Origin of the sequence: Curtobacterium sp. PhB136 (assembly GCF_004346855.1) — a bacterium.
Classification (GTDB): domain Bacteria; phylum Actinomycetota; class Actinomycetes; order Actinomycetales; family Microbacteriaceae; genus Curtobacterium.
Genome location: NZ_SMGH01000004.1, coordinates 459,284 through 574,626, shown reverse-complemented (window position 1 = coordinate 574,626; position 115,343 = coordinate 459,284). Strand labels below are relative to the sequence as shown.

The window sequence follows — 115,343 nt, the reverse complement described above, 5'->3', positions numbered from 1 at the left end:
ATCTGCTGGAACATGGCGTAGCCCTCGCGCTGGTACTCGACGAGCGGGTCGCGCTGCGCGATCGCGCGGAGGCCGATGCCGTCCTTGAGGTAGTCCATCTCGTACAGGTGGTCACGCCAGCGGCGGTCGAGGACGGAGAGGACAACACGTCGTTCAAGTTCACGCATCGCGACGGGCCCGAGCGCGCCCTCGCGACGCGTGTACGCAACCTGTGCGTCCGAAAGAACTTCGCGACGGATGAAGTCGCCACTGATACGACCCTTGCTACCAACCTCTTGGATGACCTCGTCGATGGAGATCCCGACCGGGTAGAGCGTGCCCAGCTCAGCCCAGAGAGCGGCTAAATCCCATGCATCGCTGCTGCTATCCGCGGTGTGAGAGCTGAGCACCGCATCGATGACGTCCTCAAGGAAATGCTGAACACGCTCGTGCAGGTCGTCACCCTCGAGGATGTGGCGGCGGTCGCTGTAGATCGCTTCGCGCTGGCGGTTCAGGACGTCGTCGTACTTGAGGACGTTCTTGCGGATCTCGGCGTTGCGGCCCTCGACCTGCGACTGGGCGGAACGGATCGCGCGGCCGACGAGCTTGTTCTCGATGGCGAGGTCGTCCGGGACGTTCGAGCGGCCCATCAGGCTCTCGGCGGCACCGGAGTTGAACAGGCGCATGAGGTCGTCGGTCAGCGACAGATAGAACCGGCTCTCGCCCGGGTCGCCCTGACGGCCGGAACGACCGCGCAGCTGGTTGTCGATGCGACGGGACTCGTGGCGCTCGGTGCCGAGGACGTAGAGTCCGCCGGCGTCGCGGACCTTATCGCCCTCGACCTCGACCTCGGCCTTGACGCGGGCGAACACCTCGTCCCACTCGGCCTCGTACTCCTCCGGCGTCTCCGTCGGCGAGAGCCCCTTGGCGTGCATCTCCTGCACAGCGAGGAACTCCGCGTTCCCGCCGAGCATGATGTCGGTACCACGACCGGCCATGTTCGTCGCGACGGTGACGGCGCCGAGTCGACCCGCCTGGGCCACGATCGCTGCCTCTCGCGCGTGGTTCTTGGCGTTGAGGACCTCGTGCTTCACGCCCTTCTTCGCGAGGAGCTTCGACAGGTACTCGGACTTCTCGACGCTCGTGGTGCCGACGAGGACCGGCTGGCCCTTCTCGTGGCGATCCGCGATGTCCTCGGCGACCTGCTCGAACTTCGCCTTCTCGTTCTTGTAGACCACGTCCGTCCGGTCGATACGGATCACCGGCTCATTCGTCGGGATGACCACGACGCCGAGCTTGTAGGTCGACATGAACTCGCCGGCCTCGGTCTCGGCGGTACCGGTCATGCCCGACAGCTTCTGGTAGAGGCGGAAGTAGTTCTGCAGGGTCACGGTGGCGAGGGTCTGGTTCTCGGCCTTGACCTCGACACCCTCCTTCGCCTCGATCGCCTGGTGGATGCCCTCGTTGTACCGACGGCCCATCAGGATGCGCCCGGTGTGCTCGTCGACGATGAGGACCTCGCCGTTCATCACGACGTAGTCCTTGTCCTTCTTGAACAGGGCGACGGCCTTGATGGAGTTGTTGAGGAACGAGATGAGGGGCGTGTTCGCCGACTCGTACAGGTTGTCGATGCCGAGGTAGTCCTCGACCTTCTCGATACCGGGCTCGAGGACGCCGACGGTGCGCTTCTTCTCGTCGACCTCGTAGTCCTCGCCCGGGGTGAGGCGCTTGGCGATGGACGCGAACTCGGTGAACCAGCGGTTCGCCTCACCCGAGGACGGGCCGGAGATGATGAGCGGCGTGCGTGCCTCGTCGATGAGGATCGAGTCGACCTCGTCCACGACGGCGAAGAAGTGTCCGCGCTGGACCATGTCGGAGGCCTGCCACGCCATGTTGTCGCGGAGGTAGTCGAAGCCGAACTCGTTGTTCGTGCCGTACGTGATGTCGGCGGCGTACTGCTCGCGGCGCTCGGCCGGCGACTGGTTCGCGACGATGCACCCGGTCGACATGCCGAGTGCACGGAACACGCGACCCATGAGCTCGCTTTGATAGCTGGCCAGGTATTCGTTGACGATGATGACGTGCACGCCGCGCGACGGGATCGCGTTCAGGTACGCCGCGGTCGTCGCGACGAGGGTCTTGCCCTCACCGGTCTTCATCTCGGCGATGTTGCCGAAGTGGAGTGCCGCGCCGCCCATAAGCTGCACGTCGAACAGCCGCATGCCGAGGGTGCGCTTCGCCGCCTCGCGGACCGCTGCGAAGGCCTCCGGCAGGAGGTCGTCGAGGGTCTCGCCGTTGGCGTACCGCTCGCGGAATCGGGCTGTCTCCAGGCGGAGTTCATCGTCGGAGAGGTACGTGAAGTCCTCCTCGATCGCGTTGACCAGGGAGGCGATCGCCTTCATCCGACGGAGGGCACGACCTTCCCCGGCACGGAGGACCTGTTGGAGCATGTGGCCTAGAATGTTGCCAGAGCCCACGGCGCGTACCCGGGTCTCTGGTCTCCCGCGACGGTTCGTCTGTGCTGTGCTCGTCATCGCGCCACTCCCGGAATACACTCGAATCGGTCAGCCCGGGCGGTCGCGCAGACGCAGTGCAGCCGCGTTCGGACCGGAATGATTCGTACCCTAACACAGGCTTCGTGCACTAATCGTGGCAGGGTGAGGCCGGCTCACACGACCCCGACGATCGGAGAACGACAGTGGTAAGCACCGACCGGTCTGAGGTCCTTCGGCTGGAGAATCAGGTCTGCTTTGCACTGGTGCTGGCCTCACGCGGCATGATCGCTCTCTACCAGCCGCTGCTGGAACCGCTCGGGATCACGCATCCGCAATACCTCGCGATGCTGGCCCTCTGGGAGCGGAACCCGAGGACGATCAAGGATCTCGGGGAAGCCCTGCAGCTGACACCCGCCACACTCTCCCCTCTGGTCAAGCGGCTCGAAGCGCTGGGCTTGATTGATCGCCGTCCGAACAGCAACGACCCCCGCCAACTCGACATCACCGTGACCGAAGCCGGAATGGACCTCCTCGATCAGGCCGAGACGATCCCCGGGCGCATCGCTGAGCTGCTTCGAATGGAGAACGCGCAGCTGCTGGAGTTGTACAACATTCTCCATACGACGATCAAGGCCGAACGCCGCGCGCTTGATTCGGACCTCCCCTGACCTGATTGTTCGATCACGGTGCCGTGGATTCATCGTCATCGGCACGTGGAGCAGACGCGGCTTCTGATGCGGCTCTGAACGCTGCTTTTAACCATGCCGGGTGCCACGGCACCAGCGGGTGTCCGCAGCGGTTGCTGCGGTGTGCGCGGCTGAAAGGCGGTAGCACCGCGAAGTCGGTGGAGCAGAGCGCGGTGTCCTGCCCCACCGACTAGTTAGGCTGTCACGGCCGGCGCGTTGTACGCCTCCGCCCTGAACGAGACGTTCCCGGAGGCTGCCGGATATTGCACGGCGACTTCACGGCTCTCGCCGGGCAACAGCCAGAAGTAGTTATCCGAGTAGGTCGCCGGCAGGACGCGTTCACCGCGACGAGTGCGGACCGACAGGCGGGTCATGGCTGCAACCGTGCCACCACGGTTCGATACCGTGACCGACGTGGAGCGCCGGCCGCCCTCCGGGCGAATGCTGTGACCGGTGAGACCGAGACGGGTCTTCGGCCCGGTCGTCAACAGTCGCATGTCGTTTGGCTGCTGATAGCGCCAGTACGTGTTCGTCGACAGCGTCCCGGTGTGGTCAGACATCGTCAGGCGAACGAGGTGCAGAGCGGGCGCATGGGCGGGTACCTCCACGACGAATGCACGTGTGGTGGAAGAGGCCCCCATGTCGATGTGCACTTCCCGACGCTCGCCGAGACGGCGACCGTTCAGATCGTAGACGTCGGCGCGGACTGTAACCCCCTTGCGTGCGGTGGTGGTGTGGTTCACCGCTACGATCTGCCAGTCGGTGGGACTGGCTTGCACGTGCAGCGGTTCGCAGCCAGCGCGGGCGCCGTAGTAGGCGCCGTTGACGTCGAGATCGTAGTCGTACGTTTGCCAGACGGTGCTATACCAGGCCGGGTGGGACATCCACAGCAGGAGCGCTGTTGCGTCGTTCCAAAGGTTCGCGTTCCACGCTTCGAACATCGCACGGTGGTTCTCGTAGTTGACGAACTGCGCACGAGTCGCCAGCTGGTCGAGGCTCTCGGCGGTACCGAGACGGTCCTCGATAGCGGCCTTGTAGCCGGCGGTTTGCTGGTTCGCTGTCTCTGACCAGTCGTGGTAATTCCACACCTCGCCGATCGGCCACCCCCGCTCGTCGCCGACGAGGTTCCTCATCGTCTCGGTCACCGGGAGAACGGGCATCCCAATCTCGGTGTGGAACCCGAAGGTGCCAGTGTCATATGTGGTCTTGTCGTAATAGTTGCTTGGCTCGACCCACCGGTAGGGGCCGTGGCCGCTGGCGATGCCGCCGGCACTGTTAGGGATGTAGATCGTGTCGGGCTCATGGTCGGCGACTGCTTTCGCCATCCCTGCGTCGATGTGTCCGGGGGGTTCTTCCTCGTTCGCGCCGCACCACACCACGATGGATGGATGGATGCGGTAGCGGCGGATGGTTTCCACCACGGTGTCGACGTACCCGGGGATGTCGTCCGGGAACTGGCCTGCTTCCCAGAAGTCGTTCCACATGAGAAGTCCGTACTGGTCGCACAATGCGTACAGTTCGTCACGGTCCGACGAGCCGAGCCAGTTGCGGATCATCGTGAAGTTCATGTCCCGATGCATCCGGACCGTGTTCTCGAGGCGGCCGTTCGAGACGCCCGCGTCAACTCGACGCAGGAGCTCGTCGTAGCCCCAGTTCCCGCCGCGGCAGAACACGCGGACCCCGTTGACGCTCAGCGTCAGTTGAGTGATGCGGTTATCGACACTGAGTGCAGTGCGCCACGTCGTCCCGTCGTCCGACACTTGGATCGTGTAGTCGCGGGCGTAGGCGAGCTCCCAGTCGATGGCGATGCTCGAGAACTGCCGCGGAGCGCCGAGGTCGACCTGAATCCATTGGTTGTCCTGGTACCCGGAGGACCACCGCGTCCGAGGGTTTCCATCGACGGCGTTCGAGGCGGGGTTCCCGTCGTCGCTCGAGGAGGTTGCAGACGCGCTGAGAGCGAGGTCGGTGGGGTCGTCTTCGTTATAGACAGACAGGCGCCACATTGAGATTCCGTAGCTGCTGACCCGTTTCCCGCCCTGGATGCGAACGAAGCGTGCGGTTTGGCTGGCGAAGGTCTCCGTCTGCACGAAGGAGTCGCCGTATGCTCCGGTGTTGTCGACGGCCTGCGCAGTGTCCCAGGTCTTCCCATCGTCTGAGGTTTGCACCTCGTAGCGTGCAGCGTAGGCGTTCTCCCAGGCGACCTGGACGGTGTCGAAGCTGACGTTGGATCCCAGGTCGACTTCGAGCCATTGGTCGTCGGCGTATTCGGACGCCCAGCGGGTTGATGCGTCACCGTCCACTGCTTTGTCGGCGGTGCCCCATGATTCCCCCGTCGACGACGCGGACGCGGCGTGTCCTTGGGCGAGGTCGCTGCCGGCAGAGTTTTTCGAGTCGAGGACGGCGAACCGCCAGATGGAGAAGCCGTATTGGGTCGCCCGAGTGTCAAGCTTGAGGCGGACGTAGCGTGCGGTTTGACGCGGGAACGTGACGACCTGACCAGGCTGGTCGCTGCCTTGCGCGACGATGAAGGTCGGCGTCGTCGCCTGCGGCACGACGATGGGTTGGTTTGACGCGTAGTCGAACTGACGGATGCCGAACTGCGTGGTGCGCTTATCGCTTGTCGCCCCGCCGATCGCCGTCGTGATGGTCAGCGCATGCAATGTGGGGTCGCCGTAACCGTTCGGCCACCAGAGGCGCGGTCGACGCAGTCGTAGCGCGGGCGTGTTCGTCGGGGAGAAGACCACGTCGAGTTCAGTGTTGGCCGGCACCGTGATGGTTTGGCTTGCGTTCACAGAGTCGAAACTGATCGACACCCGCGTGCTGATGCTGGTCTTGCCAGCGTTACGGACAGGCACCGTGATGGTGAGTTCGGCGACGTCGAGGGCCGGCAGGTTCGGCAGTTTCGTCACGACGTGCGCGTCGCCAATGACTGCGTGCCCGGTGCTTCGCAGCCGGACGTGATTCCAGATGCCCGTGCCGCGATCGCGCACTGCCGGCATCCAGTCCCAACCAGAGGACGCAAGGTAGGTGGGGGAGTCCAAGAAGAGGTGGCCACCCTGCAGGAAGGTGTTGCCGTTGCTGCTCTTGTCACCGGGGACACCTGGATGCGCCATGGGCCGGGTCCGAACGGCGAGGGTCTGCGCTCCCGGCTGATGGCCGTGACCAGTTCCGCTGCTGAGGAAGGGGGCGATATCGAAGTGGCCGCGCACGAATGGGTTCGCAACCGAACCGACAGATTGGCCGTTGACGAAAACGTCAGCCGTCTGGGTGATCCCATCGAGCTCCAACCACACGTGACGCCTCGGGCCGGTGTTGAGTCCACGCGGAATGGTGAAGTCGCGCCGGTACCACCAGTCGTGTCGTGAGAGCGCTTCGGGAGCGTGGAGGTTCGCGAATCCGCCGACGGGGTCAGGGAGCTTGCCCTCTGCGACGAGGGCGCCGTGGACGGTTCCCGGCACAACAGCTGGCAGCCACTGGATGTGCTGCAATGACCCTGGAGTCGAGACGACTTTGCCGTCACTTGTTCCCACGTAGGAGTCAGCGGTGAGCTCCCAGCCGGTGTCGATGGGCACCGTTCCATCAGAGGCGACCGCGAGTGCCGGCGCTGGTAGACGCTCATCGCTCCAGTCGGTCCACCCCGTGGCGGCCGGACGGTGCCCTTGCGGCACGCCGTAGACCTCGAACCCGTTCAGTCCGACAGGGTTGGTGTTGGATCGGGCGGTTTCCACCATTCGGATCCAGCGGGCTTTCACTGTCTTGGGCAGGCGGACGTCGACCACGCCGCCCGGCCCGGTCGTTGTGGCGTACGCATCCTGCCAGGAGTGACCGTCGGAAGAGACCTGCAGCGAGAATGCGGTAGCGGCACTCGAGAGGACTTCGTTGCCGTACGTCTCCCCGTAGTTGCCGTTGAATGCCGGATCAGTGAGCGCCGCTTCGAAGGTGAGACGTACGCGTTCGATGCTGCAGACGCCCTGGAGATCCACGGCGATCCACTGACCTTCTCCGGAACCGGTTGCGGCGCGCCAACCCGACCCACGAACGCCCGTTTCGACGAATCCGTCGACGGCGAAGTTCGCCGGAGTCGGGGCGTAGTCGGTCGTGGAAGCCGACGTCGGACGGTACAGGGCAAGGTCCGACGGGGAGGGGGAGCCCACAAGTTGGGACAGAGCCGCACTCGCACGCTGTGGGGACGCGGCGGTGATGGCCACGGCTGCAAGGAGCGCTGCACCCGACTGAACTACGGTCCGACGGGATAGGCCACGCCGCGAGGGACTGTCGGCCTCTTCCGGTGATGAATCTGACATAACGAACAACTCCGTTCGATCTGTGGCTTGGCTGCGACGGGGAAGCGACCGACACGATCACTCTCTGACAGCGCTGTCAGAGTGCCGTGTGCACGCCGATGATGTCAACCCCATCCCGTCGTTCCCCGTCCAGAAAGGTTCGATGAGCGGCCAGCATCAGGGAGCGGCTGTCGGAGAGGATCAGGCGCCGGGCTGCCGAGGGTGCTCCGAGCGCTTCGGAGCGTCGATCCGACCGTGTCACCCGACAAGCCGGGAGTCCGATCGAGATGCGTGGCGACGACGAGACGGCTGGAGTCCGGTGGTGCCAGGATGGCGGAGTGGACGAGTCGATCAACCAGTCCGGGCAGCGTCTCGTCGGACGGGCACTGCCAAACCTTGTGTTCCCGGCGACGGATGGCACCACCGTCGGCCTCGCGCACGATTCGCGCAGCGATTTCGTGTTGTTCGTCTACCCGCGCACAGGGCAGCCCGACCATCCCGAGAACGCCGACTGGGCACTCATTGCGGGAGCAAAGGGATGCACGGCTGAGTCGTGCGAGTTCCGCGACCTCGCGGCGGAGTTCTCGCTGCTCGGACTGTCGATCTATGGCCTTTCAACGCAAGACACCTCGTATCAGCGCGAAGCGGCTGAACGCTTGCACCTGTCCTACCCATTGCTGTCCGACCCAGGAGTGAGCCTCGGACGGTCGCTCACGCTTCCGACATTCGACTACGAAGGAATCGAACTCTACAAGCGGAGCACTCTGGTCGTCCGTGACCGGAAGATCATCCTGGCGCAACTCGAAATCACCGATGCCGCCACTCATCCGCGAGAGCTACTCGCCGCGCTCAGCATGCTTTCGCGCCGATGACCTCCCGCGCCGTGCTTGCCCGAGAGGCTGTGCAGCGGGATCGGCGGTGTCACGTCCAGGTGCGAAGCCGTGCCCGTCCTCGAACTGAGAGGACGCTGCTCGAATCGGTCCGCTCGCGGTGATGCGCGTTCTGCTCGCCGCGTCCTTGGATCTTGTGGGCGGTCAGGAGCATCACCGCCGGGCGAAGTCCCGACTGAGCGGGGGTTCTGATCGGAGCTGAGAGCAAAGCGACGACGCTCGACGGCGGCCGGCAGCGTGCTAGTCCCCGATCGGGTCAGGCAGTGAGGCGAAGATCCTTCTCGAATAAGCGATAGTTGCCGTCCGCGCCAACCTCGTGGAATCCGTGGGCCAGGTACAGTCGCGCAGCTCCGTGATTGGCCTCGTGGACACCGAGGGCTGCGCGTTTCGCGCCCGAGTATCCCGCCGCCTCAACGAACGCTTCTAGGAGTTGCCCGCCGATGCCCGTCCGCCTCCGCGCGGCAGCTACGTGGATGGTGATGAGTGTTGCGACGGCCGGCTGCAGGTTCCAGAGCGCGATTCCGGCGATTGCCCCGCTGTTGTCGACGATGACACCGCTCGTGGGGAGAGATTCGATCCACAATGCCAGGTTGCGATCTAGCGCAGCGGTCCAGGGGCCCAGACTCTCAGGCTCGATTTCCTCCATGTACGCCCGTTCTTGTCGCAGAAGTTCGGGGAGGTCGGACACTTGCATGCTTCGGTACATCGTCGGTTCTCTTCTCAGCGGATGGTGTCCAGCACCCCGTCCGCGTGCGCTCTGGTGCCCGTGGGCAATAGCGGCAGTGTGGCCGCCCTTCGGTGCCTCCGGATATTGCGCGGACCGAGCTAACCGTGTTTCCACGTGCTCGAGCTTCGTGGGATGAGCCGGACCGGGAGTGTGTGATGTCGGGGTGGAGAATCGTCACCGCCGATCCTCGCGAGCAGTTCCTCGGCTCCGACCTTGCCCATGATGTCAGGCTCGTGCGCGATGACGGTCACTCCCAGGACGTCTGCAAGTTCGAAGTCATCGAAGCCGACGAGCGCCGGTCGGTCGACCCGCGTCACGAGGGCTCGCAACGCTCCCGTCGTGATCCGGTTGTTCGTCGTCACGATCGCGGACGGCGGCTCCGGGCCGTCGAGCAGGTCGCGGGCGGCGCGAGAGGCCTCCTCGAGGTCATGGGAGTCACTTCGGACCCATCGCTTCCAACCATCGATGCCAGCCGCGGTCATCGCGGTTCCGAATGAATCGACGCGCTCGTGGTGGGTGGAGAGCCGGCTCAGGTCGCCGATCAAGCCGATTCGTCGGTGCCCGCGTTCGAGGAGGTGTGTGACGGCCTGACGCATGCCGTCGGCGTTGTCGAGGACGACGGTGTCGGCGTCGAGGTCAGCGGGAGAGCGGTCTAGGAACACGACTGGCGTGCCGAGCCGGCGTTCGGTGTCGAGCAGGTCGTGGTCATCGTCGGCGGAGACGACGAGCAGGCCGCTGACTCGCCGTTCGACGAGTTGCGCGACGAGGGTCCGCTCGCGTTCGGCGTCTTCGTCGTTCGACGCGGAGAGCAAGCTGTAGCCGGGAAGGCGGAGGGCGCGTTCGGCGCCTCTGGCGATCCGCGAGTAAAAGGGGTTCGCCACATCCCCGGTCACCAGCCCGATGGTGGCCGACCGGGCACCCGCGCGGAACTCCCGGGCGAGTGCGTTCGGACGGAAGCCGAGTTCGGCCGCTGCCTCGAGCACGCGAGCCGCGGTGTCAGCAGCGACGTAGCGTTCCCCGTTGACGACGCGGGAGACGGTCTTCATGCTGACGCCAGAGCGTTCGGCAACCGCCTGCAAGGTGGGACGCGGATTGTTCACGTTCGTCATCGTACGGATGTCCGCTCTGGGAACGGCTGTTGACAGATCTCTTACGGAACCGATAGAAACATCCGGTGTGACAGCGCTGTCATGGTGCGCGCGGCGTCACCTCTTCCAACCCATGAAAGGTGACGATGTCGTCATACGGTTTCCGGCGCGGCCGGACCATGCATGAGATCAGGGGCGTGTTCGGCGGGGTCGGTACCCGCGTCGCGGCCATCGTGGTCGGAGCGGCGATCGCCTCTTCCGGTGCACTCCTCCCTGCGGTGTCGGCGCACGCTGCGTCCGGACTGTTTTCGACCTCGTTCGAGAGCGGTGACGCGCAGCCGCTCGCGAACACCCCGCTCACCCCGTCGACGACGGTGACCGGGTCGACGCTCCCGGTGGGGAGCCTCCTTGGCCATGTCACGAACGTGACCGCCGACGCGGAGAACGCGCCGAACGAGGTCGCCGCGAACCTCGCGGACGGTAACGCTGGCTCGAAGTGGCTCGCGTTCCAGAGCACCGGCGTCATCACCTACCAGCTCGACCACACCGAAACGCTGGCGAAGTACTCACTCACCAGTGCCAACGACTCCGCAGGACGCGACCCGAAGGGCTGGACGCTCGCCGGGTCGAACGACGGCTCGACGTGGACCACCGTTGACACGCAGTCTGCCCAGTCGTTCAGCGGCCGCGGCGTGACGAACGACTACGCCGCGGCGACACCCGGCGCGTACTCCCAGTACCGCCTCAGCATCACCCAGAACAGTGGCGACGACCTGACCCAGCTCGCCGACTGGAGCATCTCGGACGGCTCGACCACGCCCCCACCGCCCAGTCCGATGGTGACCCAGGTCGGCAACGGCCCAGTCTCCGGCCTCAACATCCGGTCCACTGTCGGTTTCAGCGGTACGAAGGCACTCCGGTACTCCGGCGCCCACGTCAGCGCCGGTGAGGCAAGTGCGACCAACGTGCTCTACCAGGATCTCTCGCTTCCGGTCACAACTGACACCGAGCTGAGCTACAAGCTCTTCCCGGAGCTCGGCGGCGACACCACCTACCCGGCCACCTACGCCGCGGTCGATCTGGAGCTCTCCGACGGGTCTCTCGTGTCGGCCGACCCGCAGGTCACGGACGAGAACGGCAACCGCGTTTCCGCAAAGGCCCTCGGGGACGGCAAGGTCTTCTTCGTCGACCAGTGGAACTCCGTCCGGATCCCGCTCGGCGCGCTCGCCGGCAAGACCGTCACGAAGGTGCTCTTCACCTACGACGACGACGCAGCCGGAACGAGCGCCTCCACGAAGTTCCAGGGTTGGGTGGACGACATCCGCATCGACCCGGCGGCCGAGCGCATCGACGGAGCGAGCCTGACGAACTACGTCGACACCCGTCGGGGCACCAACTCGTCCGGTGGGTTCTCGCGGGGCAACAACATCCCCGCGGCAGCGGTCCCGAACGGGTTCAACTTCTGGACGCCCATGACGGACGCGTCGAGCGAGTCGTGGGAGTACTCCTGGCAGTCCGATAACGACGGCGCGAACCTGCCCCAGCTCCAGGGTATCGGCGTCTCCCACGAGCCAAGCCCGTGGATGGGGGACCGCAACCAGCTCGCGATCATGCCCTCCACCTCGGGGACGACTCCGGACGCGTCCCTCAGCGCCCGTGCGCTCGCGTTCGACCACAACGACGAGGTTGCCCGACCGGACCTCTACTCGGTGAAGACCCAGTCGGGTCTCGTCGCCGAGGTGACCCCGTCGGACCACGGTGCGGTCCTCCGGTTCGCCTTCCCGAAGGACAGCGGCAGCGTCGTGTTCGACAACGTCAGCTCGGACGAGAAGACCTCGATCACGGTGAACCCCGACGGCGCGGTCAGCGGCTGGACACAGGGCGGCTCGGGTTTGTCGACTGGTGCCACCCGGATGTTCTTCTCCGGCACCTTCGACCACACGCCGAACGCTACCGGCACCGCCGCCGGTGATCGCTCGAGCGCCCGCTACGCGTCGTTCTCCGGACTCACCGGGGACCACGTCGTCGAGCTCCGGCTGTCGACATCGTTCATCTCGCTCGCCCAGGCGAAGCACAACGCAGACCTCGAACTCACCGGCAAGTCCTTCAACCAGGTGCAGCACACCGCAGCATCGCAGTGGAACGACCGCCTCGGCGTCGTCACCGTGCCGCAGTCCGCAGCGAGCGACTCGCAGCTGCAGGCGCTGTACGGGTCGCTTTACCGGATGAACCTCTACCCGAACTCGCAGTTCGAAAACACCGGTACCGGCAGCTCGCCGGTGTACCGGCACGCGAGCCCGAACGTCGCACCGACCGGCGCCGCGACCGACACGACCACGAACGCGGTCGTTAAGGACGGCAAGGTCTACGTCAACAACGGCTTCTGGGATACGTACCGCACGGTGTGGCCGCTGTACTCGATGCTCTACCCGAAGGTCGCGCAGGATCTCGTCGACGGGTTCGTGCAGCAGTACCGGGACGGCGGGTGGACGCCGCGCTGGTCGTCGCCGGGCTACGCCGACCTCATGACCGGGACGAGCTCGGACGTGGCGTTCGCGAACGCCTACGTCGACGGTGCCGTGGACACGGCGACCGCGCTCGAGGCCTTCGACGCCGGCTTCAAGAACGCCACCACGGTGTCGACCGACGTCTCCGGCGCCGGACGCAAGGCGCTCGACCAGTCCGCGTTCCTCGGGTACGTCCCCGACTCCCTCGGCGAGAGCGTCTCGTGGGGACTCGAGGGCACGATCAACGACGCCGGTCTCGCGAAGATGGCCGAGAAGCTCGCGACCGACCCGGCCACCCCGGCCGACCGCGTCGCCGAGCTGGAGACCGATGCCGCGTACCTCGCCGACCGGTCGAAGGACTACGTCAACCTCTTCGACCAGGACGCGGGGTTCTTCCAGGGTCGCGACGCCGACGGTGACTTCCAGGTCGCGGCGAAGGACTTCGACCCCGCCGAGTGGGGCGGCGCCTTCACCGAGACCGACGGCTGGAACTTCGCGTTCCACGCACCGTTCGACGTGCAGGGCCTCGCGGGCCTGTACGGCGGCGACGACCAGCTCATCGCCAAGCTCAAGCAGTTCTACGCCACGCCGGAGACCGCCGAGAACGTCGGCTCCTACGGCGGCCAGATCCACGAGATGCTCGAGGCACGGTCGGTCCGCATCGGCCAGCTCGGCATGAGCAACCAGGTCTCGCACCACATCCCCTACGTGGCCGCGGCCGCCGGCGACCCGTCGCTCACGCAGCAGATCGTGCGGGAGAGCATGCGTCGCCTGTTCGTCGGCAGCGACATCGGGCAGGGCTACACCGGTGACGAGGACAACGGCGAGATGTCGTCGTGGTTCGTGTACTCCGCGCTCGGCCTCTACCCGCTCGCCCAGGGCTCCGGGCAGTACACGATCGGTTCGCCGCTCTTCAGCCACGCGACGGTGCACCTCGACGGTGGCGACCTGCACATCGACGCGGCGGGCAACAGCGCCAGCAACGTGTACGTGCAGTCCGCCTCGCTCGACGGCAAGCCGCTCGACCGGGCCGTCGTATCCCAGGCGGACATCGCGAAGGGCGGGTCGCTCGACTTCACGATGGGTGCGAAGGCCTCCACATGGGGCAACGGGAAGACGCAGGGTGCGGACGGTCTGGACACCCCGGCCGTGGCACCGAAGCCGCTCGTCGACGCCACCACCTCCGGGTACGGCGAGACCACGAGTGACGACGGCACTGCAATCGGCGCCCTGACCGACGACGAGTCCCTCACCGCGACGACCTTCGGGTCCGCCACCCCGGCGATCACCTGGAAGTCGGCGCAGGGCCCCGTCACGGTCGACCAGTACACCCTCACCACGGCGGCGAGTGGGACCCGGCCGATGTCCTGGAAGCTCGAGGGCTCCAGCGACGGCACCACCTGGGTGCCGCTCTCGACGGTCGCGAAGGCCGGCTTCACCGCCGCCCTACAGACCCGGCCGTTCACGGTCGCGCACCCCGCGGCGCTGTCCTGGTACCGGCTGACGGTGACCGGGACCGACACCGGGAAGGCACCGAGCCTCGGCGAGCTCGAACTACTCGCGGACAGCGCGGCGTCGACCAGCACGCTGTCGGTCAACCCGACGCCGGGCCTCACCGCCCAGGTCGACGAGCCCTTCACGGGCAACGTCGCCGCGATCACCGGCGCAGGGACGCGTGCGTCCGACTACACCGTCACGGTCGACTGGCAGGACGGCAAGGGTCCCCAGACGGTGACGCCGACGAAGTCGGCGCTCGGCGCATGGGAGGTCCCCGGCGAGCACGTGTTCGACACGGCCGGTGCGCACACGGTGCACGTCGTCGTCCGGTCCGGCACGCAGATGGTGAGCACCGACGTCCCGGTGGCGGTCTCGCGGACCGCACCGAGCCTCCAGGGTGCCTACGACAACGTCTGCCTGGGTGACCCTGGCCAGGCGGGGAACTGCGACTTCGAGAGCCGCGGCTTCTCACTATCCGCACTCGCCGCCGACGGGTTCGTGCAGGGCGCGACGAACGCGGTGACGGGCACCGACCTGACCTTCGACCTGCCCGCCGTCGCACCCGGTGACCCGGACAACGCGACCGGCAACGGCCAGACCGTCCCGGTCCCGACCGGCACCGGCGTCACAGAGCTGTCCGTGATCGGCACCGCGAACGAACGCGGTCAGCAGACCGTCGGCACGATCACCTACTCGGACGGCACGACCGCCGACTTCCCGATCGCGTTCGGCGACTGGACCGCCTCGATCGCCGCTCCGCAGTTCGGTGACACGCTCGTCGCGACGAGCGACCACCGGACCGTGGGCGTCAACGGGTCCGACACCACCAAGGCCGGCATCTTCGCGACGCCCGTCTTCACGGTGCCGGACGGCAAGCGGGCCGTCTCGATCACCCTGCCCGTACAGACCGGCTCACCGACCTCGACGGGACGCATCCACGTCTTCGCGATCGCGACAAACGGCACCCGCGTGCCCGTGGTCCCGCTCGCGGCGACGGCCGGTCCGACCCTGACGGGCACCGCCGGGACGCCGGTGTCCGGGACGCTCGCCACCGCCACCGGCGGCGCGATCGCCTCCGGGACGACGACCGCCACGGTCAACTGGGGCGACGGCACGCCGCTCGAGGCCGCGACCGTTACGGTCGCGGACGGCACGGCGACCGTCACCGGGAAGCACACCTACACCGCGGCCGTGTCCGGCACGGCGACGGTGACGGTCGACGACGGCACCGGGAGCGCCAGCGTGCGCACCCGGGTCGAGATCGCGGCAGCGCCGGTCTGGCACACGACCCTCACGACCTCCGCGGGGTCGGGTGTCCGGCCGGGAGGCGCGGTGCACGTCACCGGGACCGGGTTCGCGCCCGGCGAGTCAGTCGCGGTGCGTCTGGACGGCTCGGCCGTCCGCGTCACGGTCACGGCCGACCGCGCCGGAGCGCTGGGCTTCGACGTGAAGGCCCCCAGGAAGCCGGGCAACCACGCGGTGTCCGCGCTCGGAGCGACGTCCGCGACCGTGGCGAGCGCGACGTTCCAGGTCGTGACGCCCGGCAACGGCGGCGGCAACGGCAGCGGGCACGGTGGCGGCAGCGGCAGCGGCAGCGGCAGCGGCCACGGGCACTGGTCGCCCGAGTTCCACCTCCTGGCCTCCTCCGGGACCGAGGGCACCGTGGTCGGCTTCACCGGCAGCGGGTTCGCCGCCGGCGAGCGGGTCAGCCTGACGCTGCACAGCAAGTCGGTCGCACTCGGCACCACGACCGCGAACGCCGACGGCGTCGTCTCCGGGACGTTCACCGTCCCTGCTGCGACCACTCCCGGCGCCCACGAGGTCGAAGCGCTCGGCGCAACCTCGCAGGCTGCCGTGACTGCAGCGTTCCGCGTCCTCGCTCGCCCCGCATCTGACGCAGGTAAGGCACCAGCCAACCCAGGGAACTGGAACGGCCTGGCCTACACCGGTACCGACGTCGACCCGGCACGTTGGAGCCTGGTCGCGGGTGCGCTCGTCGCGCTCGGTGCGGCGCTCATCACAACGGTGGCCGTAAGTCGTCGCCGGCGGAGCCGGCTCGGGTAGTCGGGAAACCCGAGCCAGACGGCAGACGGGAGGCACGGTGCCGCTAGCACCATGTCTCCCGTCTGTCTCTCACCGTGAACTGGGCAGGCGGAAGGAAAGCAGCCACGATATGAAGCAATCACATCGAGCCGACACGCACTGGTACGCCGGTGGCGCGGTCGGCGGCCAGTAGCGGCCGTCGTGCACGTCGACCGGGGTTACAAAGTGCTCGTGCAGGTGGTCGACGTACTCGATGCACCGGTCGTCGAGCGATCCGGAGAGCGCCACGGCGTCGAACATCGAGAGGTGCTGGACCGCCTCGTAGAGGCCGGCTCCGCCGGCGTGCGGGCAGACCCGGACGCCGTGCTTCGCGGCAAGCAGCAGGATCGCGAGGTTCTCGTTCACCCCGGCGACCCGGGTCGCGTCGATCTGCAGCACCGACATCGTCTGGGCCTGGATGAGCTGCTTCGCGATGACGCGGTTCGCCATGTGCTCCCCCGTCGCCACCGGGATCGGCGCGATCCTGCGGGCGATCTCGGCGTGCGCGAGTACGTCGTCCGGGCTCGTCGGCTCCTCAACCCACGCGATGTCGAAGGGCCGGAGCCGTTCGATCCAGACTACGGCCTCGTCGAGGTGCCAGCGCTGCACGCGACATGATTGCGACGACCTGTGCCGGTCCGAACCTGGCGCAGGGCCGGATGTTTGGGCAGCGTGACGCAGTCGGAGCGGCCCGGACAATTCGTCAGCGGAGTTCGATCAGACCGCGGACATGTCGGCGGTCTCCTCTTCCAGTGTTCGATGCCGGCGTTCTCGAACGGCTGTGCTGCCGATGACCGCGAGCGAAATCGCCACCAGCACCGCCGATGCCACCCATCCCCGGGTGAGCGTATGCAGGAGCCCAAAGCTGAGGGGTGCGATGACGGCAATGAATCCGCCAACACCCTGCACGAACGCTGACGTGACGGTGGCGCCCTCGGGAGTGGAGGCGTGAGTGTTGATCATCGTCTGAACCACGACGACGACACTCGACCCTGCCCCAAGGATTCCGACCCAGAGCGGCATCGCTGTTCCTGGGATGAGCGCGAAGCAGATCCAACCAACGGCGGACAGCATGACGCTGATGCCGATGAGCGCAGCGGCATGCGGCAACCGCATCACAAGGGTCGGCGCGAACAGTGCAACGACCAGGCTCACCGCGATCAGTAGAGAGACCATCACCCCGCCGTAGGAAGCGCTAAATCCATGCGCGACGACGAGCGTGGGAAGCCAGCTGAAGAGCAGGAAGACGTCGCCCGACACGGCGCCGAAGAGGAGCGTGAGGTTCCACACACTCCGAGACCGCCACACGTGCCGTCCGAGGTGCGCACGTGCCGTGGAACGGTCGGACGGTCGTGAGTCAGACACGCTGCTCCCAGCCGGCATCCTGGATCGGAACATCACCACGACCCAGAGCACCGCACCCGCAGCGGCGACACAGGCCCAAAGGCCAAGCGATATCCGCCATCCGATTGCCCCTGCTAGCGCCACGACGACGAGGGGCGGCACGAGCGCCCCAACGTGGAAAGCCACGAGGTAGCTGCTGCTCAGCCGACCGATTGAGGCGGGGAAATACTTGCGGATCAGCGGGGGGATCGTCACTGCTGCGACACCGGCTCCCGCCAGCGTCAGGACGGTGAGAGCGACAAGGCCGAGAAGATCCGTCGCACCGGCTCGCAAGACCTGCCCCGCCGCCGTGACGAGCATCGAGACTGCTGCGAGGCACTCCAGCCCGAAGCGACGCGTGAGTAGGAGCGTAGCGATCGCAGCCACGGCGAAGGTCGCCGGTGGCAGCATCGCGAAGATCGAGATGGCACCAAGTCCGAAGTGCAGGTCGTCGCCGATGGCTCGCAGCAGTGGGGAGAGCGACGTCACCGCGATACGCAGGTTCACTGCCGTCATCAGCACCGCACAGACGATGAGCGGACCCCCACCGGTGCGTCCCCGTCGTCCGTTCGGCGATAAACCTGTACCGGTAGTGGTGTCGCCATTCACCCCCGGATTGTAGGAGGATTTGCCAGGTTCAGCCTGCCGACCTGCAACTCTTGCAATCGCAGTAGGGTTGAACCGTGATTGATGCGGTTGATAGGACGCTCATTGGCCTCCTGATGAAGGATGCACGGGCAAGCAACCGGGCGCTCGCGCGTGCTGCGGGCCTTGCCGAGTCGACGTGCTTGTCGCGGGTTGCCGCGCTCGAGCGGCGGGGGATCATCACCGGCTACCACGCCAGCGTGAACCTCGAGCGGGTGAACCGTGGCGTCGAGGCGTTCGTTCAGATCAAGATCCGGCCGCAAGCACTCGGCACGGTGAGCGCGTTCTGCGACGAACTGGCGGAACTACCCGAAGTGCTCCGGGTGTTCCTCGTCACCGGTGCCAGCGACATTCAGGCCCTGCTGGCTGTTGCGTCACCTCACGAGCTCCGGGACTTCGTCCTATCGTTAGCGCAACGCGACGAGATCGCGGACATCCGCTCGTCCATCGTCTATCTGTCCAGGCAATCCCCGCAGGTATACATCCCGGCGTGACCGAGGTACACCGCAGCTGCGGTATCCTGCGACGTCGGTGCCCTGCACGACCGCGATGCCGGGCGTCGCCGTGGCGAGAGCGGGGAAATCGTTTGCTCGTCCGGCTCTGAAATCCACGTCTGAATCAGCGTGGCTCCGAACGGCGCAACGCCTGCCCGAACCTGTCCGCGGTGATCTTCGCCGCGTATACGACGAGTGCGGACTCGCCGTGTTCGACATCAGGCCGATCCCGCTCCGGGATCCTCGCGTTCATTCCTGTCGAGTCCGATGCAGCGAACAACGTCTGAAGGCTCCGCCGACGATGAAGCTGACGGCGAGGACGAACAGCGGCAGCACCTCAGGCGTACGCGGCTGCTGCAAATTCGGACCGGATGTGCGACGACTACCGAGCCAGCACGACCGTAATCGAAGGTGCCGGCGGAATCGGTCCGTAGGAGCTCGACGCTAACGACCCGATTGCATCGGTGGGACTCGAGCACCAGCGCGGTCGTAGAAGACCTCGGTGCCAGAGAGGACGGTCAACCGCACGATGACCGACCACGGTTCAAGCTTCGGCGTCAACTGACAGCATCGGCGATCAGCCCATACGGCGGCATATCGGCGCGGCGCGTGAACTGAATCACCACGTCGTCGGAAACCGATTCCGGTGGGCTGTTGTCGACGACGATCAGCTGTGCGCCCTGCCCGTCCGTCGACAACCAGTGTTTCGCATGAGCGTAAAACCGTTCTACGAGTGCTGCGTCCGCGAAGTCGTCGTCTGGGGTGGCGTTGTGACCGAGGTTCTTCTGCGGACTATCGATGATCAGCAGACCCGGCGCGTTCGCATCCTGCTCGTAGGAGATTTCCCAAAGCGCGAGATTCCACGCTAACGCGATCACGACCATGCCTCCGCTGCTCGCGTTGGTGTACTCCAGGCCGCGGACATACGGGACAAAGTTGGAGTTGACGTAGGCGTCGCTGAGTTTCGGGTAGCCGACGTCTTCAAGGATCGCAGCGAAGCGGTTCGACAGCATCCGAACGATGGCGTCTCGGTCGGGTCGGTTCTTTCGTCGCTGACCCGAGAGTTTGTCGTACTCGCGTTGGAGTTGGAGGACCAACGCTGCGCTCTTATCGACCCAGTCCCACGCCTTCACCCCGGTCTCGGCGGCCTGCCTAGCCAGTTTCAGGTCGGTGATCTGCGTGGTGATGCGATCGCGGAGCGCCAGCCACGGAGCAGGGCTGTCGGTGATGGCATCGACCGCTGCGGCGGTGTCCGCGGCTCGGCGCGCAGCGTCCGCGGCGTCACGGACAAGCAGGTCGCGGTCCCTCTCCAACCGTGTCATGTAGTCGGTGAGGCTGACGATCCGGGCATTCACCGCGCGCAGCTCTGCCCGGACGAGGGGAGCGGAATCGGAGCCAGCACCCTCCGTGGTGCCCTCTTCATCGGTGTGTACAACACTGTGGCGGCAGAGCGAGCAAGTTCCATCCGCGACCGATGGCACCTCGGAGAGCGTGTTGAAGCAGACGGGGCAGACGGTCACGCGGAGTGGGTCGAACAGCACCTGGGTATCGAGAAGGAACCCAAGCTTCCGGCGATCATCAGCATACTGGAGTCTGAGCGCATCCAAGCGGGCGAGCAGTGACTCGCGGTCACGGAGCCGGACACGAGCTGCAGCGTCAGTACGCTGTGCAGTGTCGAGCGCGAGGCGGATTTCTGCAGACGCCGACTCAGTGCTCCGACGACGAGCGTCAAGCGTGCGAAGTTGCACGTTGAGGTCGGCGAGCTCCACGGACAGCACATCGACGCGTTGCTGCAGCACTGCGCGTCCGTCCGGATGGTCACGGTCCGCCGTTACCGTCAACGCATCGAGGCGTCCTTCCTCCTTCGTGCGCTGCAGCGCGACACGCTTTTGCCGCTCGGCAAGAACAGCTTCATCGTTGTCGTAGACGCCGAACATCACCTCAATGGTCTGCCGATACTTCTGCCCGACCATGAAGTTGCCGTGCTCGAATACAAGGTTCTTCGAGTCGAGGCGGTCGTTTGGGATGATCATGACGTGGAAGACATCACGGATGGACAGCATCGCTGAGCCGGTGTCTTCTTTGACAACTGAGTCGGACAGACGCACGCCGTCAAGCCCCGACGAGGATAACACCAGTTGTGACAACCCTTCCGGGGCGCCGGTGGGTTCAATTGAGTACCGGCGTTCGGCGGCCGCTGCTGTTGTGTCAAGAGTCGCCTGCCAAACCGTCGCAAATGAGGACACGGCGCCAGCCGCGGACCGCTCGATCACCGTCGACGTTTCACCAAGATCCACCTCGAGCAGTGCGGCGCGGACGTTCGTGCGGACTTCATCGTGCGGTGGGAGGTAACTCCCGCCCAGCGCGTAGGCGATGAAGTCGACGATCGTGGTCTTCCCGGTCAGGGAAGGGCCGGCGATGATTGACAGGGGCCGGTAGCCGTCCGCAGCGCCTTCAGCTTGAAATGAGACCTCGTACGGTTCGGCGGTCGCTGAGGCTCCTGCGAGACGCAGTCGCTTCACTCTGATGCCCACTACGAAATTCCTTCCTCGGAGGCCGCCGAGAGGTCTGCACCGCGGACGTCGTCGAGGAGGTCAACAAGCAACCACGAGTGCCCGAGCCATTCTTCGACATTGTCTTCGAGACGCTTGTTCGACAGGCGTACCAGTCGTCTCAGCACGATCGACGCGGAGCTTCGGTACGCGTCGGCGTAAGACGACTGCATGTTGGCAACGAGCTGCTCGCCGGCCTCACTTGTTGAGAAGCGGGTACCAGCCAGGCGGACCAACCCGAACGCGATGAGCTGCGCCAGGTCACCCCGAATGCGCTCTCGCCGAGACGCGAACCGGTGGCCTGTGGAGGCGTACGACAGCTGTGTCTGTGAGAACCCGGCGAGACGCAATGAATCCCGATCGTTCGCATCGGACGGAGCGTCGTCGCCCAGGATCACCCACGGATTGTCCGCGAAGAACTCGTAGTAGGCAAGCCGATCGATCGAGTCTATGGTGCGGCCATCCTGCCTCGCCACGCCGAGCAGCAGCAACAGCCGACCCATGCGGAACGTTGCGCTGCTCTCCGGGACGAACGCGGATTCGGGCCGCGCCGATCGTGCGGGTGTCACCGTGCTTCCCCTGTCTCGACAACGACGTGTTCCGTCTCCGCGATGTCACCACCTGCTGGCGCCACACTGGCTTCTATGCCAGCGTCCGCGTCGGTGATGCTGTTTTCCCGCGCCTCCCCGTAACCGGTGGCAACGTCACGCCAATGCTTCACCCAGCCGGCCTTCTGCTCTTCGACGAGGATGTGTGCGGCGCCCTGCTTGTGAGCGTGCTGCAGGACAAGTCCGGGCGCGTCAGGGACCGTCGCCGCGTCTGCCAACACCGCGCCATAGAGTTTCGGCATCAACCCCTCAGAGTCGGCGGTCGGGGCATGCTCGTTGAAGCGGGTCTCCCATGCACCCTGCACGCCCAATTGAACGGTCCGCAGCGCCCGTAACGCGTCCGTAGATCGTTTCGCTTGAAGGTCGCGTCGCAACGCGTCGGTCGCAAAGAACATGCCGCGAGCCGCGCCGGTTTCGGTGTAGCCGGCGGCGTGCATCTGCCGGACGAACAGTGCATCCTCGAACATGCTGTAATCGTCAGCCATTGCGACCGGTGCGACCGGTGCGACCGGTGCGACCGGTGCGACAGTGGTCGGCGCATCGAGAGTGTGTGGGAAATACTCCCGTCGGACGTCCAACGCTTCGGCGCTCATCAGGCGCTGGCGTAGCTTGTCGCCGGTCCAGAGGACGATGCGCACCCCGGTCTTTCGTTGGGTTCGTGAGGACCAGCCGTGGAACCACTTCATCTGCGCGGGATGCAGAATCGCCGGCACCACCAGCGTCCATTCCACGATTCGGTACCCGTGTTCGAGTGCTTTGCCTTGTGCGGAAGCAAACGATTCCCGCACCTTGCCCTGCGGCCCCGGATTCTGCCATTCCCGGAAGTACTTCGACTGCCAGATGCGGACATCCCCGCCGCCAAGGTTGCCGACGAACGTATCGATTCCCCAGTCCGTGTGGTTCGAGGCAGCGACCGTCGAGGCATCCAACCACTGAACAGACACGAGATCACTGACGAACTGTTCGAACCGGTCTCGGGCAGCACCATCCGAGTTGTTGTCCGAGTCGAACCTGGCGAACAGCTGCGGAGGTTCCGGCAGTTGCGCAGTCATCGGGTCATACTCATGACGCGCCAACGTCCCCGGTAACCCGCGCGGCTCGCTACGCCCTCTTCCCCCATAGGCAGCAATATACCCGGCAGCGACGAGCGTAGTGGCCCACACGACATAGGCACGTTTAGTCGGGCGGCCCCTCCCGAGTCGAGACGCCCGTTGCACGACTCACGACGGAGACGACAAGGTCACCTCGGCTACCGAGTTCTGCGCGGGAACGTGAGGACCGGCGGTCGGAGGGAAGCGGGCCCCAACCCATCCTGTGCTGGCGCGTTGACTCGCGCCTGGAGTGAGCCTTGCGAGCTCACGGGGCGGCGCTCGGCGGGCATCGCTAGCCCTGCCTTAGCTGGGCAGGTTGTGACGAAGGTCGTAGCCGGTGTCGGCTAGGAACCAAAGCCCACTCCGAATCTCGTCCAGGCCTCTGTTGTCGTCGTCGTTGCGCATGTCGGCGCGGAGCAGCGTGTTGGCGGTGATGAAGTCGTCCGTGCGGTCCGTGTAGCCGGCGGCTGCGGCGGTGAGGAAGATCGTGGGGTCGGCGGGGATGATGAGTTCGGTGCCGGAGTAGCCGACATCATCCGGTTCAAACCCGAGGCTCGCCATGTCAACTTCGTGTTCGGTGAACACGACGAGCCGATACGGCATCTCGCGTTTGCTGATTGCCGGGTAGCCGGGTCGGTCGGAGATGCTGCGGCCGGATATCCGGCAGCCCGCGCTGATGAGCCGATCCGCTTGGTCTTTCAGCGGCAGGTCGGATCGCCATCGCGTTCGGATGCCACCCGGGCCCGGGTAGCACGCAATGCAGAAGTCCACGAGCCCGCCGATTTCGCGGGATTCCCAGCCGATGCTGGTGCGGTGCACGCGTTTCCCGAGCCGTGCGAGGGCGTCGTCCACCTGCCCGGGCGTGAGTCTCCCGCGGCGGACGAGTCCGTCGAAGGAGGCTCCGTTGACGGCGAGCATCCGTGCGACGGCGAAGGTGATGTAGATCGGCGCGGCGTCCTTCCACCGGTCGTGGACGCCGAGGACCTGTTTCCCGTCGATCCAGACGCGTCGTCGGTCGACGTCGACGAGCAGGACCGTCTCGGTCTGTTCCGCGAGTGCGATCTGCATCTGCATGACCGTGCGAGGGGCGAGCAGGAGCAGCTCTGCCGGTGTGTCTGGTTCGCCGCGCGGGTTCCGGGTCGATGTCGGGAGGCGTGCTCGGCGGCCGTCGGCGAGGCGGAGCGTGTCGTGGGACTCGACGACTGCGTGCAGGCCGGCGAGTTTGAGGACGGCAAGGGCGTCGGTGAGGTCCGCGGTCTCGCCGAGCCCATACGGGAGGGTGATCTGCGGCCGTCCGGCGTACGCGTCGGCGACCCATTGCAGTGCGGGCCCCATCAGCGGCGCTCGTCCGGGGTGTCGGGTCGGATGAGGGCGATGATCCAGCGGGCTTCGGTGAGGAACGGCTCCCATCCGTCGCGGGTGTCACCGTGTGCTGGTTCGCAGCGGTAGCCGCCGTCGCTGTCGGTACTACTGACGAGGACCTGCCGGAGCTCCGAGTCCGGTGGGTCCCGGAAGTACATGTGTCCGTGGGTGCCGGCCATGTCGAACGCGACAGTGAGCAGGAACAGCTCCGGTCGGCTGGTCACCACCGCCACCGCCGTCCGCGGAACAAGGCGATGACGGTGGCGATTGGCCGGCCTTGCTGCATCCAGACCAAAGGCGTCAGGGGCACCTCGTCGATGGCGAGGAACTGTCGGGCTGTGGTCATGAACTCCGTCATCGCTGCAGCGTCGAGGAGTCGCTGCGGGGCAGCTGCGAACAGCACGTCAAGGCCAGGCAGCAGCACGGCCGGGTCGCCGAACTCGGGCAGGGCGGGTTGGACGATTTGCCAGTCGGGGATGCGTTCTTCACCGTCGAGGTCGAAGCTGGTCAGCCGGTTCGAACCGAACAGTTCACCGACCTCATCGACGCTGATCTGTAGAGCGGCTGCGGCTTCCGCTTCGGTGAGGGTGGAGTCGAGCAGGTGCCGGCGGATGCGGGCCTGCGTGGCCTGCCACCATTCCTCGGGGACGTCAGCACCATCAGTAGGAGCGGCGCCGGGTTCACGGCGGATTTGTCGGCCTTTGTCGGTGTAGGCCTGGAGCTGGTCGATGCTGATCTCACCCCGGGCGTACATCCACAACTGGGCCTGCCAGGGCATGCCGTCCGGGAACCCTTCCAGGTAGCCGGAGTGGATGACTTCCCGGACCGCTTTCTCCCGCTTCGCGACCTCGGAGGCGGGGATGAGCAGGGTCTGGACGATGCGGTTCGCTTCCCGCGTCGCGGGGACGGTCAGGTCCGACAGGACCGTGTTGTGCTTGTCGTACAGCTCGTAGCCGGGTTCCTTGTCGATGGGGCGGACCAGGAGCTGCGCCAGCCCCGCGTCCGGGTTCTCGGTGTCCTCGAGGAGGACATGTCCCCAAAGGATCCGGTCGTTCGAGAGGTGCAGGGAAACCAGACGCATCATCAGCGAGTACCTCCAAGAAGTCGGGACAGCAGCGCGAGGGTTAGGGCTGGGAAGTCGGCGCGGTGCGGCCGATGCGTTCGGGTGTGTAGCGAAGGATGAACCGCATGATGTGGTCCGCTTCGGCCATCGCTGGCACCGATGGGTCCTGGGCGTCCGGGTCGACGTTGGTGAGCCGGAACCATGGCGCCGCGTCGGTGTGGTCGATCAGCACCGTGGCGGGCTTGTCGTCAGGGTGGTCGAGGTTGGTGAACATGACGGCACCGAAGAAGCGTGCGTCGTCGTACGCCAACGTCAGGGACAGCAGCTGCAGCGTCATCGGTGGACTCTCGTCAGCTGCCGCTGGGGTGCCAGCGGAGGTCGTGGGCGAGGTCGGCTTGGAAGTGCAGCAGCTGCCGCAGCGCGTTCACCGCCTCCGTGTTCGCGGTCACCCAGCTGTCTTCGTACATGACGTGCGCGGTGATGAAGTCGTCTGTGCAGCATCCCTCGGCCGCGGTCAGGATGGTGGTGTCCTGCGGGATGACGACTGTTACGGTTGCGTCGTTCATGGTGACGGGTTCGTAGCCGAGCGCGTGCATGTCGGGGTGCTGGGCGAAGAACGCAGTCAGGCGGTTCGGCGGGACGAAGATGCCGGACTGCTGCGCGGCCCACCGGTCCGACATCACCCCGCCAAGCCCGATCAGCTCGTCTGCTTGAGCGTCGATGCTGACGTCGCGGCGCCAGCAGGTGCGGATCCCGCCGGGACCCAGATACGCCGCCAACGCCCAGTCGCAGAGTGCGTGCCGGTCGGCTGCTTCCCACCCGACTGGCGTGTGGACGACGTGCGCACCGAGCACGGGCATCACGGCTCGGACGTCGTCCGCCGGGATGCCGACGCGGTCCGCGATGGCGTGCGTGCCGCCTCCGTGCAGGACGATCGTTCGGGCGCTGGCGAACACGGTCTGCCATCCAGGCGTCGCGTCGCGCTGCATCGAGCTGCCGTGCACCTGCCGGCCGTTCGCCCAGACACGTTGCCGCTTTCCGTTCACGACTACGAGGTCCGGGTACCGCCGTGCTAAGGACAACACTCCACCCTCTGACCCGCCAGGGAGAACGATGAGGTCCTCGTCTCGTTCGGCAGGGGTGCCGTCGTCGGTGATCGTGGCTGTCGGGTCCGGCGTGGACAGAAACCCGGTCCGGCCGTCCTCGAACCGCAGCCGGTCGAACGCCTCTACACGAGCAGGCATCCCGGCCGCAGCCAGGGCGGTGAGGGTGTCGGTGATATCGATCGTCCACCCGAGCCCGAATGGCAACGACAGGATCGTCTGCTGATGCCGGATGTCCTGCACCCACTGCCGACCCGCCATCACGCGCACCTCACCAGAGAGGGTGTGGCCACGTGGGCCGGCACCGGTTCCACGGACGGCGTCTCCCGATCAGGCATGGTGAGCCAACCGTGGGTCGTCCTCTGCCAGCCGCTCTAAGCCCAGACCCGCCGCGGCGAGGATGGCGTCCTCGCTCTCCTCGGTGGCTACCCATGACCCGATCTGTGCGTTGATGGCGACGAGCGCTCCAAGGCGGCTTCGAGCGTCGAGGATGACCGCGTCGACCTCTGCTTCTGTGCAGTCGCTGCTGAGTTCCGGTTTCGACGGATGCAGGGCGGGAAACTCAAGTCGCTGTACCGGCGGGTGCCACTGCACGCCGATTCGGAGCACCCGTTCGTCGGCGTCGTTTCGGTAGAACAGCGCGCCGAACGGATGTCCCATGTCGAGGGTGAGGTCGGCGCCGTAGAGCGTCCACCCTGCGGCTGCGTAGGTGGTGTCCCACCGCTGGACGACGAGCGCACCGACGCCCATCTGCAGACCGGGGATGACGGCCTGGTCGGCGGCAACCTGCACGTACAACGCATGAAGGTCAGCGGGCACCTCCTTGCGAAGGGTGGTGAACGGGATCCGCGCCAGGTGATGCGCCGCGTGCGGCTGCCGCGTGCCTTGCCCGCCCGCACCGGCATGCTCGTTCCTAACGCCGGCAGCGGCCTGGCGGTCTTTCCCGGTGGTCATCGTGTGCCTCTCTCCGCAGGTGCGCCGTCGTTGCCCTGGCCGGTGTCGTCGTGACGATGCAGCGTTTCGAGTGATGGGCGGAACAGCGCGAACGGAATACCGCCTCGCGTGATGACCACGTCCCGGCCATCCATCACCTCGAGGAACCATCGGACGGGCTCCTCGACGAACTCGTCGACGGAGACCCACAGGTCCTGCGCATCGCTCACCATGCGTTCATAGTAAGGAACAATTTGAGGGTTGTCGACACTTCACGGCGACGAGATCGTTGACTCCGGTCACGCATCCGGGCTTGCATCCTGCGGTGCGCGACTCCATGCGGGCCCGGGCGGGAAGCGGTAGGTGCGCCGCCGGGGTCGCAGCTATGCGCTGAACCGCCGCGAGGGTGGTCGTCGGTGGGGGCCGGGCCTGTCGTCAGATCGCGAAACGCCGTCGGTACACGGCACGAGAGTGACCGTGGCCCGGCTTCTGCTTGCTAGTCGCTTGCCTTTGCCTGCCGAAGGTCAAGTCGACCGGAACCGCGAAGTTCCGGGGAAGTAGCGGGGTACTAGGGGCCTCTCCTTACTTACTTACATTTACTACTACTTATATATAGGTAAGAAGGTATAGATAGATGGGGCGTCTATATACGCGTCTATCCCTATAGCCGTCCTCCACCCGCCTGAGCGTGAGATCGCAAGTCGACGCGTGATCCGGCACACGCATCCCCACTCGACATGCGACGTAGCCGCCCCCGGCTTCCGGCGACAGCCCTCTTCCACCGGATCGCTCAGAACATCTGCCGCCCGCGCATACGGATGACAGCGTCGCACCGGGCGGCGCGGGAGGAGCACCATGCAGCACCGCAACTGGTTCAGCAGCGACCGCACCGACGGGACCGCAATCGCAACCGTTATGGACGACCTCACCGTCGTCCTCCAGCCCAGGGGGTTGGTCGACATCGACGGACCGATCGGGACGTCGATGACCATCGACTTCGACGACGCCGTGGCCCTCCTTGCTGCGCTGTCCGAAGCGGTCGAGATCCTCCGCACCCGAGGCATGTCGGAACGGCCTGACGTCCTCGTCTGGGTGCACGACCACGCCAGCTGACGGTCACGATCACGTCCGCGGCGACGGATCTCACGACAGGGCATCACTTCCGCGCATAGGGGAGATGACCGGAAGGACCCCTATGTCGATTGACACCATCACTGCTCGAGCGAACGCGTTCATCTCTGCTGCGACCAAGAAGCACGGCGGGAGGTATGACTACTCCGAGGTGCTCGCCGAGTACGTCAACGCTCACACGAAAGTCACCATCGGCTGCCCCGCGCATGGGCAGTTCACCCAGGAGCCGAACGAGCACCGACGCGGACAACGGTGCCCGGACTGCTCAGGCCGTCGGAACTCCCGTCCGTCCGCCCGCCGAGACCTGTTCATCGCCCGTGCGCGAGAGGTCCACGGCGACCGATACGACTACTCGCAGGTCCGATACGTGGACCAGCACACGCCGGTCACCATCGTGTGCGCGCTACACGGAGTTTTTTCGCAGCGGCCGATGAACCACCTGTCCAGCCACACCCCGAGCAACTGCCCCGACTGCGCAGACGACATCCGACCGGTGAGCCTCACGGCCGCGTGGATGAACAGGCCGACATCGAAGCGAGACATCGACACAGGGGAGTTCAAGAAGGCGGCATGACATGGCCCTGTATGAACGAATTTCGCCGCATTCGAGCAGGTGTGACAGTCACAGAGACGGCGCGGCCTGCCCAAGTCGAGGAGCCCATGAGTAGTTGGAGAGGCACAAGCAGCGACGAAACTCGCGAAGCATTCGCCGGGATACGTGTCGCTGACCTGCGGCGTCTTGCCGCGGCGTCAGGAACCGAGCCGAACCCACTGGGGCGACTTGCGCGCGCTCTGGAGCGCGGCGGGTACGACACGGTGGACGACACTCCCGAGGGATGGGAACCGTACGCAGATGCCTGACAGCGACGAAGCGCCGACGGCACAAGACGTTCCCGGCAGCGACGCCACCGACGTCAGTCGCGTGTACGGCCCGGCCGGCTCAGCGGACTCTCGAACGCGCTATCCCGGGGGAATTGCTCGCCAGCAGAAGTGAAAGACCGGGTCACCGTGGGGGGACGGAGACCCGGTCTGAGGCAAGTGTGTGGCAAGCCCCGGGGCAAGCGTAGCGGCGTCGGTCAGTTCGCCGCCGCGTAGGCGTCGCGGACCTGCTGGCTGATGCGGCCCCGCGCAGCGACCTCATGCCCGTTTGCGGCAGCCCATTCGCGGATCCTCGCCAGCTCGTCAGGGTTGCTGCGCCCCTTCGCCGCCGGAGATGCGGACGCGGTACGGCTGCTGCGGCCGGAGACCTTGCGGCCTGCGGCGATGTAGTCGGAGAACGCTTCACGGAGGTTATCTGCGTTGTCGTCGGTCAGGTCAATCTCGTAATTGCTACCGTCGAAGGCGAACTGGACGGTGCGTCCCTCGCCGGCCTCAATGACGTCGCCGGTGAGGTCGTCGACGAGGTGGGTAGTGACCTTCTGTGCCATCTGCTGCTCCATTTCGCGAATTCAACCCTCCAAGCTTGACACATCCGGCGTTTCTTCGGGTGCGTTCGGGATAGCAGGAACGCGGCTAGACGGTGTCACGTCGTCGGAGCTTCTGGTCTCCGGGCTTAGTCCGCACACGCGCCGCGAAGAGGAACGTAGCGTCCGGGAACGGCTCCGCGGATCCGAACCGTTGTCGCGACCGCCGCAGAGGACCTATGCGCAGAAAGCCCCTCCAGATACCCGCGAGCGTCAACGTAAGGATCCAGCTCGCCAGCGCTGCGTGCTGGCTGGAGATCGCAGCAGGTCAACCCGAACGTACTGCGAGGGAGGCCATCGGCGCGCTGACGGCCGCCCGAGGATCTGAACGAGTACGCCAACGGGACCGGCCGGCACCGCAACTCATCGACGTGCCATGCACGGTTCATTGAGCATCGGCGGGAGGAGATGGTGCGTTCCAAGGTCCGAAGGACCACCCGGTGACGTCGGCGAGAGCGCCGCGCCAATACGGCAGCTCTGTCCATCGGTCGCCGATGCCGATCCGGACGTCACGCATGTGCAGGAGCTGGCGTTTACGCGTCGGGAGGTCCATTGCGTTACGGCGTATCTCCTCCACCATGGCTCGCTGGGTCGGCATGACGTCTTCCTTGCCCGTCTGGTCAGGATCGCCGGGCCGCGCGTGTTGCGATGCAACCGCGTCAATCCACTCGTTCCGGCTGATCGCCGTACCGGAAACGGTTTGCCCGCCCACGGTCAACGTCAGCGCGAACGCCCCGGCCATTTCGTCGCGATATTCGAAGGCGGATTCCAGCACGACGGCGAGCAGATCGTTCTTCGACTGGACGTCGTCGTTCGTGTACCGGTCGGGGTCATTCGCGGGATCGTGGTTCGCTGACTCGTTGTCGTCAGTGGCATCGTGCGCAGCCATAAGGCTCCTTCCGTGTTACTTCCAGTGCGCATCTCTTGCCCCGTTTCGGAGTGTCGAGATGGGTCATCCAAGGGTGGCGATTCGGGTTAGCCAGTCGTCGAAGGTGGTCGGGGCGATTCGAGCTCCGACGTGCGGAAGGAGGACGTTCCCGCTCATCTCAACTCCGAAGCCACTCTCATCCCACGAGGGAACCAGCGTTGCGTCCCGCCCCTTGGCAGCGAGTGTGCGCCGCGCCACGTCGACGAGATCATGCCGCTCAGGGCCAGCTATCTCGAGGAAGCCTCCGGGGGCGTTCGAGGTCGCAACCTCGATGAGGTACGACGCCACGTCGTACGTGTCGACTGGCTGCATCAAAAGCGGTGGTACGTCTGCGTGGTCGTCTTTCTGCCCCCAGAGCATCGCCGTCTCTGCGAACTCGAAGAACTGGGTAGCCCGGACGATCGAAAAGGAGCTTGTGTTGTCGGTGACAACCTGTTCTTGTCGCCTTTTCCCGATGAAGTGCGGGTACCGCTCCGTGGCGTCCACGCCGATGATCGAAAGAAGGATGTGATGGCGCACGCCCGCGCGTGCTCCGGCTTGGACGAGGCGCCGGCTGCTGTGCTCGAAGAAGGAAATCATCTCGTCGGGATCGGTTGACGAGGAATTGCTGACATCGATGACGACATCAGCACCGCGGAGGGCGGCATCGAGACCATCGCCCGAGAGAAGGTCCACACCGGAGGATCGAGACATCGGTACGACTTCGTGCACCCGCGCGCGAGCGAGCTCGGCAACGATGAGGGAACCGATCATGCCGGTGGCGCCTGCGACCGCAATTCGCATCGGGATTCCTTACTTCGGGGGCCGTAGTGGGCTGCGTCAGCGCCGATGCGCAACTTCGCTCCGCGCATGAAGGCGTGTACTGGTGATGACGAACTAGACGCACGGATTGTGAGGTAGTCAGGCGGTTCCAGTCGACACGGCGTGGCCGAGCGGGTCGCGGGGCGTTGGATGCGCCCGCCGGCGCAGTGCGCTTGGCCGACCGGCCGCAGTTTCTGCATGCGACGTGCAGCGGCGCTCGAACGAACCGGCCGAGTACCGATGTCCTCGTGGAGGACGTCCCTGTGGGCGACGTTCATGCCACTTGCGGACACGGGGCCGCGTTATCGAAGCGTGGCGTCGACGAGGTCTCGCCGTGAAGGCGCGGGCGGAGGTCGTCACGACGGTGAGCGGGGGGGGTAACAGAGGTCTGTTTCCACGGCTCACGCTGATGAGCGCTCGAGGGCCGTCGGCGGTGCATTGTTCGCATGGGCAGAACAAGAAGTGTCCGGGCAGCGCCGCGTCCTCTCGCTTCGCTACTCCGACAGCCGGTTCCCACGTCGGCTGGATATCCAGATGCGTTCAGGTCTAGCCCGCAGGGGTAGCTTCGTGAGTTTCAGTAAGCCCCGCAGTGGCCCTCTACGCTGCCGCCATGACTCAATTGCGGTGCTCGTCCGTGTTCCTCGGGCACCGATGCCAGCTCGTAGCTGAGCATGCGGGGGTGCACGACTGGTCCTCGGAAACGTCGCGGGCGCGTTGGGACGACGGCGCAGCGTGGGCGATCGGCCGGTCAGAACCGCCGGAGTTCGAGTGGCCGCAGTAGTCTCGGTCCAGCCTGTTCTCCGCGTACGCTAGATCAGCTCGGCTGGTTACCGAGCATTCGGCGCCGCATCTTGAGATTCCCCTGATCCGGCTTCAGAGGTGGGCTTTCCTGCGTCTCCCGGCCTACCCGGCCGGGAGACGTAGACCCTCCCCGACGCCACGGCAACCGGGTCTCATCAGCAGATTGACAACGCTGGAGCGCCAGGCCGTGCAGGGAACATCCCTGATGCCGTCTCGGCGACCGAGCAGCTATCGGGGCACGGGCGGCAAACGTTGCAAACATCTTCCCGAAGCACGCTCGTTCCAGAGAGTCCGCGTGTGAGGTTCAACATGCTCGTGGTCGCCTGTGTGGCCAGCTGGACGGCCACACTTCCACCGATCGAAGGTGCTCGGGCATCGCGTCTTCATCGAGCAGGATGATAGGTCCGCTCGACATCGATTAGTAGCACTTGACGATCGGCTATCGAGCGAGTGGTGACTTGGCGAGAACGGACGCGACGTAGCCTGGTCGCATGGATGACCAGCGGCCCCGCAGCATGGCCGAGGTGTTCACGGAGGGCGAGGAAACGGTTCCGGCACCTCGCGATGCGGTCCGCGCTGCGGGTCTGGTCGGCTTGCTGACGTTGTTGACCACGGTGATCGCGTTAGTCGCCGCTGTCGTTGTGACGGTGGGGTTCTTCGTCACGGTGCTTGGCGGAGTCTCCATGATCTTCGGGTTGGCTCCGCCGTCCCGCTGACGGATCGGCCACCGGTGCGCAGGTCCATCTGCTTCCCGCCGGTGAAGTGCGCTCCGGCCTTCTTCAATTGGTAGGTCGTAGCGCCCGGCATACCGGCCCTGAGTAGGCGCACATGACGCACCAGGCGGCCGTCATCCGCGCTCCACACATCCCAGTCCGCCGGTGAACCAGCAGGAGAGCCCTGACACACAACGACGTACCTGTGGCCAGCGTCCGTCTCTACCTCGAACTGTTGTACATGGGTCTAAATCCGCATCGCGGCTCTGCTGCTCGCCCTGGACGGTCACCAGCCGGCTGTTCGCTTGCATACCGGACTCATCTCGCCAATCCCAATGCTGCCCGGTCAGCGCTCCGCTACCGAGAAGTAGTTCCCACTCGAACCCTGTGACCCTCGACAGTGAACTGTCCCGTCGCGCGGATGAGTTCGGACAGCTTGGCGTATCCCCAGTTGCGGGAGTCGAAGTCCGATTGCCATTTCCGCAGGAGCTGTCCCACGGAGGCGAGGTTCGCCCACCCATCCTCAGAAGATGCGGTGCTGACACTGTTTCGCAGGCCCTCGATGAGGCGCACGTCGTCTCGGGGCGATGATGTCGCCGGTCGTTCCGCCGTCGGTGCGTCAGCAGAGGTCTCGCCGTCGATGGTGTTGAGGACGTCGAGGTAGGTGAACTGGTCGCATGCGTTGCGGAACGACGTCGGTGTCTTGCGCTCTCCGAATCCGTAGACGGTGATGCCTTGCTCGCGGATGCGGGACGCGAGCCGTGTGAAGTCACTGTCGGACGAGACGATGCAGAACCCCTGGAACCGGCCCGTGTAGAGCAGGTCCATCGCATCGATGATGAGTGCGCTGTCGGTCGAGTTCTTGCCCCTGGTGTGCGCGAACTGCTGCATGGGTTGGATGACATGCTCGCTTGCCGCGACCTTCCAGCTGTTGAGCTGCGTCGTGGTCCAGTCACCGTAGACCCGTTTAACCGATGCCGTACCGAACCGAGCAACCTCTGCGAGGACGGCCCCAATCCGGGACGGCGGAACATTGTCGGCATCGACAAGGACTGCGAGCAGATCGCTGGGTGCGTTCATCCCCACAGCCTCGCAGGTCGACGCGGCGTTACTCGTCCGTGGCGGGATGAACCACGAACCCGCGAGGTGCCGGAGTGGCTATCGATCAGGAAAGGGCCAGTGTGCCGAATGGCCCAGTCCGCGTCGGTGCCAGTGGCGGTAGCGGCTGAATCTGACACGTTCGCGTAGCCCTGGAGGAAAGCGAGCCAGCGCACGGAGTAGTTCGGGTCGGCGGCAGCCGCAGAGGCGCGTTCCTTCAGCGCCTTCCTTTGGCGCCTTCAAACCTCCCGCGTGCTTCTGCGGCATCAGCGTGCTCTTGGGCGATGAGGCTGCGCGGGTCACCGTCTCCCCGATGCATCGCAGCATCCCGCGTTATCCCTCGGGACGTCGTCAATGGTCGCGGCGGTCAGCGCCGATTGGGCATTCAACGATGCCGCTTTCATCGGCGTGTTTACCCCGACCGCCGAGACGAAGCATGCTGCACGCACCCGGGCACCCCTGCAACGGCGCATTGCTCACCGCCTCAGGCCGGCCCACCCCAGAACGCGGCCGTCGTCTCATCCAGCCGTCACACTGCGATATTGTCACCCTCTGCGCGGCGGCCGGTCATCGGTGCCCTGCCGAAGCGGGTGGAAGAGGGGGAACCGTGACTGAGCGGAAGCTGTCCGACGGAGTCGGACGCGTCCTGACCCGACTGATCCTGGGGACTGCTTCACTCGCCGCGGCGGTCGTCGGAACAGTCTCCTTCGTCACCGCCGTTGACGGTTGGCCCGCGCGAGCTATCGATGGCCGCGGAGCGATCTGGGCGGGGTGCTGCTTCGCCGGCGCGGTGGCGATGCTGATCGTCTACGTCCTCGTCACCGTCGCCCCACACGGCAACCGACAGCCGTTCGAAGGATCCGCCGTTCGAAGCGGAGTCACAGCGTCCGACGCGGCGGTCGAAGCAATCCTGGAACGCGCGGACCTGTTCCACGCGCACCAGGCCCCAACGGCTGAGCCGCACCCCGAGCGGGCATCGTCCGCGAATACGGCGCCACCAGAACGAAACGATGCCGCGGAGGGAGAGAACAGCGAAGCAGCGCTGCAGGACGCATCAACGTCGGGGATGCCGCAGCGTGCCGCGGCAGATTTTTACCGAGACATCGTCCTCCGGCCGGCGGAGCTGACACCCCGGATCAGCGAATTCGTCGAACCGCACCGGGCGAGCAAAGTGATCCGCACGACGTTAACCGTCCGAGCTCCCGCCGCAGTGACCGGCTCGGTCATCGTTCCCGTGTTCCGTGCCCCCCGTGGGGCGGTCCTGACCGGACTGCGACTGATCGGACCCGATGGCACGAGAGTCTCCTCGCTCAGCCAATCCGACGCGCTCGGCTACGCGTTTGGCGTGATCCGTACGCTTCTCACCCCGTACCCGGCCGCGCTGGGCGAGTACAAGCGCATGATCGAGAAGAAGCTCATCAAGCATCTGCTCGAACTCGACCCGACGGTAGATCCTGGTGGTGACGCCACGCTCTACCCGTTGCTGTTACAGGTCCAGGACCTGGCAGGGATCGACGAGGACTTGGCGCCCGAGATCGAACAGCTCCTCGCCGCCCATCTGCGCTACAACTTCGTGTGCGTCGTCGCGGAGGTCGCTCCGGCCACGGACGATCCGACACCGCGGACGCTCCGTTTAATCGTTGAGCGGGCAGAGCCGAAAGAAGCGGTGGCTCGAAGGAGAGAAGCCGAGCGGCTGAGCTGGGTCGCACGGTTGGTGTTCCTGACCCTCCCAGCGGTGCGGAAGTTCGTCGGCGTCGAGACCACGATCTACCAACACCCACTGGAACTGGCGAATCTCGCCGGGAGTTACCACTTGGAGATGGCGGGACCCCGAGGGACATACCTTGCAAAACAGGCGCTGCGGCCGACAGGGGAAGCGGAACTGACTCCGGCCAGCGGCACGAACATCGTCCTCGCGCCGCGGACCGGGCAACGCTTCTCCCACGTGTACATCCGGAACAACGGCACCGACTTCAAGGGCGTGTTCGTGGCGAACACGTTCTACGAGCGGCCGCCGGGAGCAGTGCTCCTGGCGTGGCTGTCCGCCGTGGCCGCGTGGGTCATCGTCTTCCTCTGCGCTCTGAAGGCCTTACTTCGACCCGAAGCAGCCGAACCACACGCCGACCTCGTCGCCGTGCTGCTGGCCTTCCCGCCCGGAATTGCGTTGTGGGCAGGCTTCGGGGAGACCATCCGGCAGACACTGTCCGCTCACGTTTCCCGGCTGACGACGATCCTCGCGAGTGCAATCGCCGCATATCTGTACGTGCTCGGGCCGCCGCGCCACGACCACGCCGTGTCGTGGTGGCATGACCCGGCGTCATGCTGGGCAGTCGTGATGTCAGTGTTGACAGTGACACTGGTCGGAAGCGGCTTCTCGCTCATCACACGAGCGGTGACCAATGGTAGAGTCCGAAAATCCTCGACATAGGAGAAGAGCGACACCACATGGGGTTCTTCAAGAAGTTCGTATCACAGCGACACCGACCCTCGAGCGCGAGCGTCGAGACCATCCGTCCCACCGCATGGGCCTACTCGCCGAGCTACACGAGTCGTAGCTACCTCGTCGAATCTCCCGCGGACACGTTGGAGCGGATGCGCCAGGCCGCCGAAGCGGCGGGCACGTTGACCGTTGAGAACGAGCATCACACCACAGCAGCCTGAATCGCGCTGCCGCCCGTGGGCACACAGCGCGTGGCGGTCCGACGGAGGGCGGGATCGGCACGAGTCGCCGTCACGGCAGGTGCCGGGCATACGAGCCTACGGATGGGTCAGGGATGCCGGAGATCATTCAACTTCGTCAGGATCCGCCAACGTGGAACCGTGAGACCACGCCGGCGCTCCTCGAGTTGACGCAGACGTTGCTCGCTGAGAAGTACGTCGCGACCGTGGAGCGGCCGACCTTCGGCGACACGCTGTCGCATGGCGACACGTCCAACTTCGGTCTCGGTGAGGCGCACGTCGTCGTGGAGATCGTCGTCCAACTCGGCGGTCCACATCTGGATGTCCTGCTCCAAGCGGCGGCGAAGAGCTTCGCCGAGGAGATCGGCAAGCGCACTGCCGACGGTGTTCTCGCGATCCCCGGAATCATCGCGGCCTGCCTCGTGAGGCATCGGCGAACCCGTATTCGGGTCGAAACTCTCACCGGCGACCCTGTTGCTACCCTCGACGCGGTTCTGTCGCGTCGACGGAAGCCACCGGTATGGCCGGCGGCGGCGACGCACCCGATGATGCGCAGCGGCCTCCGCGACATCGCGCGGAGTGAAGCCCTCCCCGGCACCGCGGCCGCATTGCGTGACTGTGTTGAGCGCGCAGTCGCTTCGCTAGGACCGATTCACTCTCATGCTTTGAGCGGCATCTGCGACTGCGTCGAGAGCCGTCGTGGCGGCATCCGCGTTGCCGTCGAATAGCCCGGCGAGAAGAGGTGTCCAACCGCCGCCGGCAGCGTTCAACCGCTCCTGCAATACGACCTCAGTTGGGCGCGGGGTGTGCCGTTGCCGCCACGTGTGGCGGCCGTACACAGTGCGTCCGCCGAAACCGCCACTGCCACGTTCGTGTTCACCGAACGCATCCAGCAGCACTTCGAATTCGTCGAAGGCGTCTGCGTAGTCTTCATCGCTTGCGAAATCGTTCGCGAAGACGGGGTTCATCGCGCCGAACAGATGGTCAGAGATCGGGGTGTAACGGGCGCCGATACGGCCTGAACGTGCGTCGTCGAAGTATTGTGTGTCGAAATCACCGTCCTCGAGTGTCTTGTTGAGCAGGGTGCCGAGCCACCGCCATTCCCCGACGACGGTGCGTGGGCCGTGGAGCGCGAGGAAGGGGCGCCGGTCACGGCCGAGCTGCCGCACCTGAACGTCAACGGTTGCAGCCTTCAACGCCGTGTAGTTCGACTTCGTCAAAGCGCCGAATCCCAGCGTATAGGTCATTAGCACCGTCGGGTATTCGTGCACTTCTCTGAGGAGATCAACACCAGTCGTCTGGCTGCACTCCTGCGCGATAGCAGCAATAGTCTTCGTGACCGCGTCCAGATGCCCGGGGCGACTGTACATGCCTATGAGCCGCAGCAGTGGTAGACCCGGTGCAAGAAGGTCGTCGTAGGCGCGGAGCCGGGCGACCCATGTCCGGGCCGTGTCTTCGCTGAGCTGGCCAGCCGCTCCGCTCATCGGGAACCGGTCCCGGTCCTTCAGCGCCGCGAGGATTGGATCTCGAACGTCGCGCATGAACTCATCAAAGTCGAGTTCGAGTTCTGGCTGCCGCAGTAGGCCTCTAAGACGATCCATCGTGGCCGCTTCGGCGGAGTCGGCACGCTTCGTTGCGCTGACTGCGGCGCCGACACTTCCGGCCGGCATCGGCGGTGTGTTGCCGACAACACGCTGAACCGCCATCGCGAGTCTGGTCATGTTCGGGAGTTTCTGCTTGCCGAACAAGTCTGCGCGGTGGATGGTCCGGTCCAGAGTGCGGCCGCCGCCCAGATCGACCGGAGGGATCGGGCTTTCGTCGAACCGGACCGTCATGAGCCAACTGGTGTCGAGCGGACGGAGCGTGTATTCGTCCGCTGCGATCATCAGCTCCTTGTACTGGTACGAGACGTCCCGCGCGCCGAGGGCGGAGGAGAAGCACGCAATGAACACCAATGACCCGGTCCGGATGGCGTCACGGATCTTCGCCTCCCAGTTGTCCCCAGGCCACAGCTGATCAACGTCTCGCCAGACGGAGAACCCTGCACTCTCGAGCGCGCCTTGCAACTCGTCGACGGCACCGGCGTCTTCGCGGATGTACGACAGAAACACGTGCTGTGCAGCCATATAGCTCACCGTACCGATCACTGCCGACATCCATCGACGAACGGCGGTCACCGGGTTCCGCACGACACGAAGTCCTTAACCGGACCGATTGTTCCGCCCCGGATCTGTTGGAGGCTCTCTATCCGGCAAGGATGAGAGTCATGGGAGCGTGGAGGAAGTAGCCGGAGGAGCTCCGGGAGCGAGCGGTTCGGCTCCGGTGGAAGCACGTCGTGATCCGAGCACGCGACAAGGCGCGTTGCGGCGCACCAGCAGGGCTGCCGCCATAACCTCGCTCCCACTACCGTCGAAGCGGCACTACCGAGCCTCCACTGAAACCGAGGCGGGACAGAATCGAAGGTGTCGCTGAAGTCACGCTGCCCGTCGACGAACGGGTTGCCGTAGCGGACGCTGCAGCACTGTTCCGAGTGCTTCGAGGGCGGCCAGTGACAACGGCGTCCTTCGCCGCATATGGGTGCTGCGTCGGAATAGGACGCGGGAGGGACCGTTACAGTACCTGTAAGCACCGTCTGATGGCACGAAGGAGCGGTTGCACGCATGCACACGGCACTTGACGTCGCAAAATGGTTCCTTGCCTGGGCCGACGCGGAAGACGCTGAACTGAGCAACCTCAAGCTGCAGAAGCTGCTGTACTACGCGCAGGGTCAGCATCTGGGCCGAACAGGCGAACCGTTGTTCAGCGACGAGATCGAAGCGTGGGGGCACGGTCCGGTTGTGCCTGCCGTCTACCGCGCGTTCAAAGCGTTCGGTGCTGCGCCGATTGAACCCGAAGGCGTACTGCGCTCGTTTGACTGGTCGAACTACTCGGACGTGCAGCAGCACCTCGCGAACGTTTGGCTGACGTACGGCGTGTACTCCGCGTGGGCGCTGCGTGACAAGACCCATCGCGAAGCGCCATGGGTTGAAGCGTTCAACGCCGACGAGCGGAACGCGGTGATCGGCCAGGACGCGCTTCGATCGTTCTTCGCAGCGGCGTAACCGATGGGGGATAGGCGCGACAAGCGACGATCCAAGCGACCTGCAGTGGATGCCACCACCCTGCCGACACCTCCGGTGCCTGCGGAAGGACACCCAGTGCTCTCGCTGCGGCACGTGCAGCCACGATTCGACGTGGAAGCCATGACCGTTGAACAGCGGTCTGCGTTTCTGATCAAATGGGCAAAGCGATCCAGGTTCTCCTGGACCGAGTTGACCTTACAGTCCAAACACGGTCTCGGTTTCGAGATGATGCCGAAGAAACAGATCCGGCCAGCAGTCCCGGAAGCACTTGAACAAAGCAAATACATGGTGTTCCGTCATCAGGAGAACCTGCCCTTCGTCGGATTCAAGGCAGGGGACGTGTTCCACGTGCTCTGGATTGAATCAGACTACGGCGACGTGTACGACCATGGTTAAGCGCATTGCCCTGCAGATGATGAACATCACCGTTGAGGCTTCAACCGGTGTAGAGCTTCGGGCTTCCCCAAACTAAGTCGGGAAGCGTCTCGGACAACCCACCTGCGGCGTTCACACCAGCCTGCATAGGGCTGTCCGGGGTCTTCGAACCGCCCACCTCCAGTCGCAGTCGGAGCACACCGGTAACAGGCACGCTGATTTCCTTGGGCTCTCCGTTGTTGACCGACACTTGGGTGGCTAGGGTCCCGTCAAGGTACACGGCGAAGTAGCCGGTTCCTGCCGCAGCCTCAGCGTTATCGTCACCGCCGACCGTGACGGTGAATCGGGTGAACTTCTTCCCGAGGTTGTATTCGATAACACCGTTCGGGTCGTTGCAGAAAGTGAAACACGAGTATTGGACGCTGTGGGGGTATGTCGTCCCGCCGATGGGGACGATCTCGGCTGGGTCGACATCGGTGGATGTGTCGATCGGGGCCAGCGACGCGAGATATTGAACTGCCGGTTGCGGTGACGGCGCCTGGGTTCCTTCCGACGGCTCGCTCGCTCGTGGGCCGGAGGTGCTCGGGGCAGAGTGGGCGCTGCTGCGCGTTGCGCTGTTCTCCGAAGAGTCGCTCGGGGTGCCGTTCCACCCGGCGATGTAGGTGATGTATGTGACGAGGAGGGCGGTCAGAACACCGCCGCACCATACGGCAACGGTCTTCCACCGTGACCCGGGAGGAGGATTCGATGTGGTGTTCGGCATGATCTATCTCCTCTCGTTAGGAGCGTATGTGCAACCGCTCCCGTGGCGCCAGCGGATGGCAGCGTGCGCCACGGCCGGGACGGCCGTCGTTGAGCGTGCGATGCACGTCATCGATCTAGGCTGCGGCTATGGGGTTTTCAGTGCGGATGGCACCCGGCGTACGGGTTCGCGTTTCCAGTCGCGGCGTGCGGACGAGTATCGGTCCGCGTGCGGCGCGTGTGCATGTCGGCGGCGGTGCGACCGGTTTTTCTTCCGGTGTGGGGCCCATGACGTATTCCACCAGCCTTGGTGTCGGCCGCCGGAGCTCGTCCGGATCGGTCACCCGGTCGGTCGCAGCGTCGAGTCGTGCGGAAGCCGCCGAGCAACTCGTCGATGTGTACAAGCGGATCGCAGGCCTGCACCGGGAGAGCTTCCGGCCGGCGCAACGGCTAGTGGAACCGCCGGCAGCACCGGTGTATGAGGCTGATGTGCTGAAGCGGCATCAGAAGGAGAAGCTGAAAGGAATCAGCTTCTTCGCTCGAGCTCGCCGGAAGGACGCACTTGCTCGGGCCGCCGTCGACGCGCAGCAGGAAGTTGAAAGCCGGCGCCGTGAAAGCGCACGTCAGCAGGCGAAAAAGCAGCGCCAGCACGACGAGGAATGGGAGCGTCTCACCGCGAACGACCCGCAGACGGTGATGGCTGCTCTCGCGACGGCCTTCGAGGACAACGACGCTGCAGCGGCGCCGATCGGTGTCACCGGCGATGAAGCGGCGCTTGTCGTCATCGTGCCGACCCTCGCCGGCATGCCGCAGAAGAAACCCGACGTCACCCCGACTGGTCGGCCCACGATCAAAGCGGTGCCGAAGAAGGAAGCGGCTTCATGGCACGCCACCGCCGTGGCTGGCTGCATCCTCGTGACCGTCAAGGAAGCCTTCGCCGTGGCCCCTGGGCTACAAGCCCTCCGCATCGTCGCCGCTACGACCCCGGAACGAGACGCCTACGGAGCTCGGCACGCAGACGTGCTCATCGCCGCCAGATTCGAGCGAAGCCGATTGGAAGGCGTGCAATGGGAAACCATCGAGCCAGCGCGAATCCTCAACGACGTGAGCACTGAACTGCAGCTCAAGCAAGTTGGGGCGGCCAAGACGTTAACACCGCTGGCGCTCGACGACGAACCGGAACTGCACGCGCTTCTCGACGCGATCGACTTCGAGGAACGTGGCGCGTGAAATCGTCTCCGACCGAAGAGCCGTACCTCGACGTCTGCATCTTCTCGACGCCGCGAACGTCAGAGATGGACTGGTCGATGGAACAAGCGATCGCGACCATGCCGACGCATCGTGTGCACGGCGCCAACGTCAAGGTGCATGACGCTGTCGTGGAGGCGCTTCGTTCGACAGACCCTTCCATTGAGACGGTGCAGTACTACGGACAGCTCGGGACGGAGGTCCTGCACGTCGTCCTCCCCGGCGCAGATGCGGCTGACAACGTCCCGAGGGCGTGGACGCGGAATTGGGATGCGTACGGCCTGATCCACGGCGTCCGCGCTGACGGGTCGGTCATTGCCGACGGAGGGCTCATGTCCGACCTCACCGTCGCCGACCTCCGCCGATCCGCGGGCAGGTTCGGAAACGGTCCGAACACGCGGGTCATCGTGATCGCGCCGATGGGGCTCGGCGACGGATCCTACGTTCTGGACTTTGGCGCATTCCTGCTCGACCACGGCGTCGATATCGGCACAGTGGCTTACGGCGCGTGGGCACTCGGGCGTAAGCGGTGGCGCAAGCAGTCAACACTTCGGAAGGTTCGTGCGGCAGTCCAGACGCTCGAAAGTGGCGGACTCAGTCAGCCATGGGCTATCCGACAATTCATCGACAGCGAAGACGCATGGCAAGCGGCCAACCTGGCGAAATTGCTCCGGATCCGACCCGAGAGCGCCCGGCAGCTGCTCCTGGCACTCGGCTACGAACGACGACGCGACGGAGCATGGGTCACCTCCGAGACGCGAGCGGCACGAAAGCGTCGCCGCAAGTGGGAAGACAGCGAACGGTGGCACAAATGACTGGGTCCCCAGCCGCCCGTCCTGGCGCAAGATCTCTGAACCTAGCGTCCTCACCGCGGTCGCTGTTTAACGGCAGGATGACGGTATGACGCGAGATGTGCTGCTGAGCGACAAGCAGGAATGGGTCGGGACATGGTGGCAACCCGAAGACCCCGCGCAGAAGGTCTCCGGTGTGCTCACATTCGATCCGGAGAGTGGAGCGGAGCTGCGACTCATTGGCGGCTGGGAGTACGACCTCAGGGTCCCTGACGGTGACGGCCCTATCTCCCTCGGCGGGCAGACACGGGATTGGCCGGTAATCCTTGGCGCCGTAAGTGATGGTCGACGAGTCACGCTCCTGGACGTGCAGCTCAAGACTGCCCGGACGACGTACAACCAGCTCAAAGAAGTCGACGGCCCCGACGTGCTGCACCTGCACCCGGCGACCGTCCTTATCGGATGCCACTTGCGAGGAGAGGGCGACGCAGTTTTCGTCGCTGGCGCTGTTACCGCAGAGAACCTCACCGGGTGGTCCGCCCGCACCGGCATCGGAGGGCAGCACCGATTCGGCAAAGACGACACGAAGCGAAGCGGAGAAATCACAATCCGTCGGCTGCCCGCCATCGTCGCGGAAAGCAGCACCGTCACTGTGAAACTGCACCATGTCAGCAGCCAACCCTTCACAGTCAACAGCCGAGCAGAGCGCGTGTCCCGGGTGCGAGAACACGCCTCGGTGGAGTTCATCGCCTCGGCGCCGCAACCGCTGGGGTACTACACGAACCTTGCTGCGAGCGTGGTGGACCTGCTGTCGCTGTCAGCGATGCGCGCGTGTGGGCTCATTCAATTCCGGGTCTACCTTGCGCCGACACCGGACCGATACCCGGAAGGTAGCCCCTACGCGCAGATGCGCACTCAAGTGGATGTATTCCAACGCATGGTGGTCGCGGCGGAGCCGGAGGAACCCGCGGAAGCGTTCGAAGATTTCGTCCTCACCGTGAACGACGAACCGTTCGAGACGTTGATGCCGCGATGGCTCGAGGTCCGCGAAAAGTTCTCCGCAGCGAGAAGCATGATCCTCGGCCTGCAGTACGTGCCGGGCGGCTACCTGGAGAACCGGGTAATCACCGCGGTTTCAGCGGCGGAAGCGATGCACCGAGCGTTGCAGCCGGAACCGCCAATCCCGAAGGCCGAGTTCAAGGACTTGCGGGCGAAGATCCTTGCCCTCAGCCCGCTCAGGAAACAATGGCTGTCTGAACGGTTCAGCGAACATGCGAACGTTCCGAACCTGCGGGAACGGCTCATCAACCTCGCAGAACGGGTCGGACCAGCTGGTTCCCTGCTAGTCGGTGACATCGGCGGGTGGGCGAAAACGGCGACCGGGGCACGGAACAAGATCGCGCACGTTGGAACATCTCCTCAAGCGCTGACGGAGCTGCGTGCCGTCGCGGATACAACCGCCGGAGTCGTCGTCCTCAACCTGCTGCACGAACTGGGCGTCCCCAATGACCGGCTCGTCACCGCTGTGCAACAAAACCCTGTGTTGCGGCGCACGGCCGGCCTGGCGAAAACGGCGTTCACCGTCGACGGGTGACCGCCAGTCGTTCGCAAGTACACCGAGTCCATCTAAGTCATGTCCGCAGGCGGTATCGACGTCGCCCCGGGTTCCGAGACACGACGTGTAGGCCGATTCATCGGAACCAGCTGAAGCACGGCCTGACCGCCGAACTCAATCCGTCTCGGACCGAGAAGCCCATGTGTCGGCGACGAACTCGGTCACAGCCACGGTCGTGTTGAACACGAGCCGTGCGTGGCGTCGTTCCGCTGAACTCGTGTCGGCACGCCCGTGACCAGTACCCATACTGTTGCGTGCCTCTGCGACGTTGCGGACAAGGGAGGCGAGGTTCCGCAGCATGCCCTTAACAGCGTCGGACCCGCGCCTGTCACCGGGCACCGCTTCGCCGTGGATCCCCAGCGCACGGGCCGCTTCCCCATACAAGCCGGGAAGGTCGTCACGGTCGTTGACTTCGATGCTGAAACTACGGAGAACGAGCTTCAACTGCGACTCGAGCAGTTCCTTGCACTGCCCAATTGCCGCCGCCGGATCCGAATCGATGTCGCGTCGGAGCCGTTCAAGCTGCTCGTCGAGAACACGACGATCGATGATGTTCGGACCGGCGACGACGACCTTCGCCGGGTCGTGCACGCCGGTCACCTTCCGTGCCTCGTAGTAGATGTTCTCGCCGATACGACGTGCCTCGGTCAACGACCAACCGAGGGGTCGCAGCTGCTCGTTGTACCCGTCGACCATCACGGCTGCGGTATCGGGATTACGCTGCGTCATCGGACGCACTGTGGCAGCCAGAAACGCCAGGAACTCCTCATCCGAGCAGTGGAGCAGGTTGAACCGTGAGTCGGTGAACACCCAATCGTCCGGCCAATCGGTCGTGTTCCGAACCCGATGCTGGTGAATGTCTTCCGCCGCAGTGGGATACCGGGATCGGGAGTCGGTTGACGGCTTCGACTTCAGGTCATACAACCGGGCGAGGAAAGCGTCTTCATCCTCGACCCCTGCCCAATGGAACCTGCTGACCGTCAGCCATTCCGCGAGGTCGCTGCGCACTCGCGCGCTGATGCTGTTCTTTCGAGGCACATGATCACACTAGGGGCAACGTCGGCCAGGGCAGCGACCACGACAGCTCGCTGAGCTGGCCACATCGCCGGAACAGTGCACAGCGTGTCGCTGCTGCTCGGCGGTCGAAACGCCTGGGGCCACGTTCTGCAGGTGCGGACGCCGCCCTCCCGGCAGAGGGTCAGTCAGTGCCGCGCGAGTGACTGTCCGAGCCCGCGCCAATTGTGCCGACGTCACTGTCCGCGGAAGCAGTAGGACTCGTTCCATGCCAACGGGCTGCTCGTCGCGGGGCCTCTGAGCTGAGGACGAGAGGCGTCCGAGGCGCCGCGGGCGAAGCGGATCCTGTCGTGGGTCCCACGATCGCGGCGAGACCGGTCGGACGGTGTTCGGAAACCGCCGCACCGGTCCACTACGGTCATCAGGGCAGCGTTCGGGGGACGGGGAGTACGTGGAGATCATCAACGGGGCGGTCGGTGGGCTAGTCGTCACCGAAGCGGTCCTCGTCGGGCTGTGGTGCCCGGCGGCCGCACTCGCATACAGCTTGGTCCAGCCGCCGACCGTGCGAGCGTCAACGACAGCTCGCGAACGGTTCTTTGCTCGCCTGCCGACCTGCATCCGGCCAATCGGGGCGGCGGTGCCGCAGCTGAGTCTGCTGCCCGGTCGAGCATGGCGGCGGTTCGAACGACGTTGGTGGGGTCCGGCGCGGACGGCGGACGCAGCATCGGATCGGGTCTTTGCCCTTCCGGCACTGCTCGCCGCCCTGTTGCTCGTGGTCGCGGTGGTGTTCCTGGTCGTGTCGGTGTCTATGGGGGCGGAGCTGGTGCGGGTCTACTGGGCGCTGCCGACGTTGCTGCTGCTGCTGAACTTCTCCGTGTTCGCTTCGACCGTCGCATTGCAGCAGCGGGCGTGGTTGAAGCGGACACCGTTTGAGTGGCAGCTGACGCTCCTCGTCGGTATGTACGCACGACTCATCCGCCGAGCTCGCCGCGACGGGACGCCCGCGGAGGTCGTCGAAGAGCGGGTGATGACCGCGACCCGTCGAATCGAACGACTGCTGCGAAACCGGTACCCGGCCACCTCAACCAGCGCGTCGGAGCGGGCCGCCGAGAACGCGTGGGCGCTTCGTCTGCAGCCGCTTTTAGATGTTCGAGCGCGGCGTCTACTAGCGCCTGATTCGTTACCGCCGGCGGTGTGGTTTGCGGAGTGGGTGGACGCCATCGCCGAGGCGTTGCAGCGCCCCGCGCCGCTGCCGGCAGCGGAAGAGGCGACGGTAACGCGCCCGTCGGACCCGATGCCACGTATCCCGGTGGTAGGCCTTTGGGTAATCACGGTCGGGGTCGCCGCGGTTGGCGTGTTGACGTCCCCACCAGCGGTGGAAGCCTTTATGCATACGGATTGGAAGGTGGTCGGCTCCGTCGTAGCGGTCGTCGTAGGTCTTGCTACCTGCGTCAACTACGGCATCGGCTGGTACCGCCGATCGGGTGGGAGCGGGTCCTGATTGCCAGTCCCATCGCGCGCACCAGGGAAGAGGGTCAGGAGGACGGCTTTCAGTACTGCAGTGCACTGCCGCCAGGTTTGGGGAGGATGAACGCGGCAGTGTGCCGTGCGCGGGTTACCGCCACGTATAGCCCCCACGCGGCATGGTCCTTCAGCGGCGTTCCCTTCTGCTGCGGGACGCGGTCGGACGTCGTTCGTTCGTTCGTCCAGGACGGTGCCGGAGCGAACGACGAGATCAACGGCGGCGGGCCGGGTCAGATGACGTCAGCGTAGGTTCGGACGACTTCGACGCATGCGGTGAAGGACGGCGCATCCCCGTAAATCATCGGCGCAGCCTTCACGTACGCGGCTGCCAAAGCATCGGACGACGCGCTATTCGGAGTGAAGCACTCGGCCGTAGCGATCCAACCCCCTTCCGGTCGCGCCACGCTCGACCAGTTCGCAGCGATGCTCCGATCGTGCACGTCGTCGGCGACCGCCCGAATTCCGTGGGCCCCCAGCGAGGCAACGCTTCCCCTGGTGCTCGCGTCGGTCAACAGAGCGTGCACGTCGTACAGGTGCCGACCGAGGCCCTCGAAGGCAGTCGTCTCACCCGACTGGTATCGAGCGTCCCGGTTCGCCAGCAGCGCCACCTTCTCGATGAGCGTGCGTTCCGGCACGAGCACATGCGACTGCACCGGCGTCAGCTCGTCGAAGTCGGCAGGTGTTGACCCTTGCCCGAGGAGGTACTCGGCGACGAAGGAAAGGATGTCAACGCTCTCGTTCGGAGTGGGTGCTCCTCGGCTGCCGATTTCGAGCAGAACCTCGGGCTTCACCTCCGCGGAGTCCGCGGGGTGCAGAATCGGATACGTAACGAATACGTTCCTTGCCACGGCCCGTTTCTGATTAGCGGAACGATAGGCGCCGGCCCCTAAGTCGAGGTGTGCGTCAACGGCGTCAGGGACGCCTTTCAGGAGTCGCTCTCTTTGGCCGCCGCTCATATCATCGGGGAAGTCGAGGATGATGTCGATGTCTTCGGAGAATCGTTCGGTGAGCTTCCACGCCTTGCTGAGGCTGGTGCCGCCTTTGAAGATTGCGGGCGCTCCGGCGCCGTCGGCGTACTGGGTCAGCGCTCGAAGGGCCTCTGTGGCCCAGAAGTCCTTCTCCACGTACGCCTCAGGGATGCTGAGCGCGTCTGCCACGATCGGAACCAACGCGGCGAGGTCAGAACTGCCGCGAAGTTGGCCCATCAGGCCACACCGATGTCAGCGAGCAGCCGGCCAGCGTTCGCATGCGTAGCGCGAGAGTGCTCACTATCGGCGGCAGTTCGTAACCGATCGATACGAACATCGCCATCGGAGATCCGAGAGCGGACCGCGTCAACCAGTGCCGCCCATCCCCGCTCGACAAAGTTCCCCGGGTCGCGTAGGACCTCTAACACGGCGATTTCCGAGCGGTTCAAGTCCAACCGTGCGCGATTGCGTCGCGTGTGAACTTCAACGCCCTTCACTAAAGAGTCCGGTGGGTGGCCGACCGTGGCAACGTGCACCGCTTTCGGAACCTGCGTCGTCAGCCCAAGATATCGGGCGGCACTGTACTCGGCGGGGCCGGTGCCGGAGGTCCCCAGCACCGCGAACGCGATGTCCTCCAGCCGTGGCCGTGTCATACCGAAACGAGTTCGCTCACCCTTGAAGTACAAGCCAGCATGCAGGCGAACCAGGTCACCAGAGCGGACCGCGTGTGAGAGAGCACTGCGCTTTGCAGTTGATGACCCATGCCGCAGATCGGCGATTCGGACGTACGAACCAGCCGGCAGCGCACGCAACTCGGCTCCGGGGCTCGTCACTTGGCTCATGACACAAAATCGTACCGGATTTGTGGCATCCTGCCAACGGGGTCGTGATACGACGCGCACCGGCGGCAACGATGCGTCGGCCGCGAACGTGGCCAGCAGGGTCGCTTTGGCGGCGGCGACGCTCGACAGCGCGGACGGGGCACATTCGGCTGACGGTCGAGTACGTTCCGTGGAGCCGCAGTGGCCGGTGGGTAGGAAGCTGACGCAACCTGAAGGTCAGAGCCGACCGGCGGCCCGGAGCACGTCGATCGCTTCCGGCAGCATGTCCGTGCACGCCGACGGTCCCTCGTAGGGTGCGCGCAGCCGCCCGGCGTCATCGACCGGGAACCATTGCAGGAACCCCGTTTGCAAGTCGACCGTGTAGACACGGGCAGCAGCGACACCATCGACGTCCAGGAGGGACGTTAACCGGTCAGCGTTGTAGTCGGCGCTGCTCTGATGGTGGAGGCCTCGCCTGCTCAGTCGCGGACGGCGAAGGTTTCCTGCCCGGGTGAACGTGCCGGCGATGCTCGCAAGGTAGCGAGTCTTCACCTCTACCACGGTGAGCTCGTCGTCGATCAGGACCACAAGATCGAGGTCTTGCCTTCCGTCGGAGAGTCGCCGACGGCGACGATCGGAACGTCCAGCCTCTCCAGGTGCATTCGAACCACTTCTTCGCCCACATCGCCAAGCTGGGCAGAGGTGAGCGTGTCCAGGACTGCGTGAGCAGCGCATTGCCTGTCTGCTGGAGGTGGGTACGAGGCAGTCACGGCCACGTCGAACCGATTCCGATACGCCTGTGCGTTGACACCCTCGGCGGTAATCGTCCCGGTCTCAATCACCGCCGGGTGATCCGACGCATCCGCATACCGCAACGCCGCAAAGTACATCGACTGTCGTGCCACGGCAGTTCGTTCCGTGTCTCGGTACCGTCGACCGTCGAGGGACAACCCCCGGTTCAACGCTCGATCCTGCCGGAAGATGTTCGGCCCGAAGAGGCCGCCGCCGCTGTGCGGCATGAGATGACCACGATCAACGGGACGGCCGCTTTGCAGCAGAGGGAAACCAGCCTGGTAGGAAGCGTCCCGAGCATCAACCTCGCGAGGGGGAACACCGACACAGGCAAGAGTCCGATCCGGAACGGTGCCCGCGGCGACCTCGAACAGATACGTCGCCGACCCGTGCTCGAAGACGGTCAGAATGCCATCTGAGCGACTGCTCCAGAGATCGAGCAGTTCAGCGACGAGTTTATCGGCGCCGGCACCCGCACGTGCGAGGCGATCGGCCGACGCGTAGAAGGCGACCGTGTCCTGCCACGCCGCGCCCATCTCAAGGCCCATGGCGACACCTCCGACCGCTCTGGGAGAGTTCTTCCTGCACTATCTCAGCTGACAGTGTCTCGTCGTCTGGCCGCGATCGTGTCACGAGGTGTGCACTCGAGCCCTCGTACCGATCTGCAGGCGGTTGGGACGTGCGGCGAGCACCACGCACAGCGAATGAACCTCGCCCGGGACTGATGCAGGTTGACGTTGAAGGACTACCGGCTTCCCTCTAAGTCGAGCTGCGACAGTTCCTGGAGCACTTGGCGGCCGGTCTCGAGCACGACGCCGTCGTATCGAGCAACGCCAAATACGCCACCATTGGTCGATTGCACGCGAAGTTCAGAAACACCCTCTCCCTTCGCATGGAACGTGAAGCGGGTTGTCTCGGACCGGATTGCGACGGTCGTGCGACGACCGACGAGCGCTCGGTCAGGCAGTACTTCAATCAAGTTCGCATTAGGAACAGCTTCAACTGCGCGACGAAAGAGATCAGGTATTCCGCTGATAGGCACGTGCACGGTTACGCTGGGCATAAGTCTTCCTCGAACAACGATGACACTGGATGGGGCCTCGTGGGCAGCTTACGTTGCGTCCTGTTCAGGGGTTCCGCCGAGACGGCAGCCGACCAGACCAGCATCCTGACTCGCTGACTCGCAACCGGGGCGTCGGGCGACCCTCCTGTGCGATGATTGAGCGGGTCGGCACCTTGACCGCGGCGACGGCACTCGGCCACTAGTCGCATAGCTGTCACCGACTTCGCGGCGGTCTTCGGCATCAGCGTCGTACCCCATTAAACCCAGACCACCACCGAGACCGATGAGCGCCGACGGCCTTGACTCCAGGCCGCCCACGATTGAGCTGGATCCGGGCCCTCGTGACGCGTGCAGGTGTAGGTCTGAAAGTCCACCATCGCGCGCGGTCCCGTCCCGACCACCCAGACGCTGACTCACAACGCGGCGAACCAGATCGCGAGCCCCGGGGTCACATACGACGGCACCGGGGAGCCCATCGCGGTATGCAACACCGGTACGACCCACGTCCCGTCCTCGTCCCGCCAGTGGGCTACGTTGCGGACGGCCACGAACGGCGTAGATCATGATGGGGATGTGTCTTGGCTCGGTTTCGTTGACTCGTTGGTGCGCTCCCTGGCGTGGCCCGGCGTCGTCCTCATCGCCGCGCTGCTGTTCCGGACTGAACTGGCAGGCCTCGTCGCCCGGTTGACGCACCTCAAAGTACCCGGCGGTGAGGCGACATTCGGTGACGGCCTGGCGAAGGCGGAGCGGACATTCGAACAGTTCCAGGCGTCAGCAAACGGTGCTGAGGCCGCATCTGGACAACCAGAGCCGGAGGATTCCAACGCAGCTGGCAACGTCCGGTCCGGGCCGGTCGAGCCGTCGGCGCTCGTGTTGCGCTCATGGGAAAAGTTGGCAGAGGAGATCGTCGGCCTCGCGCACATCAGCATTCCAGGGGCGCGCACAACGAACGCTGCAGCTGCAGCGGCGGCCCTTGAACGTGCCGGGGTAGTCAACGACCTCTTTGTCGAGACAGCGAACGAACTCCGCCGCCTTCGGAACGCAGTTGCACACGCGAAGGAGACCCCGACACCAGGCGCGGCGATCGCATACGCAGACCAAGCCCGCGAGCTGCAGGCGGCGTGCCGGGCGCTCGCGCAGCTGCATAACCGGCGCAGCGACGCCGATTCTTGACGCGGACGAATAGACACTTCCGGCATCGCTCCTTTTCGGTCGCATGGCAAGGTAGATCCACGGACCTGAACAAGCTGCGCACGCTCTCGCCATCTGACCAACGTGTTCTCCTCCTCGGCGGGGTGACTGCGGAGACGACGAGTCTCGACGCGGCACTCCGATTCGTTCATGCTGCTCTGCGGGGACGTCACGAGATCGATGCGTTCCTCGATGCGCCGCGGTACATCACGACCATTGTCAAGGAGTGCAAAGCGCTCCTCGACCAGCGGGACGGCATCGACGATGCGGGCCGGCGAGCGGTCAATGCGACGCTGACCGCCGCGAACAAGCTGTATGCGACTCGGAACCGGTTCGTTCACAACATGCTCCGCGCGGACCTTGTCAGCGGCGGGTGGGAACTAGCAGGGCTTGAGCGTCAACCGGATGGCGAGCAGCACATCACCGCCACAACATTCGACGGCATGGTCCAACTGGTTGCGGACCTGGTCGGTGTCGCATGGCGGCTCCGAGGCCCGGCGTTATACATCCTCAACGGCTCCTGGGGCGGACTTGCGACCGGCGCCGTCGAGGGTCGATGGGACGGCAGCGCCGACTACGTGGGCTGAGGGCTGGGGCGGGCAAGGCGGATGGCCAAGATCTCTGCTCGAACCGAATTTCGGCAGGGTCCGCGCGGTCGCTGGAGTCGGCGTGATCGTCGGCGGAAGGAGTGCGTACGGTGTAAGAGACAGCTGGACGCGGAGGGCGTTGACATGTTGGTGCTTGGGACGACGTCAAAAGACAAGGGGACGCAGCTCGAGACTCTTGTGCGGGTTGCTCTTGCGGACGAAGGGTTCGAGAACGTTCGCGCGAACATCATCGGCGCAGGCGGGAACGAGTTAGACGTCGTCGCCGTGCAGTCCACCGTACTTCTCGGTCAAGCAACGGCGACGCCGGTGCTGTGCGAGGCGAAGGCGTATGCCAACACTGTTGACATGCCCACTTGGCAGCGCTTCCTCGGCAAGTTGTTCATTGGTCGGCACGAAAACCCTCGGACAGTCGGTGTGCTGATCGCTCTGAACGGTGTCAACGGGAACGTTGCCGGGAGCTTGGACATCCTCCGGCAACGTGACGCTGGGCTGCTCGTCATCGATGGAACGGTGCTCGTCGGCAGGGCCCGCGGAAGCGCTGAGCTCGCCGATGAGGTCGAAGTTGCCTCCGCTGCGGAGAGCGTGTTCGGGCGACGGCCGATAGCGCTCGAGCCGGCGTACTACAACGCTGCGTGGTCTTGGGTTCTGCGATGGAGCCCCGACTCATACTCCATACTCCGAGGGGACGGATCTGCGCCCCTGACAGTGGAGATCGACGTCCTCCGGCCGGCGCTTGCGGAGGTATTGCAGGGTGCGCTTTGGGAAACTTCCGACACAGACGCTGTCGACGAGGCACGACATGACAGGCGTCTCCAAGCCCTGGGGCTCCTCTTCGGAGGCGGCGTACTCAGCCGGTCCGATGCGCCCGACATCTTCGAGGAACTTAGCTCCGCGTCGTTCTGTGAAGAGCTAGACGCTGAGGTGCGCCTTCGACAAGCGGCCGAACTCTCAGCCTCAGACGTCGCCGCTCTCATCAGGTACCTGCTGCAACGGCGGATCCGGGTTCGTCACCTCGGCTTCGTCGCGAAACGCCTCCATGAGCCATACATCAGCCGCCTCGTTGATGAACTACCAGGCCTGCAACTTGGACTTACGCTCGACGAAGATGACGAGCAGGCGCTCAGGCGGGTCGCACCAATGTTCCCGTCTATCTGGGCAAATCTGCTCGAACCCGTGCCGTTCCTCATCCCACACGACCGCTCCAACGCCGACGCGGCAGCTGCCGACCGGGAGGCTTTTTGGGAAATGATCCAAAGCTGCATTCGAGCCGACCTTGCCGATCCGGCACTTCGCGCTTTTCTATTCGACTACCTCGACGTCGCAGAACTTGAAGAGCGGCAAAGTACCGTTGTCAAGACCAAATACGAAGCGGTTGCGGAAATCACTACTGCTGTCCGAAACGGCATCGGTGTGCTTGAAGTACCGAACGACGCTGGCGGTTCTACGCATCACGTGATGATCCGGGTGCTGCACGGCGCACCCGAACCATGGGAGAGCACGCATCCAAACCCGAGCCTCGATCTAGAGGACATTTGAACGCGGATTGCCGGGGTGCGGCACGATCCCGCCCGCGGTTGAGAGCCGCCAAGCGGCTTGGCCGGGCCTGAGGCGGGGTACCCCCTCCTGCAGTTCCACTACGGCCCATGCGCAACCAGGATCGGAGGTAACAAGACGAAGTCCTGGCCGCCCCACTTGGTCGGGATCGTCGCACGCTACAGCGGCATCCTCGACCGGCACCTGTACCCGCTGCCGACAGGTCTGCGTTTCAACATCGTCCCGCTACCCAACGGCAAGAGTGTCGTCGCCGTTGATGTTCCGCCGCAGCAGGAAACGCAGAAACCGTTCCTCGTTCATGGGGCCATCCGAGCGGATGGCGAAGTCGAGGGAGCGTTCGTCAGCATCGTGCAACGACGCGGTGAGGCGAGCGTGCCGATCACCGCCCCAATGAGCCACACCACACTCGCAGCCGGCCGTGCCCGGCTCCGCGGGGACGATAGCCGCAGCAGCTGAGCGCCCTACTCCGGACAGTTCCGCGTGAGCGCTGCAGCACGAGAAGTGCGTAAGGGGTTACCCCTGAGTCGGCCTCGAGGCCGGTCACCCCGATGAAGGCTTTGTCAGAGTGGGGTTAGGCGAGTTAGCGGCCCCTGATGGGACCTGCGACCGGACCGGGGGACGTCACCCCCGAGCGCGGTGATCGTGACGTCGGCCGTCATCGACAGGTTCAGCGCGTGCGTGCTCGACGTTACGACGTGTACGCGTTTGATCACCGACTTCGTCCCCACCAGGATCTCGCTGGCCGAGTCCTCCAGGCGGATAGCGCCACCGCGGAGCCTCACCATCCGGCGGAATCCTCTAGTGCCTTGATGTCACGACGCACGGTGGATCATGGCGCGTCGGTGACGGGTGCCCGCATCAACCCGTAGCCGCCGTTCGTGCGCGGCCACGAGGTAGATGCTCCCGCGGTGGGACACTCCGCCTTGGTCCGGCGCGTTGCCAGGGCTGCGCGTCTACCGGTGGTGCAAGCCCCGACGGCCTCCTGCCTCGACCTTGGATGAAACCACGTCGGATGCCGGACCGGCATGCTGTCAACGATCGTCCAGGCGCCCGAGCTGGACACGCCGGAAGTTGCGCAATGCACAGACGTGTGGAACTGTAGGCCCCATGGGGGCAACAAAACGCTTTGAATACGTGGTTGTGGTCGGCAAAGGGCATTTCGCCTACCGAGGCTACAACCTTGAGGAACTGAAAGACGCTGGCGTCCGGACGATCCTCGTGGATGACGACCCGCTTTCGAATGAAGAGGCCGTTCTCATCGAAAGTCTGCTGTCCGTCGACTTCACGGCAACACCGGAGGATGAAGCGCTCCGTGTGCAGTCCGCCTTGCCAGACGGTGCAGTGCGGGGTATCTGCTACATCGAAAGCCTGCTGCCGTGGGCAGCGCGCTTCTTCGCAGCAATTGGAGTCGACTTCCTGAGCGCGGAGCAAGCGGTGGCAGTGCGGAGCAAGAGTGCGCTTCGGAAGGCCTTCGAGGTCGCGGGGCTCCATACTCCCTGGAACATCAAAGGGACACCCTCGGATCTGCTTGCCCACGACGCACTCGAATACCCGCTGATCGTCAAACCTGACGACGGTTTCTCGAGCATCGGGGTAGAGCTCCTCGCCTCACACGACGAGCTGGTGCGGTATTTCGCGCGCGACAACAACGTGAACGCCGAGCAGTACGTCCTGGAGGGGGTGCTGGACGGCGCCGAGCGGAGCCTTGAGGGCTTCATCCGCGACGGGGAAGTCTCAGTAATCGGGCTCACTACGAAGTTCAAGACATCGCGTCCGTTCTTCGAGGAGCTTGGGCACTACATCGACCCCGCTGTCGCTCCCACGCCTGCACACGTCGACGCCGTCGCAGCCACTATGCGAGCCATGGGTATCTCGACATCGCCGTTCCACTTCGAGTTCTTCGAACATCACGGTGATCTTCTCCCGGTCGAAGTCGGAGCACGCCCGGGCGGCGACAAAATCCCGTACCTGCATCGACGAGCGAGCGGCAAAAGCTTATTGCTCACGTACCTCGACAAAGACCACGCCTATCCTTCCGAGAGTCCGTCCGGCGTCGGCATCGTGTTCTTCGTCCCGGCCGAAGCGGGGACGGTCGTGGCCGACTTCCCAAACGAGACAGTCGCGCGTGCCCTCGGGGAGCACGCCTTCGAGGCACACGCAGGCAAGGCCGTCCAAGCAGCACCCGAGGACTTCTTCGCGCGCCTCGGGTTCGCCGTGATCGTGGCACCCACGGTCGACGAATTCCTGCGGAACGCGAATGAGCGGATCGACTTGATGGAGCGAGCGGCCGGGATCGCACTCCATCGCCTCGAGTAGGGCCGAACACGTAACAGTGGCAGAGGTGCCGCGATAGCAATTGTCATGGGGGAACATGTCTACGATCAACATCACAGAAACCGCGCCGATCCGAAACGTCGAAGCAGACGCTGCGAGAAGCGAGGAAATCGAGCCCTTCATCCGCTACTCACAGCGGAAAAAGGCTGAGAGCAGGCCTGCCCAGGCCCGCCTACGGCGGCGCTGGGATTTCGAGAAACGGCACGTGCGTCGCGCGGTTTGGCAACTCGAGCAGGAGACCGATCGGGCGCAGCTGCTGCGCATCCGAGAACTCGTCGACCGCGCGTTCGTGTCCCACCGGTTCTACCGGGACCTGTACGCATCCGTGGGCTACGAGCCGGGCGCGATCGTCACGTGGGATGACTACGAAGCGCTCCCCGTGATCAACAAGCGTGCGTTGATCGACGGCGGCTTCGGCGAAGACGTCGAGGCGATGTATCCGGCGGGCATGCTGCACTCGGCCCGCACCTCGGGGTCGAGCGGCTTGAACATGACCATCTACCAGGACGACGCCAGCGTGGAGTACCGCCACGTGCTGTACATGCGTCACTGCGAACTGATGCTCCGAGACACGCTGCAGCCTACCGACTGGCGGTACGGAATCTACTTCGTGGCCGAGCGTTACACGTCCCTGCTCGGGGATTACCCGTTCGTCACGGTCTCGCAAGACGTGCCCGTGGACATTCTCATTCGCAACCTCGCTGAGGTCCGTCCCCGTCTCGTCCTGACCCTACCGAGTGCACTGCAGCGTCTCGCCGAGACCCGGATCGATCTCCAGGAGTTCGGGGTGCAGGCCGTCGGCACGAACTCGGAGCGCAGCACAAAGGAGGAGCGTCTGCACTACTCGGATACGCTCGGCGTTCCGGTATTGGACGAGTACTCCTCGGAAGAGATGTCCCTGATCGCCTACGAATGCGGTGAACGGCGCTACCACCTGGTCGAGGACAGCGGCCGCTTCGATGTTCACGGCGCCGACGAGGAAGGCTACGGGCATCTCGTTGGCACGTCATTCGGCAATGCCTCTATGCCGTTCATTCGGTACGACCAAGGCGATGTCGTCCAGATCGGGCAGGCGGGGAGCCAGTGTCCGTGTGGGTCGAGGTTCCGAGTGCTCACGTCGTTCCGCGGTCGAGAGGACGAGGCACTCGCCGACGGTCAAGGCACGGTCGCTGCAGATGCCGTTCTCGGGTTGTGCGACGCGACGCTCGTGGACGCCGAGGCCAATGTCTTGCAGTACCAGATCGTGCAGACCGCCCGGGATCGCGTGGTGTTGCGGGCGCAACCCATCGACCGTGCGCTCGGACTCGAGACTCGGCCGGTCCGGAAGTTCGTCGCAACCCTCCCGTCGCTGTTCGAGAACGTGCGTATGAACGTCACCGTCGAGCAGACTGACGATTTCGACCGCTTCGCATCGGGCAAGCGTCGTCTGATCATCGTGGCGATGGATGGTGCGCGTTGAGCGAGTTCCTGGCCGCAGCACGGGGCCGGCGGGTGGAAATGTCTACGGTCGTCGTCGATCGGCTACTACGGAAACCTTTCCGCATCGCGGGTGAGGAGCACGTGGACATCACCGCGCTCCTCGTCACCGTGACATCCGGATCCGGTGCAAGCGGCGAGGGCGAGTGCAACCCGTTCGCCGTACCGGGCTGGGACTTGCGGCGGTGTATGACCGAACTCGAAGCAGTGCAACCGTTCCTCGGAGCGGGCGCATCTCGGACCGAGCTGTTCGAACTGATGCCCGCTGGCCCCGCTCGGAACGCCCTGGATAGTGCGCTAGCTTCGCTCGACCTTCGTGAGTCGGCGCCGCTGCACACGCGGCGGGTACAGACCGACCTTGCATCCGCGAAGACGGTAAGTCTTCCTGCGCCGGGGGAGGACTTCGAATTCGATGAGGTCGCAACCCTCGAAGTAGTGAAACTCAAGATCGACGCGACGACGCCGATCTCGGTGCTCGAAGACCTGCGGAACGCCTCGAGTGACGTGCGGGTGCTCGTCGACGCGAATGGGAGTCTCGACGCTGAAGGAGTCAACCGGTGGCTGCCAGCGCTGCGGGAGCACCGGGTCGAGGTGTTCGAACAGCCGATGGACCCGAGCGCCGACCGCTACTTGGCGGACGTCGAGGACCGTGGTGAGGTCCTGTTCTGCGCGGACGAGAGTTTCCAGCGGATCGGCGACCTGAGCGAGCTTTCCGACCGATACGACATGGTCAACATCAAGCTCGACAAGGTCGGCGGGCCGTCTGCAGCCGTGCGTGCCTTCGCCCTCGCGTCCGGTTTCGGGCTGAAGCGGATGATCGGCTGCATGATCGGTTCCTCGCTCGCGGTCGCCCCGGCGTGGTGGCTCGCGGCCGAGGCTGACTTCGTTGACATCGACGGTCCGACACTCATCGTCGAAGACGTGCAGCACGCGATGCAGTGGAATGGTAGCCGAGCCACGCGGCCGTCGCCGCTCCTGTGGGGTTCCGGGACCTGACCCGCACAGCGTCTTGTGCCGTCCGTGCCTTCGGCATCCCGTGCCGCGCGCACGGACGGCATCTTATGTCGCCCGTGCACTACAGACAACATGAACGTTTTGAGACGCGCCCCCTTTGGGGCGCAGATATATGGGGGAGATTGTGGTGTTCACCGCGCTAAATCAAGAGAAGACGCTAACCGACTACGAGCAGATCGGGTTCGGAGTCGCCGCGAACCTCGCCGACGGTCACGCTTACCAGGCCTTGACTGCCGGGCAGTCGGCAGTGGTTGAACGGCTCGCTGAAACGTGGCGCACCTCGGAGCAGGAATCGATCCCCGCCTCCGAAGATCGTTACATCAAGCGCTTCGCGTCGATCGCCGGGGAGCCGGGCGTCCTCGCCGCAGCGGACAAGTTTGTCTTGCCGACGGCCTCGAACTCCATCGACCTCGTCAGCGCATACTTGAAGCTCCGCGACAGTCGTGTTCTCCTCACCCACCCCACGTTCGACAATCTGGCACTGCTGCTGCGTCGCCGCGGGGTCGAGCCGGTTCCCATCTCGGAACCCGAGCTCATCGACCCCGATGCTCTCGCCGCACGGCTGTCGACGGCGGACGTGCTCTTCATCGTCAACCCGAACAACCCGTCCGGGCGTAGCTTCTCCGAGACCGAGTTCCGGTCGATTGTCGACAATTGCGTCCGGAACGACGTCACCGTCGTGGTCGACGCGAGCTTCCGACTGTTCTATGCCCACCAGTGGGATTCCTACGGCGTACTCCAGGAAGTAGGTGCCTCATACATCGTCTTCGAAGACACCGGGAAGGTGTTCCCGACGCAGGACATGAAAGCGAGTATCCTCGCTTGTTCGGCGGATCACATGGGCGTGCTCCGAGAGTTGTACAACGAGGTCTACCTGTGCGTCTCGAAGTTCACCCTCGCAGTTCTCGGTGACTTCTTCGAGGACGCCGGAAAAGCGGGACTGAAAGAGACCGTGCACGATCTCGTCCAGCACCGGCGCAATCTGATTCGTAGCGCCGTCCCTTCGTGGGTCCTCGACCCTACCGCTGCTGACAGTCGCATCAGCGTGGAATGGTTGACGATCGAAGCGTTGCACCGCCCGGACGAAACCGTCGTAGACGAGCTGCGGCGGGCCGGAGTGGCCGTGCTGCCTGGTCGGGGCTTCTTCTGGAACGCGCATCATCGGGCGGAAGCTCAGCGCAACGTGCGAGTGAGTCTGATGAAGCCGGAGCGTGAATTCCTCCTCGGCGTTGAGATCCTCGGCAACTTCTTCGCCCAGGAGTCGGCGCAGTGAGAGTCATCGTCTCCGGCGCGTCGATCCCCGAGGGTCTCGTCGAGGTCGCCGCGCAGCTCGACGTCGAACTGGATCCGATCGGTGCAGATCCGTCCCGTGCGGAACTCGCAGCCGTGCTCCCCGGAGCGACCGGCTACTTCCTTGGCGGCGATGAGTTCCTCGATGCCGCGCTTCTGAAGGTGGCGACCGGTCTGCGCTTCATCTCGTTCGCTGGCACCGGAGCTTCGGCGTTCGTGGACGTCAAAGCTGCAGACACCCTCGGAATCGAGGTGATGACCACCCCTGGCGCGAACGCCGTGGCAGTCGCTGAGTTCGCCCTCGGGCAGGGCATCGCGCTGCAACGCGGACTGCTCGCGAGCGTCGCGTCGAGCCCAAGACTGGAAGAGAAATCGACTGAGATCAGGGGCACTGAATTCGGCGTGTTTGGGCTCGGCACAGTCGGCCTCGAGTGTGCAAGGCTCCTGCTCGCAGTGGGTGGGGCGGTTCGATACGCATCGCGGAAGCGGCACGAGGAGGCAGAGCGGGCACTCGGCATCAGGCATGTCGAACGCGCGGACCTGTTCGCTGACTGCTTGACCATCGTCGTGGCTTGTGAACTCAACGATGACACCTCCTCGAGCATCGGCCGAGCCGAGCTCGCTGCAGGAGTGCGTTACCTGGTCAGCGTCGCGGACCCATGCGTGCTCAACTGGTCCGCTGTCGCGGACGCACTAGACGACGGGACGCTCCTCGGAGTTGCGCAGGATGGTGACTTGTGGACCGAGCGAGTGCTCACACCGGAGCTGCGAGAACGACTACAGCGGCATGCCGGGGTGTCGCTGTTCGTGTCGGCGCACATCGCTGCCAAGACGACGGCTTCGTGGACACGGATGGAAGACGCTGCAATCGAGAACCTGCGCCATGTACTGGCGGAACACGATGACTGAGGGGCCAGCGGGGCTCGTTCGACGGTTGCTAGAGGGAGTTGCCCCGGGCAACCTCATCCTCCCGAGCGCTCCGATATACGACTCGGCGCGCCTCGTCTACAACCGCATGCACGACAAACGCCCTGCAGCTGTCGTCCGGACCCTCGACGTCCGCACGTTGCGCATTGCTATCGCGGCGGCGATTGCGAACGGTTCGTCAATCGCCGTTCGCGGCGGAGGGCACCACATCGGCGGGTTCTCAACCATCGACGACGGACTGCTGTTGGACTTCTCGACCTTCCGCGGCGTGGAATACGACCCCGGTACGCATACCGTCCGGATCGAGCCAGGTGCGCGTCTGGGCGACCTCGACCGAGCGCTTGCTGCCGTCGGGCGTTGTGTTCCGGCCGGTACGGTGAGCGACACCGGGGTCGGAGGTCTGACGCTCGGAGGCGGCATTGGCTGGCTGGTCGCGTCAGGAGGGCTGACCTGTGACTACCTGGTCTCAGCAGACATTCTCCTCGCGGATGGAGCGCTGATTACCGCGAGTGAAACCGAGCACACTGACCTCTTCCGAGCGCTCCGTGGAGGCGGCGTTGGCGCGTTTGGTGTCGTGACCGAGTTCACGTTCAGAACCATCGCACTGCCAACGATCGTCACCGCATCGGTGGCCATGCCTCTTGAATCATCGGCCGCGACCATCCGCCGTCTGCAAGGACTGCACCGCGGAAACGGACTGACACGGGCCACGGTGGCCCCAGTGCTATCACGGGCTGGCCTGTCCGTGGACATCTGTGTGCGTTTGCCGGACGACGGCGAAATCCGCGTCCTCGAAGAGGAGCTGCAGCTGATGCCGGACTGCATGCGACTGACCGGCTACGTCGAGTGGCAGAGTAACTTCGACGACGCGTTCTTCCCGGAACGGCGCGGCTACTGGAAATCCGTCCACTTTGACGAATCGGACGTGGATCTCGACCAGCTGTCCGACGCCATCGAATCGGCACCCTCGGACGGCTGCACGGCGATGATCGAGTTCTACAACACCGACACCCTGCAGGCCCGTGCGGCGGGGTCGGCCTACCCGCGGAGAAACTCCAGAATCGGCGTACTGCTGACAGCACGATGGGACCTCCCCGAAGATGACGACGCACACATTGCATGGGCGCGTCGGTGGGCACGGGTGCTTCGCCAAGTCGGCGGAGCCACCGGCTACAGCAACTACTCGGGTACTGAAGACGGAGGGATCAGGGCCGGCTTCGATGCCGACACGCTTGATCTGTTCGAGGGACTCGAGCGGGCCTACGACCCTTCCGGCGTTTTCCGGAACGGACACCGCGGGTCGATAAGGGGCCGGTGCCCGTGAGCGTCGAACAGGCCGAACTGACGGCACCCGGCCCGTCTGCTTTGATGTCCCATGTGTGGGGCCGGTGCCGTGATGCTGCCCAGCTGCGGCCATTGCCGTTGGAGGACGTCCGGACGTACGCCCGTCGACTGTTCCACCCGACGGGCGCCATCCGTGAGAGGTCCGCTCGGGAAGCGCGGGCGATACTCGCATCGACGCTCGCGCGAGCCACGAACCACGACCCGGCTGAGCTCGCGGCGTGCGTGCAGGGCGGGGCAGTCCTGCAGACCGGACCACACCACCGGCCTGCCCTCGACGACGACTACTTCCCGACGCTGGTCATGAGCTCCATCGGCCAAGCTGCGACCCGGCACGCCCTGAACATCATGTTCAACTGCAGCTCGGTGACGCTCGAGGAGCGCGCACGGCGGGGTCCGGGCTGGCTGCGGATGGCTGGCGAGCCACCCACCAAGGTATTCGCGACCCCCCGACGGATGCTCGCCAAGCGCAGCATGGCCGTTGCGTCCGAGCCGCTGGGTCTGACCGACGAGTTCGTCGAGACGCTCACCCGCTTCGGCACTGCGCCGAACAGTCGGGAGCCGGACGCGGCACGTGAGATGATCGCGCGGAGTAACCGCGAGATCATCACCCGCACCGATGCCGATCTGGGAACCACCACGCTCCTGTTCCAAGAGCCGCTCGTCACCCAGATGATCATCGAGCACCTCGAGACCGACTCCCTGCTCCGACGACTCCTGACCGACGGGCGATTGTCCAGTCTTGGAGCGGCGCTGCATCGTCTCGACGGGCCTCTCGCTTCGTTCCTGCCGCTCGGGACTGACCTCTTCTGGGCGGTCTCGCGTGGGCGCGTACGACCACTGCGACTCCGTCCCGAACGACAGCTCGGCAACCCTGAGACGACGTGGGAACTCAACCCAGCGTCCGTTGTGCGCGGTCTTCAGAGCGGTACGCTCGTGCCTGGTCTCCTCCTGTGCTTCCTGGTCCTGTCCCTCCTGCCGGTCCTGCGGGTCATCGGTGGTGCCTACCAGATTGCCTACCATCAGCTCTTCCAAGAGGCGTTCCTCGACCAACTCGACGAGAGCCGATCGGATGAACGCGATCTGGCGGATGCGATTCGCGAGGCCGTTCTAGTGGGGTGGGGGCACAACGTCGTTGCGGAGAACCCTGTCGCCCGAGGGTTTGCGCGAGACGCTTCCGCGGCGTACGACCGAATAGGTGACGAGTCCGTCTTCGAGGCGAGTGCGGGTTTCGCCGCTTTCCAGAACGATGTTTTGTGGAGGCAGGTAGCGGGCGCGGCGGAGGGTGACGACGGTGAATGTTGAGAAGGCGGAAGGAACATCGATGAAGACGATGACCAGGCAGTTGCTCGTGCTCGGGCTACCGCTCGCTATCGGGTTCATCTCGCAGATGCTCATCTCATTCACGGACGCCGCACTGATCGCGCGCGTTGGCGCCGTGGAACTCGCGGGCACGACGCTCGCCCTAAGTCTCTTCAGCCTCGTGATGTTGATGGGTCTCGGCGTCATCACTGCGGTGTCGCCGCGCGTGGCGGAAGCGTTCGAGCGCTCCGACGGTGATGCCGTTCGGAAATGGTTCTCGCAAGGAACCTGGCTGGCGCTCGCTGCGGGGTTAGTCGGGGTGCTTCTCCTCCAGTTCACCGGCCCGATCCTGCGCCTCATCGGGCAGTCGGCCGAGGTCGCTTCGGTAGCGCAGGAATACAACCAGGGCGCGAGCGCAGGGCTCGTGTTCTTCCTGCTCTACGTGAACTCGCGCAGTGTGATGGGAGCAGTGGGCCGACCCAAACCGCTCACGGTCATCATGCTGCTGGCCGTGCCGGTCAACTTCCTCGTCGGGTGGGCATTCATCTTCGGAACACCTTTCACCGCGGCGGCCGGGGTGTTGGGGGCGGGGCTCTCGAGCACAGTGGTGCGCTTGCTCATCGTGATCGCGGCCTACGCCGTACTGCTCCGGGCACGGGCCTTCCGTGACCTGAAGCTGTCAGAGTCATCGCGTCGGCCGGACCTTGTTGCGCTGCGAAACCTCTCCGGGCTCGGGCTACCGATCGGCGTGCGAATCCTCCTCGGGGAAGGTTTCCTTCCCGTGATTGCCTTCTTCGTCGCTCAGTACGGCGCGGACGCGACCGCCGCGCACGCCGTCGGCCTGCGTGTGGAATCGCTCGTTGGGGTCTTCGCGCTCGGATTCTCGAGTGCGGCCACGACACTGGCTGCTTGGAGCAGAAGCGCCAGGGACTGGCGACGTCTCCAACACCTGCAGTGGTCGTTGTTCATCGTCGCTGCCGGCTACGCCCTGGGTGTGTCCGCCCTCATCGCACTGCTGTTCCCCCAGATCCAGACGCAGGTCTTCGGGCTGAGCAGCGTCACTGTGTCATCGCTGCTCTGGTCGTTGCTGCCCTGGGTGCTGTTGTCCTTCTGCTTCGACAGCGTCGGGAGCATGTACAACGGGTTCCTCGTCGGAATGCTGGACACGAAGCTGCCAACCCTCGTCGTTGCGATCAGTTACTGGGCGTTCGGTCTTGGTCTCGGCATGATCCTGGCCTGGGCCGGCGCTGGGTTCTTCGGGCTGTGGATAGGCATGACCGCGGCGGGATTCGTCGTCACGGTCTTCAACGTGTACCGAGCATCCGTGCACGTACGCCGACTCCGCCGGGTGTCGGGTGAGCTTGTGACCACCGGTCCAGGAGCCAGCGGGGAGACGGCAGCATGAGAGGGAGCAGCAATGACAGCGATGCCATTCTGCTGGTGGGGGCCGGAGCCATGGCAGACGGCTACCTGCGAGCGGTTGAAAGGTGGGGCTGGCGCGTGCTCCTGGCCGAAACTCCGGCGAGGATCGACGCTCTCCGTCGGCAGTACCCGAACATCGTCGACTCGGAGGCGGTGACGTCGCCGGCCGGACAGGACGAATCCTGGCTCGCCCCCGCGCTGCGACTTGCCGACCGACATCGACCAGCCGCCGTGCTCGGATTCGCCGAACCTCAGGTCATGGCATCGACCTTGCTGCAGGAAGCGCTCGGCGTGCCCGGACCCGGCCTCTTCGCTGCGACGGTCTCGAGGAACAAGGCGCTGCAGCGCGCTCTGTTCGAAGAAGCCTCCATCGGCCAGCCTGCGTACCGAATGGCCGAGGATCTCTCCGACGTCGGCGATTGGGCCCTCCGCAACCTGCCCGTCGTCGTCAAGCCCACCTCCGGGATGGGGAGCGCCGGGGTTGAACTCGTCGCAACGGAGGAGGCCTGGGCGGAAGTCCAAGCCTCACGCAGCGGCCACGGGCCACTCCTCATCGAAACGTACGTCGAAGGTCCCGAATATAGTGCTGAGGCGCTCGTGCGCAATGGGGAGGTGGTGTTCGCGAACCTGACGACCAAGCGCACCACCGGAGCACCGCAGTTCGTGGAACTCGGGCACCACGTCGGCGTCGGTACTGCGTCGCGGCAGGAGGTCGAGGCGGCGACGGCGCTCGTCGAGGATGTTGTAGGTGCCATTCACATGGTCACGGGACTGGTCCACCTCGAGTTCCGGCGCTCGCATGACCGGTCCTTCGTTATGGAAGTGGCGGTGCGCACGCCCGGCGATCACATCCTCGAACTCATCGGTCACGCATGGGGATTCGACGTGTACGACGGCTACCTAAGGCTGCTGAGCGGAGTGCCGTTCGAGATGCTGGTCGACCACGCGGCGGCGGCGGCGGCGATCACGTACGTGAACGCCGATTCATGCGGTGTCGTGGACACGATCGATGAACGTCGTTGGGAGCACATTCCGGGGTTTTTGCGTGGGTTCGTCATGGCCGAAGCGGGTGAGCACGTCCAGCCGGCCGAGGCTTCTTCGGACCGTCTGGGGTATGCGATCTTCGCTGCGGGCTCGGAGGATGGTCTGACCCGGTCGATCGAACGGGCCGACGCAGAAGTCGTGGTCAAGATCGCTCCGTGCCCGTAGCGTCGTAGAGCGTTCTGAACTCGATAGCGGTTAGCAGAGAGAATAAGAACTGTCGCGCAAGCCAATCGTCTGCCGGTCAGCGGGTCAGCTGGCACATTGATCCCAATGAGCGCTTCGGCATTGGATGGTGTCACACTCGGGAGCGATGAGCACTGCAAAGTCGTGCAGACAGGCCTCCTCGCCGAGCACCTCATCGCGCTCGGCCAGGTCGCTTGCTGGTGCGGACGAATCGACGCAACTCTGCCGCTGCTCGCCGCGGCGTTGATTCGTGCTTCGGACCGTCCGCGCACACCGAAACGGGCACGGGCGATCGGGCTGGTCTTCTTCTCAATCTTCGCGGAGACCGGTGCACTCGTGGCAGAGCTCGGAACTCACCGATAACCGAAGCCTGATGGCCGCGGCCCACGCTCCACGGAAGTGACGAGTCTTGTGTGGCCAAAACACAGCGCCCGGACGCCCGGCCGTGCGCCGCGCCGTCAAGGCGGGTGGGCCGTCTCATCAGGGGTTCCTCCAAAGAAGGGGAAAATCGAGACAGGCCCAGGGGAAGCGCAGCCCCCGGCTCCGCCCACAGGACGGCGAATCCGCACAACGACGGGCTTCGACGAGATCTGCAAATGACCCGCCACAGGGCTGTTCGCGTAATGGAGTCATCCTGTTCGCGTAATGCCTGAGCGTGAAGAGCCCCCGGCAGCAGCCGGGGGCTCTTTGTGTCTCAGTCGGTTGTGTCGGGCGGGGCGATGACGCCTCGGATCTTCTTGGCGTTCCGTCGGTAGTTGGACCATCCGTTGCGGCCCGGCTTCGGACCTTCTTGTCGGCAGGCTTTCTTGTCGTCGTTGCCGGCGTGGTCACGTCGGGTCGGATGGGGGTCACGATGCCTTCTCGTTGTGCTCGCTTCGCTCGTTCGTTCTTGCGGATCTGGTCGCGGGCGTAGTCGGCGATGCGCTTGTAGTTGAGAGCGGCGACCTTGAACCCAAGAACGTACTGAGCTGCCGCAAGGCCTCGCATTCGTCGTTCGGTGTTGAGATCGAGACTGAAGTCGGACTTGAGTTTGTCGTTGGTAGATTCGATGGCGTTACGGTCGGTGCGGTACACGGCAACCCACTCGTCGCTGCCGTATCGGAAGAGCTGCTGTTCCTGGACGTGGTCGTCCGGGTCGATCGTGATGGAGTCCTGGCAGCACACGGGGGTGTCCTTCCATCGTTTCGGGAGGTTTTGCTTGTGGACCTGTCCGGGTTCGCGCTTTCCTCGGAGGGCTCGATCGTGGGCGTCGCGGATCGGGCAGTACACGGTTGCCGCTGGGCCGAGTGCGGGACAACTTAGTCTGATCTTTCCGTTCACCGACGCCAGGGTCCTCGCTGCCTTCAACTCGCGAGGTGCGCTGTAGCCGATCCTCGGGCGGGCACCTGACTCGTCAGCGCCTGATGAGTCCGACGACCAGCGTTACTGCTGCGATGAGGCCTCCGAGGAAGAATACGCATCCGATGAACCGCGTCAGCTCCGGAGGGATCTGGCCTCCCCAGAACTCTCCTTCGACCTTCCTGCAAAGCGGGCGATCGAGTCCGGGAAAAGCACGAGGGCACAGCCCCAGCGATACAGATCACCGCTCCGACCGCAAGGAAGAGGACACCCACGTCCCGGACGGTACCGGATGACTGCCCGAGATGAGCGCTCGGCGTTTCGGCAGAGGATCGGTCATCGAGACGCGACCGGCCCGTATGTTCGGGGTATGACGAGTTCGTTGGATTCGAACACTTTGGCCGTGGGGGAGCGTCGCTTTGGTCGGCTGGTTGGTGACGTGGCGAGGGTCGGCGGCGGTGATGTCGTCTTGGAACGCACGATCGATGGCATTGTTTTGGAGGTGACATGGTCGTCACCTGATGACGGGCCGGTTCCGCGTTGGTTCCGCGTTGAAGTAGACGTCCTCGACCTCGTCGAGGAATCGAATCGTGGGACGCCTAAGACGTTCGACGGGGTACCGCGGCTGCTGCAGTTCGGCGACCGGCGGGGATTCGTCACACTCATCGGCTGCCGCAAAGCCGGCTACAGCACCAGAAGTGGCGGGCCGGGCAGCGGCCGGATTCGCGTGCAGCGCGCTGTCTTCGGTGGCCGCGAGAAGTGCGACTACACCGCCGCAGTCGCGCTCCGAACGACCGTGTCTCATCTCCGTAACTGGGTAGGTGCGAGCGCCTGGACTACATATGAATCGTCCGAAACAGGGTTGGAATACCGCCGGGAACTGTCAGAGGACGTTGAGCTCGGGAGGTGGGGTGGCGTGGATATCCTCTTGCGGCCCCAGGCTCGTGTCGCTGAGCGAGAAGAACGTGACCTCATTGAGCTCCGCACCGACCTCCTGGTCGAGACCCGCGCAAGGGCGCCGATCCCGTGGGAGCGTCACCTTCGCCCACATTCCGCACTCCGCGACCTTCTCGTCGTTTCCGGTTGGCACGCGGAGGTAGGCGCGATCCACTCTGTGCAGCACCCGGGCGACGCGTATATGTATCGCGACGGCGACGAACGAATGTTCTGGCGGCCCGTGATTTCCAGTCAGGAGGAGACCGCCCTGCGACCCAAGCGACGACATCACCTTGTGACCTATGACGATCTCGGACCCGACGGGCTTCGTTGCTGGTTTGGAATCTGGGCCCGGCTGCAGCGGGTCATCGATCCCATCGTGAGCAGCATCAATATGCGGAACACCACCCCTGTCGCGCTGCTCGCGCAGGTGGGACCCGGCGTCGAGGCCTTGGGTTACGAGCTCTCCAGGCGTGACGGGCTGAGTCGGAAAAAGGCCGGCGGCATCAACCTGGCGAACCGTCTGGCCCGGATAGTCACCGAAGTTGGGGATGTCCTCCCATTTGACGGGGCGGACTGGGCCACGCGCTTGGTGAGCGCCTACAACGGGATCAAACACGCAAACCGTGACATGCCCAACCTTCTCGATGTCCTTAACGCCGAACGGGAGTGCGTCCTTGTCGTGCGGGCCTGGTGCTCTCTTCAGCTCGGGGTGGATCGTGCCGTACTTCGGGAGCGGATCCGCCAGGACGCCCAGTCGCATCCGTGGGTGTTGGACTAGCACCAGACGTTTCATGAAACGAAGCTTTAGCGAGACGCGTTGCCCCTCTATGCCGCGTTGGTCTGACAGCTGTGTTGCTATCGTTCGCGGCGAGGGGGATCGACAAGCGAGCCTGATCTGATGTGGGCGCGAGCGTTCTACACGGGCGACTCGCTCGCCGGTCGAGATGGCTCCAATCGGTGAAGTTGCTCGGCATCACTGCCGTCGTCGCTGTGACGAGTGCGACGAGCATCGCGGCGATCGCGGTCGGGAGCGCGCGATCGGCAGACATCATGAAAAGGTCCTACCCCGGCCGAAGAACGCCCGCCGCTGGTCGATACTGCATTCGAATCTGACTGCCGCGGGGCACCCTGTTGACGTCCGACGAACGATCTGGTTGAGGAACTCTGACGGTATCCCGCACCACTGAGCAACCGTGACGCGCTGTGAAACCTCGCCCTCGTCTGGGTGGTCATCGGACTCTCACCCGCACGTAGGGCCTCCGACCTCGCCGTTTCGTAAGCCACGACTGGACAGCCGCGGTCTCTGTCTCCATGGCCATGGACTACCTGTCGAAGTCGGTTGCCCGCCTTAGAGTGAGGTCGTCCAGGCGCACGACTGCGCTGAGGCAGCGACCGTCCGCAAAGATTGTCGCAGGCGATCGACACGTGGAACAGGGGTTTGAGAACCGGTGGCGCTGAACATCGACACGTCCCGCCCGTTGCGGTCACCGCGCCAGCTGCTGAGCCTGGTGGAGGCGGTCTTCGCCGCGGACCCGTCCGATGAGAAGCCGTACCTCGAGTGGAAGTCCGCGCTGCTGCTCGGGAAGCAGGACAAGGCGAGCCACGCGTCGATCGGCCGCTGCATCATCGGCATGGCCAACCGGACCGTTGCTTCGGCTTCGACGCACTTCGGTGGATGCGGCTACATGGTCATTGGAGTCGAGCCCGGGGCAGTGTCCGGTATCGAGATGCCCGACCCGGCGATGTTCGAGGACTGGGTGAATCGATATGCCGGCGCAGACGGGCCCGTATGGACCGTCGACACGGTCACGTTCCAGGACTCCGCGGTGTTGGTCGTGATCATCGACCCGCCTGCGGCCGGCGACCGGATCCACTCCATGCGAACCACTTATGACAGCTGGGATCGCGGCACCATTTTTGTGCGCAAGCTCGCCCGCACGGAGAAAGCGGAACCTGGCGACATTCGGCAGCTCGAAGAGCGTCTTCTTGCCGGCACAGCGATCGGACCGGCGCGTCTGGATGACGTCGCCGTTCGCATGTCACACTCGGAATGCGTGCGGGTACTCGACGGCTCAGCGGCGCATCGGGACGCTGCGGTTGAAGCTGCAAGAGCCGGCCTCGTGCAGTTGCCCGAAGCAAACCAGTCAGCGACGAGCCGGATCGTCGTCGCAACGTACGACACGTATACGGAGCATGAACGGAGCCGATACGACCGGCAGTCCCGCGAGTACCTCGCGGCGTACCAACGTCATGCCGTGCAGGGCGCTGTGCGGGCCGCCGTCGCCGCCCTGGAGGGGCGAATCTGGCTGCAGATCGACAACGACACCGACGTCGCCCTCGAAGACGTCCAGGTGCGGCTGCAGTTGCCAGACGGAGTCAGCGCCTTCGAGGACCGCACAGACATTGACGACGTCCTGCCATCAGTTCCCGAACCACCCCGGAATTCAATCGCCGCGCTCATCGCGCCGAGTCTTCTGAGCGCGAGCCGGTGGGACCCACCGGCGATGCCCTCGTTGCAGCGACAGATCGCGATCTCTCCCAGTCGTCAGGAGGTGACGTTGAAGTTCGACGTCGTCCATCCACGCGATACCGAACGCTCGGACACGTTCGTGCTCATCGCCTCATCCACTGCGCTCGACGCCCTCGATGCTGCTGCACAGCACTGGCGCGCAGATGCCAAGATCACCGCACGTAACCGATCCGGGTTCATCGCCGCCAGCGTCATGCTCGAGCCGATCGGTCCTCCGATCGGGGTCGATCAGGTGCTGACGGAGGCATCGTGACGGCTGATCCGGCAGTCGGAGTGGCGTGTGACGCGAGTGGCTGCGACTGCGTCGCGATCGCATCACGCGAACCCAGCACGAGGCTGCGACGCATCGGCGGACGGAGTAGCTCATGACAACCCCTGAAGTCGAAATCGCGGTCGAGTTGGAACGACTCGAGGAAGATTCGGTGCACAGTGCGGCGACCCAGTTCGCGCTCGGGCAGCAGTATCGAATGATCGAGCTGGTCGCAGGTATCCCCGCCACGATCCTCGCCGCCGTCGCCGGTGTGACGGCCCTCGCGAGCACGACGGGACGAGTGACCGCGGGTGTCATCGCGCTTGTCGCAGCCGGCCTCGGGGCGCTTGTAACCTTCCTTGGCGCTGCCGACAGGTCCGCCCGAGCATCAGCCGCCGGCAACGAGTACCTCGCGATCCAGAAAGAGGCACGCCGCGCACGGCTGATCGACTCGCAGTTGGTCGACGCCGCAACACTCCGTGAGCTGCTCCGGACACTCACCGACCGAGCGCACGCACAGAACCTCGCGGCGCAACCACCCAACGTTTTCGCCCGCCGCTTCGGACGCCGCAGTGTCGAACGCGGCGACCGCGACCACATCGTTGATGTCCGAGGAGCCGGCGATGCCCAGAACGGTTGATGCTGCGCTCCAGACATACCTGACGCTCCTCACGCCGACCGCCACCGAACGGCAAGTCGCCGCGCTCCACCGATCGAGCATCGAGACCAGGCTGCGCTCCGAGCTCAGTGTCGCTGAGGTCCGAGAGACCGGATCGTTCAGTCACGGCACCGGCCTGCGCGGGCGCAGTGATGTCGACCTGATCGTCGCCCTCAACTGAGCCCGACAACGGCGCTGCACTGGGTCCAGGATGCCTTGGTGGATCGCTTCCCGCGGACCACAATCCGCACCAGCTCACCAACGGTCGTCGTCTCATTCGCTGGGGGCGATGAGGTCTTCGAAGTCGCGCCCGGCTTCCTTTCAGCCACCGAAGCGGTGTCTCGATACTGGATTCCGCGTCCACCCAGCGGCTGGATGGAGACCGCTCCCGCAGCACATCTCCGATACGTCACCGACGTGAACAAGAACCCGCAGGGCGGGGCGAAGGCCCTGACTCGCCTCCTGAAGGCGTGGAAAGCAGCTCGGCGAGTGCCGGTGAGCTCGTTCTACCTGGAGATGGCGGCCGCGGAGCACATGACTGGTGAACCGTACTTCGATCCACTATCGGACCTGCAAGCGATCCTTCAGAAGCTCAGTGCCAGCCAATTACGCGCACTGATAGATCCGACCGGTCAGACGGGTCTGATCCATGCGACGTCATCACTGGGGGGTTATTTCGGTGCGATGAGCGCAGTCCAGGACGCGAAACACAACGCACGCCAGGCCTTCATCGCTCGAGCGCACGAACAGGAACTGACGGCCTTCGGCTTCCTGCAAAAGATCTTCGATCGAGGCTTCCCTGCTTACGCGTGACGACCGCCGCCGCCGTCTCGATAGCCGGTCGTGGGCCGGCCCCTTCGCCGTCGCGGGCCACCGGGACGTACCGACCTGCTGGCAGGGGGGGCGGCGGGACCACGAAGACGAGTGCGACGTTCACTATTTTCTGTTCGTCCGACTGCGCGCGAAGTTGGAACGAGTCATCCTCACCGACCGTGTCTGCAACGTATCGGCGGTGCGCAAGGCGCACACGGTCGTGGACAGTGGCACCGACGCCGAACCAGAGGTCATGTAGCTCCGCGACGAACTCCAAGTTTACGGGTTCTCGCGCCGCTCCGGCCCGGCAGCGGACGTCGAGTGCAGAGCGCGCTGCCGACAGGCTCACCGCTGGTGCAGCTCACCATCCTGGTACTCGATCTGCTCAGCTGTGGTCGCCAGTTCCGCAAGCATGGGCGGCTCCGCCATGTCGTCGAACCCGACCCGAACCTGCCCATCGCGCCGCGCAGGCCGAGCCGACAACGATCTGTGTCGCTCCGCGCCGCCGTGAAAGCGCGAAGGTCCTCGCGGCAGTCGCCGATTCGGGTCCGCCCCGCTAAGGCGCTGCGACGCCGTTTTTCGCAGCCGCTTCGGCCGGTAAGGCGGCAATGGCCACCAGGTTTCGGCGACGGGCCTCTGCGTGCCCACCTCGGCACAGCCGGGGATGCCTTCGGCCCTGTTCCGGGCGTCCGAGCACGGCCGACGATCCGGCCGGTGGGCCCGGATACCAGATCACCGATCAACGCGAACCGATCATCCGAGCGAAGCTGAACCGAGGCACCTCACCACCATCCCGGACACACCCTGCGCCCAACCACAAGATGCGCCCTCGCTCTCTCGGAGCTGGCCCGAGCTCTGTGACGCATGAGACTCCCGGGCCGGTCACGGGCTGGTCGGCCAGGGTGTCGACGCAAGATGGCCCGATGCGTTCGCTCGATACTCGGGCCATCGCCGTGTCGAGCGCCTGTCAATCAGGGCGGCGGACATCATGTTCGAGTGACCGTCAACATCCTCGGCTCCTCAGGGCCGGAGCGAGAGCGCACCTTCCCTGGCAGCTGGTACGTGTGCTCGCGGCCCGAACGCAAGGTCAACGGAACGCTGACAGTGCCGCTCGTCGGACGCCCGACGCTCAAACTGCAGGGCACACTCCTAGACGAGAAACTACTACTGCAAGACGAGACCATCGTCGGGACAACCCACGGCGGCTTCTCGGTGACGCTCGCGCACGCCGGGTACCGCAACCAGAGCAGACCGTGGTTCAGTGGCATCGACTACGGCGGCCAGCGTCCCCCCGTCTTGGAAGAGACGTGGGACTGCTGGGCGGTTGCAGTCGGCGTAGAGCTACCTTCGGCTGGCGACACCCAGGTGACCGAGATGGTGTTCCGCTCCCGCCGGCTTCGAGATTGGGCCGCATCAGTCGGCCCGGAGTTTGAGGAATCAGAGAACGAACGGACGCTGGGAGGCGAGCTGACTCTTCCCGACGACATCGAGACGACTGTGCCGTGGGGAACGGTCACGCTCCATTGGGGCGCAGTGGGATCGACTTCGCAGCACGGGGCGAGCCTTCGATATTTCCCAGAGCTCCAAGTCCTCCTCGCCAATCCGGTCACGATCGATGACACATGGGCGCTCGTCGTGACGCCGCTTCTCCAGTTCCTGACTCTTGCGACCGGAGTGGGGGACGCTCTCGAATGCGTTCGCTACCGTTCCGACCCTACGGACGAGCTTGACGGACATGGCAAGGACAGCTTCGGCGATCTGCTGTTCGGCGGCTGGTTTGAGTGGGTCAGCTCGTCATGGGTCACCGAACCGAAGGATGACGAGGATGTTCAAGAGTTCAACCAGCCGGTCGATGCCCGCGGGGCCGTGGAGAACATCGGGCCGATGCTCTCCAGGTGGTCTGACCTCTGCCAGCGGGCCGAGGCGCCACTCCTTGACTACTTCGCCACTCTGATGTGGAAGTCGATGACCTTCGAGGAGAGTTTCGCCCACATCGTCCGTGCGCTGGAGGTGCTGCATACGACGATCCAGCCCGGGCCGCGGATTCCCCCAGAGGAGTTCAAGGCAGTCAAGAAGAAGCTTCGCGATGCGCTGAAGGACGATCCCCATAAGGATTTGGTGCTGTCTCGCCTGAAGCATGCCGACGCCTTCAGCCTTCGCGACCGACTCGTCGATCTCCTCGGTCGATGTGGACACCGACTGCACAACTACGCGGGCGACATTCAGACGTTCGCAGGTTGGGTGCGCGACCGACGAGACGGTTTCACCCACACGTCGTCGCTCGGCACTTCCGATCATCGCGAGCTAATGCGTGCACATGTGATTCTCGATCTCGCCATGCGCTCAGTGCTGCTGCGCGAGATCGGTGTCAATCCGGATGATCTCGACGAACGCGTGTTTCGGACGGATGTAGCCCGCACGCTTCTCTACCCCGTCCGGTAGAGCTTCCTGCAATTGAGAGACATACCGTAGATTCGTTCCATGAGCGACGCTCCGGGTGGCGTCGAGTTCGAGCCGGTCCGCGTCGACCGCGTCGCGGTCCTTGACGAACTCGGACTTCGTCGGGTGCAGGTAGAGGGTTTCGACGACTTCCTTCTCCACATCCCAGCGGACGCCGACGCGGACCTCCCAGCCGTCAGCACGGCGGACGTACCAGAGGGAACCCCGCGCGCTTGGCCTGTGCTGGCTGTGGAGTCCGTCATCGCGTCATCGGAGGGTTTTGGTTCTGTATGCGCGGATCGACCTCGGCTCTGGACGCGGTCGAGCGTCCACTGCGATGGCTCTAACAATGCAAAGGGGTTCCCGTCGCGAGTGATCACCACGGTCAGGCCGTCCATGACGTGCAGCAACCAGCGGACTGGCTCTGCGACGTAGTCGTCCGCGGACACCCAGAGGTCGTCGACGTCAGGGGCGTCCATGGCGGCCCCGGTTCGCTTGCTGAGCTACCTCGGTCCGGCCGGTCCGGCAAGCGCCCATATGGCGAATGGAATCGCAGTTTGGCCCAAATGGAAGACTGATATTGAGTGCGGTGAGGTGCGCGCGCCGGCGGTCCCCCACGCCGGCCAGCCGCGAGCGGGGGCGAACCTTGCACGAGGGCTACCCGCGATTCATCTCACTGGCCGCGGAACTGCGGGTCACCGCGCTGGTGCCCGGCCCGGATAACTCCAGCCCCCGACTCAGCGCGTGTCAGCGGTCGCTTTTACGGCCGTCAGAACGGGACTTCGTCGTCGTATCGGCTTGGTGGTGCCCACCTCTGGGCAGTGGCCTGCTGTTCGGCCTCGCGTTCCCGACGGACTCGCTCTGCTTCTTCAGCTTCGGCGCGCTGTGCCTTCGCACGCTCACGTTCCTCGTGCATGCGCTCGATGTTGCGCGGTTCCTCGTTCGCGAGACGGACGATGAGCGCGGCAGCAACGTGGATCGCCAACCATGCGTCAGCCTTCGTGGCGTCATCATCGCGGAACTGGTGAGCGTTGCCACGCGAGGAACGGTCCGCGTTCACCCATTCGATGATGGGCTTGAGCAGCTTCCTGTCTGCCTGCGAGATGATCCCAGCCCTCGCCGCAGCGTTGAGCTGGTCCGAGATGCTCCCGCCCTCGACGCCGAGCGCGCGGAAGAACTCCTGCACTGCGGTCGCAGCGTCGGTGATTGCCACTGCTGGTTGATTCTCCGACAGCCGCGTCAGCGCCGCTTCGAACCCGGCTGAGGCGCGCGCGAACTTGGGGTTCAAAGCCAGAAACGTCGATGCTGGCTTGACGACTTCGGCGTGCAGAACGTGGTTGCCCCGCTGCTGAAACCGGCCGGCGTCCCACGTCCAGTCGAGACGGGAACCAAGAAGGATGTCGTCCACCGTCGTAACGAACGCGCCTGCGTCATAGGTAGGCGGGACCCACTCCTCGTTCCAGTCGACCTCGACCTGGACCGGCTGGTCGTCGTCTTCGGCCAGCGCGGTCATCGCGTAGAGCACGGCGGCGACGACGTCCAGACGCTCATCGTCGTTACCGTCGCCTGCGAGGACCTCTGCCGCTTCGACTTCGAAGCTTCCGTCGGCAGTACCGATACGGCGATGACGGTCAGCACGCAAGAGAACTCGCTCTGCGGCGTTCGTGGTCTCCTGCAGGACGGCAAGCACTTTCCGCCCGACATCGACTGGGCAGTCGTCGCGCCACTGTGGCCCGACCACCCTCTCCTGCGCGGACAGATCCCGGCGGCGCCGAAGCTCCGACGGCAGCGGCGAGAAACGTCCCAATCGGCTCACCGAAACAGGATACGGATATGGACCGACGCGGTGATAACAGCAGGTCTGTGCTTCAACCCGATTGGTGGAGTGCACGTCTCGGACGGCGATCGGAGCTGTCGTCTGCTTCGGCGTGACGGGAGGACCTGACGGTCACCGTCACCGACGTGTGCCTCCGAGCAGGGTGAGCAGTGCTTCGCGCACGCGTTCTCGTCCCGATGGTGCGTCAATGTCGGCGACTGCCTGCAACTCGTCGATGCGGGTGGATAGCCTTGCCTGGCTGCGATGCAATGATCGCGACTCGTATGCGATAAGTGTTCCGCGGAGGGAAAGATCCTGCATGAGCAAGGATCGTTTCGACGGGAACGCCCGCGCGTGAAACGCCAAGGGCAGGACCAGTTCGAGCAGGAGCAACGCCCCTGCGACCCACCATCCCTGTGGCGCGACCACGAGCAAGTTCACCGCCCCCAGCAGCACGAGAAAGACGTAGAAGACGTAGGCGCCAGCGACGTTCCCGGCACGTTTCCCGCGGGATGGCTCCACAACGGACGAGGCCGTCATCCCGCCGAACAGCAGCAGAGCGACGCCACCGAGGAGACCGCTGACCGCTGCACCGGTGACTGCCTGCCAGGCACCGCCGCCACCGAGCGCCCCCGCCCCCGCGCCGGCTGCAGCCATCGCCGCGACCCGCACTCCCACTCCGACCAGGCCGCGGCGAAGCACGGGGACCCGGCGTGGCAGACGAGCGATCTGTGCACGTAGGCGCTCCAGCTGCTCGACAGCCATCTCGAACTGTCGAGCATGCCGAGGCACCACGAAGCGGCTGCTCTCAACGCCTAACACCCAGCAGATCGACGTCATCGGCACCACAACGACCAGGGCCGGTACTGACGTCGGATGGCGGAACGTTGCCGCCACAGCCAGAACACCAAGGGAGGCGGCGCACATCGCCAGGAGGGCGCCGAGGGTGCCAACCGTCCTGCGCACACGGTTCCGTTCAACGACACCCGTAAATGTGCCCTGCCCACCTCGCGAGATGCCGTAGAGGACCAGCGCTGCCGCGAAGTACGCAAGCAACGTCGGCAACGTGTCCTGACGAAGGTCCCAGCCCCACGCGGGCATCCACGCGATGTTCCAGCCGCCGCCGGCCCATGGTCTCCCCGCGAAGATCACCGCTTCGAAGAAGCAGCCGACGACGAACAACCCCAGCAGCGCATGGGCATACCCCCGAGGGGCAGGGATCGGGTCGGGTTCACCAGGCTTCACGGCACGAAAGCGTATCCGCCGACGACGAACCGTCATGACGCTGAAGTTCGCGAACTGATTCGAAGGCCATGCCATGATCAGCGAATGGGCATACTCGACCGTCTCCTAGGCCGCAAGCAACCACCAATCGACGACGGTATAGACGGCCTCACCATGCTCTCCGGCACGACCACAACCTGCCGTGACGCAATCGCCGCGTTGGCGGCCCGCCACGGCACCACCCAAGGCGGCTACCTCGAGATGTCGGGATCCTTGCAACGCGAGACCACGAACCCGGTTGACCCGAACGCCGTAGCGGTTCTCATCGAAGGCGAACGCATCGGGTACCTCCCGGGATACGTCACCGCCGCCGCAGATATCTCCGACATCGGCTCCCGACCCGTCCGCGTGCAGATCTTCACAGAGCTGCTGCCGAAAGGGCTTCGCGCCGAAGCTTGGGCCTGGCTTGGCGGCCGCGCACCGCAATGGGAGTGGTCCGCCGCGAACCGGCCACCGATGACGTCCGAGCAGAAGGCGATGGCCAGTCATAAAGGCAACCGCGACATGGTGCGCGACGCCCTAGCCGGTGGAGGCGCGCGCGCCGAGCAATTCCAGCGGGGCATGGTCAACGGCGTCCACTACCTAGAACTCATCGAACCGATCAAGCAACTCAAACGGGACAACCGGCTCGAAGACGCGCTCGAGCTCTGCTACGTCGCCATCGAAGGAGCTGAAGGCGACCGAGACGGACGCGAGCCCGCACCCGCATACACGGAACAGGCGGCCATCATCCTCCGGAAACTCGGCCGACGGGATGAAGAGATCGCGGTGCTCAACCGATGGCTTGCCCTCTGCCCGCCAGCGCACCGAGATCAGAGCCGCATCGGCGAACGACTGGCGAAGCTCACGAGCTGACCCGATCGCCGCTGTAGGTGGTCGATTCCCACCCGTGCTGGCCGTTTGGCTTGCGCCGGACCGCCGTTCTCTCGACGCCGAAGGGAAAGATTGGTCGGTCGGTCGATCGAAAGTACAAGTTCGCCCGTGCAGACGACACCGGAGACGGGAGCCGCATCCAAGAGGCTCACCTGGTTCTCCGGAGTACTCGAAGAATTCAAGAGTGCTACGGTCCATCAAAGCGTTTTTGTTGAGGCGCGTGGGGCTCTTTGACTTTTGGTCGGGGCGACGAGGGAGAGCATCGTGGCGGCTGCGCGTTTCCGTGCGTACGAACGAGACTTTCGGCGACTCGACGCCCCGCGTCGACTGCGAGACATCGCGGCGGCATCGGGCTTGCCACGCCTGACGCTCGAAGAATCGAAGGCCCTGGCCGGGCTGATCGCCGTGACCGCTGGACTCGCCGATTCCATTGCCACCTCGGCGATGAGGAATCGCGGCGACTCGTGGACGCAGGTCACGTCAACGCTTGACGGGCTCTGGTCCGAGCAGCTTGAAGATCCGCTCGGCGCGCAACTGTCAGACGTTGTGTCGGTTGCGGTCATCACGCTCGGAATGGCGCTAGGCGACCCGAGGGACCCTGCACCGAGCGGCCGTTCCGCGTTCGCGCGTGCCATGCGCGAGGCGCGAGCGGGGCTGTATGAGGGAGCGACGTTCAACTGGCGGGGCACAGCTGCCCTCGGGCAGCAGGTTGCGGAAGACGCGAAGTGGCGCTCTGCGATCGAGATGGAGCGCTCACCGAAGTTCCGCCGACTTCTCGAAGAACTCGCCCAACTGCAAGACGTCGGACTGCCGGAACTTCTGCCTATACCGAGCGACAGGGTTCGCGACAGTGCGAATCGACTGTTGGCGGAGTCGCCCGCGGTGAAGCTCGCCCGCTTCAACGACCGCCGAACAGGCGGCCGGGGCGGGCGGTCAGCCGGTGCGGGCTCAGTGCAAGCTCCACCTCAGCCCCCGAACAATCAACTCTGGAACCGGCAAGCGACGGAAGTCGACAACGGCGACCGTCGCGTGAAGGTGCACTTTGGAACTGACCGGGAAGCGCTCCCCATGAGTTCGATGCACTTCGACGCCTCCCGAGCCGTCAACGGCGTGACACGCTACGGAATCGCGTCGGTATTCGTGCCAGAATCCCATCACGTCGGCAAGCTGGGGTACAAGGCGATCATTGCGCCAAATCGTTTCGCGCGAAGCGGGGCGCTCCAGCTCCAAAACGTCACCGAGTTGACCATCTCGGAGTTCGCAGACGCACTCCGTGCCGAAGTGGCTGCCGTGACGACCCGTCGCATTCTACTCAGCATTCATGGATTCTCGACCACCTTCAACGCCGCGATGCTCAAAACCGCTCAACTCGCGGCTGACCTTGATCTCGACGCGGTTGTCGCAGCGTTCTCATGGCCGTCAGCCGGAAGTCTGCTTCGCTACGGACGGGACCGCACGGAAGCCCTCGCGAGCGCGCCCGGCCTAGCCGCATTCCTCCTTTTCCTTGCACAGAACAGTGGCGGAGTGCGACACGTGGATATAGTGGTGCATTCTATGGGCAACTACGTCCTCGTGAACGCAGTTGCGGCTCTCCAAACCGCTCTCAAGACCGCAGGGCTACGACTTGGACACGTGTTTCTCGCTGCGCCAGACATTGACGCAGCGGAGTTTGCGACATTGGCGAGCACGCGGAAGGGCATTAGCCGCTCCGGCACCATGTATGCATCGCGGAATGACTTGGCTCTTCTTATATCAACCCTGAATCACAGAGCCCCTCGCGCGGGAAGGTTCCCGCCTGTGCCTACGCAGAAGGGTATCCATAAGGTCGACGTGTCCGCGGTGAACTTGCCGCTGATTGGTCACGGGTATCACGCACAGACGGCTGCAGTCATTGCGGACATTGCTGATGTGATCCTTCACAACACGAAACCGGGACGACGCCGGCGCTTGCGCCCCTCGTCAACAGGGGCGTATTGGATCATGCGGGCCTGATCGTTGTCCGGCAGAAAGTGCTTGAACAGCGGGATCATTTCCCCCAAACGAGGGCCGATACGGGTTTCAAAATGGCTAAAACCGCCTCATGCTGTGTACAAGTCGTGCGGGGGGATGCGGAGCACGGTCCGTCGGTGTAGTGCTGTTCGCTGCTGACCGGGGGTTTTCGTCGCGGGGGAAATCGGGCGGTCTCCCGGGGGGAACCCAGGTTCGGCGTCGAGCGGGCGCCGCTTACCGCCGCGGTCCCAGCCTAAACGCGAACGGCCCGCCACGGGGTTGATTGCAGTCTGGTTTCCAGCCCTTGCAAGCCAGCCACACCAGAAGAGCCCCCGGCTCTTCTGGCTCCTGGGGCAACTTCGCCCCGCCCTGCCGCTGAGGCCGATCGGATCGGCCAGGATGAGAGCATGGTCGCCACCGTCGTCGCGCTCCCCGGAACGCTCTGCCCTCCCGCGATCTTCGACCGCCTCGCCGTGGAGCTCGGCACCGCCGCCGAGATCGACGCGGTGCCCTGGCTGACCGAGCCGGGCCCGCGGACGATCGCGGAGATCGCGGAGTCGATCGCGCGTCGGATCGGCGACCTGCACGCCGGCGGACCGGTCCTGGTCTGCGGGCACTCGACCGGCGGGGCGATCGCGATGCAGCTCGCGCTCGAGCACCCCGATCTGGTGTCGGGAGTCCTCCTCGTCGACACGGGAGCCCACATGGGCGGCCACGGTGACGTCGCAGCGATCCTCCGCCGCGTCGACGATGACTGGGGCGAGGACCTTCGTGCTGCCGTGCTCGACCGGTCCTTCGCGGATGCGCTCGATCCGATGCTCCGACGTGAGTGGCTCGCGTGGGCGTCGACCGTGCAGCAGGCAGCGGTGAAGGCGGTCCTCGCCAGCCAGGCAGCACTCGACCTCCGAGCTCGGCTCCCGCTGCTCACGGTGCCGACGAGCATCGTGCACGGTGCGCGGGATCGTGCCCGGTCGGCGGACGACGCTCGCGAGCTCGCTCGGCTGATCCCCGGTGCCCGGCTGACGATCGTGGATTCCGGCCACTCGCCCGTCCATGAGACCCCGGGTGACGTTGCCGTGGTCTTGAACGACCTGCACGCGAGGCTGAGCACACCCGCGACGAACGCCGCGGGCCCCCAGCGACGCTGAGGGCCCGCGGTGTCCGTGGGGTGTGGCGATGCGATCAGCCCCGCCTCAATGGACGGTCGACGCCGCCCGCTCGATGACCGCCGTCACCGCGCCCGGCTGCGAGATCATCGACAGGTGCGACGCCCGCACGGGAACGATCGTGCTGCCCGCCCGGTGCGCCATCCGGTACTGCGTCGCCGGCGGGATCACCTTGTCCTGCGTGCCGATGACGTCCCAGCTCCGGATCGACTTCCACGCCGGGGGACCCGACGGCTCGGCCAGCGCCCCGAGCAGCGGCGGCAGCTGCCCCGCGGCGAGGACGTTCCGTGTGGCCGCGGGCACGTCCTGCGCGAAGGACGTCGCGAAGGTCGAGGACTTCAGGTACACCTGGTACTCCGCCTGGCTCGTCGCTCCCGGTGGGGCGACGATGTCGAACAGGGTGGCGGGGTCGGCGGTGAGTGCGGAGCCGGACCCGGCGAGCAGGTCGTTGATGGTCTCGCCCTGGTCGGGCAGGAACGCGTCGATGTAGACCAGCGCCTTGACGTCGGGGTCGGAGGCGGCGGCGTTCGTGATGACCGCACCGCCGTAGGAGTGGCCGACGAGCACGACCGGGCCGCTGGTGCGCTGGGCGAGGTACGCGCTGAGCGCTGCGGCGTCCGGCGCGATGCCGCGGAGGTCGTTCGGCGGCACCAGGACCGGGTACCCGGCGCGCTGGAGTGCTGCGGTGACGGGCGCGAAGCTGGCGGAGTCCGCCCACGCGCCGTGCACGAGGACGACGGTGGGTTTCGGCGACGGCGACGGTGTGTGGTGCCCGTGTCCGTCGGCGGAGGCGGCCTGGAGTGGGAACGCGATCGCCCCGGCGGCGAGGGCGAGGGCGGCGACGGTCGCGGCGAGCGTGCGACGTCGACGGCGGGTGGTGTCCGGCATGGTGGTTCCTTCCGATACGTCAGGTCCACGGGGTCCGGCTGGGCTCCATGACGCGGCGACAGCGGGAGCGCGCTCCTCGTCGGGGAACGAGGCAGAGCGCGGCAGAACGATGGTGCGAACGTGTCGTGCCGAGGCCGCGTCGTCACACTACGGTCAGCGTTCCTTCGCGATCTTGATCGGATCCGCACAGATAGTTGTCGGTTCCCGCACCGAGCCGCCGGGTTCCTGCCCGCAGCGCTTGCGGTAGTCGCGGGGGCTCATCCCGTAGGCACGGTGGAACGCCCGGGTGAAGTTCGCGTGGTCCGGGAACCCCCACCGGTGTGCGATCTCCGAGACGGTGACGTGTCGCTCGTGGACGCGGCGGAGCTCCTCTGCGGCGCCGGCGAGTCGTCTCCCGCGCACCCGGTCGGCCAGGCTGATGCCGGCTCGCTGCAGGATCAGGTACGCGTACCGCTCGGAGATGCCGTGCACCCGCGCGACCTCCGCGATGGTCAGGTCCCGGTCGACGACGTGGACCTGGACGTACTCGAGCATCCGGGACCCGAGCGGGGTGGGGGGCGGCGGCGCTGCACCGGGGTTCGCGGTGAGGAGCGCGCGGAGGAGCCGCAGCGTCGACTCCTCGAGGGCGGCGCGGTCGGCCTCCGGCAGGTGGACGGCGGTCGTGGCGAGGTCGCCGAGGTAGCGCGAGACGACGAGCGCCTCCGGGGTCGCGGCCGCGGTGCGGTCGGGACGGACGAGGTCGAACGGCAGTGTCATGACGCCTCCTCACGGTGGGCACATGCTCCCACCGGAGGCGCGATCCCACCAGGCCCGGCCGCCCGGGCGTTCCTACACTGGTGCGATGCCGATGACCCGCGCCGAGCTGGAGACGTTCCGCGGCGTCCCGCTGCCGGACGAGATCGGACCTGGTGTCCGGCTGTTGTTCGTCGGGGTCAACCCGGGCCTCCGGAGCGCCGCGGTCGGGGCGGCCTTCGCGAACCGTGGCAACCGGTTCTGGAAGGCCCTGCACGCTGCGGGGATCACCGGCCAGGTGTTCGACACGAGCGCCGGGTTCGCCGCGGCGGACCGTGACGAGCTGTACGGCCGGGGTGTGGGGCTCACGACGCTGGTGCCGGGCGCGACTGCCCGTGCCGACGAGCTCTCCGACGACCAGCTCCGTGCGGGTCGCGCCGAGCTCGTCACGAGGGTGACCGCCGTGCGGCCGGCTGTCGTCGCGATGCTCGGCATCACCGCGTTCCGGGTCGCGTTCGACCGCCCGCGGGCGGTCCCCGGCGAGCAGCCCGAGCTGATCGGACCCGCGCGGCTCTGGGTGGTGCCGAACCCGTCCGGCCTGAACGCCCATGCGACGGTGGAGTCGTTGGGTGGGGCGTACCGCGCGGCTGCTGCCGCTGCGGGGGTGCCGCTCCTGACACCCGAGGGGCCGCCGCGACCGCCGTCAGGACGACCGCCGTGACCGCAGTCAGGACGACGGCCGTGATCGGGCCGGCCCTCAGCGGTCCGCGAACCCGCCGAGCATCCCCGAGATGAACCGCTTCTGCAGGAAGAAGTACAGGACGACGATCGGCAGCGCGACGATCACCCCCGCGGCGGACAGCAGCGAGTAGTCCGTCAGGTGGGCACCCTTGAAGAACGCCAGGCCGAGGGGTGCGGTGCGGTGGTCCTCGCTGGTGATGAGCACGAGCGGCAGCAGGAACTCGTTCCACGTCCACATCGTGATGAGCAGGGCCATCGTCATGATCGGGGCGATGGCGGCGGGCACGATCACCTGCCAGAGGAGTCGCACGTCGCGCGCGCCGTCGAGCCGGGCGGCCTCGATCACCTCGCCGGGGAAGGACCGGAACTGGCTGCGCATCCAGAAGATGCCGAAGGCCAGGGACTGCGCGGTCTGCGGCAGGATCAGGCTCGTGTAGGTGTCGGTCAGGCCGACCGATCGCAGGTTGAAGTACAGCGGGATGATGAACGCCTCGGCGGGGAGCATCAGGCCGGCGAGCATCACGAAGAAGATCACGTTCGAGCCGAAGAAGTCGAGCCGACCGAACGCGAACCCGGCGAAGACGGCGAGCACGGTCGTGAGCACGACGACCGACACGGTGACCAGGACGCTCGAGAGCATGTACGACGCGAAGTGCCCCTGGTTCCACGCGGCGCCGAAGTTCCCGAGGTCGATGGTGGTGGGGACGCTGAAGCCGCCGGAGTTCTGCGCGGACGGGGTCACCGAGGACAGCAGCACCCCGATCAGCGGGATGATCGCGAACAGGGCGAAGAGCGTCAGGATGACGTAGTTGACGGTCTTCTCGCGGACGGAGATCCTCATGCGACGTCCTTCGGCTGCAGGCGGTTGATGAGGGCCGTGACGATCATGATCACGATGGTGAGGGACACCGCGACGGCGGCGGCCGAACCGACCTGCCCGGTCTGGAACGCCCGGTTGTAGGCCTCGAACGCGGGGACCGACGTCGAGTTGCCGGGCCCGCCGCTGGTCGTCACGTAGACCAGGTCGAAGGTCTTCAGCGCCGACACCACGGTCAGGGTGAGCGCCGCGGCGATCTGCCCGCGGAGCGAGGGGAGCGTGATCGAGAAGAACTCCCGCACCGCGCCGGCACCGTCGATGCGGGCGGCCTCGAACAGGCTCGGGTGGATGTTGCCCACGCCGGAGAGGAACAGGACCAGGCACAGGCCGACGTTCAGCCAGGTGCCGACGAAGCCGATCGCGGGCAGCGCGGTGTCGTACCCGCCGAGCCAGACCTGCGCGAGGTGCCCGAGTCCGACCAGCCGCAGCCCGTCGTTGAGGAGGCCGTCCGCCGAGTAGATCGACACCCAGATCGTGGCGACGACGACCGACGCGATGACCTGGGGGAGGAACAGCACCGTGCGGAAGAACGACATCCCTGGCAGCCCGTTCGCCCGCGAGATGAGCGCCGTCAGGAAGAGCGCCACGACCACGGGCACCGCGGCGTAGAACACCATGAGCACGAGTGCGTGCCCGAACGACGCCCGCAGCTGCGCGTCCGCGAACACGTCGACGTAGTTGGAGAACCCTGCCCACGTCGCCGCGGACAGGCCGTCCCAGTCGTAGAACGAGTACTGGATGCTCTGCAGGAACGGCACCCCGAGGAACACGGCGAACACGACGAACGCCGGGAGGACGTAGAGGTACGGGACGAGACTGCGGCGGCGCTTCCGGGCACCGCCCGCCGTCGTGCCGGCCCGCCCACGGCGGGTGCTGCGGTCGGCAGCACCCGCCGTGGTTCCGGTGAACTGGGTCACTGGGGAGCCCTCGCTACTTCTTCACGAAGCCGGAGTAGTCGTCCTGGAGCGTCTTCGTGTACTGCTCCGGGGTCGCCTTGCCCGCGACCAGGTCCTGCATCGCCGCCGTGATCGTGTCGTAGAAGGTCGGCGTCGCGTAGTCCAGGTACGGGGTGATGCTGTTGGCGCTGGAGATCGTCTTGTAGTTGCTCGTGATGTCGCCGGCGATCGTGCCCGACGCGGGGGTGTCGTCGTCCGGCACGACGGTCGGCAGGTTGCCCTTGTCGACGAGTGTCTCCGCGGCCTTCGCGTTCGTCACGAAGTCGACGTACGCGGCGGCCGCGTTCGCGTTCTTCGTCTTCGAGGTGATGGCCCATGCCAGGCCCTCGCCGCCCATCGTGACGGGGGAGTCCGCGCCGGCCGGGGTCAGCGCGGTGAAGCCGATGTCCTTGGCGCTCGCCGCGGCCTCGAGGGTGGCCTGGTACCAGGTGCCCGTGATGAGGAACGCCGACTGGCCCTTGCCGAACGAGGCGACGGCGTCGTCCCGCGAGACGCCGTTCGCGCCGTCGGTGACGTAGCCCTTGTCGACCCAGTTCGTGATGGTCTGCGCGGCCTTGACCTCCTCGTCACCGGTCCAGCTGCCGGACTTGCCTGCGACCAGGTCGTTCACGGCGTCGTGGCCGGCGAGGGCGGAGAGCACCAGGCCGTACAGGTGGATGCCCGGGCTCTTCTCGACGTCGCCGTAGCTCAGCGGGAGCGACCCGGCCGACTTGACCTTCGCCATGTCCGCGGTCAGCTCGGCGACGGTGGTGGGCGGCGCGTCGATCCCGGCCTTCTGGAGGACCTCCTTGTTGTAGTAGAGGCCCACGAGCTCGCCGGTCTGCGAGACGCCGTAGAGCTTGTCGCCCTGCCAGGTGCTGCCGTCGGAGGAGAAGGAGTTGAGCTTGAGCAGGCTCGACGGGTAGTAGTCGTCCCAGCCGTAGAGCTTGGAGTAGTCGTTCACGGGGCGCAGGAAGCCGGCCTTCACGAAGGCACCCATGTCCGGGTAGCCCTGGTTCGCCTGCACGACGTCCGGCGGGTTGTCACCGGAGAGCGCGAGCTTCAGCGTGGTCTTGAGGTCGGCGAAGGACCGGGACACCCGCTTGATCGTGATGTTCGGGTGCGCCTTCTCGAACTCGTCGTTGAGCACCTGCTGCGCGTCGTTGATGCCGGTGTCGGTGTTCTGGTCCCAGACGGTCAGGGTCGTCTTGCCCGAACCGACGTCCTTCGACACCGGCCCGAGGCTCTGCGACGCGGCGGGGGCAGCCGAGCCGCCCGGGGTGCACGCGGTCAGCCCGAGTGCCAGGGCGGCGGCGACGCCGATGACCATCGTCGCCTTGCTGGAGTGCTTCATGGTGGTCCAGTCCTTCGAGTGGGTGGAGGGGGAGTCAGGAGGTCAGGGCGGCCGCGTCGAGGAACGACCAGTCGCCGGGGGCGGCCGTGCGGCGGAGGAAGGCGCGGAGCTGGTCGGGGTGCGGTGCGCTCGCGGCGCCACCGAGACCGGTCACGGCGTACGCGGCACTGGCGGCGGCGAAGCGCAGCCGCGTCGCCAGGTCCCAGCCGTGGTGGCCGCCGGCCATGAAGGACGCGACGAACACGTCGCCGGCGCCGGTCGGGTCGACGACGTCGACGGGGATGGTCTCGGCCGTGACGACGACCCCGTGCGCCGAGTCGACCGCGATCACGCCCGACCCGCCGCAGGTGACGACGGCCAGCGGGACCCGCTCGGCGAGGGCCTTCGCGGCGTCGAGTGCCGAGTCGGTGCGCGTGTACCGCATCGCCTCGACGTCGTTGGGGACGAAGACGTCGATCTCGGCGAGCCGGTCGAGCACCCCGCCGGACCACTCGCCGGTGTGGTCCCATCCGACGCCGCCGACCACGGTCGTGCCGGTGGCGCGGAGCTCCGCGACCCATCCGGGCAAGGGGTGGGCGATGCCGACGTGGGTGGACGCGACCGCGCCGAGGTCGTCGGGGACGCTCAGCGCGTCGAGGTGCTCCTCGTAGGTGATGAAGCTCCGGTCGTCCGGCCCCGTGAGTGCGACGGACACCGAGCTCTGGTGCCCCGGGACGACCTCGAGCAGGCTCGTGTCGAGCAGCGGTTCGGCGGTGAGCGTCGCGTACACGTGCGCTCCGAGTACGTCGTCGCCGAGCCGGCTGAGCAGCATGGTGGGGGCGCCGGCGCGGGCGGCCGCCACGGCGCGGTTCGCGACACCGCCGGGGGTGACGGTGAACGCGTCCGCGTAGACCTCGGTGCCCTGCTCCGGCGCGGTGACGCCGGCGAAGACCAGGTCGCAGAACACGTCCCCTGCGAACAGCAGTGCGGTCACGGCTTCTCCTCATCGTTGCGGATCGTCCCGTCGCAGGTGTGCGCAATCCCGGGGCGGTACCGCTGGTGATGCTCAAGCCTGCGTGCTTGGTGTTGCGAGGACGTTACTCGATTGCGCCAGATTTGTTAAGTCTGCGCAGAACGCAAACGGGACTGCACGAGTTTGCGTGAGAGTGCGCGAGTTCGGATACAGTGGCGCCATGATCCTGCGAGAGCGGCAGAACCGCATCATCAAGGCGCTGCGCGTCGAGGGCGCCGCCTCGGTCCAGGAGCTCGCCGACGCCCTGTCCGTGAGCGCGGCGACGATCCGGCGCGACCTCGAGATGCTCGACCGCAACGGCGAGCTCGTCCGCACCTGGGGCGGCGCCGTGCTCGCGCCCGGCCAGACCGCGCAGGACGGTGACGACGGCGAGCCGATCGAGACCCCGTTCGAACAGGCCGGCGACCTCGACCTCAAGCGCCGGATGGCGGTGGCCGCTGCCGCGATGGTGCAGGACGGCCAGGTCGTCATCCTCGACATCGGGACCACCACGCCGCAGATCGCCGAGCTGCTCCGCGGCCGCGACATCACGGTCATCACGACGAACCTCGCCGTGTTCGACGTCCTCCGCGACGACGAGGCCGTCCGCCTGGTCCTGCTCGGTGGCGTCGTCCGCCGCAACTACCGGACGCTCGTCGGCTCCCTCGCCGAAGCGGCCCTCGAGCACGTCAGCGCCGACCTGCTCTTCCTGTCGTGCACGGGCGTCCGCGCCAACGGGCACGTCGTGGACAACATGGCGGTCGAGGCCCCGATCAAGCAGTCGATGATCGCCGCCGCCGAGCGGGTCGTCCTGCTCGCGTCCGAAGCGAAGTTCCCCGGGACCGGGGCCCTCCGGCTCTGCTCCCTCACCGATGTCGACACGCTGATCACCACGACCGGCGCCCCCGACGAAACACTCGCACACAGCCGGAACGCCGGCGGAGAGGTCATCACCACATGAAGCTCTGCATCCTCGGAGGCGGCGGGTTCCGCACGCCGTACGTGTACCAGGCACTGCTCCGCGACACCGGCTCGCCCCGCGTGGAAGAGGTCGCGCTCTACGACGTGGACGAGGCCCGGCTGCACGCGATGGTCGCGATCCTGACCGAACTCGCCGCCGAGTTCCCGGACGCTCCCGTCCTGAAGCCCACCACCGACCTGCACCGTGCGGTCGAGGGCAGCGACTACGTGTTCGCCGCCCTGCGCGTCGGCGGGCTCGAAGGACGCCGTTGCGACGAGCACGTCGCGCTCGACCTGGACGTCCTCGGCCAGGAGACGACCGGCCCCGGTGGGCTCGCCTACGCCATCCGCACCGTGCCCGTCATGGTCGAGGCCGCGAAGGTCATCCGCGACCTCGCCCCGAACGCGTACGTGATGAACTTCACGAACCCCGCGGGCATCATCACCGAGGCGATGCAGACCGTCCTCGGCGACCGCGTGCTCGGCATCTGCGACACCCCGTCCGGCCTCGGTCGCCGGGTCGCCGGGATGCTCGGGCTCGACCACACCCGCGTCCAGATGGACTACGTCGGCCTGAACCACCTCGGCTGGATGCGCCGCGTGATGTACGACGGCCGCGACGTCCTGCCGGAGCTGATGGCCGACGACGAGCGCCTCGGGGCGATGGAAGAGGGACACGTCTTCGGCCTGGACTGGATCCGTTCGCTCGGCTCGATCCCGAACGAGTACCTCTTCTACTACTACTTCAACCGCGATGCCGTGCGCTCGATCGTCGGCTCCGGCAAGACCCGCGGTGACTTCCTGGCCGAGAGCCAGTCCGCGTTCTACGACCGGGCAAGTGCCGCCGGCAACGGCGTCGCCGACCTCTGGCGGGAGACCGTCGCCCGCCGCAGTGCGTCCTACATGGCCGAGGCCAAGGGCGGCACGCAGGACGAACCGCTCGACCCGAAGGAACGCGAGACCGACCCGTCGCACCAGGGCTACGCGGGCGTCGCGCTCGGCGTGATGGCAGCGATCAGCCGCAACGAGCGTCAGACGATGATCCTCAACGTCCGGAACAACGGCACCATCGCCGGGCTCCCGCGCGACGCGGTGGTCGAGGTGCCGACCATGGTCGACGCGAACGGCGTGCACCCGATGACGACCGACCAGCCGGACCTGCACCAGATCGGCCTGATGAGCCAGGTCAAGGCCGTCGAACGGCACACCATCGCCGCCGCGCTCACCGGCTCGAAGGACGAGGCCCTCAAGGCGTTCGCCCTGCACCCCCTGGTCGACAGCGTCACCGTCGCGCGGGACCTGGTGCGCGGGTACGTCGACCGGATCCCGGAGGTCGCGGCGGTCCTCACGAAGTAGCGGTGGTTCCCGTCGGGTCGATACATCGTCCACCCGACGGGAAACCTGGGGGTCTGGTAACGATCGTTGCGAACGCATGCGTACGCTCGTGTCGGATCAGACCCGAGGGCATCACCGTCGATGTGCCACCACCGCACATCGAAGGACGACAATGCCCCTGCCAGCCCGCGCCCCGCGGACCCGCACCCCCGAGGACCGCAGCGCCTACGAGCCCGGCATCGAGACGACGCACATCCCGGTGCTGCCGCCGGACGCCCGCGCGCGGAAGCGCTTCGTCCGTGTCGTCGCCGCGGTCGCCGCAGTGGGCGGTGCGCTCTTCGGCTACGACACCGGCGTGATCTCCGGCGCGCTGCTCTACGTGTCCTCGGACTTCGACCTCGGCGTCTTCGAGGAGGGCATGGTCACGAGCGTGCTGCTCATCGGCGCCGCGGTGGGCGCACTGGCGGGCGGCCGGGTCGCGGACCGTGTCGGCCGCCGGCTCGCCCTGGTGCTCGCCGGTGCGGTGTTCATCGTCGCGACGATCGGGTGCGCCTTCGCCCCGGACTACGCCGTCCTGCTGGTCAGTCGCGTGGTGCTGGGTCTGGCGGTCGGGGTGTCCTCGATCATCGTCCCGCTCTACATCGCCGAGATGGCGCCGTCGGACATCCGCGGACGCCTGGTCTCGCTCAACTCGCTGATGATCGTCACCGGGCAGCTGCTGGCGTACCTGGTGAACGCGTGGCTCGCGCAGTACGGCGCGTGGCGCTGGATGCTCGGGCTCGCGGCGGTCCCGGCCGTGGTCCTCGTCGTCGGCATGTTCCTGCTGCCCGACACCCCGACGTGGTACCGGATGCGGGACCGCGCGGGTGACGCACTGCAGGTCCTCCGCCGCACCTACCCCGAGCGTGAGGCGCACCGGGAACTCCGCACCATCCGCCAGGCGCAGGAGTCGCAGTCGTCCGAGAGCCAGGGGTGGAGCGGGTTCCGGCAGCCGTGGATCCGGCGCTCCGTGCTCATCGCCGTCGGGGTCGCGATCCTGCAGCAGGCGACGGGTGTCAACACCGTGATCTACTTCGCACCGACCCTGTTGGTGGACACCGGGCTGCCGTCGTCGACCGCCGTGGTCGCGACGATCGCGATCGGTGTCATCAGCGTCGTCGCGACGCTCGTCGGGTTGCGCCTGGTCGACCGGGTGCCGCGCAAGAAGCTGCTGATCGGCGGCTCCCTGGGCGGGGTCGTGTCCCTCGTCGCGCTCGGTGCCACCTTCCCGCTCACGGAGCGCGGTCCCGGCTTCAGCTACCTGACGCTCGGCGTGATGGTGCTGTTCCTGGCGTTCCAGCAGTCCGCGGTCGCGACGACGACGTGGCTGATCATCTCCGAGCTGGTGCCGTCAGCGGTGCGCGGCATCGGCATGGGCGTCGCCGGGGTGTTCCTGTGGCTCGCGAACTGGGCGGTGTCGCTGGCGTTCCTGCCGGTGGTCCACGCGATCGGCGGGTCCTGGACGTTCATCGCCTTCGCGGTCATCGGAGTGGCCGGCGTCGTGTTCGTGTGGCGCGCGGTCCCGGAGACCGGCGGCAAGTCGTTGACGGACATCGAGCACGAGATGCAGGACGCGACGGCCTAGGACGTCGGCCGGCGGCTCGCGACGTCACCAGCAGACCGGCCGGGAGGCTCGTGGCGGGGCCGCCACGAGCCTCCCGGCCGTCATCTGGTCACCGCCCACCCGTGGAGACCCACGCGCCGAGCGGTGCGTCCGGAACGTCCTCGTCGCTGTGTGCGGTGTCGCAGAGGACGAGGCCGCGGGCCTCGTAGTTCGGGCGGGCCGCCGGTCCGTCGAGGTCCCACGTGTGCACCCAGACGCGCACCGCGTCGGGGAGCGACCAGGCGGTCGCGATCGCGTGTTCGAGGAGCGGGCCGCCGAGCCCGCGTCCGAGGCCGGGCGCGGCCAGGCCGAAGTAGCGGATCTCGACGTGGACGCCGTCGTCGTGCGGGACGGGCTGGAGCTGGACGTAGCCGAGGGGGACGCCGTCGGCGCTCGGGAGCAGGAACACCGTGCCGGGGACCGCGAGCTCCTCCGCCCACTGCTCCCGGGTCCAGTCGAGCCGATCGGTCCACCGCCAGGCGCCGCCGACGTACCCGTAGAGGAACCGGGCGTACTCGGGGTCGACCGCACTCGTCCGGTCGAGCCGCACCGGAGCCGGGACGGGCCGGGGCGGAGCGGTCGGAGGTGTGCGCGACTCGAGGGTCCAGGTGACGACGTCCATGCGTCCGATCCTGCCGCACACAACGGGACGGGCCCCTCGGCTGCTGCCGAGGGGCCCGTCCCGTGTCGTGGTTCCGGTCAGGCGGCACCGTGACTCGCCCGGGAGCGACGCGAAAGCGAGTCGATGATGACCGCGAGGAGCAGGACGGCTCCGGTGACGATGTACCGGGTGTAGTCCTCGAAGTTCAGCAGGTTCAGGCCGTTCGCGATGGACTGGATGACGATCACGCCGAGCAGTGCCGACCAGATGTTGCCGCGGCCGCCGAAGAGGCTGGTGCCGCCGATCACAGCCGCAGCGATCGCGTTGAGGTTGACGTCACCGCCGCCCGAGCTGAGGGTCGCGGCGGACAGGTGGGCGGACGCCAGGAGCCCACCGATGACGGCGAACACCGAGCAGAGCATGAACACCGAGATGTACACGAGCCGCACCTTGATGCCGGACCGGCGAGCGGCCTCGACGTTGCCACCCACGGCGTAGATCGACCGGCCCCACTTCGTGCGCTTCACGAGGTAGTTCATGATGACCACGAGCAGGACGAAGAACACGAAGGACGTCCCGGTGCCGCGGTCGGTCGAGAGGTACCAGCCGATCGCGGAGAGCCCGACGAGGAGCAGCACCGCCTTGGTGATCACGAGCGACTTGGCGCCCGTCGACAGGCCGGCACGGCTCCGCCGGGCATCGCGACGGAGGTCGGCGAACAGCGTGCCGCCCGCGGCGAGCACCGCGAGTGTGTAGACGAGCCACGGCGGCAGGTAGGAGAAGAGCGCGAACTGCACGATGAACGACTCGGTCGGCAGGTTGATCGAGCCGTTCTGGCCGAGGACCAGCAGCTGCACGCCGAGGAACGCGAGCAGCCCCGCGAGCGTGATGACGAAGCTCGGGACGCCGAACCGCGTGTACAGCAGGCCGTACAGCAGGCCGATGAGTGCACCGACGCCGAGCGCGACGGCGATCACCGCGATCAGCGGCCAGTGCAGCTGCGTGAGTCCGACTCCGAGGATCGCCGCGGCGAGGCCGCTGACGGAACCGACGGAGAGGTCGATCTCGCCGAGGAGCAGGACGAGGACGATGCCGATCGAGATGGTGCCGGCCGCCGCACACTGCACGGCGAGGTCGACGAGGTTCGTCGCGTAGAGGAAGCTCCCCCCGGGTGTCAGGATCCCGAACGCCACCCAGATGACGACGAGTCCGACGACGACGGGCAGACTGCCGAGGTCGCCTGCGCGGACCCGACGGGTGAAGCTGGTGACGGCACCGCGGATGCCTTCTTCGCGGAGGAGCCGCTCGTCCTGGAGGTCCGCTGCAGCGCGGGAGGTCGGCGTGCTCATGGTGACGGGGTCAGGAGAGGTGCCTCGTGGCCGCTTGCTCTGGCGGGTGCTGCTCATTGGTCGGTCTCTCGTTCGGATTGCGCGGCGGCGCGACGGGTGACTGCGTTGTCTGTGGCACCGGTGATCGCGGCGATGATGTCCTCGTAGCTCACGTCGGCGACGGCGAAGTCGCCGTTGTTGCGGCCGAGGCGGAGCACGACGACGCGATCCGCGACTGCGCGGACGTCGGCGAGGTTGTGGCTGATGAGCACCACACCGTGCCCTCGGTCACGGAGACGTTCGACGAGGTTCAGGACCTCGGCGGTCTGCGCGACGCCGAGGGCGGCGGTCGGTTCGTCGAGGATGACGACCTTCGGGTCCCCGATGAGTGATCGGGCGATCGCGACGGTCTGTCGCTGCCCTCCCGAGAGCGATGCGATCGGGATGCGCACCGACGGGATCCGCGCCGACAGCTGTCGGAGCAGCTCCCACGACTTCGCCTCCATGGCCTCCTCGTCGAGGACGAAGGTCGAGATCTCGCGCCCCAGGAAGAGGTTGGAGACGACGTCGAGGTTGTCGGCGAGTGCGAGGTCCTGGAAGACCGTCGCGATGCCGAGCGACTGCGCAGCGGCCGGGGAGCCGATCTGCACGTGTTCGCCTTCGAACGTGATCGTGCCTTCGTCCGGGGTGTAGACGCCGGCGAGGATCTTGACGAAGGTGCTCTTGCCGGCGCCGTTGTCCCCGACGATGGCGACGACCTCACCGGCGTGCACGTTGAAGTCGATGCCCGAGAGGGCCTGGACGGCGCCGAAGCGCTTGCTGATGCCCTGGAGGGACATCACCAGGTCCTTCTGGACGGTGACGGGGGTGGGTTCCGCGATGGTCACGAGGACTCCTTGCATTCAGGGGAGGGGGAGTGACCCCCCTCCCGGCGGATCACTTGATGCCGTACTTCGTGCAAGCGGCGGCCAGCTGCGCGGTGCAGATGTCCTTCGCGGTGAAGAGTCCGTCCTTCACGACGGTGTCCTTGATGTTGTCGGCGGTGACGGCCACCGGTGTGAGGATCACCGACGGGACGCTCTTGCCGCTGGCGGTCTTCACGGTGCTCGTCGTCGAGGCCTTCTTGCCGGCGGCCAGTTCGAGGGCGAGGTCCGCCGCTCCCTGCGCTTCGGGCTTGAACGCCTTGTACACGGTCATGTACTGCTTGCCGGCGAGGATCCGCTGGAGCCCGGCGAGCGTCGCGTCCTGGCCGGTGATCGGCGGCAGGTCGGTGGCGCCGGCCGCCTGCATCGCCGAGATGACGCCGCCAGCGGTGTCGTCGTTCGCGGCGTAGATGCCCTTGATGTTCGTGACGCCGACCTTCGAGATCTGACCAGCGGCCCAGGCCTGTGCCTTCGCCGGGTCCCATCCGGGGGTGTCGTACTCGCCGAGCACGTCGAAGCTCGTCTTCGACAGCACGGACTGTGCGCCCGCCTTGAACTGCGACGCGTTGTTGTCCGTCGGTGAGCCGTTGACCTCGAGGACGCCGGCGTCGTCGGCGATGCCGAGGTCCTTCATGCGGTCGACGAGGGCCGTGGCCTGCAGCTCGCCCACCTTGTTGTTGTCGAAGGAGATGTAGGCGCTGAGGTCACCCGAGTTGATGAGCCGGTCGTAGGAGACGACCGGGACGTTCTTCGACTTCGCGAGGCTGACGATCGAGGCGGCCGCTTCGCCGTCGAAGGCGTCGAGGACCAGCACCTTCACGCCCTGCGTGAGCATCGCCTGCGCCTGCTGCTGCTGCTTCGACGCGTCGCCGCCGGCGTTCTGGTAGAGGACCGAGCAGTCCGGGCACTTCTTCTTGATGCGCGCAGTGAAGAGGGGGCGGTCGGCACTCGCGAAGCGCGCGGTGACCGAGTCCGGCAGCAAGAGGCCGATCTTGGCGTTCGAGGCGGATCCACCACCGCCGGACGATGCTGCCTGGGAACCGTTCGAGCACGCGGAGAGCGATCCCGCGAGGAGCGCGATCGACGCAACCGCGATCGCTGCTCGAGTGACGACTTTCTTCATTGAAGGCCTCCATCTGCCACCTCCGTCGGTGGCGATAGTTCGTCGAGTTACTGCTCAACGAACAAGTTGTCCGGCAAACGATACGATACGGGTGACCCTGCCGCAAGGACTTCTTTCATGGAGTACGCACCTTCCGTTTTGTGGACACTTAGTCCGGTGTGTGAGAACCTGGGAGGAAGGCATGCCCGGGGCCACTGGGCTCGACACGACGAAGGAGTCTTGATGTCTGGACAAGGACAACCGCGCGGAACACTCGAACTCCCACCGTTGACCACCGGCCCGCACCGCAAGCGGATCGGTCTGATCTCGGTCGTGGCCTGCCTCGGCGGCCTGCTCTTCGGCTACGACACCGGCGTCAGCAACGGCGCCGAGATCTCGATCCAGTCGCAGCTGGGCCTCGACGACATCGGCCTCGGCGTCGTCATCTCCTCCCTCGTCTTCGCGGCAGCGGTCGGCGGCCTCGTCGGCGGGCCGGTGTCCGACCGCATCGGCCGCCGGTCGACCATCATCGCGATGGCGGTCTTCTTCTTCTGCGGCACGCTCCTGGCCGTGTTCTCCCCGAACTTCGAGGTGCTGCTCGCCGGACGCATCACGGTCGGACTCGCGGTCGGTGCCGCGTCGATCGTCGTCCCCGTGTACCTGGCGGAGCTCGCACCGCTCGAGATCCGCGGCATGATCACCGGCCGCAACGAGCTCGCGATCGTGAGCGGGCAGCTCGCCGCGTTCGTCATCAACGCGGTCATCGGGATCGTCCTCGGCGACGAGGGCGGCGTCTGGCGCGTGATGTTCTTCATCTGCGCGATCCCGGCAGCCGCGCTGTTCATCGGCATGCTCAGGATGCCGGAGTCCCCGCGCTGGCTGGTCGAGCACGGCCACGACGAGCGCGCCCTGGCGGTCCTGAAGACGGTCCGCAACGAGGACCGCGCCGCCGTCGAGCTCGAGGAGATCCGCAAGATCACGTCCGAAGAGCCGAGCGAGACCCGGCTGAACGGGCTCAAGGCGCTGCTCTCCAGCCGCTGGCTCATCCGCATCGTCCTGATCGGCTGCGGCGTCGCCATCGCGCAGCAGGTCACCGGGATCAACTCGATCATGTACTACGGCCAGCGCATCCTGATCCAGTCCGGCTTCGGGGCGAACGCCGCCCTGATCGCGAACATCGCCCCCGGGATCCTGGCGGTCGTCGGTGGGATCATCGCGCTCCGCAACATGGACCGCGTCGACCGGCGGAAGACCTTCATCCTCGGCCTGTCGCTCACGACCACCTGCCACATCCTGATCGGCGTCTCGTCGCTGGTGATCCCGGACGGCAACCCGATCCGGCCGTACGTGCTGCTCTTCCTCATCTGCGCGTTCGTGCTCTCGATGCAGTCCTGCCTGAACATCGCCGTGTGGGTCTGGCTCGCCGAGATCTTCCCGCTCAACATGCGTGGACTCGGGACCGGCATCGCGGCCTTCGCCGGCTGGCTGATGAACGGCGTGCTCGCGCTCTACGTGCCGTCGCTCATCGAGGGCATCGGCATCACCGGCACGTTCTTCCTCTTCGCGGTCATCGGTGGCATCGCGCTCGTCTTCATCGTCACCCAGGTGCCGGAGACCCGCGGCTGGTCGCTCGAGAAGCTCGAGGAAGAGGTGACGACCGGCGCGATCTACATCGACACGATCAAGGGCAAGGCGAAGCGGGCCGGTCGCGACGAGCGGTGACCGTGCTGCAAGATGTGGTCCATGGCTGACGACGGGTCCACGGCGACGGCACGACGCGCGACCATGCGTGACGTGGCCGAGCGGGCGGCGGTCTCCAAGTCGCTGGTCTCGCTCGCGTTCAGTTCGCCGGAGTCGGTCAGCCAGGAGCGGCTCCGGCGGATCCTGGACGCGGCCGACGCGCTCGGGTTCCGCCCGAACCGCGTCGCCCGCTCGCTGAACGGTGCGCGGGACGACTTCGTCGGGATCCTCGTCGCGGACTCCCGGAACCCGGTGTTCGCCGAGGTGGTGGACGCCGCCAGGCTCTCGCTGTCGGCGGGTGGCCGGCTCGGGCTGATGACCAGCGCGGTGCTCCCCGGCGCGGGTGCCCACCTGGACCTCGAGGCGGTCGCGATGCTCGGCGACCTGCAGCCCTCCGGACTCATCGTGGTGGGCTCGGTGCCGAGCATGGACCTCGTGGTGGAGGCGATGGGGTCCGCCCGGATCGTCATCGCCAGTGCCCGACCGGACCGGCTCGCCGGCGCCGCGACCGTACGCGGGGACGACGAGGTCGGTGTCCGGCTCGTCGTGGACCACCTCGCCGGGCTGGGGCACCACCGGATCGGGCACGTCGGGGGAGCCGGCGGTCGGGTGGCCTCGGGCCGCGCCGATGCGTTCGTCGCGGCGATGCGGGAGCGCGGCCTCGACGCCGGACTCGTCGCGGAGAGCGACTTCTCCGAGGCGGCGGGCTTCCGGGCTGCGCAGGCGCTGCTCGACCTCGACGAGCCGCCGACCGCGATCACCGCGGTCAACGACCTCGCCGCGATCGGCGTGACGGCCGCGCTCCGGCAGCGGGGCCTGACGGACTCGGTCGCCGTCACCGGGTACGACAACACGTACCTCGCTGCGCTCGGGGCGGTCGGACTGACGTCGGTGGACCCGGACAACGCCACGATCGGCCACCGCGCGGCCGAGCTCCTGCTCTCCGAGGAGAACCCGGGCGAGGTGCTCGTCGCACCCACCCTGCGGATCCGGGCGTCGTCCGTGCCCGCGCGCCGCTGACCGCACCGCACGCGGTTGACATCGTCGGATCGACGGTCGTACATTGAACCGGTCCAAGATTTTGGACCGGTTCAAACCAGGAAGCAAAGGAGCCCCTGTGGCAGAGAACAGCGCGCCCCGCACCGTCGGTGTCGGACTCATCAGCGTCGGGTGGATGGGGCGACTGCACTCGCGCTCCTACGCCCTCCTCCCGCTCCTCTACCCGGAGCTCGGCATCCGCCCCCGCCTCGTCGCAGCAGCCGACGTCGCCGCCGCCGGCCGTGACTACGCCGCGGACGTCCTCGGCTACGAGAAGGTCGTCTCCGACTACCGCGAGGTCTTGAACGACCCCGAGGTCGAGGTCGTCTCGATCTGCGCCCCCAACTCCCTGCACGCCGAGATCGGCATCGCGGCCGCCGAGGCCGGCAAGCCGTTCTGGATCGAGAAGCCCGTCGGTCGTGGCGCCGCCGAGACCGAATCCGTGGCCGCGGCCGCCGACGCCGCGGGTGTCGCCACCACGATCGGCTTCAACTACCGGCACGTCCCCGCCGTGCAGCACGCCCGCCAGCTCGTCCTCGACGGTTCGCTCGGCCGGATCACGAACGTCCGTGGCCGGTTCTTCGGCGGGTTCTCCTCGAACCCCGAGGACCCGCTGACCTGGCGCTTCGTCCGCGCGACCTCGGGCAGCGGTGTCCTCGGCGACCTGATGGGCCACCTCGTCGACCTCATGCACTACGTCCTCGGTCCGATCGGCTCGATCTCCGCCGCGACCGGCACCTACCTCACCGAGCGTCCCGGTCTCCCGGGGACGCCCGACGCCGGCAAGCTGCTCCCCGTCGAGAACGAGGACTACGCCACGATGCTCGTCCGCTTCGACGAGTCCGCGGTCGGCGCCGGTGCGATCGGCAACCTCGAGGCGTCGCGCATCGCCGTCGGTCCGCGCTCCGAGTACGCGTTCGAGGTCTTCGGCACCGAGGGCTCGGTCCGCTGGGACTTCGAGCGGCTCAACGAACTCGAGGTCGCCCTGGCCCGCACCGGGCAGCACGTCGGCTACACCCGCGCGTTCGCGGACGGGTACTTCCCCGACTACTCCCGCTTCCAGCCGAGCTCGGGCACGAGCATGGGCTACGACGACCTCAAGGTCATCGAGGCCGCGAAGTTCCTCACCGCCGCCACCGGGGGCGAGGCCACCGGGTCCAACATCCACGACGCCGTCGCATCGGCCCGCGTGCTGAGCGCCGCCGAGGAGTCGGCGGAGTCCGGCCAGTGGGTCGACCTGCCCGTCGAACCGGGCGCGACCGCCAACGTCCGCACGAACACCACCGAAGGGGCACGCGCATGAGTCTCCGCATCGCCACCGCACCGATCTCCTGGGGTGTCAGCGAGGTGGACGGCTGGGGCTACCAGCTGCCCCCGGAACGCGTCCTCGCCGAGATGACCTCCCTCGGGTTCGAGGCCACCGAGCTCGGCGCGCAGGGCTTCCTGCCCCCGGCGCCCGAGGACAAGGCCGCCCGCCTGGCCGAGTTCGGGATGACCGCGATCGGCAGCTTCGTGCCCGTCATCGCACACCAGCCCGGCATCGACCCACTGCCCCGCATCGAGCAGGAGCTCGCGGACTACGCGGCATCCGGCGCGACCGTCCTCGTGGTCTGCGCGGACAGCGAGCAGACCGGGTACGACGCCCAGCGGGAGCCGCTCACCGACGAACAGTGGGCGACGCTCTTCGCCAACCTCGACCGCATCACCGAGGCCGCGGCGGCCGTCGGTGTCACCGCGACCCTGCACCCGCACGTCGGCACGGTCGTGGAGACGAAGGACGACGTCGACGCCGTCCTCGCCGGCTCCACCATCCCGTTCTGCTTCGACACCGGGCACCTGTTCCTCGGCGGCACGGACCCGGTCCGCTTCGCCGCAGAGCACACCGACCGCATCGCGTACATGCACCTCAAGGACGTGTCGCTCGAGGGCATGCGCCGGGTCGCGGATGGCGAGATCAGCTACTTCGACGCGATCAAGGCCGACATCCTCTACCGCCCGGTCGGACAGGGCGACGTCGACATCCGCGCGATCCTGACCAGCATGGTGCAGGCCGGGTTCGACGGCTGGATCGTGCTCGAGCAGGACAAGGTCGTGCTCGAGGAGCCGGCCGCCGGCACCGGCCCGATCGAGGACGCCCGCGCGAGCGTCGAGTACGTCCGCGCGCTGGTCGCCGAGCTCGAGGCCGCCGAGGTCGCACGGTGAGGGTCGGCGTCGCGGGACTCGGTCGCATCGGCGCGATGCACGCGCGGAACCTCGCGCGGACGCCCGGCGTCGACGAGGTCGTGCTCATCGGCCGCGACGCCGGACGGACGGAGTCGGTCCGGGCGCGGCTGGCGGCGCAGCGGGACGCCGAGCAGACCACGGAGTCCGGGGCGCCCGGGTCGGACGTCTGGGCGCCGGTGTCGACCACGGTCGACCCGCTCGCCGACGTCCTGCCCTCGCTCGACGGGATCCTCGTCGCCTCGGCCACGGACACGCACGCCGAGCTCGCCCGGGTCGTCGCGGACTCGCACACCCCGCTGCTCATCGAGAAGCCGCTCGCCCTCGGCGTCGACGAGCTGACCGAGCTCTCCCGGGACCTCGACGCGACGGGCACACCGATCATGGTCGCGTTCCACCGTCGCTACGACCCGGGCTACCAGCGGCTCCGGCAGCACGTCCTCGACGGTGACGTCGGCACGCTCCGGCTCGTGCAGGCGACGGAGAACGACCACTACGCGCTGCCCGTCGACTACATCCCGCAGTCGCACGGCATGTGGCTCGACCTGCTCGTCCACGACTTCGACATCATCCCGTGGACGGTCGGCGACCCCGTCGTCGAGGTCTCGATGATCGGCTCCGTGCTCGACGAGCCCGTCTACGGCGACCACCAGGACACCGACACCGCGATGGTGACGCTCCGCTTCGCATCGGGCGCGGTCGGCAGCATCGGCGCGCTCCGCCGCAGCGACGCGGGCCAGGACGTCCGGCTCGAGGTCACCGGCTCGAAGGGCGCGTACGGTGCCGGCTACGGTCCACGCACCCCGATCACCTCCACCGAACCGGGCGGCAGCGCACCGTCGAACCCCTACGACACGTTCGGCGACCGCTTCGTCCCGGCGTTCGAGGAGGAGATCGCCCACTTCGTCCGGATGATCCGCGGAGAATCGGAGAGCCTGACGCCCCCCGCCGCCGGACTCGTCGCCACCGCGCTCGCCGAGGCGGCCGCGGAGTCGTTCCACACCGGACGCCCCGTCCGGCCCCGCACCACCGCGTAGACCACGCGGCACAACCCACCACCCTGGAGATTGCAATGACGCAACAGACCCGGATCGGCCTCTTCGGCACCGGTCGCATCGGACAGGTCCACGCCATGAGCGTGGCCGCCATCGACGACGCGGAGCTCGCGTGGGTCTGTGACCCGTTCGTGGAGGGCGCCGAGCGCACCGCCGCCGAGTACGGCGGCAAGGTGAGCACGGACCCGGCCGAGGTGTTCGCCTCGGGCGAGGTCGACGCGGTGATCATCGCCGCACCGACCGCGACCCACGTCGACCTGATCGACGCCGCCATCGACGCCGGTGTGCCGGTGCTCTGCGAGAAGCCGATCGACCTCGACCTGGCCCGGGTGGACCGCCTCCGCGCGAAGGCCGCCGCCGCGACGATCCCGATCGTCCTCGGCTTCAACCGCCGCTTCGACCGGCACTTCACCGAGCTGCAGCGTCGCGTCAGCGCGGGGGAGATCGGCACGCTCGAGCAGGTCCTCATCACGAGCCGCGACCCCGCCGAGCCGCCGGCGGCGTACCTCGGCGCATCCGGCGGCATCTTCCGGGACATGACGATCCACGACCTCGACATGGCGCGGTTCTTCGTGCCGGACATCGTCGAGGTGACGGCCCGCGGCGCGAACACCTTCAGTGCGACGGCCCGCGAGCTCGGCGACTTCGACTCCGCCGTGGTGACCCTCCGTGGGGCGGACGACGAGCTCGTGGTCATCACGAACTCGCGGCACGCGTCCTACGGGTACGACCAGCGCTTCGAGGTCTTCGGCTCCGAGGGGCTGCTGCAGGTCGGCAACCAGACGGACACCCTCGTGCGCCGGTGGAGCGCCGACGCGGTCGAGTCCCTGGAGCCGTACCAGAACTTCTTCCTGCAGCGCTACGCGGAGGCGTACCGGCTCGAGGTCGTCGAGTTCCTCAAGGCCGTGCGCGGCGAGCCCTCGCGGAGCCCCGGGTTCGAGGACGGCCGTGCCGCCCTCGTGCTCGCGGACGCCGCGGACCGCTCCGCACGCACCGGCCAGTCCGTCGCGGTCGACCTGTCACGATGAGCCCGATCAACCGCGACCTCGTCGCCACCTGCTGGACGACCGCGGGCACGGGACTGCCCGACGGGCCCTCGGAGCGGAGCTCGTTCTCCGCCCGGGAGCGCGTCAGTGCGGCCGCGGACGCCGGCTACGTCGGGCTCGGGTTCGTCGTCGACGACCTCGAGGTGGTCCGCGACACGATCGGCTTCGACGCGCTCCGCGAGCACGCGGACCGCGTCGGCATCCGGCACCTCGAGGTCGAGCTCGTCAAGGACTGGTGGCGGGACCCTGCGGAGACCCCGTGGCGCACCCGCTGGGACCTGCTCCGTGACGCCGCCCGCGCCTTCGGGAGTCCGATGGTGAAGATCGGGCCGCCGCCCGCGCCCACGGTGGACTCGCTCGACCCGTACGTCGGGCCGTTCCGGGCGCTGGCCGACGAGGCGGCGGAGATCGGCACGCGGCTGGCACTCGAACCGCTCCCGTTCGCCGGGATCTCCTCGATGCCCCAGGGGTCCGAGCTCGTCCGCGCCGTCGACCACCCGCACGCCGGACTCGTCGTCGACTCGTGGCACGTGTTCCGCGCCGACACCTCGCTCGAGGAGCTCCGGCGCACCCTGGACCCGGCCACCGTGGTCGGCGTCGAGGTGAACGACGCCGACGCCGAACCGCAGGCCGGTCGCACGCTGTTCGAGGACACCCGGGACAACCGTCGCTACCCCGGCGAGGGCGCCCAGGACGTCGTGGGGTTCCTCCGCACGATGGCGGAGCTCGGCTGGGACGGTCCGTGGGGCGTGGAGATGCTCTCCGTCGAGCACCGTGCCAAGAGCCTCCCGGACGCGTTGGACGCGGCCCGGGACACGACGCTCCGCTGCCTCCAGCTCGCGGAAGCGGATTTCCCTACAGCGGACGTTTCGTCCATTCAGCGATAAAAGCGCTATGCTCATTCAGTCCGACGCAACGACGCAGAGAGGATCAGACATGGTCGACCCGCAGGTGCTCAAGCACGGCGCATGGGACGTCATCACCCCGGAGATCGCAGGATGGGAGTTCGTCACCTTCCAGGTGAAGACCTTCGGAGACGGCGAGACGGTCGAACTGCCGGCCGACGGCAACGAGCGGGCGTTCGTGAACCTGCACGGCGACCTCGTCCTCACCGTCGGCGGTGACGAGTACCGCATCGGCGGTCGCGACACGGTCTTCGACGGGCTCGGACACACGCTCTACGTCCCGCGGGACACCGCCGTGACGATCACCGCCACCCCCGGTGCCGAACTCGCGATCGCGACGGCCCCGGCCACCGAGCAGCACGAGGTCGTCCTCGTCACGCCGGACGACGTCGGATCCGCCACGCGCGGCGGCGGCACCGCCACGCGCCAGGTCTCGACGCCGATGTCGCCCGCGTTCCCCGCGGACCGGCTGCACATCGTCGAGGTGTGGACCCCCGGCGGCAACTGGTCCAGCTTCCCGCCGCACAAGCACGAGCACGACATCGACGGCGAAGCGCAGCTCGAGGAGGTCTACTACTACCGCCTCCGCGACCCGGAGAACGGGTGGGCGCTGCAGCGGGTGTACAGCCCCGAGCGCGACTTCGACCTCGACGTCCCCGTGCGCGACGGCGACATCTGCCTCATCCCCTGGGGGTACCACACCACCGTCGCGGCCCACGACCAGGACCTCTACTACCTCAACGTGCTCGCCGGGCCCGCGCCGGAGCGCACCCTGCAGGCCGCCGAGGACCCCGCGCTCGCACCCGCCCGTGCCAAGTGGGACGCCCTCGGCACGGACCCCCGTGTCCCGTTCGTCCCCGTCCGCCCCTGACCCACCACAGAAGGAAGTTCGCAATGGCGCAACACCCTCAGCCGACCCGCCGCCTCACGGTGGGCCAGGCGATCGTCGAGTTCATGCAGGCCCAGCACGTCGAACGTGACGGGGTCACCAGTCCGTTCTTCGGCGGCGCGTTCGGCATCTTCGGCCACGGCAACGTCGCCGGCCTCGGACAGGCGCTCCTGCAGTACCAGGACGTGTTCCCGTACTACCAGGGCCGCAACGAGCAGGGCATGGTCCACATCGCCACCGGCTACGCGAAGATGAAGAACCGCCTCGGCGCGCTCGCCGTCTCCACGTCGATCGGCCCCGGCGCGACCAACATGGTGACGGGTGCCGGCACCGCGACGGTGAACCACATCCCGGTGCTGCTCTTCCCGTCCGACGCGTTCGCGACCCGGTCGACCGGTGCCGTCCTGCAGCAGCAGGAGCACCCGTACGCGATGGACGTCACCGCGAACGACTCCTTCCGCGCGGTCTCGCGCTACTTCGACCGGATCAACCGGCCGGAGCAGCTCGCCTCGGCACTGCTCGAGGCGATGCGCGTCCTCACCAGCCCCGCCGACACCGGCGCGGTCACCATCGCGGTGCCGCAGGACGTCCAGGCCGAAGCGATCGACTTCCCGGAGGCACTGTTCTCCGACCGCGTCTGGCACGTCGCCCGCAACCGTCCGGACCGCGCGGCGATCCAGCGCGCGGCCGAGCTGATCAAGGGCGCGAAGAACGCCGTCATCATCGCCGGCGGCGGTGTCGTGTACTCGGACGCGACCGACGAGCTCGTCCACTTCGCCGAGTCGACCGGCATCGGTGTCGGCGTGACGCAGGCCGGCAAGGCGGGCATGCCCTGGGAGCACCGGCTCGCACTCGGCGCGCTCGGCTCGTCCGGCTCGGCGTACGCGAACTCCATCGCGAACGAGGCCGACGTGGTCATCGGCATCGGCACCCGCTACACCGACTTCACGACGGCCTCGAACACCATGTTCCAGAACCCCGACGTGGCGTTCGTGAACATCAACGTCGCCGAGGTCGACGCGTTCAAGGAGTCCGGCATCCCCCTCGTCGGCGACGCCCGCGAGACCCTCGCCGAGCTCCGCGCCGCACTCGAGGGCTTCACGCTCGACGCCGACGTCGTCGCGTCGAACGAGCAGGCCGCCAGTGACTGGCGTGCCGAGGTCGACCGCATCATCGAGGTGCAGGACAGCCCGACGCTGTCCCAGGCCGAGATGCTCGGACTGCTCAACACCTCCGCCGAGGCCGACGACGTCGTCATCAACGCCGCCGGGTCGATGCCGGGTGACCTGCACCGCCTCTGGCGTCCGGGCAGCCCCAAGGGCTACGACATCGAGTACGGCAACTCGTGCATGGGCTACGAGGTCGCGGGCGGTGTCGGCGCACAGCTCGCCGCACCGGACCGCCGCGTCCACGTGCTCGTCGGCGACGGGTCGTACCTGATGATGTCGCAGGAGATCATGACCGCGGTGCAGGAGCACCTCCGCATGACGATCGTCATCGTCGACAACCACGGGTACGGCTCCATCGCCGCGCTGTCGGAGACGCTCGGCTCGCAGACCTTCGGCACCCGCTTCAACGAGCGTGGCGAAGCACTCCGCCACGACGGCCGCCGCCTCGAGGTCGACTTCGTCGCCAACGCGGCGAGCTACGGCGCCGAGGTGTTCTCCGCCGACACCGCCGACACCTTCCGCACGGCACTCGACGACGCCCGTGCGTACGACGGCACCAGCGTCGTCTACGTCCGCGTCGACGCCCAGGGTCGCTTCGGCGGCTCCGGCGCCTGGTGGGACGTCCCCGTGGCCGAGGTCTCGACCCTCGACAGCACGAAGGACGCCCGCGCCACCTACGACGAGAAGAAGCGCGACCAGCGGCTCTACCTGACGCAGTCCGCCCCGCGCGTGCGAGAACTGGAGCACTCATGACCGACGCGACCGACGTCCTGGACTCGACAACGCACCCGGCTGCCATCGTCGCCGGGGTCCCCACGGGCCTCCTGATCGGCGGGGTGGAACGCCCCGCCTCGGACGGCGCGACCTTCGACGTCCACAACCCCGTCGACGGCAGCGTGATCGCGACCGTCTCGAGCGGCACCCGGAACGACGCGCAGGCGGCGGTCGACGCCGCCGCCGACGCGGCGGCCGACTGGGCGGCGACCCCGCCCCGCAAGCGCTCCGAGATCCTGTCCCGCGCCTACGACCTGATGATCGAGCGCGCCGACTGGTTCGCCCGGCTCATCACGGCGGAGAACGGCAAGGTGTTCGCGGACGCCCGCGGCGAGGTCGTCTACGCCGCCGAGTTCCTCCGCTGGTACGCGGAAGAGGCCGTCCGGATCCCCGGCTCGCTGCAGACGGCGCCCGGCGGCGCGAACAAGATCCTCGTCGAGCACCGAGCGATCGGCATCGCGATCCTCGTGACGCCGTGGAACTTCCCCGCGGCGATGGCCACCAGGAAGATCGGGCCGGCGCTCGCCGCCGGCTGCACCACGGTCCTCAAGCCGGCGAGCGACACCCCGCTCACCGCGCTCGCGATCGGCAAGCTCTTCGAGGAGGCGGGCCTGCCCGCCGGTGTCCTCAACGTGCTGCCGAGCCGGTCCTCCGGCACGGTCGTCGAGCAGATGGTGCGCGACCCGCGTGCCCGGAAGCTCTCCTTCACCGGCTCCACGGAGGTCGGCGTGAAGCTCATGAAGCTCGCGGCGGACTCCGTCGTGAACACGTCGATGGAGCTCGGCGGCAACGCCCCGTTCGTGGTGTTCGACGACGCGGACCTCGACGCCGCGATCACCGGCGCGATGATCGCGAAGATGCGCAACGGCGGCGAGGCCTGCACGGCCGCGAACCGCTTCTACGTGCAGGAAGGCGTCGCCGCGGAGTTCTCCTCCCGGCTGGCCGAGGCGATGGGCGCACTCCGGACCGGAGACGGCCTGGACCCCGACGTCCAGCTCGGCCCGATGGTGAACGAGGGTGCTCGCGACGACATCGCGCGGCTCGTCGACGGCGCGAAGGAGGACGGGGCGACGGTGCTCACCGGCGGTGCGTCACCGGACGGGCCCGGGTGGTTCTACCCCGCGACCGTGCTGAGCGACGTCCCCGAGCACGCCCGCATCCTCAAGGAGGAGATCTTCGGGCCGGTCGCGCCCGTCGTGACCTTCCACACCGAGGACGACGCCGTCCGGCTCGCCAACGGCACCCCGTTCGGGTTGGTCTCCTACGTCTACACGCAGGACCTCGCTCGCGGGCTGCGCGTCAGCGGGCGGATCGAGTCCGGCATGGTCGGGCTGAACCGCGGCCTGGTGTCCGACCCGGCCGCACCGTTCGGCGGGATGAAGGAGTCCGGCATCGGCCGCGAGGGCGGCGCCGAGGGGCTCCTGGAGTACATGGAGTCGCAGTACATCGCGGTGAGCTGGTAGCAGCACCAGCCGGCCCGGCGGGCCAGCCGGCCCGCCGGCCCGCCGGGCCAGCCGGCTCGCCGGGCCAGCTGGCCCGCTCCGGGCCGGCGGCGTTCAGAGCGGGGTCGTCAGTTCGCTGGCGGCCCCGCGCTGCAGTTCCGCCACCGCACCCTGCGCCGCCGCGATGAACTCGTCGGTGCGTTCCCGGACGTCGACCGACCGACCCGCGATCGACAGGCACCCGAGCAGTTCGCCGCCGGTGCCGAGCACGGGGAACGCGAGCGCCCCGATCCCGATGGTGGCGTCGTCGAGCGACAGGGTGTAGCCCTTGGACCGGGTCGTCGTCACGTCGTGGCGGAGAGCGTCGGCGTCGACGATCGTCTGGCTGGTCAGCGGCCGACGGTCCGGTCCGTCCGTCAGGTACTCCTCGACGTCGCGGGCGTAGGCGAGCACGAGCCGGCCGGCGCCACCGGCGTAGAGCGGGAGCGACCGCCCCGGCGCCAGGGTCAGCACGCCGATCCCACGGCCGGGGGCCCAGTCGATGCAGACCGCTTCGTCACCCCGCGGCACCGTCAGGAACACGGTCTGCTCGGTGGCTTCGGCAAGGGCGTCGAGGACCTGCCGTGCCGCGGACCACTCGGTCATCGCGTCGCGGGCCGCGTCGGCCAGGTGCAGCCACTTCACGCTGAGGCGCGCGCGGTTCTCGTCCGTGGTGGTCGCCATGCCGACGGCCTTGAGTCCGTCGATGAAGCGGTAGACGCTCGGGCGGGGGAGCCCGGTGGCCTCGGCGAGTTCGGCGGGGGAGAGGTCGCCGCGTTCGGCGAGGGCCTCGACGACGGCCATCGAGTTGGCGAGGACCCGCATCGGCTTGCGCTCAGCCACGACGCACCGCCTCCCCGGCGGGGGCGAGGACGCCCGCCGCGGAGAAGCCCAGGTCGGCGCTGATCTCCGCCGCCGTGGCCATCACCAGCGCCCCGAGCTCGGACTCCCGCTCCACGAGCCGCTCACGCAGCCCACTGATCGAGACGGCGGCGACGAGCTCCCCGCGGTGGTTGAAGACCGGGCTGCCGAACGCGGCGATCCCGATCGTGACGTCCTGGTCGGACCGGGCGTACCCGCGGTCGCGCGTGGCCTGGATCTGCGCACCGAGGTCGTCGGCCGACGGCACCGGGTACGGCAGTCCCTCGGCGGCGAGCAGCTCGTCGACGACCGCGTGCTGCTCCCCGGCGGGCAGGAACGCCAGCAGGGCCATCGGCGCTCCGCCGACGTGCAGGGGCAGCGAGTCGCCGACCTGCATCGCCACCGAGCGGACGTCGTGCCCCTCGATGCGTTCGACGCAAACGGCGCGGGTCCCGCGGCGGTAGCAGAGGAGGGCAGCGACCCCGGCGGTCGAGCGGAGGGCGCGCATCCGGGGCAGCGCGAGGCCGCGGACGTCGAGGGAGTCCTCGAGCACCCCGCCGATCTCCATGCAGGCGAGGCCGAGCCGGTAGGTGCCGCGGGCGGGTGCCGCGTCGACCCAGCCCATCACCGTGAGGCTCTGCAGCAGCCGGTACGTCGAGCTCGTCGGTTCGCCGACGGCGTCCGCGAGTGCGCTCACCGTCAACGCGGTCGTCTCGGCGAGTGCGTCGATGATCGCACCGGCCTTGCTGAGGATCTCGATCCCGCCGTCGTCGGCGGCGCCGTCTGCCATGCCGTCATCCTCCCATGCAACCGTCGTCCAACTAATCTCACTCAGTAGACATGTCGTTCACGGAGTGATAGTTTGTGATCCACCACCGCAGAACGAAGGAGTCGCCGTGACACGCAACGACGCGAGAGACGTCGAACACCTGGAGACCGTTGCCCGTGAAGGGCGGTGGCGCGTCCTCGAGACCGTCGCGTCCAGCGGAGCCGGGCACATCGGCGGACCCATGTCCGCGATGGACCTGATGGTCGCCCTCTACTTCCACCAGCTCCGGATCGACCCCGAGCAGCCGCACGACCCGGACCGCGACCGGTTCATCCTGTCGAAGGGCCACTCGGCGATCGGGCTGTACTCGGTCCTGGCGCTCCGCGGGTACTTCCCCGTCGAGGAGCTCAGCACGTTCGACCACGGCGACTCCCGCCTGCAGGGTCACCCCGACATGAAGCTCACGCCGGGCGTCGACTCGTCCACCGGCTCGCTCGGGCAGGGCCTCTCGGCCGGCTCCGGCATGGCGATCGCCGCCAAGATGCAGGGCAAGGACTTCCACACCTGGGTCGTGCTCGGCGACGGCGAGATCGAGGAGGGCATGGTCTGGGAGACCGTCATCCACGCTCCCCGGTACGGCCTCGACAACCTCACCGCGATCATCGACCTGAACGGCCTGCAGCAGTACGGCTGGCCGTCCGGCGACCACGACCGCTACGACCGCAGCGAGCCGATGGGGCACGTCAACCTGCCCGCCGTGTTCCGCGGGTTCGGCTGGAACGTGATCGAGATCAACGGCCACGACTACGAGGAGATCCTCGACGCCTACGGCGAGGTCGACGCGGCCCGCGGCACGAGCGGCAAGCCGACCGCGATCATCGCCCACACGGTGAAGGGCAACGGCGTCTCCTTCACCCGCGCCACGTTCAAGTGGCACAACGGCGTCCCCACCGAGGAACAGCTCGCCACCGCCCGTGCGGAGCTCCTCATCGACCAGAAGACGGAGGCCCTGGCATGAAGGCACAGCGCGCAGTGTGGGGCGACACCCTCACCGAACTCGCCGAGACCGACGACCGCATCGTCGTCGTCGACGGCGACCTGGCCACCTCGACGATGGCCGTCACCTTCGCCAACGCCCACCCGGACCGCTTCGTCCAGGCCGGCATCGCCGAGCAGAACATGGTCGGCATCGCGTTCGGCATGTCGACGCTCGGGTACCGCCCGTGGCTGTCGTCGTTCGGCGTGTTCCTGACCAACCGCGCCCTCGACCAGGTGCGCATGCTCGTCTCGCAGACCAAGGCGCCGGTCCGGCTCGCCGCGGCGTACACCGGCCTGCTCAACGGCGCGAGCGGCAAGACCCACCAGGACATCGAGGACCTCTCCGTGATGCGGGCGCTGCCGAACATGACGGTGCTCGCCCCCGCGGACGAGACCGAGGCAGCGGCGATCATCCGCTGGGCAGCGGACCACGACGGTCCCGTCTACCTGCGGCTGGCCCGTGACGCCGTGGCCGACGTCTTCGACGACGGCTACGAGTTCCGCGTCGGCGCCCCGGTGCTGCTCCGCGACGGTGGCAGCGACGCTGACGTGACGGTCGTCTCGACCGGCGTGCAGACGTCCCGCACCGTCGAGGCGGTCACCGCGGTGGAGGCCTCCGGTGCGACCGTCACGCACGTGCACCTGCCGACGATCAAGCCCCTCGACGAGGAAGCGCTCTGGGCGATCCTCGACGGGGCGCGGACCGTGGTCACGGTCGAGGAGCACTCCGTCGTCGGTGGGCTCGGTGACGTGGTCGCCGCCGTCCTCGCCGGTCACGCCAGCGGCGCACGCCTGCACAAGGTCGGCCTCGCCGACTCGTGGGCCGAGTCCGGCCCGAACGACTTCCTGCTCGACAAGTACGGGCTGTCCGTCGAGAAGGTCACCGCCCGCATCCGTGACGTGCTGGGGGAGCGTGTCGGCGTATGAGCATCGTCCGTCCGACCACGTCCGCACCGTCCGGCATCCACCCCCGACCCGGCCTGGAGGCACTGCGCACCTGGGTGGCGGATGTCGCGTCCCTGACGGAACCGGATCAGGTCGTCTGGTGCGACGGCAGTGACGCCGAGAACCGCAGACTGCTCGACGAGATGGTCGCCGCCGGCTCCGTCATCGCGCTGGACGACGGGCTCCGCCCCGGCAGCTACCTCGCCAGGAGCGACCCGGCGGACGTCGCCCGCGTCGAGGACCGCACGTTCATCTGCTCCGAGCGCGAGGCGGACGCCGGCCCGACGAACAACTGGCGTGCGCCGGACGCGATGCGCGCCGAGCTCACGGACCGCTTCCGCGGCGCGATGCGCGGGCGCACGATGTACGTCGTCCCGTTCTCGATGGGCCCGGTCGGCGGCGCGATCTCACAGGTCGGCGTCCAGATCACGGACTCGCCGTACGTGGTGGTCTCGACCAGGATCATGACCAGGATGGGCGACGACGCGCTCGCGCAGATCGGCCCCGACAGCGTCTGGGTGCCGGCGCTGCACACCGTCGGCATGCCGCTCGTCACCGACGACGGCTCCCGGGTCGACGACGTCCCGTGGCCGTCCAACCCGACGAAGGTCATCGCGCACTTCCCGGAGAGTCGGGAGATCTGGTCGTACGGCTCCGGGTACGGCGGCAACGCACTGTTGGCGAAGAAGTGCTTCGCGCTCCGGATCGCCTCGACCATGGCGCGCGAGGACGGCTGGCTCGCCGAGCACATGCTGCTCATCCGCGTCACGACGCCGGCGGGCAAGGTCCTGCACGTCGCTGCGGCGTTCCCGTCCGCCTGCGGCAAGACGAACTTCGCGATGATGACGCCGACCGTCCCCGGCTGGAAGGTCGAGACCATCGGCGACGACATCGCCTGGCTGCGGCCCGGCGCCGACGGCCGCCTGTGGGCGATCAACCCGGAGGCCGGCTTCTTCGGCGTCGCCCCCGGCACGGGTCCGGACACGAACCCGGCCGCGATGACGACCATCCGCTCGAACACGATCTTCACGAACGTCGCCATGACGCTCGACGGCGACGTCTGGTGGGAGGGCGCCTCGGAGACGGCCCCGAGCCACCTCATCGACTGGCGCGGACAGGCGTGGGAGCCGGGCAGCAGCACCCCGGCCGCGCACCCGAACGCCCGCTTCACCGTCGCCGCCGACCAGTGCCCGACGATCTCCGACGACTGGGACAGCCCGGACGGGGTCCCCATCGACGCGGTCGTCTTCGGTGGCCGTCGCGCGACGAACGTGCCGCTGGTGGCCGAGGCCGAGGACTGGGAGCACGGCGTGTTCTTCGGTTCGACGATCTCGAGCGAGCAGACCGCCGCCGCCGAAGGGCCGGTCGGGGAACTCCGGCTCGACCCGTTCGCGATGCAGCCCTTCTGCGGCTACAACATGGCCGACCACTGGGCGCACTGGCTCGAGATCGGCGACCAGCTGGGTTCCAAGGCGCCGCGGGTCTTCCGGGTGAACTGGTTCCGCAAGTCATCCGACGGCAAGTACCTCTGGCCCGGGTTCGGCGACAACGTCCGCGTGCTCGAGTGGATCGCCGCACGACTCGACGGGGACGCCGACGTCGACTGGAGCCCGATCGGCGGGCTCCCCGCGGTCGGTGAACTCGACCTCGCCGGCCTCGACCTCGACGGCTTCGCGCTCGACGAGCTCTTCGCGGTCGACCCGGCCGCGTGGTCCGCCGAGGCCGAGCAGCTCCGCGCACACTTCGACCGCTTCGGCGACCGGGTCCCCGCTCGGCTGCGTGCCCGGCTCGACCAGCTGTGCCGTCGTCTCGAGGAGGCGGCGTGACCGCCGCGCAGGACGCATCGGACCTGTGGGACGACTGGAACGCGCAGCTCGAGCTCGCCGAGGAGATGATCCCGATCATCGGGCGGCTGCACCGGCGGGACGGCGTCGTCGCCGGCATCCACGGTCGCCGGCTGGTGAACCGCTCGGCGATCGAGATCGTCAAGGCGCACCGGTTCGCCCGGCACGTCGACGGTGCGCCGTTGCCGCTGGCGGAGTCGCTCGCGATCCTGCGGACGATCGA

99 protein-coding genes and 1 pseudogene (2 of these 100 running past the window's edge) are annotated in these 115,343 nt (G+C 66.5%); 57 read left to right on the top strand and 43 right to left on the bottom strand.

Translation table 11 applies throughout. The features are described from left to right. Nucleotides 1–2,429, bottom strand: partial view of a preprotein translocase subunit SecA gene (secA, locus tag EDF27_RS02710; RefSeq protein WP_132047184.1) — the 5' portion only. The gene continues 379 nt to the left of window position 1, outside the view; 2,429 of the gene's 2,808 nt are visible here — the first part of the coding sequence; the start codon lies at nt 2,427–2,429; its stop codon lies beyond the left edge, outside the window. 248 nt (nt 2,430–2,677) lie between these two features. On the opposite strand from secA, the gene EDF27_RS02705 reads away from it, so the two are divergent. Further along, nucleotides 2,678–3,142, top strand: coding sequence for a MarR family transcriptional regulator (locus tag EDF27_RS02705; protein ID WP_243698177.1), 465 nt, complete (start codon nt 2,678–2,680; stop codon nt 3,140–3,142). Between the two features lie 212 nt (nt 3,143–3,354). Here EDF27_RS02705 and EDF27_RS02700 read toward each other — a convergent pair whose 3' ends face one another. Then, complete coding sequence (locus tag EDF27_RS02700) at nt 3,355–7,464, bottom strand: discoidin domain-containing protein (protein WP_132047182.1); 4,110 nt, start codon at nt 7,462–7,464, stop codon at nt 3,355–3,357. A 317-nt stretch (nt 7,465–7,781) separates the two neighbouring features. On the opposite strand from EDF27_RS02700, the gene EDF27_RS02695 reads away from it, so the two are divergent. Continuing rightward, nucleotides 7,782–8,315: a peroxiredoxin gene (locus EDF27_RS02695; RefSeq protein WP_165931331.1), complete on the top strand. Its 534-nt coding sequence runs from the start codon at nt 7,782–7,784 to the stop codon at nt 8,313–8,315. Nucleotides 8,316–8,589: 274 nt separating this feature from the next. On the opposite strand, the gene EDF27_RS02690 is transcribed toward EDF27_RS02695, so the two are convergent. Then, a complete protein-coding gene (locus EDF27_RS02690; RefSeq protein ID WP_165931330.1) occupies nt 8,590–9,021 on the bottom strand; it encodes a GNAT family N-acetyltransferase in 432 nt (143 codons plus the stop codon). 137 nt (nt 9,022–9,158) lie between these two features. Continuing rightward, nucleotides 9,159–10,169 (bottom strand): LacI family DNA-binding transcriptional regulator, encoded by a 1,011-nt coding sequence (locus EDF27_RS02685; RefSeq protein ID WP_132047176.1) that lies wholly within the window; start codon nt 10,167–10,169, stop codon nt 9,159–9,161. A 158-nt stretch (nt 10,170–10,327) separates the two neighbouring features. Here EDF27_RS02685 and EDF27_RS02680 point away from each other — a divergent pair, with 158 nt between their 5' ends. Further along, complete coding sequence (locus EDF27_RS02680; protein WP_165931329.1) at nt 10,328–16,216, top strand: GH92 family glycosyl hydrolase; 5,889 nt, start codon at nt 10,328–10,330, stop codon at nt 16,214–16,216. A 69-nt stretch (nt 16,217–16,285) separates the two neighbouring features. Here EDF27_RS02680 and EDF27_RS02675 read toward each other — a convergent pair. Together EDF27_RS02675 and EDF27_RS02670 are read right to left on the bottom strand one after the other, a co-directional pair. After that, nucleotides 16,286–16,840, bottom strand: a pseudogene (locus tag EDF27_RS02675) (enolase C-terminal domain-like protein); the annotation flags it as partial. 111 nt (nt 16,841–16,951) lie between these two features. After that, on the bottom strand, nt 16,952–18,226 hold the full coding sequence (locus tag EDF27_RS02670) for an MFS transporter (RefSeq protein WP_132047172.1): 1,275 nt from the start codon (nt 18,224–18,226) through the stop codon (nt 16,952–16,954). A gap of 74 nt (nt 18,227–18,300) precedes the next feature. Here EDF27_RS02670 and EDF27_RS02665 point away from each other — a divergent pair, with 74 nt between their 5' ends. Then, complete coding sequence (locus EDF27_RS02665; protein WP_132047170.1) at nt 18,301–18,756, top strand: Lrp/AsnC family transcriptional regulator; 456 nt, start codon at nt 18,301–18,303, stop codon at nt 18,754–18,756. Nucleotides 18,757–19,313: 557 nt separating this feature from the next. Here EDF27_RS02665 and EDF27_RS02660 read toward each other — a convergent pair. The 10 genes from EDF27_RS02660 to EDF27_RS02615 all read right to left on the bottom strand — a co-directional run bounded on the left by EDF27_RS02660 (nt 19,314) and on the right by EDF27_RS02615 (nt 27,701). Beyond that, nucleotides 19,314–21,290, bottom strand: coding sequence for an ATP-binding protein (locus EDF27_RS02660; protein WP_132047168.1), 1,977 nt, complete (start codon nt 21,288–21,290; stop codon nt 19,314–19,316). Beyond that, the gene (locus tag EDF27_RS02655) at nt 21,290–21,877 is read right to left on the bottom strand and encodes an ABC-three component system middle component 2 (RefSeq protein WP_132047166.1); all 588 of its coding nucleotides are present in this window, start codon (nt 21,875–21,877) and stop codon (nt 21,290–21,292) included. Before EDF27_RS02655 ends, EDF27_RS02660 begins: the two co-directional genes overlap by 1 nt. Beyond that, on the bottom strand, nt 21,874–22,968 hold the full coding sequence (locus tag EDF27_RS02650; protein ID WP_132047164.1) for a hypothetical protein: 1,095 nt from the start codon (nt 22,966–22,968) through the stop codon (nt 21,874–21,876). Before EDF27_RS02650 ends, EDF27_RS02655 begins: the two co-directional genes overlap by 4 nt. A 342-nt stretch (nt 22,969–23,310) precedes the next feature. Further along, a complete protein-coding gene (locus tag EDF27_RS02645) occupies nt 23,311–24,342 on the bottom strand; it encodes a hypothetical protein (protein WP_132047162.1) in 1,032 nt (343 codons plus the stop codon). Next, a complete protein-coding gene (locus EDF27_RS02640) occupies nt 24,342–24,593 on the bottom strand; it encodes a hypothetical protein (protein ID WP_132047160.1) in 252 nt (83 codons plus the stop codon). The genes EDF27_RS02645 and EDF27_RS02640 overlap by 1 nt, the downstream gene beginning before the upstream one ends. Continuing rightward, nucleotides 24,590–25,453 carry an antitoxin VbhA family protein gene (locus EDF27_RS02635; protein ID WP_132047158.1) on the bottom strand — a complete coding sequence of 288 codons (864 nt, stop codon included), beginning with the start codon at nt 25,451–25,453 and terminating at the stop codon, nt 24,590–24,592. Before EDF27_RS02635 ends, EDF27_RS02640 begins: the two co-directional genes overlap by 4 nt. A 40-nt stretch (nt 25,454–25,493) precedes the next feature. Continuing rightward, nucleotides 25,494–25,769 (bottom strand): hypothetical protein, encoded by a 276-nt coding sequence (locus tag EDF27_RS02630; protein ID WP_132047156.1) that lies wholly within the window; start codon nt 25,767–25,769, stop codon nt 25,494–25,496. Nucleotides 25,770–25,782: 13 nt separating this feature from the next. Further along, nucleotides 25,783–26,796, bottom strand: a complete 1,014-nt coding sequence (locus tag EDF27_RS02625) for a hypothetical protein (protein ID WP_132047154.1) — start codon at nt 26,794–26,796, stop codon at nt 25,783–25,785. A gap of 69 nt (nt 26,797–26,865) precedes the next feature. Beyond that, nucleotides 26,866–27,489 carry a hypothetical protein gene (locus EDF27_RS02620; protein ID WP_132047152.1) on the bottom strand — a complete coding sequence of 208 codons (624 nt, stop codon included), beginning with the start codon at nt 27,487–27,489 and terminating at the stop codon, nt 26,866–26,868. Further along, on the bottom strand, nt 27,486–27,701 hold the full coding sequence (locus EDF27_RS02615) for a hypothetical protein (protein WP_132047150.1): 216 nt from the start codon (nt 27,699–27,701) through the stop codon (nt 27,486–27,488). The genes EDF27_RS02620 and EDF27_RS02615 overlap by 4 nt, the downstream gene beginning before the upstream one ends. 622 nt (nt 27,702–28,323) lie before the next feature. Between EDF27_RS02615 and EDF27_RS02610 the strand changes: the two genes are divergently transcribed. Beyond that, on the top strand, nt 28,324–28,581 hold the full coding sequence (locus EDF27_RS02610) for a hypothetical protein (RefSeq protein ID WP_132047148.1): 258 nt from the start codon (nt 28,324–28,326) through the stop codon (nt 28,579–28,581). An 82-nt stretch (nt 28,582–28,663) separates the two neighbouring features. After that, nucleotides 28,664–29,173, top strand: a complete 510-nt coding sequence (locus EDF27_RS02605) for a hypothetical protein (protein ID WP_132047146.1) — start codon at nt 28,664–28,666, stop codon at nt 29,171–29,173. A 502-nt stretch (nt 29,174–29,675) separates the two neighbouring features. Here the strand turns inward: EDF27_RS02605 and EDF27_RS02600 are convergent. From EDF27_RS02600 to EDF27_RS02590, 3 genes are all read right to left on the bottom strand, one after another. Then, nucleotides 29,676–30,038 carry an Lsr2 family protein gene (locus EDF27_RS02600; protein ID WP_347812791.1) on the bottom strand — a complete coding sequence of 121 codons (363 nt, stop codon included), beginning with the start codon at nt 30,036–30,038 and terminating at the stop codon, nt 29,676–29,678. 409 nt (nt 30,039–30,447) lie between these two features. Beyond that, on the bottom strand, nt 30,448–30,951 hold the full coding sequence (locus tag EDF27_RS02595; protein ID WP_132047144.1) for a hypothetical protein: 504 nt from the start codon (nt 30,949–30,951) through the stop codon (nt 30,448–30,450). 63 nt (nt 30,952–31,014) lie between these two features. Beyond that, complete coding sequence (locus tag EDF27_RS02590) at nt 31,015–31,773, bottom strand: NAD(P)H-binding protein (RefSeq protein ID WP_132047142.1); 759 nt, start codon at nt 31,771–31,773, stop codon at nt 31,015–31,017. A gap of 1,310 nt (nt 31,774–33,083) precedes the next feature. Between EDF27_RS02590 and EDF27_RS02585 the strand changes: the two genes are divergently transcribed. Next, nucleotides 33,084–33,308 carry a hypothetical protein gene (locus tag EDF27_RS02585; RefSeq protein WP_132047140.1) on the top strand — a complete coding sequence of 75 codons (225 nt, stop codon included), beginning with the start codon at nt 33,084–33,086 and terminating at the stop codon, nt 33,306–33,308. A gap of 354 nt (nt 33,309–33,662) precedes the next feature. Here EDF27_RS02585 and EDF27_RS02580 read toward each other — a convergent pair whose 3' ends face one another. Next, a complete protein-coding gene (locus tag EDF27_RS02580; RefSeq protein ID WP_132047138.1) occupies nt 33,663–34,385 on the bottom strand; it encodes an NYN domain-containing protein in 723 nt (240 codons plus the stop codon). 625 nt (nt 34,386–35,010) lie between these two features. On the opposite strand from EDF27_RS02580, the gene EDF27_RS02575 reads away from it, so the two are divergent. The 3 genes from EDF27_RS02575 (at nt 35,011) to EDF27_RS02565 (ending at nt 37,810) form a co-directional block, all read left to right on the top strand. After that, nucleotides 35,011–36,831, top strand: coding sequence for a hypothetical protein (locus tag EDF27_RS02575; protein WP_132047136.1), 1,821 nt, complete (start codon nt 35,011–35,013; stop codon nt 36,829–36,831). A 17-nt stretch (nt 36,832–36,848) separates the two neighbouring features. Next, nucleotides 36,849–37,064 carry a hypothetical protein gene (locus tag EDF27_RS02570; RefSeq protein WP_132047134.1) on the top strand — a complete coding sequence of 72 codons (216 nt, stop codon included), beginning with the start codon at nt 36,849–36,851 and terminating at the stop codon, nt 37,062–37,064. A 113-nt stretch (nt 37,065–37,177) separates the two neighbouring features. Beyond that, nucleotides 37,178–37,810 (top strand): hypothetical protein, encoded by a 633-nt coding sequence (locus tag EDF27_RS02565; RefSeq protein WP_132047132.1) that lies wholly within the window; start codon nt 37,178–37,180, stop codon nt 37,808–37,810. Here the strand turns inward: EDF27_RS02565 and EDF27_RS02560 are convergent. Next, a complete protein-coding gene (locus EDF27_RS02560; RefSeq protein WP_165931328.1) occupies nt 37,724–39,208 on the bottom strand; it encodes a toll/interleukin-1 receptor domain-containing protein in 1,485 nt (494 codons plus the stop codon). The two genes, EDF27_RS02565 and EDF27_RS02560, sit on opposite strands and share 87 nt — an antisense overlap. A 534-nt stretch (nt 39,209–39,742) precedes the next feature. Between EDF27_RS02560 and EDF27_RS02555 the strand changes: the two genes are divergently transcribed. Together EDF27_RS02555 and EDF27_RS02550 are read left to right on the top strand one after the other, a co-directional pair. After that, complete coding sequence (locus tag EDF27_RS02555; protein WP_132047128.1) at nt 39,743–40,183, top strand: type II toxin-antitoxin system antitoxin SocA domain-containing protein; 441 nt, start codon at nt 39,743–39,745, stop codon at nt 40,181–40,183. A 45-nt stretch (nt 40,184–40,228) separates the two neighbouring features. Continuing rightward, the gene (locus EDF27_RS02550; protein WP_132047126.1) at nt 40,229–40,600 is read left to right on the top strand and encodes a hypothetical protein; all 372 of its coding nucleotides are present in this window, start codon (nt 40,229–40,231) and stop codon (nt 40,598–40,600) included. Nucleotides 40,601–40,640: 40 nt separating this feature from the next. Here EDF27_RS02550 and EDF27_RS02545 read toward each other — a convergent pair whose 3' ends face one another. Continuing rightward, entirely contained in the window at nt 40,641–41,342 is a 702-nt protein-coding gene (locus EDF27_RS02545; RefSeq protein ID WP_132047124.1) for an NPCBM/NEW2 domain-containing protein, read from the bottom strand. 128 nt (nt 41,343–41,470) lie between these two features. On the opposite strand from EDF27_RS02545, the gene EDF27_RS02540 reads away from it, so the two are divergent. From EDF27_RS02540 to EDF27_RS02530, 3 genes are all read left to right on the top strand, one after another. Next, nucleotides 41,471–42,550 carry a DUF4236 domain-containing protein gene (locus EDF27_RS02540; RefSeq protein WP_132047122.1) on the top strand — a complete coding sequence of 360 codons (1,080 nt, stop codon included), beginning with the start codon at nt 41,471–41,473 and terminating at the stop codon, nt 42,548–42,550. Then, nucleotides 42,547–43,383: a hypothetical protein gene (locus EDF27_RS02535; protein ID WP_132047120.1), complete on the top strand. Its 837-nt coding sequence runs from the start codon at nt 42,547–42,549 to the stop codon at nt 43,381–43,383. Before EDF27_RS02540 ends, EDF27_RS02535 begins: the two co-directional genes overlap by 4 nt. Before the next feature lie 85 nt (nt 43,384–43,468). Then, nucleotides 43,469–44,953 (top strand): HEPN domain-containing protein, encoded by a 1,485-nt coding sequence (locus tag EDF27_RS02530; RefSeq protein WP_132047117.1) that lies wholly within the window; start codon nt 43,469–43,471, stop codon nt 44,951–44,953. A gap of 135 nt (nt 44,954–45,088) precedes the next feature. Here EDF27_RS02530 and EDF27_RS02525 read toward each other — a convergent pair whose 3' ends face one another. Then, nucleotides 45,089–45,982 carry an abortive infection family protein gene (locus tag EDF27_RS02525; protein WP_132047115.1) on the bottom strand — a complete coding sequence of 298 codons (894 nt, stop codon included), beginning with the start codon at nt 45,980–45,982 and terminating at the stop codon, nt 45,089–45,091. 457 nt (nt 45,983–46,439) lie between these two features. On the opposite strand from EDF27_RS02525, the gene EDF27_RS02520 reads away from it, so the two are divergent. Beyond that, the gene (locus EDF27_RS02520) at nt 46,440–47,489 is read left to right on the top strand and encodes a hypothetical protein (RefSeq protein ID WP_132047113.1); all 1,050 of its coding nucleotides are present in this window, start codon (nt 46,440–46,442) and stop codon (nt 47,487–47,489) included. Between the two features lie 253 nt (nt 47,490–47,742). On the opposite strand, the gene EDF27_RS02515 is transcribed toward EDF27_RS02520, so the two are convergent. The 5 genes from EDF27_RS02515 to EDF27_RS02495 form a co-directional block, all read right to left on the bottom strand. Continuing rightward, on the bottom strand, nt 47,743–48,669 hold the full coding sequence (locus EDF27_RS02515; RefSeq protein ID WP_165931327.1) for a nucleotidyl transferase AbiEii/AbiGii toxin family protein: 927 nt from the start codon (nt 48,667–48,669) through the stop codon (nt 47,743–47,745). A 47-nt stretch (nt 48,670–48,716) separates the two neighbouring features. Next, the gene (locus EDF27_RS02510) at nt 48,717–49,322 is read right to left on the bottom strand and encodes a DUF6088 family protein (RefSeq protein ID WP_132047109.1); all 606 of its coding nucleotides are present in this window, start codon (nt 49,320–49,322) and stop codon (nt 48,717–48,719) included. A gap of 216 nt (nt 49,323–49,538) precedes the next feature. Further along, nucleotides 49,539–49,889, bottom strand: a complete 351-nt coding sequence (locus tag EDF27_RS02505) for a hypothetical protein (RefSeq protein ID WP_132047107.1) — start codon at nt 49,887–49,889, stop codon at nt 49,539–49,541. Further along, nucleotides 49,880–50,641, bottom strand: coding sequence for a hypothetical protein (locus EDF27_RS02500; protein ID WP_132047105.1), 762 nt, complete (start codon nt 50,639–50,641; stop codon nt 49,880–49,882). The genes EDF27_RS02505 and EDF27_RS02500 overlap by 10 nt, the downstream gene beginning before the upstream one ends. 197 nt (nt 50,642–50,838) lie before the next feature. Then, complete coding sequence (locus EDF27_RS02495; protein ID WP_132047103.1) at nt 50,839–51,156, bottom strand: hypothetical protein; 318 nt, start codon at nt 51,154–51,156, stop codon at nt 50,839–50,841. A gap of 573 nt (nt 51,157–51,729) precedes the next feature. Between EDF27_RS02495 and EDF27_RS02490 the strand changes: the two genes are divergently transcribed. The 13 genes from EDF27_RS02490 (at nt 51,730) to EDF27_RS02430 (ending at nt 66,824) form a co-directional block, all read left to right on the top strand. After that, nucleotides 51,730–52,329: a hypothetical protein gene (locus EDF27_RS02490; protein WP_132047101.1), complete on the top strand. Its 600-nt coding sequence runs from the start codon at nt 51,730–51,732 to the stop codon at nt 52,327–52,329. A gap of 122 nt (nt 52,330–52,451) precedes the next feature. Further along, nucleotides 52,452–52,934 carry a hypothetical protein gene (locus EDF27_RS02485; protein WP_132047099.1) on the top strand — a complete coding sequence of 161 codons (483 nt, stop codon included), beginning with the start codon at nt 52,452–52,454 and terminating at the stop codon, nt 52,932–52,934. A 144-nt stretch (nt 52,935–53,078) separates the two neighbouring features. Further along, nucleotides 53,079–54,491 (top strand): hypothetical protein, encoded by a 1,413-nt coding sequence (locus tag EDF27_RS02480; protein ID WP_132047097.1) that lies wholly within the window; start codon nt 53,079–53,081, stop codon nt 54,489–54,491. 156 nt (nt 54,492–54,647) lie between these two features. Further along, nucleotides 54,648–54,965, top strand: a complete 318-nt coding sequence (locus tag EDF27_RS02475; protein WP_132047095.1) for a hypothetical protein — start codon at nt 54,648–54,650, stop codon at nt 54,963–54,965. A 651-nt stretch (nt 54,966–55,616) separates the two neighbouring features. Next, the gene (locus EDF27_RS02470; protein ID WP_165931326.1) at nt 55,617–56,825 is read left to right on the top strand and encodes an ATP-grasp domain-containing protein; all 1,209 of its coding nucleotides are present in this window, start codon (nt 55,617–55,619) and stop codon (nt 56,823–56,825) included. A 55-nt stretch (nt 56,826–56,880) separates the two neighbouring features. After that, nucleotides 56,881–58,302 (top strand): phenylacetate--CoA ligase family protein, encoded by a 1,422-nt coding sequence (locus EDF27_RS02465; protein WP_132047091.1) that lies wholly within the window; start codon nt 56,881–56,883, stop codon nt 58,300–58,302. Continuing rightward, entirely contained in the window at nt 58,299–59,315 is a 1,017-nt protein-coding gene (locus EDF27_RS02460; RefSeq protein WP_132047089.1) for an enolase C-terminal domain-like protein, read from the top strand. The genes EDF27_RS02465 and EDF27_RS02460 overlap by 4 nt, the downstream gene beginning before the upstream one ends. A gap of 130 nt (nt 59,316–59,445) precedes the next feature. Continuing rightward, a complete protein-coding gene (locus EDF27_RS02455; RefSeq protein WP_132047087.1) occupies nt 59,446–60,606 on the top strand; it encodes an aminotransferase class I/II-fold pyridoxal phosphate-dependent enzyme in 1,161 nt (386 codons plus the stop codon). After that, a complete protein-coding gene (locus EDF27_RS02450; protein ID WP_132047085.1) occupies nt 60,603–61,532 on the top strand; it encodes an NAD(P)-dependent oxidoreductase in 930 nt (309 codons plus the stop codon). Before EDF27_RS02455 ends, EDF27_RS02450 begins: the two co-directional genes overlap by 4 nt. After that, nucleotides 61,507–62,874, top strand: coding sequence for an FAD-binding protein (locus EDF27_RS02445; protein WP_165931325.1), 1,368 nt, complete (start codon nt 61,507–61,509; stop codon nt 62,872–62,874). Before EDF27_RS02450 ends, EDF27_RS02445 begins: the two co-directional genes overlap by 26 nt. Beyond that, nucleotides 62,871–64,196 carry a hypothetical protein gene (locus tag EDF27_RS02440; RefSeq protein WP_132047081.1) on the top strand — a complete coding sequence of 442 codons (1,326 nt, stop codon included), beginning with the start codon at nt 62,871–62,873 and terminating at the stop codon, nt 64,194–64,196. Before EDF27_RS02445 ends, EDF27_RS02440 begins: the two co-directional genes overlap by 4 nt. A 19-nt stretch (nt 64,197–64,215) precedes the next feature. Beyond that, on the top strand, nt 64,216–65,598 hold the full coding sequence (locus EDF27_RS02435; RefSeq protein WP_132047079.1) for an MATE family efflux transporter: 1,383 nt from the start codon (nt 64,216–64,218) through the stop codon (nt 65,596–65,598). 50 nt (nt 65,599–65,648) lie between these two features. Continuing rightward, the gene (locus EDF27_RS02430) at nt 65,649–66,824 is read left to right on the top strand and encodes an ATP-grasp domain-containing protein (RefSeq protein ID WP_165931324.1); all 1,176 of its coding nucleotides are present in this window, start codon (nt 65,649–65,651) and stop codon (nt 66,822–66,824) included. Between the two features lie 498 nt (nt 66,825–67,322). Here EDF27_RS02430 and EDF27_RS02425 read toward each other — a convergent pair whose 3' ends face one another. Beyond that, on the bottom strand, nt 67,323–68,162 hold the full coding sequence (locus EDF27_RS02425) for a hypothetical protein (RefSeq protein ID WP_132047075.1): 840 nt from the start codon (nt 68,160–68,162) through the stop codon (nt 67,323–67,325). 388 nt (nt 68,163–68,550) lie between these two features. On the opposite strand from EDF27_RS02425, the gene EDF27_RS02420 reads away from it, so the two are divergent. The 7 genes from EDF27_RS02420 (at nt 68,551) to EDF27_RS02390 (ending at nt 76,244) form a co-directional block, all read left to right on the top strand. Beyond that, nucleotides 68,551–69,897 (top strand): HEPN domain-containing protein, encoded by a 1,347-nt coding sequence (locus tag EDF27_RS02420; RefSeq protein ID WP_132047073.1) that lies wholly within the window; start codon nt 68,551–68,553, stop codon nt 69,895–69,897. A 670-nt stretch (nt 69,898–70,567) separates the two neighbouring features. Next, complete coding sequence (locus EDF27_RS02415) at nt 70,568–71,902, top strand: hypothetical protein (RefSeq protein WP_132047071.1); 1,335 nt, start codon at nt 70,568–70,570, stop codon at nt 71,900–71,902. Nucleotides 71,903–72,014: 112 nt separating this feature from the next. After that, complete coding sequence (locus EDF27_RS02410; protein WP_132047069.1) at nt 72,015–72,539, top strand: SLATT domain-containing protein; 525 nt, start codon at nt 72,015–72,017, stop codon at nt 72,537–72,539. Further along, a complete protein-coding gene (locus EDF27_RS02405; RefSeq protein ID WP_165931323.1) occupies nt 72,523–72,738 on the top strand; it encodes a nucleotidyltransferase domain-containing protein in 216 nt (71 codons plus the stop codon). Before EDF27_RS02410 ends, EDF27_RS02405 begins: the two co-directional genes overlap by 17 nt. Before the next feature lie 38 nt (nt 72,739–72,776). Next, a complete protein-coding gene (locus EDF27_RS02400; protein ID WP_132047065.1) occupies nt 72,777–73,370 on the top strand; it encodes a nucleotidyltransferase in 594 nt (197 codons plus the stop codon). 996 nt (nt 73,371–74,366) lie between these two features. After that, on the top strand, nt 74,367–75,812 hold the full coding sequence (locus EDF27_RS02395; RefSeq protein WP_132047063.1) for a HEPN domain-containing protein: 1,446 nt from the start codon (nt 74,367–74,369) through the stop codon (nt 75,810–75,812). 39 nt (nt 75,813–75,851) lie between these two features. Then, complete coding sequence (locus tag EDF27_RS02390) at nt 75,852–76,244, top strand: hypothetical protein (protein ID WP_132047061.1); 393 nt, start codon at nt 75,852–75,854, stop codon at nt 76,242–76,244. 334 nt (nt 76,245–76,578) lie between these two features. Here the strand turns inward: EDF27_RS02390 and EDF27_RS02385 are convergent, their stop codons facing one another. Both EDF27_RS02385 and EDF27_RS02380 read right to left on the bottom strand, forming a co-directional pair. Then, nucleotides 76,579–77,625: a hypothetical protein gene (locus EDF27_RS02385; RefSeq protein ID WP_132047059.1), complete on the bottom strand. Its 1,047-nt coding sequence runs from the start codon at nt 77,623–77,625 to the stop codon at nt 76,579–76,581. 138 nt (nt 77,626–77,763) lie between these two features. After that, a complete protein-coding gene (locus EDF27_RS02380; RefSeq protein WP_132047057.1) occupies nt 77,764–78,870 on the bottom strand; it encodes a hypothetical protein in 1,107 nt (368 codons plus the stop codon). A gap of 84 nt (nt 78,871–78,954) precedes the next feature. Here EDF27_RS02380 and EDF27_RS02375 point away from each other — a divergent pair, with 84 nt between their 5' ends. The 3 genes from EDF27_RS02375 (at nt 78,955) to EDF27_RS02365 (ending at nt 82,919) form a co-directional block, all read left to right on the top strand. Further along, nucleotides 78,955–79,764: an HIRAN domain-containing protein gene (locus EDF27_RS02375; protein WP_132047055.1), complete on the top strand. Its 810-nt coding sequence runs from the start codon at nt 78,955–78,957 to the stop codon at nt 79,762–79,764. A gap of 282 nt (nt 79,765–80,046) precedes the next feature. Then, nucleotides 80,047–81,774 carry an alpha/beta hydrolase gene (locus tag EDF27_RS02370; RefSeq protein ID WP_132047053.1) on the top strand — a complete coding sequence of 576 codons (1,728 nt, stop codon included), beginning with the start codon at nt 80,047–80,049 and terminating at the stop codon, nt 81,772–81,774. A gap of 404 nt (nt 81,775–82,178) precedes the next feature. Beyond that, nucleotides 82,179–82,919, top strand: coding sequence for an alpha/beta fold hydrolase (locus EDF27_RS02365; RefSeq protein ID WP_132047051.1), 741 nt, complete (start codon nt 82,179–82,181; stop codon nt 82,917–82,919). Between the two features lie 45 nt (nt 82,920–82,964). Here EDF27_RS02365 and EDF27_RS02360 read toward each other — a convergent pair whose 3' ends face one another. Next, the gene (locus EDF27_RS02360) at nt 82,965–83,825 is read right to left on the bottom strand and encodes an alpha/beta hydrolase (protein WP_123655229.1); all 861 of its coding nucleotides are present in this window, start codon (nt 83,823–83,825) and stop codon (nt 82,965–82,967) included. Between the two features lie 153 nt (nt 83,826–83,978). Continuing rightward, a complete protein-coding gene (locus EDF27_RS02355) occupies nt 83,979–84,581 on the bottom strand; it encodes a helix-turn-helix transcriptional regulator (RefSeq protein ID WP_132047049.1) in 603 nt (200 codons plus the stop codon). Between the two features lie 85 nt (nt 84,582–84,666). On the opposite strand from EDF27_RS02355, the gene EDF27_RS02350 reads away from it, so the two are divergent. Further along, on the top strand, nt 84,667–85,278 hold the full coding sequence (locus tag EDF27_RS02350) for a mismatch-specific DNA-glycosylase (protein WP_132047047.1): 612 nt from the start codon (nt 84,667–84,669) through the stop codon (nt 85,276–85,278). Between the two features lie 36 nt (nt 85,279–85,314). On the opposite strand, the gene EDF27_RS02345 is transcribed toward EDF27_RS02350, so the two are convergent. The 4 genes from EDF27_RS02345 to EDF27_RS02330 are packed head-to-tail and all read right to left on the bottom strand — an operon-like array spanning nt 85,315 to nt 89,437. Beyond that, on the bottom strand, nt 85,315–86,139 hold the full coding sequence (locus tag EDF27_RS02345) for a carbohydrate ABC transporter permease (protein ID WP_123655232.1): 825 nt from the start codon (nt 86,137–86,139) through the stop codon (nt 85,315–85,317). After that, nucleotides 86,136–87,092 (bottom strand): sugar ABC transporter permease, encoded by a 957-nt coding sequence (locus tag EDF27_RS02340; protein WP_123655233.1) that lies wholly within the window; start codon nt 87,090–87,092, stop codon nt 86,136–86,138. The genes EDF27_RS02345 and EDF27_RS02340 overlap by 4 nt, the downstream gene beginning before the upstream one ends. A 13-nt stretch (nt 87,093–87,105) precedes the next feature. Continuing rightward, nucleotides 87,106–88,464 (bottom strand): extracellular solute-binding protein, encoded by a 1,359-nt coding sequence (locus EDF27_RS02335; protein WP_123655234.1) that lies wholly within the window; start codon nt 88,462–88,464, stop codon nt 87,106–87,108. Between the two features lie 34 nt (nt 88,465–88,498). Then, nucleotides 88,499–89,437 (bottom strand): carbohydrate kinase family protein, encoded by a 939-nt coding sequence (locus EDF27_RS02330; RefSeq protein WP_123655235.1) that lies wholly within the window; start codon nt 89,435–89,437, stop codon nt 88,499–88,501. A 199-nt stretch (nt 89,438–89,636) separates the two neighbouring features. Between EDF27_RS02330 and EDF27_RS02325 the strand changes: the two genes are divergently transcribed. The 3 genes from EDF27_RS02325 to EDF27_RS02315 all read left to right on the top strand — a co-directional run bounded on the left by EDF27_RS02325 (nt 89,637) and on the right by EDF27_RS02315 (nt 93,374). Further along, the gene (locus EDF27_RS02325; RefSeq protein WP_123655236.1) at nt 89,637–90,416 is read left to right on the top strand and encodes a DeoR/GlpR family DNA-binding transcription regulator; all 780 of its coding nucleotides are present in this window, start codon (nt 89,637–89,639) and stop codon (nt 90,414–90,416) included. Further along, on the top strand, nt 90,413–91,771 hold the full coding sequence (locus EDF27_RS02320) for a 6-phospho-beta-glucosidase (protein ID WP_132047045.1): 1,359 nt from the start codon (nt 90,413–90,415) through the stop codon (nt 91,769–91,771). Before EDF27_RS02325 ends, EDF27_RS02320 begins: the two co-directional genes overlap by 4 nt. Before the next feature lie 151 nt (nt 91,772–91,922). Further along, nucleotides 91,923–93,374 (top strand): sugar porter family MFS transporter, encoded by a 1,452-nt coding sequence (locus EDF27_RS02315; protein ID WP_123701122.1) that lies wholly within the window; start codon nt 91,923–91,925, stop codon nt 93,372–93,374. A gap of 88 nt (nt 93,375–93,462) precedes the next feature. Here the strand turns inward: EDF27_RS02315 and EDF27_RS02310 are convergent, their stop codons facing one another. From EDF27_RS02310 to EDF27_RS02295, 4 genes are all read right to left on the bottom strand, one after another. Then, entirely contained in the window at nt 93,463–94,014 is a 552-nt protein-coding gene (locus tag EDF27_RS02310) for a GNAT family N-acetyltransferase (RefSeq protein ID WP_132047043.1), read from the bottom strand. Between the two features lie 77 nt (nt 94,015–94,091). Continuing rightward, the gene (locus EDF27_RS02305; RefSeq protein WP_123655245.1) at nt 94,092–95,342 is read right to left on the bottom strand and encodes a sugar ABC transporter permease; all 1,251 of its coding nucleotides are present in this window, start codon (nt 95,340–95,342) and stop codon (nt 94,092–94,094) included. Nucleotides 95,343–95,395: 53 nt separating this feature from the next. Next, nucleotides 95,396–96,160, bottom strand: a complete 765-nt coding sequence (locus tag EDF27_RS02300; protein WP_243698218.1) for an ATP-binding cassette domain-containing protein — start codon at nt 96,158–96,160, stop codon at nt 95,396–95,398. A 97-nt stretch (nt 96,161–96,257) separates the two neighbouring features. After that, nucleotides 96,258–97,367, bottom strand: coding sequence for a substrate-binding domain-containing protein (locus tag EDF27_RS02295; protein ID WP_123655247.1), 1,110 nt, complete (start codon nt 97,365–97,367; stop codon nt 96,258–96,260). Nucleotides 97,368–97,589: 222 nt separating this feature from the next. On the opposite strand from EDF27_RS02295, the gene EDF27_RS02290 reads away from it, so the two are divergent. From EDF27_RS02290 to EDF27_RS02245, 10 genes are all read left to right on the top strand, one after another. Then, nucleotides 97,590–99,068, top strand: a complete 1,479-nt coding sequence (locus EDF27_RS02290) for a sugar porter family MFS transporter (RefSeq protein WP_132047041.1) — start codon at nt 97,590–97,592, stop codon at nt 99,066–99,068. A gap of 21 nt (nt 99,069–99,089) precedes the next feature. Further along, nucleotides 99,090–100,106, top strand: a complete 1,017-nt coding sequence (locus EDF27_RS02285; protein WP_165931322.1) for a LacI family DNA-binding transcriptional regulator — start codon at nt 99,090–99,092, stop codon at nt 100,104–100,106. 97 nt (nt 100,107–100,203) lie between these two features. Next, nucleotides 100,204–101,427: a Gfo/Idh/MocA family oxidoreductase gene (locus tag EDF27_RS02280; protein ID WP_260235898.1), complete on the top strand. Its 1,224-nt coding sequence runs from the start codon at nt 100,204–100,206 to the stop codon at nt 101,425–101,427. Further along, nucleotides 101,424–102,326 carry a sugar phosphate isomerase/epimerase gene (locus tag EDF27_RS02275; protein ID WP_123655250.1) on the top strand — a complete coding sequence of 301 codons (903 nt, stop codon included), beginning with the start codon at nt 101,424–101,426 and terminating at the stop codon, nt 102,324–102,326. The genes EDF27_RS02280 and EDF27_RS02275 overlap by 4 nt, the downstream gene beginning before the upstream one ends. 35 nt (nt 102,327–102,361) lie before the next feature. Then, nucleotides 102,362–103,381: a Gfo/Idh/MocA family oxidoreductase gene (locus tag EDF27_RS02270; protein WP_165931321.1), complete on the top strand. Its 1,020-nt coding sequence runs from the start codon at nt 102,362–102,364 to the stop codon at nt 103,379–103,381. Nucleotides 103,382–103,416: 35 nt separating this feature from the next. Continuing rightward, nucleotides 103,417–104,427, top strand: a complete 1,011-nt coding sequence (iolG, locus tag EDF27_RS02265) for an inositol 2-dehydrogenase (RefSeq protein ID WP_123655252.1) — start codon at nt 103,417–103,419, stop codon at nt 104,425–104,427. Next, nucleotides 104,424–105,332 (top strand): sugar phosphate isomerase/epimerase, encoded by a 909-nt coding sequence (locus EDF27_RS02260; RefSeq protein ID WP_132047039.1) that lies wholly within the window; start codon nt 104,424–104,426, stop codon nt 105,330–105,332. The genes iolG and EDF27_RS02260 overlap by 4 nt, the downstream gene beginning before the upstream one ends. A gap of 49 nt (nt 105,333–105,381) precedes the next feature. After that, on the top strand, nt 105,382–106,221 hold the full coding sequence (gene iolB / locus EDF27_RS02255; protein ID WP_165931320.1) for a 5-deoxy-glucuronate isomerase: 840 nt from the start codon (nt 105,382–105,384) through the stop codon (nt 106,219–106,221). A 23-nt stretch (nt 106,222–106,244) separates the two neighbouring features. After that, nucleotides 106,245–108,161 carry a 3D-(3,5/4)-trihydroxycyclohexane-1,2-dione acylhydrolase (decyclizing) gene (iolD, locus tag EDF27_RS02250; protein WP_132047037.1) on the top strand — a complete coding sequence of 639 codons (1,917 nt, stop codon included), beginning with the start codon at nt 106,245–106,247 and terminating at the stop codon, nt 108,159–108,161. Next, nucleotides 108,158–109,645: an NAD-dependent succinate-semialdehyde dehydrogenase gene (locus EDF27_RS02245; protein WP_132047035.1), complete on the top strand. Its 1,488-nt coding sequence runs from the start codon at nt 108,158–108,160 to the stop codon at nt 109,643–109,645. Before iolD ends, EDF27_RS02245 begins: the two co-directional genes overlap by 4 nt. 93 nt (nt 109,646–109,738) lie before the next feature. On the opposite strand, the gene EDF27_RS02240 is transcribed toward EDF27_RS02245, so the two are convergent. Next, complete coding sequence (locus EDF27_RS02240; protein WP_123655257.1) at nt 109,739–110,506, bottom strand: IclR family transcriptional regulator; 768 nt, start codon at nt 110,504–110,506, stop codon at nt 109,739–109,741. Next, entirely contained in the window at nt 110,499–111,314 is an 816-nt protein-coding gene (locus EDF27_RS02235; RefSeq protein WP_132047033.1) for an IclR family transcriptional regulator, read from the bottom strand. Before EDF27_RS02235 ends, EDF27_RS02240 begins: the two co-directional genes overlap by 8 nt. Before the next feature lie 106 nt (nt 111,315–111,420). Here EDF27_RS02235 and EDF27_RS02230 point away from each other — a divergent pair, with 106 nt between their 5' ends. The 4 genes in view from EDF27_RS02230 to EDF27_RS02215 are tightly spaced (each overlapping or abutting the next) and all read left to right on the top strand, a layout consistent with a single transcriptional unit that may run on beyond the window. Next, nucleotides 111,421–112,311, top strand: a complete 891-nt coding sequence (locus EDF27_RS02230) for a transketolase (RefSeq protein WP_243698176.1) — start codon at nt 111,421–111,423, stop codon at nt 112,309–112,311. Continuing rightward, nucleotides 112,308–113,258: a transketolase C-terminal domain-containing protein gene (locus EDF27_RS02225; RefSeq protein ID WP_132047031.1), complete on the top strand. Its 951-nt coding sequence runs from the start codon at nt 112,308–112,310 to the stop codon at nt 113,256–113,258. The genes EDF27_RS02230 and EDF27_RS02225 overlap by 4 nt, the downstream gene beginning before the upstream one ends. Next, nucleotides 113,255–115,102, top strand: a complete 1,848-nt coding sequence (locus EDF27_RS02220) for a phosphoenolpyruvate carboxykinase (GTP) (protein WP_132047029.1) — start codon at nt 113,255–113,257, stop codon at nt 115,100–115,102. Before EDF27_RS02225 ends, EDF27_RS02220 begins: the two co-directional genes overlap by 4 nt. Continuing rightward, nucleotides 115,099–115,343, top strand: the 5' end (the start) of a protein-coding gene (locus EDF27_RS02215) for a glyceraldehyde-3-phosphate dehydrogenase (protein WP_279433167.1). It continues 1,222 nt past the right edge of the window; 245 of the gene's 1,467 nt are visible here — the first part of the coding sequence; it begins with the start codon at nt 115,099–115,101; its stop codon lies off the right edge, out of view. Before EDF27_RS02220 ends, EDF27_RS02215 begins: the two co-directional genes overlap by 4 nt.

Coding starts and splice junctions, on each gene's coding strand:
- EDF27_RS02455 (WP_132047087.1), top strand. CDS start 59,446: ATGGGGGAGATTGTGGTGTTCACCGCGCTAAATCAAGAGAAGACGCTA.
- EDF27_RS02430 (WP_165931324.1), top strand. CDS start 65,649: ATGGCAGACGGCTACCTGCGAGCGGTTGAAAGGTGGGGCTGGCGCGTG.
- EDF27_RS02375 (WP_132047055.1), top strand. CDS start 78,955: ATGGGCATACTCGACCGTCTCCTAGGCCGCAAGCAACCACCAATCGAC.
- EDF27_RS02270 (WP_165931321.1), top strand. CDS start 102,362: ATGCACGCGCGGAACCTCGCGCGGACGCCCGGCGTCGACGAGGTCGTG.
- iolG (WP_123655252.1), top strand. CDS start 103,417: ATGACGCAACAGACCCGGATCGGCCTCTTCGGCACCGGTCGCATCGGA.
- EDF27_RS02570 (WP_132047134.1), top strand. CDS start 36,849: ATGGGGTTCTTCAAGAAGTTCGTATCACAGCGACACCGACCCTCGAGC.
- EDF27_RS02405 (WP_165931323.1), top strand. CDS start 72,523: ATGCCCAGAACGGTTGATGCTGCGCTCCAGACATACCTGACGCTCCTC.
- EDF27_RS02545 (WP_132047124.1), bottom strand. CDS start 41,342: ATGCCGAACACCACATCGAATCCTCCTCCCGGGTCACGGTGGAAGACC.
- EDF27_RS02510 (WP_132047109.1), bottom strand. CDS start 49,322: ATGAGCCAAGTGACGAGCCCCGGAGCCGAGTTGCGTGCGCTGCCGGCT.
- EDF27_RS02580 (WP_132047138.1), bottom strand. CDS start 34,385: ATGAACGCACCCAGCGATCTGCTCGCAGTCCTTGTCGATGCCGACAAT.
- EDF27_RS02585 (WP_132047140.1), top strand. CDS start 33,084: ATGGATGACCAGCGGCCCCGCAGCATGGCCGAGGTGTTCACGGAGGGC.
- EDF27_RS02560 (WP_165931328.1), bottom strand. CDS start 39,208: ATGGCTGCACAGCACGTGTTTCTGTCGTACATCCGCGAAGACGCCGGT.
- EDF27_RS02235 (WP_132047033.1), bottom strand. CDS start 111,314: ATGGCAGACGGCGCCGCCGACGACGGCGGGATCGAGATCCTCAGCAAG.
- EDF27_RS02630 (WP_132047156.1), bottom strand. CDS start 25,769: ATGACGCTGCAGCTGCTGTCCCTGACGTTGGCGTACGACGACGCACGC.
- EDF27_RS02290 (WP_132047041.1), top strand. CDS start 97,590: ATGTCTGGACAAGGACAACCGCGCGGAACACTCGAACTCCCACCGTTG.
- iolB (WP_165931320.1), top strand. CDS start 105,382: ATGGTCGACCCGCAGGTGCTCAAGCACGGCGCATGGGACGTCATCACC.
- EDF27_RS02465 (WP_132047091.1), top strand. CDS start 56,881: ATGTCTACGATCAACATCACAGAAACCGCGCCGATCCGAAACGTCGAA.
- EDF27_RS02360 (WP_123655229.1), bottom strand. CDS start 83,825: ATGCCGGACACCACCCGCCGTCGACGTCGCACGCTCGCCGCGACCGTC.
- EDF27_RS02620 (WP_132047152.1), bottom strand. CDS start 27,489: ATGACCACCGGGAAAGACCGCCAGGCCGCTGCCGGCGTTAGGAACGAG.
- EDF27_RS02600 (WP_347812791.1), bottom strand. CDS start 30,038: ATGGAGCAGCAGATGGCACAGAAGGTCACTACCCACCTCGTCGACGAC.
- EDF27_RS02295 (WP_123655247.1), bottom strand. CDS start 97,367: ATGAAGAAAGTCGTCACTCGAGCAGCGATCGCGGTTGCGTCGATCGCG.
- EDF27_RS02645 (WP_132047162.1), bottom strand. CDS start 24,342: ATGGGGCCCGCACTGCAATGGGTCGCCGACGCGTACGCCGGACGGCCG.
- EDF27_RS02365 (WP_132047051.1), top strand. CDS start 82,179: ATGGTCGCCACCGTCGTCGCGCTCCCCGGAACGCTCTGCCCTCCCGCG.
- EDF27_RS02300 (WP_243698218.1), bottom strand. CDS start 96,160: ATGTCCCTCCAGGGCATCAGCAAGCGCTTCGGCGCCGTCCAGGCCCTC.
- EDF27_RS02435 (WP_132047079.1), top strand. CDS start 64,216: ATGAAGACGATGACCAGGCAGTTGCTCGTGCTCGGGCTACCGCTCGCT.
- EDF27_RS02650 (WP_132047164.1), bottom strand. CDS start 22,968: ATGACTGCGCAACTGCCGGAACCTCCGCAGCTGTTCGCCAGGTTCGAC.
- EDF27_RS02225 (WP_132047031.1), top strand. CDS start 112,308: ATGAAGGCACAGCGCGCAGTGTGGGGCGACACCCTCACCGAACTCGCC.
- EDF27_RS02325 (WP_123655236.1), top strand. CDS start 89,637: ATGATCCTGCGAGAGCGGCAGAACCGCATCATCAAGGCGCTGCGCGTC.
- EDF27_RS02540 (WP_132047122.1), top strand. CDS start 41,471: ATGGGGTTTTCAGTGCGGATGGCACCCGGCGTACGGGTTCGCGTTTCC.
- EDF27_RS02635 (WP_132047158.1), bottom strand. CDS start 25,453: ATGATGCGTCTGGTTTCCCTGCACCTCTCGAACGACCGGATCCTTTGG.
- iolD (WP_132047037.1), top strand. CDS start 106,245: ATGGCGCAACACCCTCAGCCGACCCGCCGCCTCACGGTGGGCCAGGCG.
- EDF27_RS02590 (WP_132047142.1), bottom strand. CDS start 31,773: ATGCGAATTGCGGTCGCAGGCGCCACCGGCATGATCGGTTCCCTCATC.
- EDF27_RS02220 (WP_132047029.1), top strand. CDS start 113,255: ATGAGCATCGTCCGTCCGACCACGTCCGCACCGTCCGGCATCCACCCC.
- EDF27_RS02285 (WP_165931322.1), top strand. CDS start 99,090: ATGGCTGACGACGGGTCCACGGCGACGGCACGACGCGCGACCATGCGT.
- EDF27_RS02245 (WP_132047035.1), top strand. CDS start 108,158: ATGACCGACGCGACCGACGTCCTGGACTCGACAACGCACCCGGCTGCC.
- EDF27_RS02470 (WP_165931326.1), top strand. CDS start 55,617: ATGGGGGCAACAAAACGCTTTGAATACGTGGTTGTGGTCGGCAAAGGG.
- EDF27_RS02355 (WP_132047049.1), bottom strand. CDS start 84,581: ATGACACTGCCGTTCGACCTCGTCCGTCCCGACCGCACCGCGGCCGCG.
- EDF27_RS02495 (WP_132047103.1), bottom strand. CDS start 51,156: ATGCCCAGCGTAACCGTGCACGTGCCTATCAGCGGAATACCTGATCTC.
- EDF27_RS02685 (WP_132047176.1), bottom strand. CDS start 10,169: ATGACGAACGTGAACAATCCGCGTCCCACCTTGCAGGCGGTTGCCGAA.
- EDF27_RS02445 (WP_165931325.1), top strand. CDS start 61,507: ATGTACTGGCGGAACACGATGACTGAGGGGCCAGCGGGGCTCGTTCGA.
- EDF27_RS02555 (WP_132047128.1), top strand. CDS start 39,743: ATGCACACGGCACTTGACGTCGCAAAATGGTTCCTTGCCTGGGCCGAC.
- EDF27_RS02310 (WP_132047043.1), bottom strand. CDS start 94,014: ATGGACGTCGTCACCTGGACCCTCGAGTCGCGCACACCTCCGACCGCT.
- EDF27_RS02420 (WP_132047073.1), top strand. CDS start 68,551: ATGACGAGTTCGTTGGATTCGAACACTTTGGCCGTGGGGGAGCGTCGC.
- EDF27_RS02345 (WP_123655232.1), bottom strand. CDS start 86,139: ATGAGGATCTCCGTCCGCGAGAAGACCGTCAACTACGTCATCCTGACG.
- EDF27_RS02680 (WP_165931329.1), top strand. CDS start 10,328: ATGCATGAGATCAGGGGCGTGTTCGGCGGGGTCGGTACCCGCGTCGCG.
- EDF27_RS02565 (WP_132047132.1), top strand. CDS start 37,178: ATGCCGGAGATCATTCAACTTCGTCAGGATCCGCCAACGTGGAACCGT.
- EDF27_RS02390 (WP_132047061.1), top strand. CDS start 75,852: ATGAGCGACGCTCCGGGTGGCGTCGAGTTCGAGCCGGTCCGCGTCGAC.
- EDF27_RS02480 (WP_132047097.1), top strand. CDS start 53,079: ATGTTGGTGCTTGGGACGACGTCAAAAGACAAGGGGACGCAGCTCGAG.
- EDF27_RS02610 (WP_132047148.1), top strand. CDS start 28,324: ATGCAGCACCGCAACTGGTTCAGCAGCGACCGCACCGACGGGACCGCA.
- EDF27_RS02410 (WP_132047069.1), top strand. CDS start 72,015: ATGACAACCCCTGAAGTCGAAATCGCGGTCGAGTTGGAACGACTCGAG.
- EDF27_RS02605 (WP_132047146.1), top strand. CDS start 28,664: ATGTCGATTGACACCATCACTGCTCGAGCGAACGCGTTCATCTCTGCT.
- EDF27_RS02700 (WP_132047182.1), bottom strand. CDS start 7,464: ATGTCAGATTCATCACCGGAAGAGGCCGACAGTCCCTCGCGGCGTGGC.
- EDF27_RS02275 (WP_123655250.1), top strand. CDS start 101,424: ATGAGTCTCCGCATCGCCACCGCACCGATCTCCTGGGGTGTCAGCGAG.
- EDF27_RS02615 (WP_132047150.1), bottom strand. CDS start 27,701: ATGGTGAGCGATGCGCAGGACCTGTGGGTCTCCGTCGACGAGTTCGTC.
- EDF27_RS02320 (WP_132047045.1), top strand. CDS start 90,413: ATGAAGCTCTGCATCCTCGGAGGCGGCGGGTTCCGCACGCCGTACGTG.
- EDF27_RS02260 (WP_132047039.1), top strand. CDS start 104,424: ATGAGCCCGATCAACCGCGACCTCGTCGCCACCTGCTGGACGACCGCG.
- EDF27_RS02625 (WP_132047154.1), bottom strand. CDS start 26,796: ATGGCGGGTCGGCAGTGGGTGCAGGACATCCGGCATCAGCAGACGATC.
- EDF27_RS02500 (WP_132047105.1), bottom strand. CDS start 50,641: ATGGGCCTTGAGATGGGCGCGGCGTGGCAGGACACGGTCGCCTTCTAC.
- EDF27_RS02305 (WP_123655245.1), bottom strand. CDS start 95,342: ATGAGCACGCCGACCTCCCGCGCTGCAGCGGACCTCCAGGACGAGCGG.
- EDF27_RS02350 (WP_132047047.1), top strand. CDS start 84,667: ATGCCGATGACCCGCGCCGAGCTGGAGACGTTCCGCGGCGTCCCGCTG.
- EDF27_RS02335 (WP_123655234.1), bottom strand. CDS start 88,464: ATGAAGCACTCCAGCAAGGCGACGATGGTCATCGGCGTCGCCGCCGCC.
- EDF27_RS02315 (WP_123701122.1), top strand. CDS start 91,923: ATGCCCCTGCCAGCCCGCGCCCCGCGGACCCGCACCCCCGAGGACCGC.
- EDF27_RS02595 (WP_132047144.1), bottom strand. CDS start 30,951: ATGGCTGCGCACGATGCCACTGACGACAACGAGTCAGCGAACCACGAT.
- EDF27_RS02530 (WP_132047117.1), top strand. CDS start 43,469: ATGACGCGAGATGTGCTGCTGAGCGACAAGCAGGAATGGGTCGGGACA.